General features: G+C 68.1%; 100 protein-coding genes, 1 tRNA gene and 3 pseudogenes (2 of these 104 only partly in view). 37 read left to right on the forward strand and 67 right to left on the reverse strand.

Going from position 1 to position 113,611, the window contains the following annotated elements; genetic code table 11:
- The 8 genes from miaB to trmB all read left to right on the forward strand — a co-directional run.
- Window positions 1-615 carry the end of a tRNA (N6-isopentenyl adenosine(37)-C2)-methylthiotransferase MiaB gene (gene miaB, locus BLTE_RS12340; protein ID WP_244600229.1) on the forward strand. The gene continues 714 nt to the left of window position 1, outside the view, so 615 of the gene's 1,329 nt are visible here — the last part of the coding sequence; its start codon lies beyond the left edge, outside the window; the stop codon is at window positions 613-615.
- 57 nt (window positions 616-672) lie between these two features.
- On the forward strand, window positions 673-1,671 hold the full coding sequence (locus BLTE_RS12345; protein ID WP_244600230.1) for a PhoH family protein: 999 nt from the start codon (window positions 673-675) through the stop codon (window positions 1,669-1,671).
- On the forward strand, window positions 1,668-2,201 hold the full coding sequence (gene ybeY, locus BLTE_RS12350) for an rRNA maturation RNase YbeY (RefSeq protein ID WP_244599982.1): 534 nt from the start codon (window positions 1,668-1,670) through the stop codon (window positions 2,199-2,201). The genes BLTE_RS12345 and ybeY overlap by 4 nt, the downstream gene beginning before the upstream one ends.
- Before the next feature lie 7 nt (window positions 2,202-2,208).
- Window positions 2,209-3,309: a hemolysin family protein gene (locus tag BLTE_RS12355; RefSeq protein ID WP_244599983.1), complete on the forward strand. Its 1,101-nt coding sequence runs from the start codon at window positions 2,209-2,211 to the stop codon at window positions 3,307-3,309.
- Window positions 3,306-4,937, forward strand: a complete 1,632-nt coding sequence (gene lnt / locus BLTE_RS12360; RefSeq protein WP_126400998.1) for an apolipoprotein N-acyltransferase — start codon at window positions 3,306-3,308, stop codon at window positions 4,935-4,937. The genes BLTE_RS12355 and lnt overlap by 4 nt, the downstream gene beginning before the upstream one ends.
- 228 nt (window positions 4,938-5,165) lie before the next feature.
- Entirely contained in the window at window positions 5,166-5,582 is a 417-nt protein-coding gene (locus BLTE_RS12365) for a helix-turn-helix domain-containing protein (protein ID WP_126402190.1), read from the forward strand.
- Between the two features lie 431 nt (window positions 5,583-6,013).
- On the forward strand, window positions 6,014-7,207 hold the full coding sequence (gene metK, locus BLTE_RS12370) for a methionine adenosyltransferase (protein ID WP_126400999.1): 1,194 nt from the start codon (window positions 6,014-6,016) through the stop codon (window positions 7,205-7,207).
- A 10-nt stretch (window positions 7,208-7,217) separates the two neighbouring features.
- Window positions 7,218-7,961, forward strand: a complete 744-nt coding sequence (gene trmB / locus BLTE_RS12375) for a tRNA (guanine(46)-N(7))-methyltransferase TrmB (RefSeq protein WP_425290275.1) — start codon at window positions 7,218-7,220, stop codon at window positions 7,959-7,961.
- A gap of 143 nt (window positions 7,962-8,104) precedes the next feature.
- Here trmB and BLTE_RS12380 read toward each other — a convergent pair whose 3' ends face one another.
- From BLTE_RS12380 to BLTE_RS12410, 7 genes are all read right to left on the reverse strand, one after another.
- Window positions 8,105-9,214: a DUF2336 domain-containing protein gene (locus BLTE_RS12380; protein ID WP_160140600.1), complete on the reverse strand. Its 1,110-nt coding sequence runs from the start codon at window positions 9,212-9,214 to the stop codon at window positions 8,105-8,107.
- 324 nt (window positions 9,215-9,538) lie between these two features.
- Window positions 9,539-9,892 carry a fumarate reductase subunit FrdD gene (gene frdD / locus BLTE_RS12385; protein ID WP_197723232.1) on the reverse strand — a complete coding sequence of 118 codons (354 nt, stop codon included), beginning with the start codon at window positions 9,890-9,892 and terminating at the stop codon, window positions 9,539-9,541.
- On the reverse strand, window positions 9,889-10,341 hold the full coding sequence (locus BLTE_RS12390; protein WP_126401002.1) for a succinate dehydrogenase/fumarate reductase transmembrane subunit: 453 nt from the start codon (window positions 10,339-10,341) through the stop codon (window positions 9,889-9,891). The genes frdD and BLTE_RS12390 overlap by 4 nt, the downstream gene beginning before the upstream one ends.
- Window positions 10,341-11,087 (reverse strand): succinate dehydrogenase/fumarate reductase iron-sulfur subunit, encoded by a 747-nt coding sequence (locus BLTE_RS12395; protein ID WP_126401003.1) that lies wholly within the window; start codon window positions 11,085-11,087, stop codon window positions 10,341-10,343. Before BLTE_RS12395 ends, BLTE_RS12390 begins: the two co-directional genes overlap by 1 nt.
- A 10-nt stretch (window positions 11,088-11,097) precedes the next feature.
- Window positions 11,098-12,864, reverse strand: coding sequence for a fumarate reductase (quinol) flavoprotein subunit (gene frdA / locus BLTE_RS12400; protein ID WP_126401004.1), 1,767 nt, complete (start codon window positions 12,862-12,864; stop codon window positions 11,098-11,100).
- Window positions 12,865-13,056: 192 nt separating this feature from the next.
- Complete coding sequence (locus BLTE_RS12405) at window positions 13,057-14,049, reverse strand: glycosyltransferase family 2 protein (protein ID WP_126401005.1); 993 nt, start codon at window positions 14,047-14,049, stop codon at window positions 13,057-13,059.
- Window positions 14,050-14,204: 155 nt separating this feature from the next.
- The gene (locus tag BLTE_RS12410; RefSeq protein ID WP_126401006.1) at window positions 14,205-15,218 is read right to left on the reverse strand and encodes a patatin-like phospholipase family protein; all 1,014 of its coding nucleotides are present in this window, start codon (window positions 15,216-15,218) and stop codon (window positions 14,205-14,207) included.
- A gap of 109 nt (window positions 15,219-15,327) precedes the next feature.
- On the opposite strand from BLTE_RS12410, the gene aroQ reads away from it, so the two are divergent.
- From aroQ to BLTE_RS12435, 5 genes are all read left to right on the forward strand, one after another.
- Entirely contained in the window at window positions 15,328-15,774 is a 447-nt protein-coding gene (gene aroQ, locus BLTE_RS12415) for a type II 3-dehydroquinate dehydratase (RefSeq protein ID WP_126401007.1), read from the forward strand.
- Window positions 15,771-16,754, forward strand: coding sequence for an ABC transporter substrate-binding protein (locus tag BLTE_RS12420; RefSeq protein ID WP_126401008.1), 984 nt, complete (start codon window positions 15,771-15,773; stop codon window positions 16,752-16,754). The genes aroQ and BLTE_RS12420 overlap by 4 nt, the downstream gene beginning before the upstream one ends.
- Window positions 16,755-17,078: 324 nt before the next feature.
- Window positions 17,079-18,908 carry a monovalent cation:proton antiporter-2 (CPA2) family protein gene (locus BLTE_RS12425; protein ID WP_126401009.1) on the forward strand — a complete coding sequence of 610 codons (1,830 nt, stop codon included), beginning with the start codon at window positions 17,079-17,081 and terminating at the stop codon, window positions 18,906-18,908.
- Between the two features lie 168 nt (window positions 18,909-19,076).
- Entirely contained in the window at window positions 19,077-20,480 is a 1,404-nt protein-coding gene (locus BLTE_RS12430; protein WP_126401010.1) for an MATE family efflux transporter, read from the forward strand.
- Window positions 20,481-20,658: 178 nt separating this feature from the next.
- Entirely contained in the window at window positions 20,659-21,453 is a 795-nt protein-coding gene (locus BLTE_RS12435; protein ID WP_160140601.1) for a DUF937 domain-containing protein, read from the forward strand.
- Between the two features lie 449 nt (window positions 21,454-21,902).
- Here BLTE_RS12435 and BLTE_RS12440 read toward each other — a convergent pair whose 3' ends face one another.
- A complete protein-coding gene (locus BLTE_RS12440; RefSeq protein WP_160140602.1) occupies window positions 21,903-22,214 on the reverse strand; it encodes a DUF1127 domain-containing protein in 312 nt (103 codons plus the stop codon).
- A gap of 208 nt (window positions 22,215-22,422) precedes the next feature.
- Between BLTE_RS12440 and BLTE_RS12445 the strand changes: the two genes are divergently transcribed.
- Entirely contained in the window at window positions 22,423-23,304 is an 882-nt protein-coding gene (locus BLTE_RS12445) for a LysR substrate-binding domain-containing protein (RefSeq protein WP_126401013.1), read from the forward strand.
- 27 nt (window positions 23,305-23,331) lie between these two features.
- On the opposite strand, the gene BLTE_RS12450 is transcribed toward BLTE_RS12445, so the two are convergent.
- Together BLTE_RS12450 and BLTE_RS12455 are read right to left on the reverse strand one after the other, a co-directional pair.
- The gene (locus BLTE_RS12450) at window positions 23,332-23,775 is read right to left on the reverse strand and encodes a GNAT family acetyltransferase (protein WP_126401014.1); all 444 of its coding nucleotides are present in this window, start codon (window positions 23,773-23,775) and stop codon (window positions 23,332-23,334) included.
- Window positions 23,768-25,165 carry a glutamine synthetase family protein gene (locus BLTE_RS12455; protein ID WP_126401015.1) on the reverse strand — a complete coding sequence of 466 codons (1,398 nt, stop codon included), beginning with the start codon at window positions 25,163-25,165 and terminating at the stop codon, window positions 23,768-23,770. The genes BLTE_RS12450 and BLTE_RS12455 overlap by 8 nt, the downstream gene beginning before the upstream one ends.
- 257 nt (window positions 25,166-25,422) lie before the next feature.
- Here BLTE_RS12455 and BLTE_RS12460 point away from each other — a divergent pair, with 257 nt between their 5' ends.
- The 6 genes and pseudogenes from BLTE_RS12460 to BLTE_RS12485 all read left to right on the forward strand — a co-directional run bounded on the left by BLTE_RS12460 (window position 25,423) and on the right by BLTE_RS12485 (window position 30,566).
- Window positions 25,423-26,589, forward strand: a complete 1,167-nt coding sequence (locus tag BLTE_RS12460; protein WP_126401016.1) for an ABC transporter ATP-binding protein — start codon at window positions 25,423-25,425, stop codon at window positions 26,587-26,589.
- 9 nt (window positions 26,590-26,598) lie between these two features.
- Window positions 26,599-27,549, forward strand: coding sequence for an ABC transporter permease (locus tag BLTE_RS12465; protein WP_126401017.1), 951 nt, complete (start codon window positions 26,599-26,601; stop codon window positions 27,547-27,549).
- Complete coding sequence (locus BLTE_RS12470; RefSeq protein WP_126401018.1) at window positions 27,546-28,358, forward strand: ABC transporter permease subunit; 813 nt, start codon at window positions 27,546-27,548, stop codon at window positions 28,356-28,358. The genes BLTE_RS12465 and BLTE_RS12470 overlap by 4 nt, the downstream gene beginning before the upstream one ends.
- A gap of 126 nt (window positions 28,359-28,484) precedes the next feature.
- Window positions 28,485-29,801 (forward strand): glucose-6-phosphate isomerase, encoded by a 1,317-nt coding sequence (locus BLTE_RS12475; RefSeq protein WP_126401019.1) that lies wholly within the window; start codon window positions 28,485-28,487, stop codon window positions 29,799-29,801.
- A 151-nt stretch (window positions 29,802-29,952) separates the two neighbouring features.
- Window positions 29,953-30,249: pseudogene (locus BLTE_RS12480) on the forward strand (type II toxin-antitoxin system RelE/ParE family toxin).
- A gap of 8 nt (window positions 30,250-30,257) precedes the next feature.
- A complete protein-coding gene (locus BLTE_RS12485; protein WP_126401020.1) occupies window positions 30,258-30,566 on the forward strand; it encodes a HigA family addiction module antitoxin in 309 nt (102 codons plus the stop codon).
- A gap of 97 nt (window positions 30,567-30,663) precedes the next feature.
- Here BLTE_RS12485 and tldD read toward each other — a convergent pair whose 3' ends face one another.
- Window positions 30,664-32,142, reverse strand: a complete 1,479-nt coding sequence (gene tldD / locus BLTE_RS12490; RefSeq protein WP_126401021.1) for a metalloprotease TldD — start codon at window positions 32,140-32,142, stop codon at window positions 30,664-30,666.
- Between the two features lie 66 nt (window positions 32,143-32,208).
- The gene (locus BLTE_RS12495; protein WP_174769548.1) at window positions 32,209-32,712 is read right to left on the reverse strand and encodes an invasion associated locus B family protein; all 504 of its coding nucleotides are present in this window, start codon (window positions 32,710-32,712) and stop codon (window positions 32,209-32,211) included.
- A gap of 194 nt (window positions 32,713-32,906) precedes the next feature.
- Between BLTE_RS12495 and thrC the strand changes: the two genes are divergently transcribed.
- Genes thrC through BLTE_RS12510 form a run of 3 tightly spaced genes read left to right on the forward strand, consistent with a single transcriptional unit; the run spans window position 32,907 to window position 36,199 of the window.
- The gene (thrC, locus tag BLTE_RS12500; RefSeq protein ID WP_126401023.1) at window positions 32,907-34,322 is read left to right on the forward strand and encodes a threonine synthase; all 1,416 of its coding nucleotides are present in this window, start codon (window positions 32,907-32,909) and stop codon (window positions 34,320-34,322) included.
- The gene (locus BLTE_RS12505; RefSeq protein WP_126401024.1) at window positions 34,319-35,590 is read left to right on the forward strand and encodes a M16 family metallopeptidase; all 1,272 of its coding nucleotides are present in this window, start codon (window positions 34,319-34,321) and stop codon (window positions 35,588-35,590) included. Before thrC ends, BLTE_RS12505 begins: the two co-directional genes overlap by 4 nt.
- Window positions 35,591-35,617: 27 nt before the next feature.
- The gene (locus BLTE_RS12510; protein WP_126401025.1) at window positions 35,618-36,199 is read left to right on the forward strand and encodes a GNAT family N-acetyltransferase; all 582 of its coding nucleotides are present in this window, start codon (window positions 35,618-35,620) and stop codon (window positions 36,197-36,199) included.
- A 3-nt stretch (window positions 36,200-36,202) separates the two neighbouring features.
- Here the strand turns inward: BLTE_RS12510 and BLTE_RS12515 are convergent, their stop codons facing one another.
- From BLTE_RS12515 to BLTE_RS12550, 8 genes are all read right to left on the reverse strand, one after another.
- Complete coding sequence (locus BLTE_RS12515) at window positions 36,203-36,523, reverse strand: YnfA family protein (protein WP_126401026.1); 321 nt, start codon at window positions 36,521-36,523, stop codon at window positions 36,203-36,205.
- Window positions 36,524-36,746: 223 nt separating this feature from the next.
- Window positions 36,747-38,087: a hypothetical protein gene (locus BLTE_RS12520; protein WP_126401027.1), complete on the reverse strand. Its 1,341-nt coding sequence runs from the start codon at window positions 38,085-38,087 to the stop codon at window positions 36,747-36,749.
- Between the two features lie 464 nt (window positions 38,088-38,551).
- The gene (locus tag BLTE_RS12525; RefSeq protein ID WP_126401028.1) at window positions 38,552-40,405 is read right to left on the reverse strand and encodes an AsmA family protein; all 1,854 of its coding nucleotides are present in this window, start codon (window positions 40,403-40,405) and stop codon (window positions 38,552-38,554) included.
- Window positions 40,406-40,543: 138 nt separating this feature from the next.
- Window positions 40,544-41,674, reverse strand: coding sequence for an alanine racemase (gene alr / locus BLTE_RS12530; RefSeq protein WP_126401029.1), 1,131 nt, complete (start codon window positions 41,672-41,674; stop codon window positions 40,544-40,546).
- A 102-nt stretch (window positions 41,675-41,776) separates the two neighbouring features.
- Window positions 41,777-43,537: a metallophosphoesterase family protein gene (locus BLTE_RS12535; protein WP_126401030.1), complete on the reverse strand. Its 1,761-nt coding sequence runs from the start codon at window positions 43,535-43,537 to the stop codon at window positions 41,777-41,779.
- Between the two features lie 28 nt (window positions 43,538-43,565).
- Window positions 43,566-45,020 carry a GntP family permease gene (locus tag BLTE_RS12540; RefSeq protein ID WP_126401031.1) on the reverse strand — a complete coding sequence of 485 codons (1,455 nt, stop codon included), beginning with the start codon at window positions 45,018-45,020 and terminating at the stop codon, window positions 43,566-43,568.
- A gap of 2 nt (window positions 45,021-45,022) precedes the next feature.
- The gene (locus tag BLTE_RS12545) at window positions 45,023-46,072 is read right to left on the reverse strand and encodes a patatin-like phospholipase family protein (protein ID WP_126401032.1); all 1,050 of its coding nucleotides are present in this window, start codon (window positions 46,070-46,072) and stop codon (window positions 45,023-45,025) included.
- A gap of 273 nt (window positions 46,073-46,345) precedes the next feature.
- Complete coding sequence (locus BLTE_RS12550; protein ID WP_126401033.1) at window positions 46,346-47,716, reverse strand: glutamate--cysteine ligase; 1,371 nt, start codon at window positions 47,714-47,716, stop codon at window positions 46,346-46,348.
- Window positions 47,717-47,881: 165 nt separating this feature from the next.
- Here BLTE_RS12550 and BLTE_RS12555 point away from each other — a divergent pair, with 165 nt between their 5' ends.
- A complete protein-coding gene (locus BLTE_RS12555; RefSeq protein ID WP_160140603.1) occupies window positions 47,882-48,481 on the forward strand; it encodes a response regulator transcription factor in 600 nt (199 codons plus the stop codon).
- A gap of 137 nt (window positions 48,482-48,618) precedes the next feature.
- Here BLTE_RS12555 and BLTE_RS12560 read toward each other — a convergent pair whose 3' ends face one another.
- The 7 genes from BLTE_RS12560 to BLTE_RS12590 all read right to left on the reverse strand — a co-directional run bounded on the left by BLTE_RS12560 (window position 48,619) and on the right by BLTE_RS12590 (window position 57,151).
- Window positions 48,619-49,188 carry an HAD family hydrolase gene (locus BLTE_RS12560; protein ID WP_126401035.1) on the reverse strand — a complete coding sequence of 190 codons (570 nt, stop codon included), beginning with the start codon at window positions 49,186-49,188 and terminating at the stop codon, window positions 48,619-48,621.
- Window positions 49,185-51,110: a lysylphosphatidylglycerol synthase transmembrane domain-containing protein gene (locus BLTE_RS12565; RefSeq protein WP_126401036.1), complete on the reverse strand. Its 1,926-nt coding sequence runs from the start codon at window positions 51,108-51,110 to the stop codon at window positions 49,185-49,187. Before BLTE_RS12565 ends, BLTE_RS12560 begins: the two co-directional genes overlap by 4 nt.
- Window positions 51,107-51,853 carry a sugar phosphate nucleotidyltransferase gene (locus BLTE_RS12570; protein WP_126401037.1) on the reverse strand — a complete coding sequence of 249 codons (747 nt, stop codon included), beginning with the start codon at window positions 51,851-51,853 and terminating at the stop codon, window positions 51,107-51,109. Before BLTE_RS12570 ends, BLTE_RS12565 begins: the two co-directional genes overlap by 4 nt.
- Before the next feature lie 32 nt (window positions 51,854-51,885).
- Window positions 51,886-52,665: a glycosyltransferase family 2 protein gene (locus tag BLTE_RS12575; RefSeq protein WP_126401038.1), complete on the reverse strand. Its 780-nt coding sequence runs from the start codon at window positions 52,663-52,665 to the stop codon at window positions 51,886-51,888.
- 84 nt (window positions 52,666-52,749) lie between these two features.
- Complete coding sequence (locus BLTE_RS12580; RefSeq protein WP_126401039.1) at window positions 52,750-53,325, reverse strand: GtrA family protein; 576 nt, start codon at window positions 53,323-53,325, stop codon at window positions 52,750-52,752.
- 254 nt (window positions 53,326-53,579) lie between these two features.
- Window positions 53,580-55,127 carry an ArnT family glycosyltransferase gene (locus BLTE_RS12585; protein ID WP_145988193.1) on the reverse strand — a complete coding sequence of 516 codons (1,548 nt, stop codon included), beginning with the start codon at window positions 55,125-55,127 and terminating at the stop codon, window positions 53,580-53,582.
- A gap of 287 nt (window positions 55,128-55,414) precedes the next feature.
- A complete protein-coding gene (locus BLTE_RS12590; protein WP_126401041.1) occupies window positions 55,415-57,151 on the reverse strand; it encodes a hypothetical protein in 1,737 nt (578 codons plus the stop codon).
- A 734-nt stretch (window positions 57,152-57,885) separates the two neighbouring features.
- Here BLTE_RS12590 and tnpA (BLTE_RS12595) point away from each other — a divergent pair.
- The 4 genes from tnpA (BLTE_RS12595) to BLTE_RS12610 all read left to right on the forward strand — a co-directional run bounded on the left by tnpA (BLTE_RS12595) (window position 57,886) and on the right by BLTE_RS12610 (window position 60,544).
- Window positions 57,886-58,236 (forward strand): IS66-like element accessory protein TnpA, encoded by a 351-nt coding sequence (gene tnpA, locus BLTE_RS12595; RefSeq protein ID WP_126397727.1) that lies wholly within the window; start codon window positions 57,886-57,888, stop codon window positions 58,234-58,236.
- Window positions 58,233-58,580: an IS66 family insertion sequence element accessory protein TnpB gene (gene tnpB, locus BLTE_RS12600; RefSeq protein ID WP_126397729.1), complete on the forward strand. Its 348-nt coding sequence runs from the start codon at window positions 58,233-58,235 to the stop codon at window positions 58,578-58,580. Before tnpA (BLTE_RS12595) ends, tnpB (BLTE_RS12600) begins: the two co-directional genes overlap by 4 nt.
- A 68-nt stretch (window positions 58,581-58,648) precedes the next feature.
- Window positions 58,649-60,299 (forward strand): IS66 family transposase gene (gene tnpC, locus BLTE_RS12605; protein ID WP_126398497.1). Its coding sequence is split into 2 segments (ribosomal slippage): window positions 58,649-59,680 and window positions 59,682-60,299, totalling 1,650 coding nucleotides; the frame shifts between segments, so codons are not numbered across the junction.
- 2 nt (window positions 60,300-60,301) lie between these two features.
- Window positions 60,302-60,544 (forward strand): hypothetical protein, encoded by a 243-nt coding sequence (locus BLTE_RS12610; protein WP_126397733.1) that lies wholly within the window; start codon window positions 60,302-60,304, stop codon window positions 60,542-60,544.
- A 268-nt stretch (window positions 60,545-60,812) separates the two neighbouring features.
- Here BLTE_RS12610 and BLTE_RS12615 read toward each other — a convergent pair whose 3' ends face one another.
- The 22 genes and pseudogenes from BLTE_RS12615 to BLTE_RS18340 all read right to left on the reverse strand — a co-directional run bounded on the left by BLTE_RS12615 (window position 60,813) and on the right by BLTE_RS18340 (window position 81,772).
- Complete coding sequence (locus BLTE_RS12615; RefSeq protein WP_126397733.1) at window positions 60,813-61,055, reverse strand: hypothetical protein; 243 nt, start codon at window positions 61,053-61,055, stop codon at window positions 60,813-60,815.
- A 2-nt stretch (window positions 61,056-61,057) separates the two neighbouring features.
- Window positions 61,058-62,707 (reverse strand): IS66 family transposase, encoded by a 1,650-nt coding sequence (gene tnpC, locus BLTE_RS12620; RefSeq protein ID WP_126398497.1) that lies wholly within the window; start codon window positions 62,705-62,707, stop codon window positions 61,058-61,060.
- A 68-nt stretch (window positions 62,708-62,775) separates the two neighbouring features.
- Window positions 62,776-63,123, reverse strand: a complete 348-nt coding sequence (gene tnpB, locus BLTE_RS12625) for an IS66 family insertion sequence element accessory protein TnpB (protein ID WP_126397729.1) — start codon at window positions 63,121-63,123, stop codon at window positions 62,776-62,778.
- On the reverse strand, window positions 63,120-63,470 hold the full coding sequence (gene tnpA / locus BLTE_RS12630; RefSeq protein WP_126397727.1) for an IS66-like element accessory protein TnpA: 351 nt from the start codon (window positions 63,468-63,470) through the stop codon (window positions 63,120-63,122). Before tnpA (BLTE_RS12630) ends, tnpB (BLTE_RS12625) begins: the two co-directional genes overlap by 4 nt.
- Window positions 63,471-63,780: 310 nt before the next feature.
- Window positions 63,781-63,855: transfer RNA gene (locus BLTE_RS12635), tRNA-Gly, on the reverse strand.
- 202 nt (window positions 63,856-64,057) lie between these two features.
- Window positions 64,058-64,195 (reverse strand): hypothetical protein, encoded by a 138-nt coding sequence (locus BLTE_RS18140; RefSeq protein ID WP_160140604.1) that lies wholly within the window; start codon window positions 64,193-64,195, stop codon window positions 64,058-64,060.
- Between the two features lie 58 nt (window positions 64,196-64,253).
- Window positions 64,254-65,210, reverse strand: coding sequence for a GDP-L-fucose synthase (gene fcl / locus BLTE_RS12640; RefSeq protein ID WP_126401042.1), 957 nt, complete (start codon window positions 65,208-65,210; stop codon window positions 64,254-64,256).
- Complete coding sequence (gene gmd / locus BLTE_RS12645) at window positions 65,207-66,292, reverse strand: GDP-mannose 4,6-dehydratase (protein ID WP_126401043.1); 1,086 nt, start codon at window positions 66,290-66,292, stop codon at window positions 65,207-65,209. The genes fcl and gmd overlap by 4 nt, the downstream gene beginning before the upstream one ends.
- Window positions 66,293-66,314: 22 nt before the next feature.
- Window positions 66,315-67,565: a glycosyltransferase family 4 protein gene (locus BLTE_RS12650; protein ID WP_126401044.1), complete on the reverse strand. Its 1,251-nt coding sequence runs from the start codon at window positions 67,563-67,565 to the stop codon at window positions 66,315-66,317.
- Between the two features lie 146 nt (window positions 67,566-67,711).
- Complete coding sequence (locus BLTE_RS12655; protein ID WP_126401045.1) at window positions 67,712-68,683, reverse strand: GDSL-type esterase/lipase family protein; 972 nt, start codon at window positions 68,681-68,683, stop codon at window positions 67,712-67,714.
- Between the two features lie 186 nt (window positions 68,684-68,869).
- Window positions 68,870-69,193: pseudogene (locus BLTE_RS12660) on the reverse strand (methyltransferase domain-containing protein); the annotation flags it as partial.
- Between the two features lie 151 nt (window positions 69,194-69,344).
- Window positions 69,345-70,970, reverse strand: a pseudogene (locus tag BLTE_RS12665) (IS1634 family transposase); the annotation flags it as partial.
- A 149-nt stretch (window positions 70,971-71,119) separates the two neighbouring features.
- Window positions 71,120-71,440 (reverse strand): class I SAM-dependent methyltransferase, encoded by a 321-nt coding sequence (locus BLTE_RS12670; RefSeq protein WP_160140605.1) that lies wholly within the window; start codon window positions 71,438-71,440, stop codon window positions 71,120-71,122.
- Window positions 71,418-72,368, reverse strand: coding sequence for a glycosyltransferase family 2 protein (locus BLTE_RS12675; protein ID WP_126401048.1), 951 nt, complete (start codon window positions 72,366-72,368; stop codon window positions 71,418-71,420). Before BLTE_RS12675 ends, BLTE_RS12670 begins: the two co-directional genes overlap by 23 nt.
- Window positions 72,365-73,018: an LbetaH domain-containing protein gene (locus tag BLTE_RS12680; protein WP_244599985.1), complete on the reverse strand. Its 654-nt coding sequence runs from the start codon at window positions 73,016-73,018 to the stop codon at window positions 72,365-72,367. The genes BLTE_RS12675 and BLTE_RS12680 overlap by 4 nt, the downstream gene beginning before the upstream one ends.
- Window positions 73,019-73,132: 114 nt before the next feature.
- Entirely contained in the window at window positions 73,133-74,320 is a 1,188-nt protein-coding gene (locus BLTE_RS12685; protein WP_126401049.1) for a glycosyltransferase, read from the reverse strand.
- A complete protein-coding gene (locus BLTE_RS12690) occupies window positions 74,317-75,648 on the reverse strand; it encodes a hypothetical protein (RefSeq protein ID WP_126401050.1) in 1,332 nt (443 codons plus the stop codon). The genes BLTE_RS12685 and BLTE_RS12690 overlap by 4 nt, the downstream gene beginning before the upstream one ends.
- Window positions 75,645-76,898, reverse strand: coding sequence for a glycosyltransferase family 4 protein (locus tag BLTE_RS12695; protein WP_160140606.1), 1,254 nt, complete (start codon window positions 76,896-76,898; stop codon window positions 75,645-75,647). The genes BLTE_RS12690 and BLTE_RS12695 overlap by 4 nt, the downstream gene beginning before the upstream one ends.
- Window positions 76,895-78,181, reverse strand: coding sequence for a lipopolysaccharide biosynthesis protein (locus BLTE_RS12700; RefSeq protein WP_160140607.1), 1,287 nt, complete (start codon window positions 78,179-78,181; stop codon window positions 76,895-76,897). The genes BLTE_RS12695 and BLTE_RS12700 overlap by 4 nt, the downstream gene beginning before the upstream one ends.
- Before the next feature lie 99 nt (window positions 78,182-78,280).
- Window positions 78,281-79,162 carry an ATP-grasp fold amidoligase family protein gene (locus tag BLTE_RS12705; protein ID WP_126401053.1) on the reverse strand — a complete coding sequence of 294 codons (882 nt, stop codon included), beginning with the start codon at window positions 79,160-79,162 and terminating at the stop codon, window positions 78,281-78,283.
- A gap of 13 nt (window positions 79,163-79,175) precedes the next feature.
- Window positions 79,176-79,952, reverse strand: a complete 777-nt coding sequence (locus tag BLTE_RS12710) for a class I SAM-dependent methyltransferase (protein ID WP_126401054.1) — start codon at window positions 79,950-79,952, stop codon at window positions 79,176-79,178.
- 338 nt (window positions 79,953-80,290) lie between these two features.
- Window positions 80,291-81,772, reverse strand: coding sequence for a sugar transferase (locus BLTE_RS18340; RefSeq protein WP_197723234.1), 1,482 nt, complete (start codon window positions 81,770-81,772; stop codon window positions 80,291-80,293).
- Between the two features lie 566 nt (window positions 81,773-82,338).
- Between BLTE_RS18340 and nusG the strand changes: the two genes are divergently transcribed.
- Together nusG and BLTE_RS12725 are read left to right on the forward strand one after the other, a co-directional pair.
- Window positions 82,339-82,932 (forward strand): transcription termination/antitermination protein NusG, encoded by a 594-nt coding sequence (gene nusG, locus BLTE_RS12720; protein ID WP_126401055.1) that lies wholly within the window; start codon window positions 82,339-82,341, stop codon window positions 82,930-82,932.
- A 121-nt stretch (window positions 82,933-83,053) separates the two neighbouring features.
- The gene (locus BLTE_RS12725) at window positions 83,054-84,145 is read left to right on the forward strand and encodes an AI-2E family transporter (protein ID WP_126401056.1); all 1,092 of its coding nucleotides are present in this window, start codon (window positions 83,054-83,056) and stop codon (window positions 84,143-84,145) included.
- A 265-nt stretch (window positions 84,146-84,410) separates the two neighbouring features.
- Here the strand turns inward: BLTE_RS12725 and fabI are convergent, their stop codons facing one another.
- The 5 genes from fabI to BLTE_RS12750 all read right to left on the reverse strand — a co-directional run bounded on the left by fabI (window position 84,411) and on the right by BLTE_RS12750 (window position 91,044).
- Window positions 84,411-85,193: an enoyl-ACP reductase FabI gene (fabI, locus tag BLTE_RS12730; protein ID WP_126401057.1), complete on the reverse strand. Its 783-nt coding sequence runs from the start codon at window positions 85,191-85,193 to the stop codon at window positions 84,411-84,413.
- A 139-nt stretch (window positions 85,194-85,332) separates the two neighbouring features.
- Entirely contained in the window at window positions 85,333-86,535 is a 1,203-nt protein-coding gene (locus BLTE_RS12735) for an acetate/propionate family kinase (protein WP_126401058.1), read from the reverse strand.
- A 5-nt stretch (window positions 86,536-86,540) separates the two neighbouring features.
- The gene (locus BLTE_RS12740) at window positions 86,541-87,548 is read right to left on the reverse strand and encodes a phosphate acetyltransferase (RefSeq protein WP_126401059.1); all 1,008 of its coding nucleotides are present in this window, start codon (window positions 87,546-87,548) and stop codon (window positions 86,541-86,543) included.
- A 75-nt stretch (window positions 87,549-87,623) separates the two neighbouring features.
- On the reverse strand, window positions 87,624-89,822 hold the full coding sequence (locus BLTE_RS12745; protein ID WP_126402194.1) for a DUF3141 domain-containing protein: 2,199 nt from the start codon (window positions 89,820-89,822) through the stop codon (window positions 87,624-87,626).
- Between the two features lie 736 nt (window positions 89,823-90,558).
- Complete coding sequence (locus BLTE_RS12750; RefSeq protein ID WP_126401060.1) at window positions 90,559-91,044, reverse strand: hypothetical protein; 486 nt, start codon at window positions 91,042-91,044, stop codon at window positions 90,559-90,561.
- Between BLTE_RS12750 and BLTE_RS18235 the strand changes: the two genes are divergently transcribed.
- From BLTE_RS18235 to BLTE_RS12760, 3 genes are read left to right on the forward strand one after another with little or no spacing between them, the layout of a single operon-like run.
- A complete protein-coding gene (locus BLTE_RS18235) occupies window positions 91,001-91,243 on the forward strand; it encodes a hypothetical protein (RefSeq protein WP_162499888.1) in 243 nt (80 codons plus the stop codon). The two genes, BLTE_RS12750 and BLTE_RS18235, sit on opposite strands and share 44 nt — an antisense overlap.
- Before the next feature lie 3 nt (window positions 91,244-91,246).
- Complete coding sequence (locus BLTE_RS12755) at window positions 91,247-92,383, forward strand: efflux RND transporter periplasmic adaptor subunit (protein WP_244599987.1); 1,137 nt, start codon at window positions 91,247-91,249, stop codon at window positions 92,381-92,383.
- Window positions 92,384-92,386: 3 nt separating this feature from the next.
- Complete coding sequence (locus BLTE_RS12760) at window positions 92,387-95,590, forward strand: efflux RND transporter permease subunit (protein WP_126401061.1); 3,204 nt, start codon at window positions 92,387-92,389, stop codon at window positions 95,588-95,590.
- Window positions 95,591-95,895: 305 nt separating this feature from the next.
- Here the strand turns inward: BLTE_RS12760 and BLTE_RS12765 are convergent, their stop codons facing one another.
- The 6 genes from BLTE_RS12765 to BLTE_RS12790 form a co-directional block, all read right to left on the reverse strand.
- On the reverse strand, window positions 95,896-96,813 hold the full coding sequence (locus BLTE_RS12765) for a flagellin (RefSeq protein WP_126401062.1): 918 nt from the start codon (window positions 96,811-96,813) through the stop codon (window positions 95,896-95,898).
- A 232-nt stretch (window positions 96,814-97,045) separates the two neighbouring features.
- The gene (gene flgK / locus BLTE_RS12770; protein WP_126401063.1) at window positions 97,046-98,794 is read right to left on the reverse strand and encodes a flagellar hook-associated protein FlgK; all 1,749 of its coding nucleotides are present in this window, start codon (window positions 98,792-98,794) and stop codon (window positions 97,046-97,048) included.
- A gap of 15 nt (window positions 98,795-98,809) precedes the next feature.
- Window positions 98,810-99,310 (reverse strand): flagellar protein FlgN, encoded by a 501-nt coding sequence (locus tag BLTE_RS12775; protein WP_126401064.1) that lies wholly within the window; start codon window positions 99,308-99,310, stop codon window positions 98,810-98,812.
- A 19-nt stretch (window positions 99,311-99,329) separates the two neighbouring features.
- Window positions 99,330-99,623 carry a hypothetical protein gene (locus tag BLTE_RS12780; RefSeq protein ID WP_126401065.1) on the reverse strand — a complete coding sequence of 98 codons (294 nt, stop codon included), beginning with the start codon at window positions 99,621-99,623 and terminating at the stop codon, window positions 99,330-99,332.
- Window positions 99,624-99,627: 4 nt separating this feature from the next.
- Window positions 99,628-100,881, reverse strand: a complete 1,254-nt coding sequence (flgE, locus tag BLTE_RS12785; RefSeq protein WP_126401066.1) for a flagellar hook protein FlgE — start codon at window positions 100,879-100,881, stop codon at window positions 99,628-99,630.
- Between the two features lie 13 nt (window positions 100,882-100,894).
- Window positions 100,895-101,554 carry a flagellar hook assembly protein FlgD gene (locus tag BLTE_RS12790; protein WP_126401067.1) on the reverse strand — a complete coding sequence of 220 codons (660 nt, stop codon included), beginning with the start codon at window positions 101,552-101,554 and terminating at the stop codon, window positions 100,895-100,897.
- Window positions 101,555-102,045: 491 nt separating this feature from the next.
- Between BLTE_RS12790 and BLTE_RS12795 the strand changes: the two genes are divergently transcribed.
- Entirely contained in the window at window positions 102,046-103,272 is a 1,227-nt protein-coding gene (locus BLTE_RS12795) for an integrase core domain-containing protein (protein ID WP_244599988.1), read from the forward strand.
- A gap of 124 nt (window positions 103,273-103,396) precedes the next feature.
- On the opposite strand, the gene BLTE_RS12800 is transcribed toward BLTE_RS12795, so the two are convergent.
- The 4 genes from BLTE_RS12800 to BLTE_RS12815 all read right to left on the reverse strand — a co-directional run bounded on the left by BLTE_RS12800 (window position 103,397) and on the right by BLTE_RS12815 (window position 107,249).
- Complete coding sequence (locus BLTE_RS12800) at window positions 103,397-103,861, reverse strand: flagellar export chaperone FliS (protein ID WP_160140608.1); 465 nt, start codon at window positions 103,859-103,861, stop codon at window positions 103,397-103,399.
- Window positions 103,854-105,530 carry a flagellar filament capping protein FliD gene (gene fliD / locus BLTE_RS12805; RefSeq protein WP_126401069.1) on the reverse strand — a complete coding sequence of 559 codons (1,677 nt, stop codon included), beginning with the start codon at window positions 105,528-105,530 and terminating at the stop codon, window positions 103,854-103,856. Before fliD ends, BLTE_RS12800 begins: the two co-directional genes overlap by 8 nt.
- A gap of 62 nt (window positions 105,531-105,592) precedes the next feature.
- Window positions 105,593-106,432 carry a flagellin gene (locus BLTE_RS12810; RefSeq protein ID WP_126401070.1) on the reverse strand — a complete coding sequence of 280 codons (840 nt, stop codon included), beginning with the start codon at window positions 106,430-106,432 and terminating at the stop codon, window positions 105,593-105,595.
- Window positions 106,433-106,580: 148 nt separating this feature from the next.
- Window positions 106,581-107,249 carry an RNA polymerase sigma factor gene (locus BLTE_RS12815; protein ID WP_126401071.1) on the reverse strand — a complete coding sequence of 223 codons (669 nt, stop codon included), beginning with the start codon at window positions 107,247-107,249 and terminating at the stop codon, window positions 106,581-106,583.
- 993 nt (window positions 107,250-108,242) lie between these two features.
- Here BLTE_RS12815 and BLTE_RS12820 point away from each other — a divergent pair.
- Both BLTE_RS12820 and BLTE_RS12825 read left to right on the forward strand, forming a co-directional pair.
- Window positions 108,243-109,208 (forward strand): hypothetical protein, encoded by a 966-nt coding sequence (locus tag BLTE_RS12820; protein WP_126401072.1) that lies wholly within the window; start codon window positions 108,243-108,245, stop codon window positions 109,206-109,208.
- Between the two features lie 14 nt (window positions 109,209-109,222).
- Window positions 109,223-110,317: a DMT family transporter gene (locus BLTE_RS12825; RefSeq protein WP_244599989.1), complete on the forward strand. Its 1,095-nt coding sequence runs from the start codon at window positions 109,223-109,225 to the stop codon at window positions 110,315-110,317.
- Window positions 110,318-110,327: 10 nt separating this feature from the next.
- Here the strand turns inward: BLTE_RS12825 and BLTE_RS12830 are convergent, their stop codons facing one another.
- Complete coding sequence (locus tag BLTE_RS12830; protein ID WP_126402197.1) at window positions 110,328-111,152, reverse strand: creatininase family protein; 825 nt, start codon at window positions 111,150-111,152, stop codon at window positions 110,328-110,330.
- Between the two features lie 177 nt (window positions 111,153-111,329).
- Here BLTE_RS12830 and BLTE_RS12835 point away from each other — a divergent pair, with 177 nt between their 5' ends.
- Entirely contained in the window at window positions 111,330-111,869 is a 540-nt protein-coding gene (locus BLTE_RS12835; protein WP_126401073.1) for a MarR family winged helix-turn-helix transcriptional regulator, read from the forward strand.
- Here BLTE_RS12835 and chrA read toward each other — a convergent pair.
- Both chrA and BLTE_RS12845 read right to left on the reverse strand, forming a co-directional pair.
- Entirely contained in the window at window positions 111,861-113,162 is a 1,302-nt protein-coding gene (gene chrA / locus BLTE_RS12840) for a chromate efflux transporter (RefSeq protein ID WP_126401074.1), read from the reverse strand. The genes BLTE_RS12835 and chrA overlap by 9 nt on opposite strands.
- 447 nt (window positions 113,163-113,609) lie before the next feature.
- On the reverse strand, window positions 113,610-113,611 hold a 2-nt sliver of the coding sequence (locus BLTE_RS12845) for a bifunctional diguanylate cyclase/phosphodiesterase (RefSeq protein ID WP_126401075.1). Its footprint extends 2,665 nt past the window's final position; just 2 of its 2,667 coding nucleotides fall inside the window; its start codon lies off the right edge, out of view; only part of the stop codon is in view: it crosses the right edge, with 2 bases visible at window positions 113,610-113,611.

Genomic DNA, 113,611 nt, shown 5'->3' on the forward strand with positions numbered 1-113,611 from the left:
AGCGACGAGCTGATCGCCGCCCACCGCGACCTGCCGCAGCTCATGCCCTATCTGCACCTGCCGGTGCAGTCGGGCTCGGACCGCATCCTCGCGGCGATGAACCGCCGCCACGGCCGCGACCTCTATTTCGAGCGCATCGACCGGGTGCGGGCGGCGCGGCCGGACATCGCCATCTCGTCGGACTTCATCGTCGGCTTTCCCGGCGAAACCGACGCGGAATTCGCCGACACCATGGACCTCGTGCGCCGCGTCGGCTTCGCCAGCGCCTATTCGTTCAAGTATTCGCCCCGGCCCGGCACGCCGGCCGCGGCGATGGAAGCCCAGGTGCCGGACGCGGTGAAGTCCGAGCGCCTCACCGCGCTGCAGGCGCTGCTGGAAGCGCAGCAGCGCGCCTTCAACGCGGCGAGCGTCGGCCGCACGGTTGAGGTGCTGTTCGAGAAGCCGGGCCGACTGCCCGGCCAGATCGTCGGCAAGTCGCCGCACCTGCAGGCGGTGCATGTGCAGGCCGGACCCGAGATGCTCGGCCGCATCGTGCCGGTGCGGCTGGTCGCGGTCGGCAGCCACACGCTGTTCGGCGAGCTTGAGGACGCGGCCGCACGTCCGATCGCGGTCTAAAGGGGTTCGAGGGTGGGTGCAGAGCGGACGAGCCGCCGCGGACAGGCCGGAGCCGGCATCGGCTCGCTGGAGGGCGCCCATCTCGTGCTGGAGTTCGACGACAACCGGCTGGCGAACGCGCTGTTCGGCGAATACGGGCGCAATCTGGCGCTGATCGAACGGCGGCTCGGCGTCACCGCCGACAGCCACGGCAACCATGTCGCCATCGCCGGGCCGCAGGAATCCTGCGAGCAGACCCGAAGGGTGCTCGATTCCCTCTACGAGCTCTTGCGCACCGGCCATGATCTCACCCAGGGCGACGTCGAGGGCGCGATACGCCTCGTCACCGCCCAGGGGTCGCTGTTCGAAGACGAGGCGGCGGGCCGGCTGGCCTCGGCCGAGATCCGGCTGCGCAAGCGCGTGGTGCGCGCCCGCACGCCGGTGCAGGACGCCTATATTCGCGCGCTCAAGCGCTCGACCCTGGTGTTCGCCACCGGTCCGGCCGGCACCGGCAAGACGTGGCTCGCCGTGGCGCACGCGGTGCACCTGTTCGAGCGGCGCGAGGTCGATCGCATCATTCTGTCGCGCCCGGCGGTCGAGGCCGGCGAGCGGCTCGGCTTTCTGCCCGGCGATTTGCGCGAGAAAGTTGATCCATACCTACGCCCGGTCTATGACGCGCTCTACGACCTGATGGAGCGCGGCATGGTCGAGCGCGCGCTGCAGTCGGGCGAGATCGAGATCGCGCCGCTCGCCTTCATGCGCGGCCGCACTTTGGCCAATGCCGTGGCGATCCTGGACGAGGCGCAGAACTGCACGCCGATGCAGATGAAGATGTTTCTCACCCGGCTCGGCGAGAACTCGAAGATGATCGTCACCGGCGATCCCTCGCAGATCGATCTGCCGGACGGCCAGTCCTCCGGCCTCGTCGAGGCGGTCGATCTGCTGGGCGACGTCGATGGCATCTCGCAGGTGGCGTTCAGCGCCGCCGACGTGGTGCGCCACGAGCTGGTGGCGCGCATCGTCGCCGCCTATGACGCCCGCGACGCCAAGCGGACGCGCAAGGGAGGCGGACGGTGAACGCGCCGGCCCGACGGACCCGGCCCGGCCCGGCCCGGCTGGATGAGGCCCGGCTCGAGACCGAACTCTCGCTCGAAAGCCCGCTGTGGGCGGCGGTGCCCGGCGTCGAGGCCGGGGTGTGCGCCGCGGCCGAGGCGGCGTTCGCCGCCATGCCCGACCGGCCGGCGCTGGCCGAGGTCAGCATCGCGCTGGTCGACGATGCCGCGATCCGCGACCTCAACCGCGCATGGCGCGGCAAGGACCAGCCGACCAACGTGCTGTCGTTCCCGGCGCCGCCGGTCGCCATCCCCGGAGCGCCGGTGCTGCTCGGCGACATTGCGGTGGCGTTCGAGACCACGGCGGCGGAGGCCGCCGCCGAAGGCAAGACGATCGCCGACCATCTCGCCCACCTCGTCGTCCACGGCATGCTGCACCTGTTCGGCCACGACCATATCGAGGCCGGCGAGGCGGAGCAGATGGAGACGATCGAGCGTGATATTCTCGCAACCCTCGGTATCGCCGATCCCTATGCCGGCCGCGATATCGACTGACCAAGCCATGCCAGACACCACCGAGACCCGAAGTCCCCAGCCCTCGCTGACGCCGCCGCCCGAGACGGCCGCGGGGGAAAGCCTGTTCGAGCGCCTGCGCACCCTGCTCGGACTCAAGGCGCCCGCCTCCTCGCTGCGCGACGACCTGGAGGAGGTGCTCGAAGAGGGGGCCCCCTCCTCCACCGACTTCACTCCCGAAGAGCGGCGGATGCTCCGCAACATCCTCGGGCTGCGCACGCTCCGGGTCGGCGACGTGATGGTGCCGCGCGCCGATATCGTCGCGGTGCCCAAGGACATTCCGCTCGGCGAACTGCTGCAGGTTTTCGCCAATGCCGTCCATTCGCGGCTGGTGGTCTATGGCGAGTCGCTCGACGACCCGGTGGGGATGGTCCACATCCGCGACCTCGTCGCCTATCTCACCAACCGCGCCTGCCCGCAGGACACCGAGGCGGCCGGCGACGAGGGGGGCGAGGCATCCATGCACGGGCTTCGGCGCGCCGGCTACGACATCTCGGCGCTCGACCTCTCCGAGCCGCTGGCCGAGACCGGGCTGCTGCGCCACCTGCTGTTCGTGCCGCCGTCGATGCCGGCGATCGACCTTCTGGTGAAGATGCAGGCGACGCGCGTCCATCTCGCGCTGGTGATCGACGAATATGGCGGCAGCGACGGTCTGGTTTCGATCGAGGACATGGTCGAGCAGGTGGTCGGCGACATCGAAGACGAGCACGACGACGAAACCGGGCCGAGCATCGTGCGCGAGCCCGACGGCAGCTGGATCGCCGATGCCCGCGTCGGCCTCGACGAGGTGGGCGAGACCTTCGGCGAGGCGTTCGCCGAGATGGAGGGCGCCGAGGAGGTCGAGACGCTGGGCGGCCTGCTGGTGACGCTGGCCGGGCGCGTGCCGGTGCGCGGCGAGATCCTGCCCGGGCCGGCCGGCTACGAGTTCGAGGTGCTGGACGCCGATCCGCGCCGCGTCAAGCGGCTCAAGATCGTGCCGGTCGGCGACGGCGAGCCGGCGCAGCGCCGGCAGGGCCCGCCGGCCGATCCGCCCCAGCCGGACGCCCCCGGCGCCGGCCCGGCCGACCCCGACAGGGTGCTGCACGCGTGATCGCCGCCCCGCTCGCCCATCGCTTCACGCTGGCCTGGGGCCGCTCGCGGGTGCTGTCGGCGCTCGCGGCCGGCGCCGCCTCGGCGCTGGCGATGGCGCCGACCGGGGCGCTGGCGTGGCCGGTGATCTTCCTCACCTTTCCGGTGCTGGTGTGGCTGATCGACGGAGCCGGCACCGGCGGCCGGCGCGGCCTCTTGACCGCTGCCGTGATCGGCTGGTGGTTCGGCTTCGGCTATTTCCTGGCCGGGCTGTGGTGGATCGGGGTCGCCTTCCTGGTCGATGCCGACAAGTTCGCCTGGCTGATGCCGGTGGCGGTGGCGGGACTGCCGGCCGGGCTCGCGCTGTTCACGGCAGCCGGCACCGCGCTCGCCCGGGCGCTGTGGGTGCCGGGACCGGCCCGCGTGCTGGCGCTGGCGGTCGGCCTCACCGCCGCCGAATGGCTGCGCGGCCATGTGCTGACCGGCCTGCCGTGGAACAGCTTCGGTTACGCGCTGGCTTCCGACCTCCGGCTCGCCCAGACCGCCTCGCTCGGCGGGCTGTGGAGCCTGACCTTCCTGGCGGTGGCGCTGGGCGCGCTGCCGGCGGTGCTGGCCGATGCGCCGCGCGACACCCGCCACCCCTGGCGCTGGGTCGGCCTCGGCGCCCTGGTGCTGGCGGCGATGTTCGCCTTCGGCGCGGTGCGGCTGGCCAGCACCCCGGTCGGCACCGTCGAGGGAGTGCGGCTGCGGCTGATGCAGCCCAACCTGCCGCAGGACCTGAAATTCCGCTACGCCGCCAAGGATGAGGTGGTGGCGCACTATCTCAAGCTCAGCGACCTCGCCGCGAACCCGCCCACGGGCGCGCCGGTCACCCACCTGATCTGGCCGGAATCGGCCTTCCCGTTCTTCCTCAGCCGCGAGCCGGCGGTGCTGGCCAAGATCGCCGACCACCTGCGCCCCGGCACCGTGCTGATCACCGGCGCGGCGCGCGCCGAGGAGCGGCCGGACAAGGGGCCGCACCGCTACGACGTCTACAATTCGGTGCAGATCGTCGACTCGGACGGCGCCATCGTCACCACCGCCGACAAGGTGCACCTCGTGCCGTTCGGCGAGTACCTGCCGTTCCAGGCGACCCTCGAATCACTTGGCCTGGAGCAGCTGACCCGGGTGCAGGGCGGGTTCTCGGCCGGCACGCGCCGCCGCGCGCTGGAGGTGCCGGGGGCGCCGCCGACCTTGCCGCTGATCTGCTTCGAGATCGTCTTTCCGGGGGCGGCGGCCGCAGACCTGCCGCAAGATTTCCCGCGGCCGGGCTGGATGTTGAACCTGACCAATGACGGGTGGTTTGGAGATACCAGCGGACCGCACCAGCATCTGGCCCAGGCGCGGTTGCGCGCCATCGAGGAAGGTATGCCCGTGGTGCGGGCTGCCAATACCGGAATCTCAGGGGTGATCGACCCGCTCGGCCGTATGCAGGTGCAACTCGGTCTCGGTCGCGAGGGCATCGTCGATGCCGACCTGCCCCGTCCGCTTCCCCCACCCCTTTACGCACGGCTGGCCGATGCGGTCCCCTTCACCCTGTGGTTTGCAGCCCTGGGGATTGTAATTCTCTCCCGCCGCGTGCGCGAGCCCGCCAGTACAGCGAAGCTGTAGCGCAGACGATGTTGACCTTGCGACAAGTTGTTCACACTATGCGACTTCTGCCGCGCCGGGCCGTTCCCGCTGCGTTTCGCCTGCCTCGGATTGCGCCTGCGAGTGCCTTGTTTGTGATCGCATTCTCACTTCTTGGGGTTGATCTATTTTCGATTGTGACACAATGACCGTGATCAGACTCGACCGCACGTGGTTGGTTCCGGCGGTCCAAGGAGAAGAACACGAATCATGTCTGCAAAGTCACCGAATCCCGTTGATAAGCACGTTGGCGCCCGGGTGCGGATGCGCCGTATGATGATTGGGATGAGCCAGGAACGTCTGGGGGATTCCCTGGGCATCACATTCCAGCAGGTCCAGAAATACGAGAAGGGTACGAACCGGGTCGGCGCCAGCCGCCTCCAGCAGATCGCCAAGACGCTGGGCGTGCCGGTCTCCTTCTTCTTCGAAGGCGCGCCTGATCTGGACGGCACCGACGTCAGCTTCAACGATGCCGCCTCGCCGCCTTACGTTTCGGAATTTCTATCTACGGCCGAGGGCCTGTCGCTGACCCGCGCCTTCACCCGCATCCGCGACGCCCGCGTGCGCCGGCGCATCGTCGAACTGGTCGAGACGCTGGCCGAGATGCCGGCCGCGACGCCGAACTGACGGCGGCTCTACGTTGTCCGGGCGCGGCGCTGCGAAGGTCGCGCCCCCGGCCGGGTTCCGGTTCCGCGCGAACGGCCCGGCTGCATGACGAAGGATCCGGAGGGCCGCCTCATGGCCCCGGATCCCGGCCCCTCCCCCCTCCGGCTCTCCCGACACGGCCTCGATCGAGCCCGCGCCTGCCAGCGGCAAGCGGTCCGCCCCCGTTCAATCCGCCGGACGTTGGGCGAGACGCGCATTCCCCGCAACCCTGTTCTCGCATTTGCGAAACGCCCCTTCGCCGGGCGTTCGATAATCCGAACGGAACGTCCGGCCACTCTTGACCGCGGCGGAGCACGCTGCGAGAAACACGCGCGCGCACGTTCCCCGGTGTGGCGCACATCGTTTCAGCTCGGCCGGCCCGGTTGGGCCCGCGCAGCGCCGGAGTGCTTGCCGTGTCCCGCAACAGCTATCTGTTCACCAGCGAATCCGTCTCCGAGGGTCATCCGGACAAGGTCTGCGACCGCATCTCGGACGAGGTGGTCGACGCCTTCTTCCGCCTCGGCCCCACCTATGGCTGGAATCCCAGCCATCTGCGGGTGGCCGCCGAGACGCTCGCCACCACCAATCGCGTGGTCATCGCCGGCGAGACCCGCGGACCGGCCGACATCACCCACGACCTGATCGCCCACATCGCCCGGATGGCCATCAAGGACATCGGCTACGAGCAGTCCGGCTTCCACTGGGAGACCGCGGACATCGAGGTGCTGCTGCACTCGCAGTCGAGCGACATCGCCCAGGGCGTCGACGCCGAGGGCAACAAGGATGAGGGCGCGGGCGACCAGGGCATCATGTTCGGCTATGCCTGCCGCGAGACGCCCGAGTTGATGCCGGCGCCGATCTACTATGCCCACCGCATCCTCAAGCTGATGAGCGAGGCGCGCCGCTCGGGCGAGGCCAGCGTGCTCGGCCCCGACGCCAAGAGCCAGGTCACCGTCCGCTACGAGAACGGCAAGCCGGTCGAGGCCACCGAGATCGTGGTCTCCACCCAGCACCTCGACGCCTCGCTGTCGTCGAGCGACATCAAGGCGATCGTCAAGCCGTACGTGCTGAAGGCGTTGCCCGAGGGCTGGATCTCGAATTCGACGATCTGGCACGTCAACCCGACCGGCAAGTTCGTGATCGGCGGGCCGGACGGCGACTGCGGCCTCACCGGCCGCAAGATCATCGTCGACACCTATGGCGGCGCGGCGCCGCACGGCGGCGGTGCGTTCTCCGGCAAGGACCCGACCAAGGTCGACCGCTCGGCTGCCTATGCCGCGCGCTACCTCGCCAAGAACGTGGTGGCCGCCGGCATCGCCGAGCGCTGCACCATTCAGCTCTCCTACGCCATCGGCGTGTCGCGGCCGCTGTCGCTCTATGTCGACCTGCACGGCACCGGCAATGCCTCGGAGAGCGTGGTGGAGAAGGTGCTGGGCGACGTGATGGACCTGTCGCCGCGCGGCATCCGCACCCATCTGCAGCTCAACCGGCCGATCTACGCCCGCACCTCGTCCTACGGCCATTTCGGCCGGGCGCCGGAGGAGGATGGCGGCTTCGCGTGGGAGCGGACCGACCTCGCCGACACGCTGCGCCGCGCCGTTGCCTGACCGGCTGCACGTGACGGCGTTGAACGACCCGATCGACGACCGCGGCGGCGAGGCTCCCTCCCGCCGCGGTGCGTTTTTTGGCCGCCGCAAGGGCCACCGGCTGCGCGCCACCCAGGCCGAGCTGATGGCGAATGCGCTGCCGGCGCGCGCGCTCGACCTCGACCAGCCGGCGCCGGCCGATCTCGCCACCCTGTTTCCCTGTCCGGTCCGTGCCGTGCGGGTCGAGATCGGCTTCGGCGGCGGCGAGCACCTGCTGCACGAGGCGGACGCCAATCCCGATGTCGGCTTCATCGGCGTCGAGCCGTTCGTCAACGGCATGGCCAAGATGCTGGCGGCGCTGGCCGCGGCGCCCCGCCCCAACATCCGCCTCGTCCATGCCGATGCGCTCGGGCTGCTGCCCTGGCTGCCGGAGGGGTCGGTCGCCGGCATCGACCTGCTCTATCCCGATCCGTGGCCGAAGAAGCGCCACTGGAAGCGCCGCTTCGTCTCGGACGACACCGTGGCGCTGATGGCGCGGGCGATCCGGCCCGGCGGGCTGTTCCGCTTCGCCTCCGACATCGACTCCTATGTCGAATGGACGCTGGTCCATCTGCGGCGCGCGCCGCAGTTCGAATGGACGGCCGAGCGGGCCGACGACTGGCGGCGGCCGTGGGCCGGCTGGCCCTCCACCCGCTACGAGGCCAAAGCGATCGCTGCCGGGCGGCAGCCGGCCTATCTGGTGTTCCGGCGCCGGGCGCCGGCGGTTTCCGGTTGATCCCAAGGGCCGCAAGGCGTGACTCGTCATGCCCGCGCTCGTCGCGGGCATCCACGACTTAAAGCGTATATAAAACAAAGACGTGGATGGCCGGGACAAGCCCGGCCATGACGAGGTTCGATCAAAGTCGAAGGCCCGAAGTATCAGCCCGCCGTCGCGGTGAGCGTGTTGCGGCGGACCCGCCAGAAGCGCACCACCCGCTGCGCAGTCTGCACCGACAGGCACTCGAAATGCGACAGCGCCTTTTCGAGGGCGGCCTGGGGCATCTCCTGCGCCCCCGGCCGCACCAGGATGATGGCGCGCACGGTCTGCCAGGTGAACCCCGCCGCCTTGCCGAGGATCAGCACCGGGTCCGGCTGGCTGCCGAGCAGCAGCCGCTCGGCGACCTCCAGGGGCACGCCGGTTAGTTCGGCGAGCGCCACCAGCGTCTCCTCGAACCGGCCATTGCGGGCGAAGTTGTGCAGCGCGATCTCGTTCAGCGCGCTGCGCGAGACCAGCGTCTCGACATTGCGCTTGGCGGCGGTGAAGTCGCGCTTGGCCGGCGCCACCGCTTCGCCGATGCGATCGGCCACCGAGGCCAGGACGCGCTGCACCTCGCGCGCATCGAGCGGATTGGCGATCGCGAGAAGGCGCTTCTGCACCGCCTGGGTGGCCTTGGCGATCAGCGCCCGGAACAGTTGGGGCGGCAGGTCGCGGCGCCGGCCGATCGCCATCTGCAGCGACTCGTCGCCATCGGAGCGGTCGACCAGACAGGACAGGCCCTTGTCGGTGAAGCGCGCGCCGGAATTGGCCGCCACCGTGTGCATGACCTCGCGGTTGCCGCGCGCCACCAGCACGTCGGTCACCGGCGGCGAGATGGTCTCGCGCTCCGAGATGGCGAGCAGGTGCGGCTGGCTCTTGGTGCGGGCAATGTCGATCAGGTCGTCGTCGGTGAGCCGCGGCGACTGGGACAGGACGGGGCCCGCGACATCGATGAGGTCGTCGCGCGCAAGCTGGCGGATGACGCGCGGCGGCGCGTTCTCGGCCGGCGCCAGCCGGGAGGCAAGCTCGATGCGCGCCTCCGTCTCGATGGCGTTGGCCAGCCGGCCGATCACGTCGTCGAACAGCGCGATCTGTTCGTCGTCATAGACTTCCGCACCGGCGAAGAACAGATCGGTGATCTGTCGCAGCACCTCGATGCGCCGGCCGGCGGAGCCGCGGATGATCGCGTCCTCGAGGTCGATGATGAGGGACTCACGGGCAATTGCCGCCATCGTCATGCTGTCCGGTACCGCAATTCAGCCAGAGCATTCTGCGCAAAGGTGGGAAGCGGCTTTGCGAAGGAGAATGCGACAACTCAAGAGCTTCTAGCCCGATCCGATGCAGTCGCACCGGGTCGCACCTGGGGACCAGCTTAGCGGCAGGCGGATAAAGAACCGTTTATGACAGCGCGAATAATGGGAGTCGTTGCAATCTGGCGGCGCGACGCCGCCCGCCGCTGCGATTTCCGGGCGACCGGGTCATGATCCCGCGATGAGAGACCGCCCGTCGGCCGGAAACCGTATCGTCCCAACGGCCAGCTTTCGCTGCCGTTGGTGTCACAGCCCGGTCAGCAGATAGGCGCAGGCCGCCGTGGCGAGCGCCGCGAAGCCGCGCAGCACGATCTGCGCGGTGTGGGCGCTGGCGAGGCCGACATGGTGGGCGGTGGCCGCCATGCGGTGCACGCCGTGCCACAGCAGCAGCGAGATCACCAGGAAGATCGCCACCTTGCCGAACAGGGTGGCGGCGAAGGCGTGCATCGCCGCGTAGCTCATGGTGTCGGGCGGAAGCGTGCCGGTCGGCACCAGAATGCCGGTGATGACGATCAGCACCACGCCGACCAGCGCCGCCAGCGTGCCGCCGCCGCCGAACAGCAGCCAGAAGATCGGTTCCTGCGAGCGCTTCAGCTTCATGACGCGCCTCCCGGCGGAACCAGATTGCGGACGGCCTCGGCGAGGCCGGGCGGCAGAAGCCCGGCGACCCAGGCATAGACGAACAGCGAGATCGCCGCCGATGCACCGACGCCAACCACCACCACCGCGGCAACCGGCACGATCCGGCCGCCGAGGCGCAGCGTCGGCGCGGTCTTGGGCAGCACCATGAACCAGGTGACGGTGTGCAGCAGCGCGAACGCCGCCGCCACCGCGTGGAAGGCGATCATCGCCGGGGTCGCGAGCAGCGCCCGCCAGCCGTCATAGGCGGCTTCGCTCTGCGTCAGGGTGTAGAGCCCCCACAGCAGCACCAGTGCGTAGACGAAGAAGAACACCGCCGAGGCTTCGCGGAGCATGTAGACGACGTAGGACGGGTTCCTGGTCCACCAGTCCGCCGGCATGGGGCGGCGGTAGGTTCTCACCTCGGTCATCACCGGCCTCCCAGCAGGCGCTTCACGCCGAGATAATCGAGCGCCGAATTGACCTTGTTCTCATTGACGGCATGCATGGGGTCAACCCCCTTGGGGCAGACCTCGGAGCAGTAGCCGACGACCGTGCACTCCCACACCCCGACCTCGGCATTGGCCACGTCGGCGCGCACCGACCAGCCGATGTCGCGCGAATCGAGATTGTAGCGGTGCAGGAGCGACAGCGCCGCCGGGCCGATGAAGTCCGGGTTCAGGCCGAATTGCGGGCAGGCGGCGTAGCACAGAAGGCAGTTGATGCACTGCGAGTACTGGTAATAGGCGTCGAGCTGCGCCGGGGTCTGGCGGCTCGGCCCCTCGCTGAGCGGCTTGTCTTTCGCCGATACGATATAGGGCTTGATCGCCGCCAGCTTGTCGAGAAAGCCCGCCTGATCGATGGCGAGATCGCGCTGGACCGGGAAATGGTCGAGCGGCTCCACCCGCACCGGGCCGGGATAGAGGTCGCGCAGAAACGTCTCGCACGACAGATGCGGACGGCCATTGATCATCATGCCGCACGAGCCGCACACCGCCATGCGGCACGACCAGCGGAAGGTGAGCGAGCCGTCGAGATGGTCCTTGATGTATTGCAGCCCCTGCAGCACCGACATGTCGGGCGTGAACGGCACGTCGTAGCGCTGCAGGCGCGGCGCGGAATCGGTTTCGGGATTGAAGCGCAGCGCTTCGATGCGAATGGTGCGGGTGTCGGTCATATGGACCACCTCACGTCAGTTCGGCCTTGGCTCCGGCGCCGCCATAGACGCGCGAGCCCGGCCGCGATTTGGTGATGGTCACCGGCGCCGACTTGATCTGCGGCGCGCCGTCGCCGCCGGATCGGGCGATGGAGTGCACGAGGAAGCGCCGGTCGTCGCGCGCCGTGGCATCGAGCCGCTGATGGGCGCCGCGCGACTCGCGGCGCCACAGCGCGGCATGGGCCATCGCCTCGGCGACCTCCAGCATGCTGCCAAGCTCGATGGCGGCGAGCCACTCGGTGTTGAAGGCACGGTTTCTGTCGTCGAGCCGGATGCCGCGGCGATAGCGCGCGCGCAAATCGGCCAGCGTGCGGCATGCCGCCTTGAGCCCGGCTTCGGTGCGGTAGAGGCCGACGCCCTCCTCCATGGCATCCATCATCGCATCGCGGATCTCGGCGAGGCGCTCGCCCCGCTCATTGCCGAGCAGGCGCAGGACACGCGTTGCCGAGGCCTCCGCCAGACGCGCGGTGCGCTCGGGGCTGACCGGGCGGGCGGAGCGCACATATTGCGCGGCGCGCTCGCCAGCCACCTTGCCGAACACCACGATCTCGGCCAGCGAGTTCGAGCCCAGCCGGTTGGCGCCGTGGATGCCGACGCTGGCGCACTCGCCGGCCGCATAGAGGCCGGAGATCGCGGTCTCCGTCATCACATTGGTGGCGATGCCGCCCATGGTGTAGTGCACCGCCGGGCGCACCGGGATCGGCTCCCGCACCGGATCGACGCCGGCAAAGGTGCGGGCGGCCTCGGTGATCAGCGGCAGGCGCTCCAGGATCTTCTTCTCGCCGAGATGGCGCAGATCGAGATTGACGGCGCTGCCGTGCGGCGTCTGGATCGTGTTACCCTTCTTGTCCTCGTGCCAGAACGCCTGCGACAGGCGATCGCGCGGGCCAAGCTCCATCGCCTTGGCGCGCGGCCAGGGATCGAGCGGGCCCAGCCCATAATCCTGCAGATAGCGGTAGCCGTCCTTGTTGGTGAGGATGGCCCCTTCGCCGCGGCAAGCCTCGCTCATCAGGATGCCGGTGCCGGGCAGGCAGGTGGGGTGCCACTGCACGAACTCCATGTCGCGCAGCACCGCGCCGGCGCGGAGCGCCAGCCCCATGCCCTCGCCGGTGACGATGCCGGCATTGGTGTTCTGGCGGAATACGCGCCCGGCGCCGCCGGTGGCCAGCACCGCCGCTTTGCAGTGGAACAGCACCATCTCGCCGGTGGCGATCTCGATGGCGACGACGCCGCGCACCCGCCCGTCCTCGACGATCAGGTCGGCGCAGAAATACTCGTCGTAGCGGGTGATCGCCGGATACTTGTGCGAAGTCTGGAACAGCGTGTGCAGGATGTGGAAGCCACTCTTGTCAGCGGCGAACCAGGTGCGCTGCACCTTCATGCCGCCGAAGAAGCGGACATTGATGGAGCCATCCGGCTTGCGGCTCCACGGGCAACCCCAGCGCTCGAGCTGCACCATCTCCTCGGTGCAGTGGCGCACGAAATAGTCGACCACGTCCTGGTCGCACAGCCATTCGCCGCCGGTGACGGTGTCGTCGAAATGATTGTCGAGGCTGTCGTCGTCGCGCACCACGCCGGCCGAGCCGCCTTCGGCGGCAACCGTGTGGCTGCGCATCGGCAGCACCTTCGAGATCAGGGCGATGGCGAGGCCCGGGTCGGCCTCGGCGGCGGCGATGGCGGCGCGCAAACCCGCGCCCCCGCCGCCGATGACAACGACGTCAGCAGAAATGATTCGCATGGCATCCGCAGGCGACAGGCATTCCGAACTCCCTCCCGGCCAGCGGCCGGAACGATGTGACGTTGCGTGGCATGGCGGGCGGCATGGTGGCCAGCGAAGGACCGATTGGCAAGAGCCGGTGCAAACCGGACGCAGAAGCCGCGATCCGGAGACATGGCGCGAGCCTTTGCGCCCCAGGGCGCAACGGTTGCGTCAGGCCGCGCGCGGAAAAGCCTTGGCCAGCCGCTGCGCCAGCTTGGTGCGGAACGGCACGTTGCCGACATCCGGCCGCGTGTCGGGCGACAGGTAGAAGGCGAGCACGTCGGGCGGCAGCGCCACATGGCTGCGGCGGCCGTCGATGGCGCCCGACACCATGGCCTTGAGCAGCCGCAGCCAATGCGCCACGCCGCCACGGCGCCACCCCAGCGGGATTTCGATCCCGAACTGCCGCATCACGAAGACGAACGCCGTCTTGAGCGGAAAATAGGCAAAGCTGACGCGGCTGAAATTGTAGGCCCACATCCGCTCGGTCTTCAGCCGGTGCTCGCCGGTGCGCCGCCGCGAATTGTGCAGCACCACGATCTCCGGCACGAACATCACCGTGCTGCCGGCCCGGCGGAGGCGGATCGAATATTCGATCTCCTCGGCGGCGAACCAGCACGTCTCGTCGAGCAGGCCGATCGACTGCAGCGTGCGGCGGTCGATGGCATAGCCGGCACCGTGGAAATTGCCGACTTCGACGGCGTGCGGACCATTGTCGTTCTGTACGTCGCCGGTCTCGGGATGCACGATACGGTAGGCGATGACGCCGGCCTTGGGGAAACGGGCGAAGGCCTCGCGGGTGCGGGCGACGATGTCGGGCGGCGGGATGGAGTCGTCGTCGAGATTGATCAGGAACTCGCCGCGCACCAGCCGGTAGGCGGCGTTGCGCCCGCCCGCGACGCCGAGATTCTCCGTGGTCTCGACCACGGTACAGACGGGGTTCCTTGCCGCGTAACCGGCGAGGTATTCGCGCGAGCCATCGGTCGAGCCATTGTCGACCACGATCACCCGGTCGCCTTCGGACATCGCCTGTTCGACGCCGGCAAGGCAGCGCTTGAGGTCGTCGAGCCGGTTGTAGGACAGAACGCAGAAGTCGACGCCACCCGTCATCGCTGCCATCTCCAGGCTCGCCATCTCCTGGCCCACCATCTCTTGGCTCGCCATCTCCGGGCTCGCCACCTGCACGCCTCGGGCGCGCCAACCGGCACGGCGGCCCGCAAGGCCCGCGGCCGCTGGCGCTTCCCTCGGTCGCAACCTAGCAGACGACCCGGCCCAGCCAACGACAGGGCGGTGACGTTCCGGTGTCGGTGCGGCAACCGTCAGCGGGGCGAGAGGGGTCGGGTGCCGGTGCGGACGTCGAGCAGCGCCGTCACCCGGCGCTTGACCTCATCCTTCACCGGCTCGGAGGCGTGCAGGATGGCGTGGGTGTGCAGGAAATCGAGGATGCCGAACGCATCGACCTTCGGCTGCACCAGGATGTCGGGCGGCCGCTGGCGCAGCTTCTCGGCCGAGATCACCGCCTGCATGATCTGGGCTGCGGCGAGCGTCGCCTCCAGCGCGGTCGGCACCAGGCCGTCGCGGATCGAAGCGCGGCCGGTGACGTCGATCGCCAGCACATAGCGCGCCCTGCCGGCGACGCAGGCCACCGGCACCGGATCGACCACCGCGCCGTCGATCAGCACGCGGCCGTCGATCTCCACCGGCCGCACCAGGCCCGGCACCGCCGCCGAGGCCGCCACCGGCGGCAACAGCGGGCCGGAGGTGAACACCGCCGGGCTGCGGGCGTGAAAATCGGTGGCAAGCACCGCCAGCGGAATCTTGAGCTCGGCGAAATCGCTCTTCAGCCCCTCGGGCAGGAAGGCGGAGAACAGCGTCGGTCCGTCGACCATCACCGGATTGCCGAGCCCGGCCGACAGCAGATCGGTGAAGCGGCCGACACGGGCGGCCAGCAGCTTCTGCAGCATGCCGGCGCGGTCGCGGAAGGTGTGGACGAGGTGAAGGCGGATCTCGCGGGCCGGAATGCCGGAGGCATAGGCGGCACCGATCAGCGCGCCGATCGAGGTGCCGGCGACAATCGAGGGCACCACGCCGAGCTCGTCCAGCGCCTCAAGCACCGGCAGGTGGGCGAGCCCGCGCGCGCCGCCGCTACCCAGCACCAGCGCCAGCGTGTCGCTCTCGCGCTCCGTCTCGGCCTCGGCATGGACCGGCGCCTCGGGCTCCGGCGGCGGCTTGCGGCGTGCCGCCCTGGCCCGGCGGGCCCGTGCGGCCAGCCCCTTGTCTGCGTCCGTGTCCGCGGGGGATGCGTTCTCGCTGGGGAATTCGTCAGACGTCATCGCTGGATCCGGGCGGGGTGGCGCTGCGCCAAGCTGGCGCGGGAACATGATGGACATTTGGCGGGCCGGCAACAATGCTGGCGCCGCATCGCCGAAGGCGGGAATCACCATGCCGCTGTCCGTCCTGATCCTCAACGGGCCGAACCTGAACCTGCTCGGCACCCGCCAGCCGGAGGTCTATGGCACCACCACGCTGGCCGACATCGAGCGCGACTGCCGGTCGAAGGCGGAAACACTCGGTTTCGAGATCGAGTTTCGCCAGTCGAACGGCGAGGGCGCGCTGATCGACCTGATCCACGCTGCGCGCGGCCGGCATGCCGGGCTGATCCTCAATGCCGGGGCCTACACCCACACCTCGATCGCGCTGATGGACGCGATCTCCAGCGTCGAGCTGCCGACGGTCGAGGTTCATCTGTCGAACATCCACCGGCGCGAGCCGTTCCGGCATCAGTCCTACATCTCCAAGGTGGCGTTGGGGCAGATTTGCGGCTTCGGCGCATTCGGCTATCAGATGGCGCTCGATGCGCTGGCGCATCATCTGAGGAGGCCGGCATGACCACCTTCCGCCCCAGCCGCCGTACTGCGCTCGCCGCTCTCGCCGCTCTCGCCGCAAGCCGGCCGCTGGCCGCCCGCGCCGAGGGGCTGACCATCCTGGCCGCACCCAGCACCGCCTCGATCCTGGTCGCCCGCGCGCTCGACAGCGGCGCCCTCGACGCGGTGGCCCCGGGCGCGAGCTTCAACGTCTGGCGCGGCCCGGACGAGCTGCGCGCCGCTCTGGTCTCCGGCCGCGCCGGGGCGGTGACGCTGCCGACCAATGTCGCCGCCAACCTCCACAGCCGCGGCCTGCCGCTCAAGCTGGTGTCGGTGATCAGCGTCGGCCACATGCACGTGCTGACCACCGATCCCGCCATTGCCGGCCTTGCCGACCTGCGCGGCAAGCGCGTGCAGCTCTATTTCCGCAACGACATGCCGGACATCTCGCTGCGCTGGCTGTTCGGCAAGGTGGGGCTCGCCCCCGACACGGACGTGTTCCTCGATTATGCCGGCTCGGCCACCGAGGCGGCGCAGTTGGTGCTGGCCGGCCGGGCCCAGACGGTGCTGCTGAACGAGCCGGCGGCGAGCGCGGCGCTGCAGGCGGCCGACAAGGCCGGGCTCGGGCTGCGGCGGGCGTTCACGCTGCAATCGGCGTGGTCGGAGGCCACCGACACATCCACCTTCCTGCCGATGGCCGGGCTGGCGGTGACTGCGGACACGGCCCGGAAGGATCCCGACATGGTGCGCACCCTGCACCAGGCCATCAGCGACGCCGCAGCCTGGGTGCGGGCGGAGCCGGCGGCGGCCGGCGCGCTGGCCGAGCAGCGGCTGGGCTTTCCCGCCTTGGCCACCGCCGCCTCGCTGGAGATGGGCGACAGCATCGTCATTCCCGCCCACACCGCGCGACCGGCGATCGAGGCGTTCCTGACCGCGCTCGCCGACCTGTCGCCGGCGCTGATCGGCGGCAGCCTGCCGGGCGACGACTTCTATTTCGAGTTCTGAGTCGGTTTCCGGCAGCCACTCGTCCGAGCCGATCACCTGGAAGACGCGAGCGGCAGGTGCATCGCCGCGCTGCGGCCGCCCGTGGCGGAATGTCATCCGTCCCGATGCCGTGTCCTGTCTTGCCGATGACACCTGCCAAAGGCTACCACCCGGTGGCGGGCCGGCTGCATCGGGCAGCCGCCGCGCTCACCCGAGTGTGACTGGCCGTCCCGAATCGGAACATCGTCCGAGGCGGCCTTTCCCCATTGTGGTCACGAGGCGCCGGCAGACAGGGCGCCGGGGCGATGCGCCGGCCGCGGCGCCGGCGGTTGGAGACGTAACGGGATGCATGGGGACGGGTTCGGCCAGTTCGAACAGGTGCTGGTGCTGCTCGGCGCTGCGGTCATCGCGGTGCCGCTGGCCAAGCGCGCGCGCCTGGGCTCGATCGTCGGCTACCTGCTCGCCGGCATCGTCATCGGCCCGCAGGCGCTCGGCCTGTTCCACGACCCCGGCACCATCTCCCATCTCGCCGAACTCGGCATCGTCTTCTTCCTGTTCCTGATCGGGCTGGAGATGAAGCCCTCGCGGCTTTGGCAGATGCGCGGCGACATTCTCGGCCTCGGCGGCGCGCAGATGCTGGTCACCAGCGCCGCGCTGATGTGCGTGCCGCTGGCCTTCGGCCGCCCGTTCGAGGCCTCGCTGGTGGCGGGCCTGGGGCTCGCGCTGTCGTCGACCGCCATCCTGATGCAGATCCTGGAGGAGCGCGGCGAGGTGCGCTCGCCGCAGGGCCGGCGCGCCTTCGCCGTCGCCATCTTCCAGGACGTGGTGATCGTGCCGATCCTGGCTTTGGTGGCGTTCCTGTCGCCGCGGCCGGCGGCGGCCGGCGAGCCGTTCTGGCTGTCGGCGCTGACGATCGTCGGCGCCATCGCCGCGGTGGTGCTGATCGGACGCTATCTGCTCAACCCGATGTTCCGGGCGCTGGCCCGCTCGGGCGCCCGCGAGATCATGACGGCGGCTGCCCTCCTCGTGGTGCTGGGCTCGGCGACGCTGATGATGCTGGCCGGGCTGTCGATGGCCATGGGCGCGTTCCTGGCCGGGGTGTTCCTGGCCGAGTCCAACTTCCGCCACCAGATCGAGGCCGACGTCGAGCCGTTCCGCGGCATCCTGATGGGGCTGTTCTTCCTGTCGGTGGGCATGGCGCTCGACCTGTCGGTGATCGCCGAGGCCTATTGGCGCATCCTGGCGGCGCTCACCATGCTGGTGCTGCTCAAGGCCAGCACCATGTACGCCATCATGCGGCTGTTCCGGCACGACCGGGAGGAGTCGGTGAAGGTGGCGCTGCTGATGGCGCAGTCGGGCGAGCTCGGCTTCGTCGTCTATGCCGCCGCGGTCTCCGCCGGGGTGATCAAGCCCGACCATGCCTCGATCCTGGTGGCGATGGTGGTGCTGTCGATGGCGCTGAACCCATTCCTCTACCGCCTCGTGCCGCTGCTGACCCGGCGCCGGCGCGAGGAGGTACGCATCGTCGAGGACTATTCCGACGCCCGCGGCTCGGTGCTGGTGATCGGCTTCGGCCGGTTCGGCCAAGTCGCGTCGCAGTGCCTGCTCACCAATGGCTACGACGTCACCATCATCGACAATGACGCGGAGATGGTGCAGTCGGCCGGCCGCTTCGGCTTCAAGGTCTTTTACGGCGACGGCACGCGGCTCGACGTGCTGCGCGCGGCCGGCGGCGACCGGGTGCGGCTGGTGGCGGTGTGCGTCGACGACCGCGACGACGCCGACCGCATCGTCGACATCGTGCGAGCCGCCTTCCCGGTGTGCCGGGTCTATGTGCGCGCCTATGACCGCGGCCACAGCCTCGAACTCCTCGCCAAGGGCGTCGATTTCGAGATCCGCGAGACCTATGAATCGGCCATCACCTTCGGCCGGGCGCTGCTGATCGGGCTCGGCGCGGCCGAGATCGTCGCCGACGAGGTGGTGGCGGACGTCCGCCGCCGCGATGCCGAGCGGCTGGTGCTGCAGCAGGCGCAGGGCTTCAATGCCGGCGCCCACCTGCTGCACTACCGCCGGACGCCGGTGCCCGAGCCGCTGGTGCAGCCCGGCAAGGCCGGCCGCGCCCTCAACCCTGAAGCCGAGGACGCGCTCACCGGCGAGACCGAGTATTCGGGCTGACGGTGGGCCGGCGCGCGCTTGTTCCCCTTCTCGCGAAAGAGAGAAGGAAAGAAGAAAAAAAGAAGAGACCCGCGTTCGTCACCTGGAAGGCGCATCCGTCCGTCGAACCTCGTCCGTAGACCGTCAACGCGGTAGGCGAGACCCTCGGCCTCAAACATCCCGGTCCAGATGTCCGATCTCTCCATTCCGGCCTTCACCCGCGGCTCGACCTTCAAGCACGTGCTCATCATGACCTCGACCGGCTCGGTCGGGCTGATGGCGGTGTTCGTCGTCGATTTTCTCAACCTGTTCTATATTTCGCTACTCGGCGAGGTCGAGCTGGCCGCGGCCATCGGCTATGCCGGAACGGTGTTGTTCTTCGCCACCGCGGTGTCGATCGGCGTCACCATCGCCGGCACCGCGCTGGTGTCGCGGGCGCTTGGGGGGCGCGACCGGGCGGCGGCGCGGCGGCTCGGCGCCTCGTTCCTGGTCTATTCGCTGGTGGTGACGGCGGCCGCGACCGCGCTCGCCCAGCCGTTCCTCGGCGACATCCTGTCCCTGCTCGGGGCCACCGGCCGCACCCATGCCGTGGCCGAGCGGTTCCTGTGGATGGTGATGCCTTCGACGCCGCTGCTGGCGCTCGGCATGGCGGGATCGGGCCTCCTGCGGGCGGTGGGCGATGCGCGGCGCGCCATGTGGGTGACGCTCGGCGGCGGGCTGGTGACGGCGGTGCTCGACCCGCTGTTCATCTTCGCGCTGGGGCTCGGCGTCGATGGCGCCGCCATCGCTTCGATCCTGTCGCGGCTCATGCTGGCGGGGCTCGGGCTGTACGGCGCGATCCGCATCCACGATCTGGTCGGCCGGCCGCGCCTCGCCGACATCCGCGCCGATGCCCGCGCTCTGTCGCAGATCGCGGTGCCGGCGGTGCTGACCAATGTCGCGACCCCGGTCGGCAACGTGTTCGTCACCGCGGCGCTGGCCGGCTACGGCGATGCGGCGGTGGCGGCCTGGGCGGTGATCGGCCGCATCATCCCGCTCGCCTTCTCGCCGGTGTTCGCGCTCACCGGCGCGATCGGGCCGATCCTCGGCCAGAACGTCGGCGCCAGGGATTTCGAGCGAGTTAGGCGCGCGCTCGCCGACAGCCTGATGCTGGTGGTGGTCTATGTGGTGGCGGTGTGGGCGGTGCTGGCGCTGCTGCGCTGGCCGATCGCCCACATGTTCGGCCTGTCGGAGGAAGCGGCGGCCCTCGCCGCCTTCTACGCGCTGTGGCTCACCGGCCTGTTCGTGTTCAACGGCGCGCTGTTCGTCGCCAACGCCGCCTTCAACAATCTCGGCTTTCCCACCCTGTCGATGGTGTTCAACTGGGGGCGGGCGACGCTCGGCACCATGCCGTTCGTGTGGGCCGGGGCGGCCTTGGCCGGCGCCGAAGGGGTGCTGGCCGGGCAGGCGCTGGGCGGGGTGGTGTTCGGCATCGCCGCGGTGATCGTGGCGTTCCGGGTGATCGGCCGGCTCGGCCGCGCCGAGAGCCCGCCGACGCTCCCCGATCCCCCGCCCCGGCCCGAGGGCACCGAAGACCGCCCCCTGCTGCCCTGACGGCATGCCCGGCCGCCGCCGACCGGGCGGGCAGCGGCGCGCGGCGCTTGTGCGGTGGCGCGTTCTCCGCGACAGTGGCGGCCGGCTTTGCGAACCGGACTGCGTTGGATCAATACGACAAGAACTTAGAGCTGGCGCTCGAGCGTGGCATCAACACGCCGCCAGGGAGGATCGAGCCATGTTCAATCTCTACGAGATCATCGCCAATGCCCAGGGCGGCGCGGCGATGGCGAATCTCGCCCGTCTGTATGGCCTGTCGCAGCAGCAGGCCCAGGCGGCGGTGGAGGCGCTGCTGCCGGCCTTCGCGCTCGGCCTCAAGCGGACAACCGAGACGCCGGACGGGCTGAGCGCGTTCTTCGGCATGCTCGCCCGCAATCCCTACGCCGAATGGTTCGAGAATGCCGGGCGGCTGTTCGCCGATGCCTCCCAGCAGGCCATGGGCTTCCGCCCGCAGCAGCAGGCGCTGCCCGGCGAGGATGTGATGGCGCTGCTGTTCGGCTCCAAGGAGGTCAGCCGGGCGGTGGCGGCGCAGGCGGCGGCGCTGTCGGGCGTCGGCATCGAGATCACCAAGGCGATGATGCCGGTGATCGCGGCGATGATCGCCGCCGGCCTGCCGCAGGCCATGCGCGGCCAGGCCGGCATGGCCGAGGCGTTCCAGCGCGCCTTCGCGCCGATGATGCCGCCGGCGCCGGCCCCCGAGCCCGCGCCGGGCAGCCCGGCCGACTTCGCCAAGGCCTGGACGACGATGATGCAGACCATGCTCGGCCAGAGCGAGCCGCCGCGCCCGAAGGCGCCGCCGGCCGGCCCGGATATCGCGGCGATGACCGAGCAGATCCAGGACCTCGGACGCACCGGCAATGCCGCCTTCAGCAAGATGTTCGAGGCCGGCGTCGATGCCCAGAAGGCACACATGGAGCGCCTGAGCCAGATCTTCGACGCCTTCGTCGATTCCTCGAAGGCCCGCGGCTCATAAACAGAAAGTATCCGGGCCAAACCCACTCCAACGGCTCCTGGCGGCGAGGTGCTTTCATCGTCGGCGCGTCGGGTTTCCGGCGGCAACCGAGACGGTTTCCGGCCGATCTCTGGTTTCGAGCTTCTCCGCGCCCCCTCGAAGCCCCCCACCCCCGACCCCTCCCCACCGCTCGCAAAGCTCGCGGGGGGAGGGGAGAAAAGGCCGCCTCCTCTTCTCCCCTCCCCCCATGAACGCAGTGAATGGCGGGGAGGGGTCGGGGGTGGGGGGGGGCTTCGGGGGTACGGACCGGGTAGAGTCCTGACAGTTCAGACCGGGAGGATGGTCGACAGGTCTGGGTTGGGGGGTGCGGTTTATTCCGCCGCTTCGCGGGGCCCCCAACGAAAGCGCCCGCCCGGCGGGGACGGGCGGGCGCCTGTGCGGGGCCGCGGGGGGCTGGCGGCCCCGGAATATCAATTCTTCTTGCGCTCGCGGGACAGGAAGCGGGCGGCGCGGCGCTCGACGACGCGCGACACCAGGAGCCGGGTGGGATCGGTGAACGGCGACAGGCTCGCCGCATCCTGCAGATCCTGACGCTGCAGACCGATGTCCTTGAGCATGTAGTCACTCAGCTGCGCCATCTGGGCGATCTGGCGGCGCGCCTCGATGGCCCGGCCCAGCGTCACGAACGGCCACGCCAGCGTGCGGACGATGGTGCCCGCCACAGCCTTGCCCACCAGAGCCTTGGAGGTCCGCGCGGAGGAAGGCGCACAGGCGATCGTCATGGTCGTCTCCATGGAATTCGGGCGAAGCGAGTCAGCGTCGCGCCAGCGGGGGCGGACGGCGGGCCGAGTCACTCACGACGGTGAGTCATTTACGGTGTTGAACAGTTACAGAGAAAGTATGCACGAAACGAATTGATCAGACGAGCGAATGTTCCTAATCTCCAACATCACGATCGCTGATACCCCCTCCCCGACCGCGGTCCCGCCCATGGCCCACCTTCTCGACATCGACCAGTTGCGCACCTTCGTCGCCATCGCCGAGACCGGCAGCTTCACCCGTGCCGGCGAGGTGGTGCACAAGACTCAGTCGGCGGTGTCGATGCAGATGAAGCGGCTGGAGGAGCGCATCGGCCGGCCGGTGTTCGCCCGCGACGGCCGCGGCTCCAAGCTGACCGAGGACGGCGAGCGCCTGCTCGACTATGCAAGGCGCATCGTGCGGCTGAACAATGAGGCGGTGAGCGCGTTCACCGGCGCCTCGCTCGCCGGACACGTCCGGCTCGGCGTGCCCGACGACTATGCCGACCGCTATCTGCCGGAGATCATGGCGCGGTTCTCGCGCTCCTATCCCGGCGTCGAGCTGACCGTGATCTGCGAGCCGACGCCGGACCTGATCAGCCGCATCCAGGACGGCGAACTCGACCTCGCCATCATCACCAACACCGAGGGGCACTATCCGGTGGAGACTTTCCGCCGCGAGCGCCTGCTGTGGGTCGGCTCGATGCGCCACGCCACCCACGAGATCGAGCCCCTGCCGCTGGCGCTCGGACGGCCCAACTGCTCGTGGCGGCGCACCGCGCTGGAGAAGATCGAGGAGACCGGCCGCCGCAACCGCGTGCTCTATTCGAGCTGGAATGCCGGGGCGGTCGCCGCCGCCGTGCTGGCCGGGCTCGCCATCTCGGTGCTGCCGGAATCGGGCATGCGGCCGGGCATGCGCATCCTCGGCCTCGCTGACGGCTTCCCGACGCTGCCCACCGTCGACATCGGCCTCGCGCGCTCCCCGCACGAGCGCTCGGCGCTGGCCGAGGCGCTGGCCGAGCACATCATCTCCTCGCTCGACAACATGTCGGAAGCAGCCGCTGCGGCGGAATAGGCGCTGCCGCAACCAGGATGCGCTGGTTTATTTCAGCCAGCGCATCAGCATCAGGCTGTCGCTGACCTCGTAGCCGAGGCGATCGTAGAATTCGATGACGCCGGCATTGTCGCGCCGCACCAGCAGATGCAGCTTGGGCACGCCGCGCGCCTTCAGCCACGCCTCGCAGGCCGCCATCATCGCCTTGCCGAGACCCTGGCCGCGGCAGTCCTGCGCCACCGCGAGGTAGTAGACCCAGCCGCGGTGGCCATCCGAGCCGACCATGGCGGTGGCCACCAGCCGGCCGTCGCGCCGGCCGGCGAGCACGGTCGAGCCCGGCGAGGCCAATGCGAGGTCGATGTCGGCGTTGGGGTCGTTCCACGGCCGGGTGAGGCCGGCCGCGGTCCACAGCGCCACGGCGGCGGCGATCTCGTCGCGGGCGAGATCGCCGATGGCGAGGCCGGTGCCGGGGGTGGTCGCCGCGTCAGACATTGAGCAGCAGGTATTCCCGCTCCCAGGGCGAGATCACCCGCATGTAGGTCTCGAACTCGGTGCGCTTGATGGCGGCGTAGGTGGCCATGAATGCCTCGCCCAGCACCTCGGCCAGCGGCTCGCAATCCTCGAACAACGCCACCGCCTCCAGCAGGCCGCGCGGCAGCTCGAAATCGAGGCCGTGGGCCGAGCCCTCGGTCGGCTCGGTGGCCGGCAGCCCTTCCATCATGCCGAGATAGCCGCAGGCGAGCGAGGCCGCGACCGCCAGATAGGGATTGGCGTCCGACGACGGCACCCGGTTCTCCACCCGCCTTGCGTCGGCCTCGGAGGGCGGGATGCGCAGGCCCGTGGTGCGGTTGTCGTAGCCCCAGCGGGTGTTGATCGGCGCGGTGGAGTCGCGGGTCAGCCGCCGGTACGAGTTCACGTAAGGGGCCAACATGCACATCACCGCCGGCAGGTATTTCTGCTGGCCGGCGATGAAGGAGAAGAACTCCGCGGTCGGCCGGCCCTTCTCGTCGGAGAAGATGTTGAGCCCGGTGGTGGTGTCGAGCACCGACTGGTGGATGTGCATGGCCGAGCCCGGCTCGCGGGCGATCGGCTTGGCCATGAAGGTGGCGTAGATCTGGTGCTGCAGCGCCGCCTCGCGGATGGTGCGCTTGAACATGAACACCTGATCGGCAAGCTGCAGCGGCTCGCCGTGGCGCAGATTGATCTCCATCTGCGCCGCGCCCTCCTCGTGGATCAGCGTGTCGATCTCCAGCCCCTGCGCCTCCGAATAGTCGTAGATGCGCTCGAACAACGGCTCGAACTCGTTGACCGCCTGGATGGAATAGGACTGGCGGCCGATCTCCGGCCGGCCGGAGCGGCCGATCGGCGGCTCCAGCGGATAGTCGGGGTCGGTGTTGGGCTTGACGAGGTAGAATTCGATCTCCGGCGCCACCACCGGCGCCCAGCCATGGTGGGCGTAGAGCTCGGTCACCCGCCGCAGCACCTGGCGCGGCGCCACCTCGACCGGCCGGCCGTCATAATGGAAGGCATCATGGATGAGCTGGGCGGTGGGGTCGGAGGCCCACGGCACCACCGCCAGCGTCGACCAGTCCGGCTCCAGGATCAGGTCGCCGTCGGCCGGGTCGGCCTGCCATTTGTCGTCGCTGTCGGGATATTCGCCGGAAATCGTCTGCTGGAAGATCGAGCTCGGCAGCGCGAGCTGCGGCTTGGCGAAGAACTTCGCCGCCGGCATGATCTTGCCGCGGGCGACGCCCGCGTGGTCGGGCAGGACGCACTCGATCTCCTCGATGCCCCGCTTCTTGGCCCAGGCACGCCCGGCCTCCGCCGACTCAACGCCGCGCGCCTCAGGCGATCCGGCTTTCGGATCCTTCGGTTTGGCCATGATTCCTCCGGTGATGGCGCCAGGATCGGACCCGGCCGGGCCGCGGTCAAGCCATCAGCAGGTGGCGACGCCGCGGTTGAATGCAAGGCGGCCCCCCATTATACGGTTTCCGGTTGATCCGTTCGGGATCCCGGAAACGGTCTCGCCGAAAACCTCTTGTTCGGAAAGAGGATTTTCGGCGAGCGGAATACGAAACTCCGGCCTGTTCGGCCGGATTTCGTATTATACGAACAGGATCACGGCGGAATGGGGCAGCGATGGCAGACGTCATCAGGCAGCAGCAGCTCGGCGGCGTCCGGCGCGAATTTGCTCCCTGGACCGATCCGGCGGCGGTGCCGCTGATCCGGTTCGACGCGGTCACCAAGCGGTTCGGCGACGTCGCCGCGGTCGACGGCGTGAGCCTCGACATCATCGAGCGCGAGTTCTTCGCGCTGCTCGGCCCCTCGGGCTGCGGCAAGACCACCTTGATGAGATTGCTGGCCGGCTTCGAGATGCCGGATGCCGGCCGGGTGATCCTCGGCGGCGAGGACATCTCGACCGTGCCGCCCCATCTGCGGCCGGTCAACATGATGTTCCAGTCCTATGCGCTGTTTCCGCACATGAGCGTGGCGGCCAACATCGCCTTCGGACCGAAGATGGAGGGCTGGCCGCGCGAGCGCATCGAGGCCCGCGTCGATCAGATGCTGAAGCTGGTGCAGCTCGACGGGCTGGGCGGCCGCAAGCCGCATCAGCTCTCCGGCGGCCAGCGCCAGCGCGTGGCGCTCGCCAGATCGCTCGCCAGATCGCCCAAGGTGCTGCTGCTCGACGAGCCGATGGCCGCGCTCGACAAGAAGCTGCGCGAGGAGACCCAGTTCGAGCTGATGCACATTCAGTACGAGCTGGGCATGACCTTCATCATCGTCACCCACGACCAGGAGGAGGCGATGACGGTGGCCGACCGCATCGGGGTGATGGACAAGGGCCGGCTGGTTCAGGTCGGCACGCCGGCCGAGATCTACGAGCAGCCCAATTCGCGCTACGTCGCCGACTTCATCGGCGACGTCACCTTGTTCGAAGGCACGCTGGAGGGCCGGGACGGCGACGTCGCAGTGGTGCGCGAGCGGACGTCGGGCGCGCTGCTGCGCGCGCTCGCCGGCACAGCCGATGCCGCGCCGGGCGCGACCGTGTGGATCGCGGTGCGGCCCGAGAAGGCCCGCATCTCGCCCGACCCGCTGCCGCCCGATACGCCCAACGTGCTGGCCGGCGAGGTGTTCGACATCGCCTATCTGGGGGATCTGTCGATCTACAAGGTGCGCCGGCCGGACGGCACCTTCATGAAGGCGTCGCAGCCCAATGCCACGCGTCTGGTCGAGCGGCCGATCGGCTGGGACGACAAGGTCTGGCTGTCGTTCGCGCCGGAGGCCGGCGTCCTGCTGACGCGGTGAGCGCCCTCAATGGCAACCCAACGCAACGCCCCCCCCGGCCGCAATACCCGTCCCGCCCGCAACGTTCGTTTCGGCCGGCTCGCGTTGATCGGCGTGCCGGCGCTTTGGCTGACGCTGTTTGTCGCCGTGCCGTTCGCCATCGTCATGCGCATCTCGCTCTCCGAGAGCGTGATCGCCATGCCGCCCTACGAGCCGGTGTTCGATCTCTCCGCGGGGTTCGCGGCGCTGGCCGAGGCGGTGGGCCAACTCGACTTCGACAAGTACGTCTTCCTCACCACCGACCCGCTCTATCTCGACTCCTACCTCTCCAGCATCCGCATCGCCGGCCTGTCGACGGCGATCATCCTGGCGGTCGGCTATCCGATCGCCTACGCCATGGCGCGGGCGCCCAAGCGCGTGCAGCCGCTCCTGGTGATGCTGGTGGTGCTGCCGTTCTGGACCTCGTTCCTGATCCGCGTCTATGCCTGGATGGGCATTCTGGCGCGCGACGGCTTCCTCAATCAGGCACTCACCGGGCTCGGCCTGATCAGCGAGCCGCTCGACATCCTGTCCACCGACACCGCGGTGATGATCGGCATCGTCTATTCCTATCTGCCGTTCATGGTGCTGCCGCTCTATGCCAGCCTGGAAAAGATGGATGACAGCCTGCTCGAAGCCGCCGCCGACCTCGGCTGCCCGCCCTGGCAGGCGTTCTGGCGCATCACCGTGCCGCTGTCGCTGCCCGGCGTGGTGGCGGGGTGCCTCCTGGTGTTCATCCCGGCGGTCGGCGAGTTCGTGATCCCCGATCTGCTCGGCGGCTCGGACACGCTGATGATCGGCAAGACGCTGTGGAGCGAGTTCTTCTCCAACCGCGACTGGCCGGTGGCCTCGGCGGTGGCGGTGGTGCTGCTGGTGGCGCTGCTGGTGCCGATCGGCATCTATCAGCACATGCAGGCGCGCCAGCTGGAGGCGGACCGATGAAACGCTTCGGCGCCTTCCACATCGCCGTGCTGGTGGCGGGCTTCGCCTTCCTCTACGTGCCGATCCTGCTGGTGGTGATCTATTCGTTCAACGCCTCGCGCCTCGTCACGGTGTGGGCCGGCTTCTCGACGCAGTGGTACGCGGCGCTGCTGAACAACAGCCAGCTGCTCGATGCCGCGCGCGTCAGCCTGATGGTGGCCGCGGTGTCGGCCACCATCGCCACCGTGCTCGGCACGCTGGTGGCGATCGTGCTGGTGCGGTTCGGGCGCTTCCGCGGCCGGTTGGTGTTCTCCAGCCTGGTCTATGCGCCCCTGGTGATGCCCGAGGTGATCACCGGCCTGTCGCTGCTGCTGCTCTATGTCGCCGTCGCGTTCGACCGCGGCTTCTGGACAGTGACGCTCGCCCACGTCACCTTCACGCTCAGCTTCGTCGCCATCGTCGTGCAGTCGCGCCTCATCTCGTTCGACCGCTCGCTGGAGGAGGCGGCGCAGGATCTCGGCTGTCCGCCGGCCGAGACGTTCTTCCGCATCACGCTGCCGATCATCCTGCCGGCGCTCATCGCCGGCTGGCTGCTCGCCTTCACGCTGTCGCTGGACGATCTGGTGATCGCCAGCTTCACTTCGGGCCCCGGCGCCACCACCCTGCCGATCCAGATCTATTCGGCGGTGCGGCTTGGCGTGTCGCCCGAGATCAACGCCGCGTCCACCATCCTGATCGGCCTCGTCACCCTGGCGGTGATCGCGTTCTCGCTCGCAACCAAGCGCTCGGAGGTCGAGCGCCAGCGGGCCGAGCGTCGCACCGCACCTTAGAGCATCCGATCCGACCGCATCAGACCGGATGCTCTAAGCCTTTGATTCGTTGCATTTTCTTTCGCAAAAGTGGTATCCACTTTTGCAGAGAATGCTCTAGCAGTTCAAGAACCCGGAGGGGGTTTCATGCTCTACGTTCAATCCATCGAGCGTGCCCGCGAGGCCACGATCGGCCGCGAGGGCGTCTCCGAGGCGGCGCTCGGCGCGGCGCTGGCGCGCACCGAAGCGGCGCTGAAGGTGGTGCGGGGCTGGCACGCCGACGGCAGCCTGCCGCTGCTCGGCCTGCCGGCCGAGAGCGCCGATGTCGCAGCGCTGAAGCCGATCGTCGAACGCTTTGCCGGTGCCACCGACCTCGTCTTCCTCGGCACCGGCGGCTCGGCGCTGGGCGGCCAGACCGTGGCCCAGCTCGCCGACCATCTGGTGCCGGGTGCGGCGCCCTTCCGCGCCGGGCCGCGCATCCATTTCATGGACAATCTCGATCCGTTGAGCTTCGCGGCGCTGCTGGCGCACGTGCCGCTCGCCACCGCCCGCTTTATCGCCATCTCGAAGTCCGGCGGCACCGGCGAGACGCTGATGCAGACCATCGCCGTGCTCGACGCACTGAAGAAGGCCGGGCTCGAAGCACGCATCCCCGAGCTGGTGTTCGGCCTGTCGGAGCCGGCCAAGCCCGGCAAGAAGAACGGCCTGCGCACGCTGCTGGAGGGCTTCGGCGTCACCATGATGGAGCACCACACCGGCGTCGGCGGTCGCTTCTCGGTCTTGACCAATGTCGGCCTGCTGCCGGCCTTGGCCCTCGGCCTCGACGCCCAGGCGATTCGCGCCGGCGCCAAGGAGGTGATGGACGCGGTGCTGTCGGGCAAGCCGGCTGCCGAGGTGGCCCCGGCACTCGGCGCGGCAACCGCGCTCGCGCTCGCCGAGGAGCGCGGCAAGACCATCTCGGTTGTGATGGCCTATGCCGACCGGCTGGCGATGTTCACCAAATGGTACGTGCAGCTGTGGGCCGAGAGCCTGGGCAAGGAGGGCCACGGCACGACGCCGGTCGGCGCGCTGGGCCCCGTCGACCAGCACAGCCAGCTCCAGCTCTATCTCGCCGGGCCGAAGGACAAGTTCTTCACGGTCATCACCACCGGCGTCAAAGGCAAGGGACCCAAGCTCGATCCCGAACTGTCGAAGATCGCGGGCGAGCCGGACTTCGGCGGGCGCACCATCGGCGACCTCGTCGCCGCCCAGGGCCGCGCCACCGCCGATACGCTGGCGAAGAACGGCCTGCCCACCCGCACCATCCATGTCGAGACGCTCGATGAGCGCTCGCTCGGCGCGCTCTTGATGCACTTCATGCTGGAGACGATCATCGCCGCCCAGCTTCTCGGCATCGACGCCTTCGACCAGCCGGCGGTCGAGGAAGGCAAGATCCTGGCAAAGCAGTATCTGGCGGAAAGCTGATCGGCGCGCGGGGAGCGGGTCCGCCGCGTCGTGGCCGGGCATGTGTCGACCGATATCGACACATGCCGACGGGTGAGATTTGAGCGTGTCAACGTCGAGCTTGGCGCTTGACCCGTCGAGTGGTACATTACCTCAAATCGAGGCGCCCAGCATGATCGTCAGCTTTCGGGACGACTGGCTGCGCGCCTTCTTCGTGGACGATGTCGCCTCGAAGGCGATCCCGCCCGATCTCGAAAGCCGTCTGTTCCGCAAGCTTCAGATGATCGACGACGCCGCGACCGATCAGGACTTGCGCGTGCCGCCCAGCAACCACTTCTAGAAGCTGCGCGGTGCCATCGACGGCTTCCATTCGATCCGCGTCAACAAGCAATGGCGGCTGATCTTCCGGTGGGACGGCAGCAAGGGCGAGGCCTCCGATCTCTATCTCGACGATCACAGCTACCGGTGAGGTGACCCATGCTGATGACCAAGCGCAAGCCGGCAACGGTCGGCGAGATTCTGGTCGAGGAGTTCATGCAGCCCATGGGCCTGACGCAAGGGGCGCTGGCCGAGGCCATGGGCGTTCAGCGCAAGCACGTCAACGAGCTGTGCAACAACCGCCGCACCGTGACGGCGCCGACCGCGCTCATCCTGGCGCGCGTGTTCGGCAACAGTCCGGAATTCTGGCTGAACGCGCAGCGGCGAACCGATCTGTGGGAGGCGATGAATTCCCCGCGCGAGCGCGAGCGAATCGAACGGGCGAAGCCGCTCCAAAGCGCCGCGTGATCGCGCTGGTCCACGACGCTTCGTCAGCATGAACACGCCGCTCGTGGCCAACGGTTGATCCGGCCCGGTGCGCCGGAAACCGCACGCCACCGGCGGCTCAGCCGCCGGTGCCGCCCACGGTGATGCGGTCCATGCGCAGCGTCGGCTGGCCCACGCCGACCGGCACGCCCTGCCCGGCCTTGCCGCAGGTGCCGACGCCGGGGTCGAGCTCCAGGTCGTTGCCGATCATGGTGACGCGGTGCAGGTCGGAGGGGCCGTTGCCGATCAGCATCGCCCCCTTCACCGGCGCGCCGACCTTGCCGTTCTCGATGCGGTAGGCCTCGGTGCAGTTGAAGACGTACTTGCCCGAGGTGATGTCCACCTGCCCGCCGCCGAACGACACGGCATAGAGCCCGTTCTTCACCGAGGCGATGATCTCCTCCGGGCTGTGGCTGCCGCCCATCAGAACGGTGTTGGTCATGCGCGGCATGGGGATGTGGGCGTGGCTCTCGCGCCGGCCATTGCCGGTGGGTTCCATGCCCATCAGCCGGGCGTTCTGGCGGTCCTGCATGTAGCCGACCAGGATTCCGTCCTCGATCAGCACCGTACGGTGCGACGGGGTTCCTTCATCATCGACCGTGAGCGAGCCGCGCCGGCCGGCGATCGTGCCGTCGTCGACCACGGTGACGCCCTTGGCCGCGACCTGCTGGCCGAGCAGGCCGGCGAAGGCCGAGGTCTTCTTGCGGTTGAAGTCGCCCTCCAGGCCGTGGCCGATCGCCTCGTGCAGCATGATGCCCGGCCAGCCTCTGCCCAGCACCACGTCGAGCTCGCCGGCCGGCGCCGGCACCGCTTCCAGATTGACCAGCGCCTGACGCAGCGCCTCGTCCACCGCCGCCTTCCAGGTCTCGGGCGCGATCACCCGCTCGAAGCCCTCGCGGCCGCCGAGACCCTGGCTGCCCGCCTCCATGCGGCCGCCCTGCTCGACCACCACGCTGACCGACAGCCGCACCAGCGGGCGGACGTCGCGCACTCGGGCGCCGTCGGCGCGGAAAATCTCGACCACCTGCCACGTGCCGGCGAGACCGGCCGACACCTGCCGGACGCGGGGATCGCGGCTCCGCGCATAGGCGTCGATCTCGGCGAGCAGCCGGGTCTTGGCTTCGAAGCCGGGCGTCTCCAGCGGGTTGTCGTCGCCATAGAGGCGGATGTTGGTGCGGTCGGGCGGCAGCGCCAGCGTGCCGCGATAACCCGACGCCACCGCCCGCACCGCATCGGCGGCGCGCAGCAGCGCCGCTTCCGACAGCGAGGAAGCGTGGGCGTAGCCGGCGGCCTCGCCCTTCACCGCCCTGAGGCCGAACCCCTGGGAGGTGTCGTAGCTCGCCGTCTTCAGCCGGCCATTGTCGAAGACCAGCGACTCGTTCTGACAGTATTCGAGGAACAGCTCGCCGTCGTCGGCCCCCTCCAGCGCGTTGCCGAGAAGCCGCTCGATCGCCCTCAGGCTGAGGCCCAGACAGGCGAACAGCGACAAGGTCTGGACGGCGGGTGGCTGGGTCGTCCTGGAGGGGGTTCCGGCGAGCAGAGAATTGGGGGCATGCATCTCGGGCTCCAAGTTCGATCCCCAGAACCTAGGGTCCCGGCCGGACGATTGCCAGCTTGCGCAACGTCAGGGCAGCTTGTCGAACCCGTCGCCGAAGCCGTTGAGCAGCAGCGGGATGCCGATGCCCTCCTCGGGCGTCTGGAAGATGATGAAGGTGGCCTGCTTGCCGGTGCGGAGCTGGGCGAGCAGCTTCTCGTCCATCACCACCTCGGCGACGCAGCCATTGGGCAGGCAGCGCACGAAGCCGGCGCGGCCGATGTCGGCATCGTCGATGCGCAGGCCGAGGCCGGAGGGCAGCAGCACGCCGAGCGGCGCCAGCACCCGCATCAGCCGCGCCTTCTGGTCGGCGGTCTTGAGCACGATGACGGTGAGGCCGACATTGGGCCGGTCCTCGGCGGTGACGCTCTGCACCAGAGCGCACTGCTCGCCCTGCGAGCCGGGCGGGGTGTCGCAGCGTATCTGCCAGTCGCCATGCACGGACTTGACCACGCCCTGGGCGCTGGCCGGCCCGGCGATGGAGGCAGCGAGCGCCGCCGCGGCAAGGATCCGAACGCCCCAGAGCTTCGTCATCGTCAACGCCTCCGCCGGCACGAATCGTCGCGCCGGCCCTGTCCAATCTGCCATGTCATCGGGACATCGCCCAAAAATCGTGTCAAGAACAAGGGCAAGTTTGCCAAACCGGCACTCGGGCCGCCAGCCCGCCCGCTCAAGCTTGCCCGCCTTTCGCCTGCCCTTTAGGGTCCGCGCGAACACGGAACGCACCCATGCACTATGTCTCGACCCGGGGCGAAGCCCCGGTGCTCGGCTTCGCCGACGCGCTTCTTGCCGGTCTTGCCCGCGACGGCGGGCTCTACGTCCCCGACCACTGGCCCGCCTTCGAGGCCACGACCTTCGCCGGCTTTGCCGGCCAGCGCTATGCCGACGTCGCCAAGGCGGTGATGGCGCCGTTCGTCGGCGGCTCCATCGCCCCCGACGCGTTCGGCCGGATGGTCGAGGACGCCTATGCCGGCTTCCACCACCCGGCGGTGTGCCCGCTGGTCCAGCTTTCCGAACGGGAATGGGTGCTGGAGCTGTTCCGCGGGCCGACGCTGGCGTTCAAGGACGTCGCCATGCAGCTGCTCGGGCGGCTGATGGATCACGTCCTGGCCGAGCGCAATGAGCGCGCCACCATCGTCGGCGCCACCTCGGGCGACACCGGCGGCGCGGCGATCGAGGCGTTCCGGGGCCGCGAGCGGGTCGATGTGGTGATGCTGTTCCCGCACGGCCGGGTGTCCGACGTGCAGCGGCGGATGATGACCACCCCCACCGACGCCAACATCCATGCGGTGGCGATCGAGGGCACGTTCGACGACTGCCAGGCGATCCTGAAGGCGCTGTTCAACGACCATGCCTTCCGCGACACCGTGCGGCTGTCCGGCGTCAACTCCATCAACTGGGCGCGGCTGGTCGCCCAGATCGTCTATTACGTCACCGCCGCGGCGGCGCTCGGCGGGCCGCAGCGCAAGGTGGCGTTCTCGGTGCCGACCGGCAATTTCGGCGACGTGTTCGCCGGCTATGTCGCCACCCGCATGGGCCTGCCGGTGGAAAAGCTGATCGTCGCCACCAATGTCAACGACATCCTGGCCCGCACGCTGGCCAGCGGCGTCTACGAGCCGCGCGAGGTGGTGGCGACCACCTCGCCGTCGATGGACATCCAGGTGTCGTCCAATTTCGAGCGCCTGCTGTTCGATGCCGGAGGCCGCGACGCCGCCAAGGTGCGCCGCCAGATGGCCGACCTCGCGGAGACCGGGCGCTTCGCGGTCGATTCCCTGACGCTTGCCGCCATCGGCAACGTGTTCGGCGCCGCCCGCGCCGACGAGGCGGAGGTCAAGGCCACCATCGCCGACACCTGGAAACGCGCCGGCTATCTGCTCGACCCGCACACCGCGGTGGGGCTCGCCGCCGCCCGCAAGGTCGAGACGGCGTGCGACGTGCCGGTGGTGGTGCTGGGCACCGCCCACCCGGCCAAGTTCCCCGATGCGGTGGAGGCCGCGAGCGGCACCCGCCCGGCTCTGCCGGCGTCGCTCGGCGACCTGATGAGCCGGCCGGAGCGGATGGCCGTGCTGCCCAACGATGCTGCCACTGTGGCCCGCTTCGTCGCCGCGCGCTCGCGCGCCGTCCGCCCGGGAGCCGCGGCATGACACTGCGCCTGACGCGCCTGGAGAGCGGGCTGACCGTCGCCACCCACACCATGCCGGAGCTGAAGACCGCCGCGCTCGGCGTGTGGGTCGGCGCCGGGGCGCGCCATGAGCGCGCCGACGAGCACGGTATTTCGCACCTGCTGGAGCACATGGCGTTCAAGGGTACGCGGCGGCGCACGGCGCGGGCGATCGCCGAGGAGATCGAGGCGGTGGGCGGCGACCTCAACGCCGCGACCTCGGTGGAGACCACCGCCTATTACGCCCACGTGCTGAGCCAGGACGTCTGGCTCGGCCTCGACATCCTGGCCGACATCCTCACCGACTCGGTGTTCGACCCCGACGAGCTGGCGCGCGAGCAGAGCGTGATCGTCCAGGAGATCGGCGCCGCCAACGACACGCCGGACGACATCGTCTACGACCATGTCCAGGCGGTGGCGTTTCCCGGTCAGGCGATCGGCCGCTCGATCCTGGGCACGCCGGACTCGGTGCGCGGGCTCGGCCGCGACCGGCTGACCGACTATCTGGCCCGCCACTATCTCACCGGCCAGACGGTGGTGGTGGCGGCCGGCGCCGTCGAGCACGACCGGATCGTCGCAGCCGCCGGGGCGCGGCTCGCCGGCATCGCCCAGGGCATCCCGCCCGAGCCGCCGGCGGCGGTGTGGCAGGGCGGCTCGCTGATCGACGCGCGCGACATCGATCAGGCCAACATGATCCTCGCCTTCGAAGGCGTGGACTATCACGACCCCACCTATTACGCGCTCCAGGCCTTCACCATCGTCGTCGGCGGCGGCATGTCGTCCCGCCTGTTCCAGGAGGTGCGCGAAAGCCGCGGGCTGGCCTATTCGGTGTTCGGCTTCCACTGGCCCTATGCCGACACCGGCCTGTTCGGCGTCTATGCCGGCACCGACGAGTCCGACATCGCCGAGGCGATGCGGGTGATCGCCGGCGAGCTCGACGCGGCGGCCGGCAACATCACCGCCACCGAGGTGGCGCGCGCCAAGGCGCAGATGAAGGCCGGCCTGCTGATGGCGATGGAGCGGCCGGCCTCGCGCGCCGAACAGATCGCCCGCCAAATCCTGTTCCACGGCCGCCCGCTCGATCCCGACGAGGTGGTCGCCCGCATCGACGCGCTCTCGGTCGAGGACGTGCGGGGTGCCGGACGCGCCATGCTCGACCGCGGCAAGCCGGCCTTTGCCGGTGTCGGACCGGGCGGCGGTCTTGAATCCGCGGCCGGCATCGCCGACAGTCTGGGCCATCCGGTGGCGTGAGGCGCCGGTGAGACCGGACGAGGCGGCATGGGATTGTTCGGACCAGTCCCCTGGTCGGAGCCGTCGGTTCCGGCCATCGGCGGCGCCGGGGTGGTGCTGCGCACGCCGCAGATGGCCGACTATGAGGCGTGGGCCGGGCTGCGCGCCCTGAGCCGCGACTTCCTCAAGCCGTGGGAGCCGATCTGGCCGGCCGACGACCTGACGCGCGGCGCCTTCCGCCGCCGGCTCCGGCGCTACGCCCGCGACCAGCGCGAGGACCTCGCCTACCCGTTCTTCGTGTTCCGCGCCGAGGACGACGTGCTGGTCGGCGGGGTCACCCTGTCCAATGTGCGGCGCGGCGTCGCCCAGAGCGCGTCGCTCGGCTACTGGATGGGCCTGCCCCATGCCGGGCGCGGCCACATGAGCGCGGCCGTCGGCGCGCTGGTGCCGTTCGCGTTCCGCACGCTGCGCCTGCATCGGATCGAGGCGGCCTGCGTGCCGACCAATCAACCCTCGATCCGCCTGCTGGAGAAGAACCGGTTCGAGCGCGAGGGCTATGCCCGGCGCTATCTCTGCATCAATGGCGAATGGGCGGACCACTACCTCTATGCCCGCGTGCGGGAGGAGTGAGAGTCACCGCGGGGCGGCGATGATCACCGCGGCACCGACGAGGCAGATCGCAGCCCCGGTGATGTCCCAGCGGTCGGGGGAGACGCCTTCCACCGCCCACAGCCAAGCCAGCGACGCGGCGATATAGACGCCGCCATAGGCGGCATAGGCGCGGCCCGCTGCGGCGCTGTCGACCTGGGTGAGAAGCGTGGCAAACAGGATCAGCGAGCCGAGGCCGGGTACCAGCCACAGCGCCGACTTGTCCAGCCGCAGCCACGCCCAGAAGGCGAAGCAGCCGGCGATCTCCGCCAAAGCGGCGCCGATATAGGCGAGTGCCGTGGCCATGGTCTGTCGGGGCCTGCCGTGGTCGGAAGGACGCGTCAATTCCAACGGCCCCGGACGCTGACGCGTGGGGCCGTCGACTCTCGCGGATTTTCTTTCGGGAAATCAGAGATTTCTCGAAAATCCGCGATCGGAACCAACGGTCCGCTTTCGCGGCCGTTGGTATAAGTTATTGTTTGAGCATGATGTGTTCGCAAAACCGGTTCCCACTTTTGCGCATCATGCTCTACGGCGCGCAGGTGCAGTTCGCGTCATGGGCGGCGAGGACGCCGTCCAATGTCGCCTTGAACGCCTGCGACAGGCGTTCGGCCCCGGCCTCGGCCTCGGCCAGCCACGCCTCGACCTCGACCGCCGACAGCGCGTCGGCCGCCGCCGGATCGAGCCGCGTGCCGGTCCGCATCGCCGCCCGTGCCGCTGCCAGCGTCGCCAGGGCGGAGCCGGCATCCGGCGCGTCGGCCGGCAGCAGGCCGGCATCGATGGCGGCCCGGCGGGCGCGGGCGGCAAGGTCGCCGCCGCTGTCGGGCCCCGAACCTGCCCCGGCGCTCGCCGCCGGACCGCTGCCGGCGTTCCCCGGCGTCGAGACCACCGCCGTGACGTCGTTCGCCTTCAGGTCGCTTGCCCTAAGTTCGCCCGTCATCGCGCCGCCCGTCGTCGCGCCGCCGGTCGTTGCGACGCCCTCGGCGGCCGGAGCCGATCGTGCCATGGCTGCGGCATCGCGGATGGCGGCCAGCCGGCTTTCCACCGGGGTGAACGCCCGCCGATAGGCCGCCACCACCCCGGCGGCCCCGGTGCACAGCGTCGGCACCGCCCGCTGCTTCATGTACTGGTCGAGCTCGAGAATCGTCCGCGCGGCGGTGTAGAGCAGCGGATCGCGGGCGAGTTCGGGGTCGCCGCCGCGGCGCGACGCGACGCCCGCGGCGATGCGGATCGGCATGCCGGCCGCGCCGCGCGCCGGCTTGGCCGGGCGGAACGACAGCCCCCCTGACGGCAGGTCCGGATTGCCCTTGCGCATCGCCTCCGAAGCCTGACGCAGCTCGACCAGCGCACCGGTGCGCACTCCCTCAAGGGCCGCGCGATAGGCGCCGGGGCAATCCTTCACCGTCCAGGCGAAATCGTCGCCGGCCGGCGGCTGGCCCTGGATGCGGGCATCGACCAGCACCCGGCCGGTGGCCTGCCCCGCCGGCCCCGGATCGGCCGAGCGCACCTGCAGCGGCAGCAGCACGCGGGCGCCCGGCGCCAGCGTGCGCACCTCGGCGCGGACCAGGGCCCCCTCCACCCGCCACGGGCCGGACGGCTCGGCGCGCGCGCCATCGAGCTGAGCGGTGACGGCGATGCGGGCGAGCGGCACCGTCCCGTGATTGGTGAGGGCGATACGCAGCGTCCGCGACACGCCCGGCGCAACCGCCTTGCCGGCGGCGATCGACGCATCGCCCGGCACCACCTCGACCGCGAGCCCCGGCGGCGGCGCGGCCGGGGCCGGACGGCCGGCCTCGAAGGTGTTGGCCGGCGGCGGCAAATTGCCCGGCGGCAGCAGATTGGCCGGCGGCGCCGTCGGCATGGCGGGCATGCCCACGGCCTCGTCGATCATCCGGCCGACGTCAGTCGCCCCGGATGGCTGAGCCTGCCGGGCAGATCCCTGGACAGCGTTTTGGGCAGTCGCGGCCGTAGCGGACCCGAAGACGACCGCGGCGAGCAGGAGGCGGAGCAGCATGGCGGTGGTGTCGGCGTGAACACGGTTGGACGGCAGGCGGAACGGACGGCACAGGGGCGATGCGGATCCGGCCCGATCGGGCCTAACCACGATCGCCCCGGCCTCGACTTTGAGCAAGGCTCAGCCTGAGGCAAGGCCAACTTGAGATACGACAAACTCGAACGCGGCGCTGGTCTCCACCCGGCCAAGGTCTCGACCCAGCCAAGGTCTCGACCCGGCCGAGCTCGAAGAGCCCCGAGGTCCAGAATAGCCAAGGTCCAAGGTCGCCCATCCCGTCGCTTCTCCCCTGCCCTCCTCCCGGGCCGAGGCCGACATTCGAATCAGGGCGTATCCGAGGCCAGATCGCCTGCACCCTCCACCGCGGGCACCGCGCCATTGGCGGCGGTGTTCGAAGCCGCCGAGGCCGGCTCGGCGGCGCGGCGGACGGCGCGCTCCAGAAGCGGTGCGGCGGCGCCCGAGCGGCGAATCAGGCTTTCGGCATCCGGCACCACCGCGGGGCTGTCCCAGGGGCCGCGGATGATGAAGGGCAGTTCGAACCCCGCTCCGGCGGCGCGGACCAGCGCGGCGATGCCCTTGAGGTCCAGCGTGCGCTCGCCGACCGAGGCGGTGCCGAACACCGCCACCCGCACCGCCGGTCCTTCCATCACCACGTCGTCGCAGGTGGCGACGCCGTCGGTCACCCGGACCTGGACGGCCAGCCGGTCGAACGTCGTGCGGCCGCCGCGCAGGTCGCCGGTGCCGGCCAGCGGCCGCTTCTCGATGCGGCGCAGGATCTGCTCGATATTGACGCCGGTCAGCGCCCCTGCATCGGCATTGATCTTGACCTCGCCGGTGAGGCTGCGGGCGATCGCCGCCGGGCTCGCGCCCTGCCCTTCCAGCCCGACCACCAGGGCGCCGCGGCCCTCGAACCGGCGCGCGCCGAACAGGGTCTGGCCGAAACGGTCGAGATCGATGTCGCTGGCGACCGCATCGACCCGCAGGTCCACGCCCCCCGCATTGGAGGCGACCGCCAGCGTGCCGCGCAGCATGCCGTCGAACGCCTCGGCCTCGCCCAGCGTCAGCGACAGGCGGCCGCCGCGCAGCAGCACGGCGCCTGCGGCATGGCCGAGGCTCGCCTGCCCGAACACGATGCGCCCGGCCGACAGGCGGATGTCGGCATTGGCGGTTGTGAGAACCGTGGTGTCGAAGCGTTCGCTGGTCCAGCCGCCGGTGCGGCGGGGGGCGAAATCGACGAAATAGGGGGTGAGCGTCAGCGTCTCCGCCGCCAGCGTGCCCTGCACGATCGGCTGGCCGTTCTCGAAGCGCACCGTCAGCCCGCCCTCGGCGCGGTTGCCGTCGATCTCGAGGCTGGCGCCGCGCAGCGCGAACTGGCGGCCCGACACTGCGAGGTCGCCCTTCAGAGCGAAGCGGCCGAGCCCGCCGCGCACCACCGGGTCGAGATCGAACCAAGCCAGCGCCGTGCGCAGCGCGCTGCTGTCGGCCGCCACGGCGCCCTCGAGCTGAAGCGCGCGGTTGAACACGGCGTGCCCGTCGAACGACACGGCGGCGGCGGGCGCGGTCATTTTGAAGCGTACGGCCGAGCGGGCGCCGCGGGCGAAGGCGGCGGCATCGCCGATCGACAGATACGCCTCGATCGGCTCGTCGCGCAGCCGCATGGTGCCGGACAGCGTGATCGCCGTGGAGCCGTGCTCGATATCGGCAGTGACGTCCTCGAGCCGCTCGATGGCGCCATCTGGGCCGTCAATGTCGATCCGCCCGCCATTGATGCGGATGTCCGGCGCCGAGCCGGCGGCGGCGGCCGGCACCAGCGGGCCGCCATTGACGGACCAGGTGATCTCGGGCTGGTCGAGCACCACCTCGTCGACCTCGACGCGGCCGGACAGCAGCGGCAGCAGCTTCAGCGTGGCGGTCAGGCTCGGCGCCGTGAAGGCGGCGGGCCCCTCCCCGCGCATCGCGACATCCTCGAACAGCGCCGCCGGGCGTGGCCAGGCCACCACCCGCAGATTGCCCGCCGCGAACGAGCGGCCGGCATCCTTGCCCAGCGCAGCGTAGACGGCCGCGTGCACATCCTGGTTGCTGACCGCCACGCGCAGCACGACGGCGCCAACCACCAGCACGCCGGCAAAGCCGGCGAGCGCAAAGGCGACGGACTTGACGAGGGATCGCGCGGTCACGGCAGCCACACCAAAAAGAGGAGGCACCGGCGGGTGCGGAGCCGGGACATTGGCGGTGCTCTGTGACGCTTTCAAGGCTCGAAACGGTCGCGAATCAGGCCTTTGCGGTGATCCTCCGATCCGTCATCCCCCCGCTGGTCATCCGCCGACGTGCACGCGGCGATAGCGCCGGCCGAGGCTGGTCAGCACCTCGTAGCCGATGGTGCCGGCGGCCTCGGCATAGTCGTCGACGCCGAAGCGCTCCGACAGCAGCGCGATGGTGTCGCCGCGCTGAACGGCATCGGCGGGCGCGTCGGTGACGTCGAAGGCGGCGAGATCCATCGAGATGCGCCCGACCAACGGGCACGCCACCCCGCCGGCATAGCCCAGGACGCGCGCGCCCGGCCGCGCCGAGGCGGCGCGCAAGAGACCATCGGCATAGCCGGCCGAGACCACGGCGATGCGGCGGGTGGCAGGCGCCGTCCAGCGGGCGCCGTAGCCCACCGTCTCGCCGGGCGGCACGGTGCGGGCCTGGATGATGCGCAGGTCGAGCCGCACCACCGGGCGCATCGGGTTCGCCGTCCAGGGCGTCGGGTTGCCGCCATAGAGCGCGTAGCCGGGGCGGGCGAGGTCGAAATGCGCCTCCGGTCCCAGGAACACGCCGGCCGAATTGGCGAGCGAGGCCGGCACGCCGGGAAACAGCGCCCGCACCTCGCGAAACAGCGCGATCTGGCGCGCCGTCATCGGGTGGTCTTTCTCGTCGGCGCAGGCGAAATGGCTCATCACCAGCGACACCGGGGGCTGGCCGCGCGGCCTCAGCGCCAGGGCGCGGGCCTCCTCCGGCCGCAGGCCCAGCCGGTTCATGCCGGTGTCGAGGTGGAGGGCGGCGCCCTCGCTCCAGCCGGTGCGGGCGACGAACGCCTCCCATTCGGCAAGCTCGCCGAGATCGCCGATCACCGGCCGCAGGCGGGCGGTGGCGAAGGTCTCGGCCGCCCCCTGCGGCAGGCCGTTCAGCACATAGATCGCGGCGTCCGGCACGGCGGCGCGCAAGGCCCGGCCTTCCGCCGGCAGCGCCACGAAGAAGGTGGTGCAGCCGGCTGCGCGCAGCGCCCGGCCGGCTTCGGCTGCGCCGCAGCCATAGGCATCGGCCTTGACCACGCCGGCGCACGCGGCCGGCGCGAGGCGCGCCGCCAGCGCACGCCAATTGGCGACGAGGGCGGCAAGATCGATGGTGAGGACGCCACCGGCGAGATCGGGGGTGCCGGCGGGGAGAGGCTGAACGGCGGGCATGGCGGACTCGGAGACGGAAAACTCCAGTCTAGCAGACCGAATCGTTCACGAACCTCTGCGAATGCCGGCCGGCAGCGTGGCGCCTGCTTCAGAGGACCGCCGTCAGTGGACCGTTGCCGCCTCCGAGGCCGGCTCGCCGGCAATGACGATGCGTTCCGGCTCCAGAAGGTCGAGGCCGCCATCCGCCCCGTCCGCGAGGGTGTGGATCAGGAAATGGGTCGGCTTGTCGTCCTTCGCCTCCATCACCGGCGACGGCGCCGAGACGATGCGCAGGCTGCCGCAGGCGCCGATCCAGTCGATATGGCGGTGGCCGTGCATCACCACCGCGCCCGGCAGGATCTGCTGCAGGCGGCGCACGAACCAGCTGCCATTGACCAGCGCGGTGCCGATGCGCTCGGACAGGTGCTTCGCCGGCATCGGATATTCGACCACGTGGTGATGCAGGGCGACCAGCCAGCGGGCGGCGGGATAGTGCGCCTTTGCGATCTCGATGCCGCGCACCTGCGCGGCCGACACCAGCCCCAGCGCGTTGGTGAAGGAGAAATGGGTGTCGGCGTTCGAATCGAGCAGGATGAGGCCGAGGCCATCCTCGGTGTCGGGCGGATAGACCAGCGGGAACAGGCCGGCCCACAGATCGGCCATCGCCAGAATGTGGTGCAGCGTGCCGGTGTCGGCGAACTCGCGCATCGCCGCGCGGTGCGGCGCCAGGGCTTCGTCCAGCGTCGGGCCGATCCGCCCAGCTGCGACATCGACGACGCGCACGCGCCCCCCCTGCACCGCCGCCATGGCCGAGATGGTGCGCAACTGGCGCAGCCGCTTGTTGGGGCTGAACGGCATGTCGAGCCGGGCCGGGTTGGAGCGGTCGACGACATTGACGTCGTGGTTGCCCGGCAGGATCAGCAGCCGTTCGGCCAGCGCCGGATGGCGCGCGAGCGCGTCGAAGAACTCGGCCCACTCGGCCGAGCGGCCGGCATCGGTGACGTCGCCGGTCACCAACACCACGTCGAGCGGCTGGGCGGCGTGGAGAGCGTCGAGGCGGGCCAGCGCGTGCCGCAGCCGGCCGTTGCCGCGCGAGCCGGCGCGGCCGGACTCGAGGCGGAAGCCGTAGCGCTCGCCGACCGCGTGGATGTCCGACAGGTGGGCGATGCGCCAGCGCCGCCGCCCCGGCTCCGGCGGTGGTGCGAAGCGGATGTCGCGCGGCTGGGCCATCGCCGCATCGGCGAAGCCCCACACCAGCGCGGCAGCGGCGAAATAGCCGACGATCAGCACGAAGCCGTTGGCGAGCGCGGCGAGCGCGAGTTGGCTGGGCTCGGCGAGGTCGGCGGCGGTGCCGACCCAGCGGGTCCTGGGCCACACCAGCACCACCAGCAGCACCGCCGGCACCGCCACGACGAGGCCGGCAACCGCGGCGATGGCCGCGCGGAGCGCCGCCCGGCGCTCGGCGCTCGCCGTCGAGGCCAGCAGGGATTCGGCAAGCTGGCGCAGCGCCTCGCGGGCCATGGCGTAGATCGGCTGCACCGCCAGCGAGTTGAGCGCCCAGAAATTGTGCTCGGCCATCCGTATCAGCCGCGGCCCGCCAAACCAGCCGAGTGCGACGACGCCGGCCAGCAGCAGCGCCGAGCCCAGCCCCGACAGGGCATAGGCCACCTTGGCCGATACCGTGGACAGCCAGATCGAGGCGACGAGCGGCGCCAGCCCGAGCAGCAGGGCCGGCGCGCCGATCAGGAGCACCCAGGTGAGAGCGAGCTTGGGCAGATTGATCTCCGCCAGCAGGGAGCCCGCGAGCGAAAGCAGCGAGCGCTGCTTGGTGCTCGATGCGTCGTCCTCGGCATCACCCTGCCGCGGGTCGATGATGGCCGCCATGGGCACCCCGCTGTGGTCGAAATTATTCTCAGAACGAGCCGAACACCGTGCCGAGGCCGATGACGGCGGCGAGCGCCAGAATCGCGCCGACGATGCCGACCATGACGATGTCGAGATAGCCCTGCTTGTGGGTGGTGCCGCACACCGCGAGCAGCGTCACCACCGCGCCATTGTGCGGCAGGCTGTCGAGCGTGCCCGAGCCGATCACCGCCACCCGGTGCAGCAGCGCCGGATCGATGCCGAGCTCGGCGGCGAGCTTCATGTAGGTCGAGCCCAGCGCATCGAGGGCGATGGTCATGCCGCCCGAGGCCGAGCCGGTGAGCGCAGCCAGGATGTTGGTGGAGGCGGCGAGCGACACCAGCGGCCCGCCCTGGATCGACAGCACCCAATCGCGCACCATCTCGAACGCCGGCATGGCCGCCACCACCGCGCCGAAGCCGACGAGGCTCGCCACGCTGAGCACCGGCAGCACCGAGGCGTTGGCGCCGGCATCCATGGTGGCGCGCAGTTCGGTCAGGCGGCGGGAATTGAGGATGATCGCCACCAGGATGGCGGAGGCGAGCGCTACCGCCACCGACCACACGCCGCCCACCGCCGACAGCGAGGTGGAACCGAAACGCGGCTCGGCGAGGAAGGCGAGGTCGAGACGCGGCAGCACCACGAACGACATCAGGAGGTTCACCAGCACCACCACGACCAGCGGCGCGAACGCCACCGCCACCGAGGGGCCGGCGGCGGCGTGGCTACCGCGATTGATCTCGGCCGGGTCGAACTCGCGGGCGGTGCTGGCGCGCTCGCGCACCACCAGATCGTCTGCCGTATCATCGACGCTGAGCGGCAGCACCGCGCCGAACCCCTCGCCGCGGCGGCGCGCCGCGGCTTCCGCCCGCGCCAGCCACCACAGGCCGAAGCCCAGCATGATGACGGAGGCGATGAGGCCGAGCCCCGGCGCCGCGAACGGCGTGGTGCCGAAGAACGGCATCGGGATGGCGTTCTGGATCGCGGGCGTGCCGGGCATCGCCGACATGGTGAAGGTGGAGGTGCCGAGCGCGATCGCCGCCGGCATCAGCCGGCGCGGAATATTGGCCGAACGGAACAGCGCCTCGGCCATCGGCGCCAGCACGAAGAAGGCGACGAACAGGCTGACGCCGCCATAAGTGACGAGCGCGCCGGCCAGCACCACCGCCAGCACGGCGCGCTGCGGCCCCATTTTCTCGGTCATGAAGCGGGCGATGGTGGTGACCGAGCCCGAATCGTCCATCAGCTTGCCGAACAGGGCGCCGAGCAGAAACAGCGGAAAGAACTGGGCGATGAAGCCCGCCGCGCTGCCCATGAAGGTCTGGGTCCAGTGCGCCAGAAGCGGCTCCGACGAGAACGCGGCGGCGATCAGCGCGCCGGCCGGGGCCAGCAGCAGCACGCTCCAGCCGCGAAACGCCAGGAAGATGAGAAGGCCGAGACCGACCAGAATGCCAAGGAGCCCCATGGTCAGACGCCCTCGAGCAGCACGTCGAGGTTCACCGACGACGTGACGCCGATCTTGTCGCCGTCCTTCTCCAGGAAATCGTCGGCCGAGCGGCGGCCCTCCTCATGCAGCATGCTGAGGAACTCCCACTCGGCATTGAGCTTGGAGGAATAGCCGAGCGAGGCCATGATGCCGTTGCGCACCATGTGGATGCGCATCTTCGCCCACTGCGCCCCCTCGCAATTGCCGGGATCGGCGACCTGGCGCAGCAGGGCGATCATCCGCAGCTCCTTCAGCAGCACGGCGTTGAAGGAGACCTCGTTCAGCCGATTGAGGATATCGCGGGCGGAACTGGGCGTGCCCGGCCGCTCGACCGGATTGATGGGGATGAGGATGGTGTCGTCGGAGTCGAGTTCGCGCACCAGCGGCGTCATGGTCGGGTTGCCGGAATAGCCGCCGTCCCAATAGGGCTCGCCGTCGATCTCCACCGCCTGGAACAGCGTCGGCAGGCAGGCGGAGGCCATCAGCACGTCCGGCGTGATCTCGCCATTGCGGAACACCCGGCCGCGGCCGGTGCGCACATTGGTGGCGGTGATGAACAGACGGATCGGCGAGGTCTTCAGCCGCTCGAAATCGATCAGCTCCTCCAGGATGCCGCGCAACGGATTGTTGCCGCCGGGATTGAGGTCGTAGGGCGAATAGAGCCGCGACATCAGATCCATGGTCACGAACAGCGGCGAATTGTCGAGCGACCAGCGGCCGAGCATCCGGTCAAGCGGGCTGCGCTGGAACGGGCTGAAGCGCGCCGCATCCGACACCCGCTTCCAGAACCCGGCCAACGCCGCGCGGGCGCCCTCCGCGCCGCCGGCGGCGTAGCCGTCGGCCAGCACCGCGGCGTTCATCGCCCCGGCCGACGTGCCGGAGATGCCGTCGATCCTGAGCCAGGGCTCCTCCAGCAGGCGGTCGAGCACGCCCCAGGTGAAGGCGCCGTGCGCGCCGCCGCCCTGCAGCGCAAGGTCGACGAGCTGGGGCGCGCGCCGGGTTGTCGGCTTTCGGCTCTCGACGGCGGTCATCCGACATCCTCCTGCTGTGGTTGCGCCCCGGCGGGCACCGGGGCGAGGCCCGCCCGATCGAGGTCCGAAAGCGGGGGGCTCAATGCTCGCGGCTTCCGGGCGCCCGGCAACCTGCGGATCGCCCCGATCCGCCAAGACATGTCGCTGATCTTGTTGACACGCCGATCTCGGAGTCAACCGCACCGGGAGCGGGCCGCGGGCTCCCCTCCCGGCTGCGGCCTGAGGATGCACCACCGGAGACGGTTTCCAGCTACCGGCACGCGGGGCCGGTGCTCAATAGACGTGTTCTTCGAACACCGGCTCGACCGAGCCGTTCCAACGCCCGTGGAAGCTGTCGAGCAGGTCCTCGGCCGGGGTGCGGCCGGCCTCGACGAAGGGCACGATGGCCTCCAGATGCTTGGTCTCATCGCAGCCATTGTCGTCCGGCCGGTCGCGCCGGGCGAGGCCGGCGCGGGCCAGCGCCAGCATCTCGCGGGCGATCTCGTGCACGCTGCGGCCGGCAATGGACGCCTTGAAGCCGAGGCGCGGTACCTCGTCGCGCAGGCGCTGGCGCTCCTCGGCGCTCCAACCCTTGACCAGATCCCAGGCGGCATCGAGCGCGGCGCCGTCATAGAGCACGCCGACCCACAGCGCCGAGAACGCCGGCAGCCGCCGCCACGGCCCGGCATCGGCGCCGCGCATCTCCAGGAAGCGCTTCAGCCGCACCTCGGGAAAGATGGTCGAGAGGTGGTTGACCCAGTCCGAGCGGGTGGCACGCTCGCCCGGAAGCTGCGGCAGCCGGCCGGCCATCAGGTCGCGGAACGAGGCGCCGGCGACGTCGATGTAATGGTCGCCGCGCTTGACGAAATACATCGGCACGTCGAGCGCATAGTCGACATAGCGCTCGAACCCCATGCCGTCCTCGAAGGCGAAGGGCAGCATGCCGGCGCGCGCATTGTCGGTGTCGCGCCAGATCTCCGAGCGCGCCGACAGGAAGCCGTTCGGCCGCCCATCGGTGAAGGGGGAATTGGCGAAGATGGCGGTCGCCACCGGCTGCAGCGCCAGCGACACGCGCAGCTTCTTCACCATGTCGGCCTCGGAGGCGAAGTCGAGGTTCACCTGCACGGTGCAGGTGCGGAACATCATGTCGAGACCGCGCGTGCCGACCTTCGGCATGTAGGTGGCCATGATCTGGTAGCGGCCCTTGGGCATCACCGGCGTTTCGGCCATCGTCCATTTCGGGCTCATGCCGAGGCCGAGGAAGCCGATGCCGAGGGGCGCTGCCACTTGGCGAAGCTGGGCGAGATGCGCATAGAGCTCGGCATAGGTCTCGTGCACCGTCTCCACCGGCGCGCCCGACAGCTCGAACTGGCCGCCCGGCTCCAGCGAGATGGCGCCGCCATGGGCCGAATCGACCATGCCGATGATGTTGTCGCCCTCCAGGATCGGCTCCCAGCCGAGCTGCAGGCGCATGCCGTCGAGCAGCGCGCGGATGCTGCGCTCGCCCTGATAGGGCACCGGCTCGTGACGGCCGAGGGTGAAGGCGAATTTTTCGTGCTCGGTCCCGATTCGGAACTGCTCGGGCGGCTTGCAGCCGGCCTCGAGATAGGCGGCCAGCTCCTGGCGCCCCTCGATCGGGATCATGTCGGTGGTATCGCGCGCCATCCAGGGCTCCGGCGGGAAAGGTGGCGGACCTTACACAACACGCCGCCCGGCGCAAATCGCCTGACGCCCGTTCGCACTGTCCGGATATTTTTCAAAATGCGTGGAACGGGTTCTACGAAAGTTGCCATTAACGGCCCGTCTTTCGGTGCGGCCGTAAAGCTGGTCTTGACGATCCCTGTGGCAGGTTGCTCCGGCCGATGGCCCGCAGACGAGCGTGATCCTTCCCCTAAAATGCAAAGCGTCATTCCCAAGAAAGTGGAAAAACTCCTCCAGAACATTTCCGTTCTGGTGGTGGACGACAATGCGTTCATGCGCAAGCTTGTGCGAAACATTCTCACGAATATCGGCGTGAAGACGACCTTGGAAGCCGCCGACGGCTTGGCCGGGATCGAGGCAATTCGCATGTTCGCCCCCGATATCGTGGTGGTCGACTGGGAAATGCCGATGCTCAACGGTGCCGAGATGGTCCGGATCGTGCGCTCGCCCGGCGTGTTCCCGCAGCCCGACGTGCCGATCATCATGCTGACCGGCCATGTCGAGCGCTGGCGCATCCTCGAGGCGACGCGGCTCGGCGTGCATGAGTTTCTCAAGAAACCGGTTTCCGGCAATGCCCTGCTGGAGCGGATCGTGTCGATCCTGCTGCAGCCGCGGCGGATGGTGCAGATCGGCGACTATTACGGCCCCGAGCCGCGGCGCACGGCGGCCGAGGCCGCCGACTACGCCCGGCGCCAGCGCGCGGCCGACGCCACGGCGCCGCGGCGCTGAGGGCGGCCCTCGGCGGGATCCCAACGTCCCCCGAACCGCCGAACCGAGCGGCCGTCCCAGGTGTCTGGCTTTTCGCATTCTCTTTCGCAAAACCGGTTCCCGCTTTTGCGGAGAATGCTCCAGGAACCCCGCGGCCATCAGGCCGCCGGCGCCGTCACCCGGATGACGTGGGCGCCCGCCGCCTTCGCCGCGGCAACGCCCACGTCCGAATCCTCGAACGCCAGACACTCCTGCGGGGCGACGCCGAGCAGGTCCGCCGCCCGCAGATAGGCCTCGGGATGCGGTTTGCGCTGCTCGACGTCGTCGCCGGTGACCACGACATCGAAATGGCCGCCGAGCCCGTGGCACGCCAGCAGCGACGTCACCGTGCCCGCGGCCGCCGTCGTCACCAGCCCGGTGCGGCAGAGCGGGCGCACGAAGGCGATGAGGCTGACGAGCGGGTGATTGATGCGGATATGCGCCAGCCGCGCCTCATAGATCCGCTTCTTGCGCTCCGCCACCGCGTCGGGCGCCGACGGATTGCCGGCGCCGGCCAATATGTCGGGCAGGAACTGCGACCAGTGCCGGCCGTGTGCGCGCCGCGCAAGCTCGCCGATCCCCACACCGACGCCGACCTCGGCCAGCGCCTCGGCATAGGCGGCCGCGTTCGCCGCCTCGGTGTCGGCCAGCGTGCCGTCCAGATCCACCAGCACGGCCCTCACGGTCATCTGGCGTACCGCTCGACATAGCGGTTGAGCAGGATGCTCGAGCAGGCGAAGAACGTCATGCCCTTTTCGGGGTTCTGCCGGATCTTGTAGGGCGTGAGCCGCATATAGTTGATCAGCTCGTGGAAATGGATCTCGCGCAGCCCCTCGGCGCCGAACCTTTCGCGCATCACAGCCACGAAGCGCTCGTGCAGAAGCTCATAGGCGTGCGACTTGGTGACCGTCAGCCGGATCGCATTGTCCGTTACCGTGACCGGCAAGGCGCGGTTCAGCCCCTCATAGCCGAGGTTGAGCGACTGCATCATCTTCGCCCAGTCGATCAGCGGGCTGTTGAAGACATTGTCCGGGTTGGGGTCGATCAGATACCAGCTCTGCGCGCCATCGAGGCGGACGATGATGTTCTCGATCGTCAGGTCGCCGTGCAGCACCGTCGTCCTGCGGTCGGCGATCTGCGTTCTCAGCCAGTCCGGGTCGGCGAGGCGCGCCCAGTCGGCAAGGCTGTAGGCGGTTTCGTTGATGGTGTAGACGGGGCCGCTGAGAAACGTGCGGGCGAAATCGAGGATGATGCGGGCGTTGCCGGCCGCCTTCACCGCCAAATAGCGATCCACCTGTTCGGCGCCGGCGATGCCGGCATCATGGGCGCGATGGAAGGCGTCGAGCTGCCCGATCACGTCGTCGAGGATCGCCGCGCTCCGTTCGATCGGCAGCATGTGGATGACGTCGTAGAAGTCGTTGGCCTCGATCAGATAAGGCATATCGTAGCGATAGAACTGCTGGCCCTTGTGCTCCTCGAGGATGTCAACAGTGCGCAGGCGTCCGCGATGGGCGTTCAGCCACGCCGCCTGCACCGACAGCTTCTCCGCCGCATCGCAGACGGCGAACTTGCGGATGATCAGCCGGCCGTCGCTCTCGACCACCGCGGTGATCGCGTCCGAGCCGCCGTGCAGCAGCCGGTGGACGACGGCGTCGTCGAGCGCCGACAACCCGAAATCGGAGACGAGATGGTGCTCGTCGCCGAACAGCGCGGTGAGAAACAGCTCGTAGTCGGAGGCGCGCCGGAACTTGTCGGTGGAAACGATGCGGTAGAGCTCGCCGCCGATGAAGCCGTAGCGATGGGCGGCCTGCATCGCCCCGACGATGGCCGGCCGGTCGCGCACCAGGCCGTAGATGATGACGGCGGCGATCGGCAGCGACGTGTAGGCGACGAGCAGCAGACCGAGCGCGAGGTCGTTGTCGAGATTGTGGCCGGCCAGCAGCAGGATCGGCGAGCTCAGCGGGCTGCCGAGCAGCAGATAGGTGGCCTCGACGAACCCCGCCTCCACCGCCCTGGCGAACAGCAGATAGGACAGGAGGTAGACCGCCCACATCGACACCGTCAGCATCATGAACCGCGGGCTGAGATAGCGCCGCGACGCCAGGAGCGACGCGAACGTCCAGACCGAATCGAGGATCATGAACTTGATCTTGGAGCTGAACACCGACGCGACGGACCACACCCATTGGCGCACTCGCTTGGAGCGCGGCACATGGAGCCCGAACGCGACCGTGGCGACAACGGCGGCAAGGCCGAGCGCCACCGACAGCCCCACCGACCATGTCAGCCGGTCGCCCGCGACGAACGCCAGCAGGATTGCCGCCACCACCAGCACGTCGAGCACGCGCTCCAGCACCACGGTCGCGACGACGCAGGCGATCTGCACCTTGCCGCGCCAGTGGACGTAGAGGATGCGCAGCAGCTCGCCGATGCGGAACGGCAGGATGGCGTTGACGAGATAACCAATCGACAGCCCGACCAGCAGATCCGAATGCCGGACGTGGCTGAGATTGGGAAACAGCGTGGCCCAGCGAATGCAGCGCACGACGTGGGCGACCAGGAGCGTCGCCACCGCCGCAATAAACAGCTCGACACTGACCGCGGCCGTCATCGCTCAGCCCACCCCAGCGCGGCGAGCGGATCGCGCGCGCGCACCTTGTCCAGCTCGTCGGGCGTTCCGAACGACAGATGGATGGGCAACTCCCAGAAATCCACCGTGTCGCCGGCCGCGATCAGCGCATTGAACATGCCGCTGATGAACAGCTCATCATATGGGCACTGCAGGCGGTAGGCGTCGAACAGCCGGCAATAGGTCTCCGCATCGCGGAACAGGTAGCAGCCGGCAATGGCGAAGGGGCTTGCCACCACCTTCTCGACCGTGCCGGCGACGCGGCCGCCTTCGTCCATCCGGACATAGGAATAGCAGGGCTCTGATGCGCGAAAGCCGACCAGCGCGCCGGCCGCGCCGCGTGCCAGCGCCGCGACCGCCTCATCGAGAAACGGCGCGTTGAAGGCGTGGTCGCAGTCATTGATGGCGACCGGCAGATCGTTGACGATGGAACGGGCGCCGATCACCCCGGTCTCTGCCGCGCCCGATGTGACCTCGTCGATGGCGATGATGCGGGCGGACGGATAGAGGTTCAGTACGCGGGCATCGATCTGGAACGCGGCCACGTGCTCGCGCAGCACGACGAACACCATCTCGGCGACCGCGGTGCTGCGGCGGACGCTTTCCGTCGCCCACCAGAAGAACGGGCGGCCGGCAAGCTCGACCAGCGGCTTCGGCACGCTGACGCCGGCCTTGGAGAAGCGGGAGCCGCGGCCCGCCATCGGGATGATCAGATTGACAGCCATCTTGCTTTGCCCGATGCGCGTCCGCTTCCGCCTCAACGCCCGTAGATGACATCGAAGCCGCGCGCTGCCGCAGGCTCCGCGCGCGGCGGTTCCGAAAATATCCGGTTCCTGTTCCAGGCGACGCTGAGGATCTGAAGCGCCTGACTGATCGGCCGCGCGCTCGACGACTGGTCCTCCTCCCGCCACGAGATCGGCACGAAGCGGAATTTCGCGCCGGAATGGACCGAGTGGTAAAGCATCTCGGCCGGGAAGATGAGGTTGTCGTGAAACGCGTTGTAGAATCGCGACGCGAGATAGTCGGTGCCGTAGAGATTGAGCCCCGAGCCCTGATCGGCGATCCAGCGGCGAACGATCGCGCTGGTCAGGATATTGAGTCCGTGATTGCCGATCAGCCGGTAAGTCGAATAGCCCTCCAGGCGCGAGCCGCGCATGAAGCGCGCGCCGAGCAGGCTGTCATACTGGCGGTGCAGGCCGCTCTGCAGCGCATCGGCGAAGTCGTCGATATTTGCCTGATCGTCGCCATGCAGCACGATGACATGGCTGAAGCCGTTGTCGATGGCGTGGTCGAAGGCGAGCTTGTGCGAGCCGCCGAGATTGTAGTTCTCGCGGTTGCGGGCAATGCGCCAGGAGAGCCCCTCGATCCGCTGCAGCGCATCGCGCGCGACCTCGGGTCCGCCATCGCGCGAGCCATTGTCGAGCACCAGAACCTCGGCGATCAGCGGCTTGATCCGGCCCGACAGTTGCGGAATCACCCGGCCGATCTGCCGCGCGCAATTGTACATCGGGATGAACACAAGGATGCGGTCGGTCACGCGGTTTCGAGTCCCTGATGACGCCGGCACCGGCCGCCGGCCGGCTGGCGAAGACGCACGCTGTCGGCCCGGGCCGTGATCATGTCACGCGCCCCCGCTGAGTTTTCTGGCGACGAAGTAGTTCATCGCCAGCATGAACGGCGTGACGAGGCACTTGCTCGCCAGCGCCACCAGCGGCCAAGAGATGGCAAGTTCGACGCGCGCGAGGCCCGCCTGCAGCCCGGCGGCGAGGCCGTCGATCACCGCCGACATCACGACGATCTGCACAGCCGTATAGACCAGATAGACGGCGAGCCGGCCGCCCAGCCCGTGGCGGCGGGCGGCGAACACCCAGCGGCTGGAGGTGAGGAAGGCGAAGCTCGCGCCGCACAGCCCGCCGATCATCGCCGCGACGAACACGCGCAGGCCGAAGCCGCCGACCAGCAGCATGTAGACGCCGGTGTCGAGCAGCCAGCCGATGCCGGACAGGCCGACGAAGCGCAGCGGCTTCGCCAGCGCGCCGGCCTCGAGCCGACCGAGCAGCCCTTTGAATCCGGCGCGGGACGCGGCGGTTTGCGCCACGTCTTCGGCTACGTCTTCGGCTACGTCCTGGGCCACGTCTTGAGCCGCGCCCTGGACCGCGCCTTGGGGTGTGTTGCCGAGGATCATGGCTGCCGGCATATCAGGCGTCCGCATGATCCGACCGGATCGGCGGACACGCTCGCGGCGCGAGGCGGATCGGGGCGGCCGGGCGGTTGGACATCGTTGAAGCCTCCTGCTTCACGACTGATAGGGGAGATCGATAACAGCCGTATGTTGGGACCTCGGGATATCCCGCCAGCCTGCCGGACGTTGCCAGGCCGCAGATCCGAGCGCCCCAGCAAGAACACCGCTGCGCCACAGGCGAAGTCCGTCCGTCGCCCGCTATGGCCCCGTCAATCCCCCCTCGGAAACGGAATGATGCGCCGCGTGGCCTCAATCGCCTCGGCCGCCGTCCCGGGCGGGCGGTGTCCCATGGCGACGAGCCGCGCCTTGGCCTCGACCTCCACGATCGCGTAGGCCCGGCTCATCCGCTCGGCCAAGTCGGCATCGAACGGCACGACCATGATGGGCCACGGCTTGTCCGTGAACAGCCGCAGCAGAAGGTTGTCGAACGGGTTCGCCGGCTGCGCCGGCCAGAGTTCCGCGACACCCGCCCTGCCCTGCATGAGGGCCAGGTAATCCGCTGTGGTCAGCAGCGTCGCTTCGGTCGGCGCCACTGCCTCGAGGCAGGGACGCGCCATGGCGTCGAACCGCTCGCGAATGATCGCGGGATAGTATCGCACAAAGCCCTGGAACAGCCGCACATGCAGCACGCGCGCGCCATTGCGCTCGAACGATTCGGCGATCGCGACGCAGGCCGGCTCGATCTCGGCGGGCCGCTGCGCGCGGTAGCCGGCTTCGATGAGCGCGACATGCAGATAGCGGTCGGGGTTCCAGGTATCGGAGATGATGACGCGCAGGCCCGGGCGATCCACCGCGGCGATGTCGCGGATCGCCGCCACTTCGGCCGCCACATCCTTCTGCCAGTCACGCCAATCGGCGATTCCCGGAATGCGGCCCACGAGATGGTGCGGGCCGTCGTCATGGCCCGGCTTCATCGGCACCAGCAGCATCAGCGCGATGACGACGGCGGCCACGCCCCGCGTCCAAAGGCCCACCCGGCCCGTGCCCGGCCGCGGCATGAGCTGCACGAGGCCAACCGCCGTCAACGCCACCACGAACGGTGCCAGACCCAGAAGCTGACGGGACTGGTACATGCTGCCGGCGAACGCCGCGTTGACGGCGATGATGGGCACCAGAAGAACGGCGAGGCGCATGAACGCCCGCTGCCGGATCAGCGCCACCACGCCGATCGTCGCCAGGAAACCGGCGGGCAGTCCGACGAACACCACGATCTCGCGGAGATGGTGCGGAATGGAAAACTTACGGTCCCAAAGCTGGAGGGTGAGCTTGCCGACCTTGAGGATGTCGAAGGGCGTGACGCCCATCAGAGCGAGCGGGCCAAGCCAGATGATGGCGCCGCCGATGGCGGCAACCAGAAGCGCGACGACGCCGCGGCGCGTGACGCCATGCTGCTCGACAATGAGCAGCGGCACCACGGCGGCGACAAGGATGATGTCCGGCCGGGTGAGCACGCCGAGCCCGAACAGCGCGCCGCCGATCAGCGGTGCCGCGACGATCGACCGCGTGCCGAAGCAGACCAGAGCGAGGCTGGTGAACCCGGCCGCGATGACGCTCTCGGCGTAGAAGAAGCTGTTCTCGATCACGCCCGGCACCAGCAGCACGGCCAGCGCGGCAATGAGCGGCGGCGCCCCGGCCCAGCGGCGCGCCAGAATGAAGGTCGAGACAAGGAGCGCGGCCTCGCCGAACAACATCAGGATCCGCAGCGCGGTCTCGCCTTCGATACCGAACAGCTTCACCAGCCCGGCGACGCCGAGCACGGCGCCGAGCTTCGACAGGCCGTAGAATTCGACGTGCAGCGGCTGCAGCCGGTCGAACGCCAGAATGTCGCCTTGGGCAAGATGAACGCCGAGGCCGTGAATCGCCGCGCTGAATCCCTCCAGAGGAACGGGCGTGAGACTGGGATAGAGCAGCCACGCGGCGAGGATGGCCAGGGGAATGAAGAGCAGCGTCGTCCTGCCGTCCGCACGCGACTCCATATGCCCCGCGCGCACGGAGTCGCGCGGTGTGGGGTGGGCTGCGGCCGTCTCAGCCGGTGACTGCATCACTAGTCCCTCGGAAACGGAATGATGCGGCGGGTGCCGGCGATTCCATCGGCCACCGTGCGCAGTGTGTAGCCCTTGGCAATGAAGTCCTGGCGGGTCTGCGCCTCCAGCGCCACATAGGCCGCGGCCATGCGGTCGAGCATCGCCGCATCGACCGCAACCGCCGTGAGGCCGGCGGCCTGCCCGGTGAACATCCGCTGCAGCAGATGGCCGAACGCACCCTTCGCCTCGGCGGGCCACAGCAGCGCTACGTCGCCGCCGCCCTCGATGAAGCGCAGGCGATCGGCCGCCAGCACCAGCGTGGTCGAGCCCGGTGCCACGGCATCAAGGCAGGGGCGCGCCATCGTCTCGAAGCGCTCGCGATTGAGCGCGTTGGCGTCCTTCAGAAAGCTCTGGTGGATGCGCAGGTGCAGAACCTGCTGCGGGCCACGCACGAACGGCTCGGCAATCCCGGCGCAGGCCGGCGCGAGGCCGGCGCGCGGCTGCGGGCGGAAACCGGCATCGACGAGCGCGAAATGGACGTAGCGGTCCGGGTTCCAATCGTCGGTGATGATGACGCGCAGGCCGGGCTTATCGTCATCGACGGCGCGCCGGATGGTCGCCATGTCGGCCGCAACGTCGTTCTGCCAGTTGCGCCAGTGCGCGATTCCCGGAATTCGGCCGAACAGATCGCGCGGCCCGTCATCATAGGCGGTCGGGCCGGGCACCAGCAGGATCAGCGCGATCGCGGCGGCGACCGCACCTCGCACCCACGCTCCCGGCCGGCTCATGCCCGGCTGCGGCAGAAGCTGGGTGAGACCGAGTGCTGTCAGCGCCACCACGAAGGGCGCGATGCTCAAAAGCTGGCGCGACTGCCACAGGCTGCCGAAGAACACCACATTGACCACGACGATCGGCAGCACCAGCAAAGCGAGGCGCACGAATGCCCGCTGCCGCACCAGCGCCGCCATGCCGGCCAGTGCCAGGAGGCCGGCCGGCAGCCCGACGAAGAACAGCAGTTCGCGCACGTGGCGCGGATAGGCGGGCTGGCGATCCCACAGCATGAAGGCATGGCCGGCGGCCTTGAGGACATCGAGGACGCTCGCCCCCATCAGCGCCAGCGTGCCGAACCAGGTGATCGCGCCGGCGAGCGCGCCGGCGAGAAGCGCGATCGCGCTGCGGCGCGTGAGGCCGGAGCGCTCGAAGACGATGAGCGGAACGGCGGCGCCGGCGAGCACGATGTCCGGCCGCGTCAACGCACCGAGGCCGAACAGCGCGCCGCCGATCAGCGGCAGGAGAACGCGCGAGGGCGTGCCGAAGCAGACGAGCCCCAGCGCCGCAAACGCCGCCGCCACCACGTTCTCATTGTAGAAGAAGCTGTTCTCGATCATGCCCGGCACGAGCAGGATCGCGGCGATGGCGAGGAGCGGCGAGGCACCGGACCAGCGGCGCACGAGGACGAAGGTCGAGACGAGAAGAACGGCCTCGCCGCTCCACATCATCAGCCGCAGCGCCGTCTCGGCACCAACGCCGAGGCTTTCCATCAGCCCAGCAACGCCGAGCACCGCCCCGAGCTTCGACAGGCTGAAGAATTCGACATTGAAGGGCTGCAGCGGGTCGAACGCCAGGAGATCGCCATTGGCGAGGTGAGCGCCGAGGCTGAGAATGGCCGCGCTGAACCCTTCCACCGGAGCCGGGAAGAGGATGGGATAGAGAAGCCAGCCCGCCAGCAGCAGAACGAACAGATATCGAAGTATCACGCCCCGGCCCTCTCCCGGCGCGCTGCCGCGGCCGGCTCTTCTGGTCTGTCTTGTTTTATGTCGTTCGTCTGGCGTATCCGGTCTGCGCTTTCGCTCAACCTGCTCACCGCGACAGCAGACGCCGACTCATGTGACGTCCGCCGTTGCTTCACATGCTTCCATCTCGATCCGGACATCACGGCGGCGGGCAATTCTCCGCCGTCGCGGCGCAGATCTGCGCCACGCGCTTGCCTGAAATGGACATTCCTTTGATGCGCCCGGCGTCACCGTGCCGTGACGACGAATGCTGTGCTCGCTGGCTTCAAGTCATCAACTCGCCAGCAGCACATAGCTTCCTTCCCTTACAGCCGGATGACGGCACCAACCGCAGGGCGCCTTGTGCGGAGCTGGCGCGGCCGCGCCGTGCCCGTCCTCGGCGTCACCGCGAGCCTGCCGGGCGAATCATGCCCAGGGGCTGCGGGACTTGGGGGTGGCGAGACTTGGGGCTACAGGACTTGGGCCCACGAGACTTGAGCGGTGAGACTTGGGCGGCGAGACCTGGGCGGTGAGACTTGGGGCCGCGAGACATCCCTCGTCATCCCCGCGCCTCCAGCCAAACCCGCGCAGGCTGCATGAATTTGCCTGCGCGGACATCCAGGGTATCCCTCCGGCGTGGGCCGCCTTGTGTGGGACCTCGCGCTTCGCGGATGCTGCGCGCATAGGAGCGCTCTTACGAGCGCGCGTAAGAGCGCAGCATGAGCCAGATGACGGTGCTGACGGGGCCGGAGCGGCGCCGGCGGTGGAGCGGCGAGGAACGGCGGGAGATCGTGGCGGCGGCGTTTGCGCCGGAGGCGATCGTGGCGGACGTAGCACGGCGCTACGGGGTATCGACCAGCCTGATCTACAAATGGCGGCACGAGGTTGGCGACGGGACGAGCGGGGTTGGGTTCGCCCGCGCGATCGTCGTGGAGGCCGGTGGGACGGCCGCGGCCACGAGGGAAGACGGCGCCGCGATCGTCGTGGAATTGGCCGGCGGCGTGCGGGTTGAGATCGGCGCGTCTGCGCCGGCGGCGTTGGTGACGGCAACCCTCAAGGCGCTGCGATGATCCCGGTTCCGGCGGGCGTGCGGATCTGGATCGCGACCGGACATACGGACATGCGCAAGGGCATGCAGGGCCTGGCGCTGCTGGTGCAGGAAGGGCTCGGCCGCGACCCGTTCGGCGGCGACGTCTTCGTGTTCCGGGGCCGCGCCGGGACCTTGATCAAGGCGTTGTGGCACGACGGCATCGGCTTGTCGCTCTACGCCAAGCGGCTCGACCGCGGGCGCTTCGTGTGGCCGGCCACGGTCGACGGCGCGGTGGCGCTGACGGCGGCGCAAATGAGTTATCTGCTCGAGGCGATCGACTGGCGCAATCCCCAGCACACATGGCGGCCGCAGAGCGCGGGCTGATCAAATAATTGCGGCGACGCTCCACTTTGCACGTCACACCGCGGCGAAGATGTGATTCCATAGGATGCATGGACGCCGATGGTGATGCTGCCGCCGAACTCGCCGCGCTGAAGGAGGCGTTGGCGGCTGAGCGCGCAAAGACGCTGGAGGTCGCCGCAGACCTTGCGGTGGCGCGCGCCAAGGCCTCGGAAGATCAGGCGCTGATCGCCTATCAGAAGCTGCAGATCGCCAAGCTCGAGCGGCAGATTTACGGCCAGCGGTCGGAACGTGCGGCACGGCTGATCGAGCAGCTGGCGCTGGCGTTCGAGGAGCTCGAAGCGGGCGCGACCGAGGACGAACGCGCGGCCGAACAGGCCGCCGCCCAGACGACGACCGTGCGGGGCTTTACCCGCAAGCGCGCCGAGCGCCAGACCTTCCCCGAGCATCTGCCGCGGGAGCGCGTGGTGATCGATCCCCCGGCGGCCTGCGCGTGCTGTGGCGGCACGCGGCTGCGCAAGATCGGCGAGGACGTGACGCGGACGCTGGAGGTGATCCCGCGCCAGTGGAAGGTGATCGAGACGGTGCGGGAGAGGTTCAGCTGCCGCGACTGCGAGACGGTCTCCCAGGCGCCGGCGCCGTTCCATAGCATCCCGCGGGGCTGGGCCGGTCCCAGCCTGCTGGCCATGATCATGGTCGACAAGTTCGGCCAGCATCAGCCGCTGAACCGGCAGGCCGAGCGTTACGCGCTGGAGGGCGTGCCGATCGCGCTGTCGACGATGGCGGACGCCGTGGGGGCGGTCTGCAGCGAGCTCGCTCCGCTGCTCCGCCGCCTGGAGGCTCATGTGATGGCGGCAGAGCGGCTGCACGCGGATGACACGACCGTGCCGGTGCTGGCCAAGGGCAAGACCGACACCGGGCGCTGCTGGGTCTATGTCCGCGACGACCGGCCCTTCGGCGGCACCGATCCTCCGGCGGCGATGTTCTACTATTCGCGCGACCGCCGGGGCGAGCACCCCCAGGGGCATCTCGCCGGCTACGCGGGCATCCTGCAGGCCGACGCCTATGACGGCTACGCCCCGCTCTACCTGGTCGGACGCGCCCCTGGGCCGATCCGGGAGGCGGGCCTGTTGGGCCCACGCGCGGCGGCCGTTCTTCGCCATGGCCGACATCGAGGGGACGGCGCGGCGCCGGGCCGCCGGCAGGACGGACGCCGTGCTCTCGCCGATCGCCATCGAGATGGTGCGCCGGATCGACGAGCTGTTCGAGATCGAGCGGTCGATCACCGGCACCAGCGCGCAGCAGCGCCTCGCCGTTCGCCAGGAGCGAAGCCGCCCCCTGGTCGAGGATCTTCATCGCCACATGCGCGAGGAGCTTGCCAAGCTCGCGCGCGGGCACGACCTCGCCAAGGCGTTCAATTACATCCTGAAGCGCTGGGCGAGCTTCACGCTGTTCCTCGAGGATGGGCGGGTTTGCCTGTCGAACAACGCCGCCGAACGCGGGCTTCGCGGCATCGCTCTTGGTCGCAAGTCGTGGCTGTTCTGCGGGTCCGATCGGGGCGGGCACCGCGCCGCCGCCATGTACAGCCTGATTGTCACGGCCAAGATGAACGGCATCGATCCGCAGGCCTGGCTGGCCGACGTCCTGGCGCGCCTGCCAAGCCACCCGGCGCATAGGCTCGATGACCTCCTGCCCTGGAATTGGGCGCCACGGCCCTCGGCACTCTCCGCTCGGGCGGCGTGAGCATGCACGTCAACAAGGTCTCCCGCGTCACCACGATCGCTCGCGTCGCCGAGGACCTCGGCGAAGACGAAGATTGGCTGCACCAGGTCGCCAACGAAATGGACGTCGAGGACGGCATCATCTGGGTCTACGGCGTCGGCGACGCCGCCGTCAGGGCGTTCACCGACTTCGGAATCGAGACCCTGGTCGAACTCATCAAAATCCACAAAGCAAACCCGGCGCTCCTCGGACCTTCAGAGCCGTAAGCGCCCCACCTGCGGCCCACGCCGGAGGGATACCATCCAGGGCCTGAAATTCCCTCTGAAACAAAGACGTGGAAGGCCGGAACAAGCCCCCACAGCCGAGGCGGGTCGAAGCCGAGGGCCTCTGGCTTCACGCGTCGTCTCGCTGTCGCGCAGCTGCTCGATGGAGTTCCCGGCGCCCGCGCCTGCAGGCCCCTGTCGCGATCCTTGGCGATCGGTCCATCGCGTCGTGATCGACGTATCCCTCCGGCGTGGGCCGCAGGTGGGGCGCTTACGGCTCTGAAGGTCCGAGGAGCGCCGGGTTTGCTTTGTGGATTTTGATGAGTTCGACCAGGGTCTCGATTCCGAAGTCGGTGAACGCCCTGACGGCGGCGTCGCCGACGCCGTAGACCCAGATGATGCCGTCCTCGACGTCCATTTCGTTGGCGACCTGGTGCAGCCAATCTTCGTCTTCGCCGAGGTCCTCGGCGACGCGAGCGATCGTGGTGACGCGGGAGACCTTGTTGACGTGCATGCTCACGCCGCCCGAGCGGAGAGTGCCGAGGGCCGTGGCGCCCAATTCCAGGGCAGGAGGTCATCGAGCCTATGCGCCGGGTGGCTTGGCAGGCGCGCCAGGACGTCGGCCAGCCAGGCCTGCGGATCGATGCCGTTCATCTTGGCCGTGACAATCAGGCTGTACATGGCGGCGGCGCGGTGCCCGCCCCGATCGGACCCGCAGAACAGCCACGACTTGCGACCAAGAGCGATGCCGCGAAGCCCGCGTTCGGCGGCGTTGTTCGACAGGCAAACCCGCCCATCCTCGAGGAACAGCGTGAAGCTCGCCCAGCGCTTCAGGATGTAATTGAACGCCTTGGCGAGGTCGTGCCCGCGCGCGAGCTTGGCAAGCTCCTCGCGCATGTGGCGATGAAGATCCTCGACCAGGGGGCGGCTTCGCTCCTGGCGAACGGCGAGGCGCTGCTGCGCGCTGGTGCCGGTGATCGACCGCTCGATCTCGAACAGCTCGTCGATCCGGCGCACCATCTCGATGGCGATCGGCGAGAGCACGGCGTCCGTCCTGCCGGCGGCCCGGCGCCGCGCCGTCCCCTCGATGTCGGCCATGGCGAAGAACGGCCGCCGCGCGTGGGCCCAACAGGCCGCCTCCCGGATCGGCCCAGGGGCGCGTCCGACCAGGTAGAGCGGGGCGTAGCCGTCATAGGCGTCGGCCTGCAGGATGCCCGCGTAGCCGGCGAGATGCCCCTGGGGGTGCTCGCCCCGGCGGTCGCGCGAATAGTAGAACATCGCCGCCGGAGGATCGGTGCCGCCGAAGGGCCGGTCGTCGCGGACATAGACCCAGCAGCGCCCGGTGTCGGTCTTGCCCTTGGCCAGCACCGGCACGGTCGTGTCATCCGCGTGCAGCCGCTCTGCCGCCATCACATGAGCCTCCAGGCGGCGGAGCAGCGGAGCGAGCTCGCTGCAGACCGCCCCCACGGCGTCCGCCATCGTCGACAGCGCGATCGGCACGCCCTCCAGCGCGTAACGCTCGGCCTGCCGGTTCAGCGGCTGATGCTGGCCGAACTTGTCGACCATGATCATGGCCAGCAGGCTGGGACCGGCCCAGCCCCGCGGGATGCTATGGAACGGCGCCGGCGCCTGGGAGACCGTCTCGCAGTCGCGGCAGCTGAACCTCTCCCGCACCGTCTCGATCACCTTCCACTGGCGCGGGATCACCTCCAGCGTCCGCGTCACGTCCTCGCCGATCTTGCGCAGCCGCGTGCCGCCACAGCACGCGCAGGCCGCCGGGGGATCGATCACCACGCGCTCCCGCGGCAGATGCTCGGGGAAGGTCTGGCGCTCGGCGCGCTTGCGGGTAAAGCCCCGCACGGTCGTCGTCTGGGCGGCGGCCTGTTCGGCCGCGCGTTCGTCCTCGGTCGCGCCCGCTTCGAGCTCCTCGAACGCCAGCGCCAGCTGCTCGATCAGCCGTGCCGCACGTTCCGACCGCTGGCCGTAAATCTGCCGCTCGAGCTTGGCGATCTGCAGCTTCTGATAGGCGATCAGCGCCTGATCTTCCGAGGCCTTGGCGCGCGCCACCGCAAGGTCTGCGGCGACCTCCAGCGTCTTTGCGCGCTCAGCCGCCAACGCCTCCTTCAGCGCGGCGAGTTCGGCGGCAGCATCACCATCGGCGTCCATGCATCCTATGGAATCACATCTTCGCCGCGGTGTGACGTGCAAAGTGGAGCGTCGCCGCAATTATTTGATCAGCCCGCGCTCTGCGGCCGCCATGTGTGCTGGGGATTGCGCCAGTCGATCGCCTCGAGCAGATAACTCATTTGCGCCGCCGTCAGCGCCACCGCGCCGTCGACCGTGGCCGGCCACACGAAGCGCCCGCGGTCGAGCCGCTTGGCGTAGAGCGACAAGCCGATGCCGTCGTGCCACAACGCCTTGATCAAGGTCCCGGCGCGGCCCCGGAACACGAAGACGTCGCCGCCGAACGGGTCGCGGCCGAGCCCTTCCTGCACCAGCAGCGCCAGGCCCTGCATGCCCTTGCGCATGTCCGTATGTCCGGTCGCGATCCAGATCCGCACGCCCGCCGGAACCGGGATCATCGCAGCGCCTTGAGGGTTGCCGTCACCAACGCCGCCGGCGCAGACGCGCCGATCTCAACCCGCACGCCGCCGGCCAATTCCACGACGATCGCGGCGCCGTCTTCCCTCGTGGCCGCGGCCGTCCCACCGGCCTCCACGACGATCGCGCGGGCGAACCCAACCCCGCTCGTCCCGTCGCCAACCTCGTGCCGCCATTTGTAGATCAGGCTGGTCGATACCCCGTAGCGCCGTGCTACGTCCGCCACGATCGCCTCCGGCGCAAACGCCGCCGCCACGATCTCCCGCCGTTCCTCGCCGCTCCACCGCCGGCGCCGCTCCGGCCCCGTCAGCACCGTCATCTGGCTCATGCTGCGCTCTTACGCGCGCTCGTAAGAGCGCTCCTATGCGCGCAGCATCCGCGAAGCGCGAGGTCCCACACAAGGCGGCCCACGCCGGAGGGATACTGATCGACGCGGCCATGGAGCGCGAAATCGGCTCGCGCTACCTAATTACCTCCCTCTTCCCATGGATCAACTTTCGGCCGCAGAACTTTTGCGCCGAGCCCGCAGACGTCGTGTGGCAAGCCCGCTGGCACGCAGCACGGCCGAAGCGGGCGAGGCCAGAAACGCAAAACGGCCCTTCCGGGCCGTTTGCAAGCGCTTGATTGTTTTGAGTTTTTGGAGCGGGCGAAGGGATTCGAACCCTCGACCCCAACCTTGGCAAGGTTGTGCTCTACCCCTGAGCTACACCCGCATCCATCAGCGTCCGGGGCGTTCCCGGCGCCGAGTGCTCAGCATATAGCGAAAGCCTCCCCCCCGACGCAAGGGGGTCTTTCGCATCTTGTGCGCTTTCTGTGGATTTGGGGAGGGAACCCACAGACGCGCGGCCTGATTGGCTTGAAATGCCACGCGAATTCGAAGGGCGGGGCAACGGACTCCGTCCGCCGCCATCGGCCTCAAACCGGCTCCGCCTCGGATTCGGCCGGTGCGGCGGGGCGCCCGCCGGGCTCGCGATTCACCGCGGCCTGCCCGGCCGGCCCCTGCTGCGCCGGCCGCCGCCACACGCCGCGGGTGTCCACCACGATCTTGTCCACGAGCTGCTCCGGCTTGATGGCGTAGAACGGTCGTGGTCGACCAGCATGACGATTTCGCCTACGACGCCGCCCGCATCGGCTGTTGATCGCAGAACCAGGCGTATGTCGCGGCAACACCGTCGCAAAGGCCGATGCGCGGCTGCCAACCCAGCGAACGCAGCCTGTCGGCGCTCATCAGCTTGCGCGGCGTGCCGTCCGGCTTAGACAGATCGTGGACGATGCGCCCGCGAAAGCCGACGATGCCGCAGACCAGTTCGGCCAAGTCCCGAATCGAAATGTCCTCGCCCGAGCCGACATTGACGTGCTCGGCCCCCGAATAGGTCTTCATGAGGTGGACGCAGGCGTCGGCGCAATCATCGACATGCAGGAACTCCCGCCGCGGCGTTCCGCTTCCCCACAACACGATCTCGCTGTCGCCGCGGAGCTTGGCCTCGTGCGCCTTGCGGATCAAAGCCGGCAGCACGTGGCTGGAGGCGAGGTCGAAATTGTCGCCGGGGCCGTAGAGATTGGTCGGCATCGCCGAGATGAAGTCGCAGCCGTGCTGGCGGCGATAGGCCTGCGCTAGCTTGATGCCGGCGATCTTGGCGATGGCGTACCATTCGTTGGTCGGCTCCAGCGCGCCGGTGAGCAGTGCATCCTCGGTGATCGGCTGCGGCGCGAACTTGGGATAGATGCAGGAAGAGCCGAGGAACAGAAGCTTCGCCACGCCAACGCGAAAGGCGGTGTGGATGACGTTCGCCTCGATCATCAGATTGTCGTAGAGAAAATCGGCCGGATAGGTGTCGTTGGCGAGAATGCCTCCGACCTTGGCCGCGGCGAGAAGCACCACGTCCGGCCGCGCGCGGTTCATCCAGGCCTCGACGTCATCCTGACGCCTGAGATCGACATCCGCGCGCCCGACTGTGAGAACCGCGCAGTCTTCCTGCGCCAGGCGGCGTACGATGGCCGAGCCGACCATGCCGCGATGGCCGGCCACGAACACGCGCTTGCCGGACAGGTCGAATTCCGTGCTCATTCGGCGGCATCCCGCAGCCGGGCGCCATGGGCGGCGATCTCGCGCCGCATGGTGACAAGGTCGGCCGCCACCATCTCCCGGACGAGATCCGGAAACGGCGTGGTGTGGCGCCAGCCCAGCGCCTCGTGTGCCTTGGTCGGATCGCCGAGCAGGAGATCGACCTCGGTGGGGCGGAAATAGCGCGGGTCGATCTCGATCAGCACCTTGCCGGTCTTGGCATCAATGCCGGTCTCATCGACGCCGCTGCCCGTCCAGGCAATGGTGCGGCCGACCTCGGCGAAGGCCAGCTCGACAAATTCCCGCACCGAATGCGTCTCGCCGGTGGCGAGCACATAGTCGTCCGGCCGATCCTGCTGCAGGATGCGCCACATGCCCTCGACATAATCGCGGGCGTGGCCCCAGTCGCGCTTGGCGTCGAGATTGCCGAGATAGAGCCTGTCCTGCAGCCCGAGCTCGATGGCTGCCACCGCGCGGGTGATCTTGCGGGTGACGAAGGTTTCGCCGCGGATCGGGCTCTCGTGATTGAACAGGATGCCGTTGGAGGCATGCAGGCCATAGGCCTCGCGATAGTTCACGGTGATCCAGTAGGCATAGAGCTTCGCCGCCGCATAGGGGCTGCGGGGATAGAACGGCGTCGTCTCGCGCTGCGGCGTCTCCTGCACCAGGCCGTACAGCTCGGAGGTCGAAGCCTGATAGAAGCGCGTCTTGGCTTCCAGCTTGAGAATGCGCAGCGCCTCGAGCAGCCGTAGCGTGCCGACGCCGTCGGCGTTGGCGGTGTATTCCGGCGTCTCGAACGACACCTTCACATGGCTCTGGGCGGCGAGATTGTAGATCTCGTCGGGCTGCGTCTCCTGCACGATACGGATCAGATTGGTCGAGTCGGTCAGGTCGCCATAATGGGTGAGGAAGCGCACATTCTCCTCGTGCGGATCCTGGTAGAGATGCTCGATGCGCGCGGAATTGAACGAGGACGACCGCCGCCGCAGGCCGTGGACGAAATAGCCCTTGTCGAGCAGCAGTTCGGCGAGATAGGCGCCGTCCTGCCCGGTGATGCCGGTGATGAGAGCGACTTTGCTGGTCATGTCGATTCCGAAGGCTGCGCCATCAGGCGCGATGAAGCACGTTCTCCGCCGCGGGCCTGGGCGCGGTGGCGGCGGCGTCGAGCAGCGCCGTCCAGGTGGCGAGCATCGCTGTCTTCGTGTGATGCGCCTCGAGTGCCACGCGCGCGTTGCGGCCGAGGCGTCGTGTCTCGTCACGCGCATCACGCAGATGGCGGATCACTTGCGAAAGCTCTGCGCTGTCGCCGATGTCGATTTGCGCGCCGCAATCGTGCCGTCCGACCAACCGCGCTACCTCTCCGTCGCGGTCGCAGACGGCAAGGATCGGCCGGCCGGCCGCGAGGACTCCATAGACCTTGCTCGGAACGATCAGGCCTTCGACTTCGGGCCGCAGCGACACCCAATGCACGTCGCTGACACCGAGCGATTGCGCGAGGCGATCGCGCGGCTGGTAGGGCTTGAAGACGACGTTCGGCAGATTGGCAGCCGCGCGCCGGAACCGCTCGATGCCATGGCCGCCGCCGATGACAAGGAAGGCGATATCCGGCTCGCCGGCGAGTTCGCGTGCCGCGCCGAGGACTGTCTCGAATTCATGGGCGCGCCCGAGATTGCCTGAATAGCCGACGACGAACCTGTCTCCCAATTGCCACTCCTGGCGAAGCGAATTGTCGGCATGATCGATGGGCTCGATCGCCGCATCGTCGCACCAATTGGCAATCACCTGGATCGTCTCCGGCGCAACGCTGAGCGAGCGCAATCGCGCCGCCATCCGCTCGCCGATCGCGACATTGGCGGTCGCGGCGCGCAGCGACCACGTTCTCAGCGCACGCAGCGGCGCTCCACGCCAGCCGGCGAAGGTCTTGAGGCCAAGCTCTGCCGCAACCTCCGGATAGAGATCCTGCAGCCAATTGAGGAGGCGCGCGCCCTTGGCCTTCGCCACCATTGCCGCGACGATCGAGATCAGCGGCGGATCGGTCTTGGCAACCACAATATCGCCGCGCCGGACCTCATGCGCCAACACAGCAAACGCCGCGATATAGAACGACAAATAATCGACGGCACGACCAACGAGCCCACTTCGGCCGAAGCCGGTGGTCGCCACCCGGCGGATGCGAACACCGTTGATCGTCTCGCAAGCCGGCAGCACATCCGCCGGATCGTCGTAGCGCAGCCGACTCGTCACGATCACCACGTCGCGCCCGTCCCGCGCCAAGCCGAAGGCGAGGTCAGAGACGATCTGGCTCGTGGCGGAGTGGTCCGGATGGAAGAACCGGTTGATGAAGATCAGCCGGGTCATTCTGGTAGATCCATGGCGGAACGCATCATCATTTGCGCCCGGCTTGTCCTTCTGAGCGAAAATACTTCAACACTCTCGCAACGCTACGTGCTTATCACGCCATATAAATGGATATTCCGTCTTTTACATATAGATATGCTTTGGCATCAGCGTACATGCCCTGAACTCCTACAGACATCCACCGAAGCGTCCCCTCCAAACGTCTTGAGCAGGCATTCAAAAATGGTGGCGTATGCAGCTTGGCCTGCTGCATTGGGATGGATGTCGTCGCGATACAATTCAGTCTTCCAACCGGCCACGGTTTCGACGTCAAACATAGGAACACCTGTCGACTTCACAATCGATGTCAATCGCGCTCTCTGCTCGATCTCGCTCTCCTCAGCAGCGCCTGCAGTTTCAGTTCGGGTCGGATGCAACACGAGGACGACGTTACGGACATTCTTCTGCGCTGCCGCAATCAAATCCCGAAGCGCCGCCTCCCCCTTTTGCCTGCGCTCGTCCGGGGAATAGGTGACCGACGGAGGGGATGGCTCAGATCTCAAATAAGGACCGAGCGCCGGGATGTGCCTGGGCAAATACCTCGTGATGAGTTCCGACAACGCCGACATCGGAGATTCTTCAGGAAAATCGTCGCCATAATGCACGCGAAACTCGGGCAGATCCTCCAGGTCGTGCGTACTGACGACGATGAGGGCAGCGTCGGCGTCGAACCATCCATGTCTCGTGACATAGGCGAGCAGATTTGCAGGCCCCCAAGAACCTGCTGAAATGTTGCCAACCCAGGCGTTTGCACCGATTTTTCTTGCCAATACTTCTGAAGAAATATCCTTTTGATCGGTCAGAGCGCCACCATTGACCACGCTGTCACCGAGCACCAAGACGCGGAAATCGTCCCCATTTTTCGCGGGTGGGACTTCAGAAGCTCGCATCGATTTTGAGTTGTAGGAAACAATATTTCCGAAACGTTCGTAGGTTCGCCCGGGTCTGAAGATGTATTCGAGTTCGGCGTCGATCACGGTCAGTGGTGGATCGCCTAGACCAAGACCGAATCGAGCAAACGCTTCGGCACCGACGACAGCAATCGCGATGAGTAATGCTATCGTTATAATCCGCCTCATGGCGCGTTCCTTAAGCTCATCCGAATCTTACCCCCCCCTTGCCAATAATAACGGCGAACGGTGGCGGCGAACCGGCTCGTGGCGGAGTGGTCCGGATGAAAGAACCGGTTGATGAAGATCAGCCGGGGCATTCCGGCCCGCCTCGTCGTGATCTGTCTGACAATTTGCCGAGGAGTGAGTTGACTCTCACATGGTCGGGCGGCGCGCCACGGCGACCATCGACTTGGCAAGCCAGCGCACCCGGCCCACGAACCGGAACCGGACGTCGCGAAAGCCCGCTTCTTCCAGCAGAGTCGTCAACGTCCGGACTGACCAGAACTTGATGTGCCCGCCGTCCCACAGCACCGTGAAATGATTGTCCATCTTTCCCGTGACGGCCATGGCGACGTTCTTCAGATAGCCGTGATAGGGAGTCGAGACGATACAGTGGCCGCCCGGACGAACCAGATCGAACATGCGCCGCGCATAGAGTCGCGGGTCGATCAGATGTTCGACCACTTCAAGCCCCACTTCAACAGCGGAATTTCGTAAGCTACTGGCCTGACGTAATTTTTGGCGAAATTCGAGGCGGCGTGGCACTACGCCTCGGGCGGCCGCGGCGTTTCAGGGCCGGTTTCGGCGCCGGCTCGGGGTCCGGCGGTTTAGCCTGTCGCGCCCGGGGCGGCAGCGCGATGCGGACACGCCGGAAGAGATCGCTCACCGCCGGTGTCGCGTCGGTGCGCACCAGCCAATCGACCTCGCGGTGACGGAGCCGGACCTGTTGGAGCCGGTCGAGTTCGCGCAGCAGCGCCGCCCATTCCAAAACCCCGTCGTTGTAGAGTTCGTCGAGTTCCGCGCGCATCAACAGCGCCAGGAACGAGCAGAACACGTGGCCCCGGATTGCCGCGTCGGAGGAATGGAAGATCGGCCGGGTGCGCATCACCGCCTTGGCGCGCAGGAACTGTTCCTCGACCTGGAGCAGATCACGATAGCGCAGCACCGCCTGCAGCGGGGTGATCCTGGCGTTGGTGCGCAGCACGAAGATGCCGTCGAAGCGAGCCTCCTCGGCGAGCTTGCCGGGGTCGATCTCGAAGGCCGGCTGACCTTCGGCCTTTTTCGATTTGCGCAGGAAGCGCCGGTACGCCGAGTTGCCGATCAGCGTCTTGTCGCCCTTCTTCAGCTGCGCTTCGAGCCCGGCCACGATCGCTTGGCGATCGGCACGGTCCTTCTCGGCCTCCGCCTCGTTGCGGCATACGATGTACCGAATGCCGGCAACGGTGACCTCCTTGACGAACAACTGGGTCTCGCCGCGCTGGCGTTCGATCAGCAGCGGCACGAAGGGGCGCTCGTCGGCCAGCACCACCGTCTTCACGACGGTGTCGGTGCGCTCGCGGGCGCCGAGGATGTATTCGAGCTTGCGCTCCTCGAGCCCGGCGATGGTCGAAGCCGAGATCATGCCACGGTCGGCGACCACGCACACCCGGCCAATGCGGAAGCGGCCGCGCAGCCGGTCCACCACCGGCAGCAGCGTCGTGACGTCGGCGGTGTTGCCCGGCCACATCTCCGTACAGATTGGCCAGCCGGCACCATCGACCACCAGGGCCAGGATCATCTGGTTGAGGTCGGGCCGGTAATCCTTCGAATAGCCGCGCTCGCCGAGCGTCTCGCCGCCCTCGCCGTAGAACGACAGGCTGGTGGTGTCCATGAACACCACCGACAGGTCGGAGAACAGGTCACGGCGGCGCGCGAACAGCCGTTCCTCGATCTCATCCTTGACACACCTCGGCGCGAGCTCGCCCTCAGCAGCCTTCGCGACCTCCTCGCCGAGCCAGGCCATCGCCCGGTAGAAGTGATGGAGGTCGAGCCCGTCGGTGCCGGGGATGTCGTAGTCGGCCATCCAGGATGCGCAATCGCGGTCGGAGCCGGACACGAACAGCCGGTGCAGGGTAGCGGCGAACACCGCGCGCTCGACCGCGAACTCGAAGGCCCGCTCCTTCAGGAGATCCTCAAGGACGGCGTCGATGCCGAGGCGCTGCCAGACCCGCCCGAACACCAATGGGCCGCCGATGCGTTTGGCGCCGGCCGAGAGCTGGCCCTCAGTGTCCTCGTCGAGCGCTCGCAGCAGCAGGACTTGGTCGGTGAACTTCGCCCCCGACGCCAGGAGCGAGGCCAGGGCACCGGAGGTGGCGAGGTCGTCGACGCGGCCGAGGGTGGCGATGACGGACTGGCGGACGGCGCCGTCGACGCGCTTGCTCTCAACGATCTGGACGTAGGCGCGTCCGCCGGAGCCTTTGAGACGGAAGAACATGGCGGCCTCCGAGGCTGACACTACGGGATCAGACTCGGAGCCATCAATCAAGCTATTTCTAGCGTTCGGCGTGGCACTACGTTTTGCGAAATCGCCGACTCCGCCCCAGCAAAATCAACGGCTTATGACGAAATCGGCCGTTTCACTGTTCAACTCGGGTCAAGGCTGACAACGGCATCGAACTGTCCGTATTTCCCGGCCAAATCATCATAGACCGACGCGCGTTCAAGCCGAAGGTGTGGGAACGCCGCGTTCGCCTCGGCAATCCCCGATTCCGACAGATCGATGCCGGCAACGTCAAAATTCTTCGACAGGTGGTTTGCGACGCTGCCATTCCCGCACCCCAGATCGAAGATTCGAGAGGGCTTGATCTCTCCGAGCACCTGATCGAGGCACGGGACAAGAATATCGTGCGCTGCCGTGTGTGCTGCGGATTTGTAGGCATACTCAGGCGCGTTGTGCACAATCATCGAATTGCTCACACTTGATCGCTGCATCTGCCGGCCGCGGATCCAGGCCGGTACAGGCACGTATCGCGTCCGCTAGCGGCACACCGTTCCGCGCGGCAAATGTCTCGATCTCGATAATCTTCGCATCGACAAGGGTTCGGTACCAAAACCCTTGCAGGACATGGAAGTACCAACCCTCACGCCCATCGAGAAAGCCCAGGCGGAAGACATAGCGATAGAAAAAATAGAGAAGTGCACGCGCGCCGCCTCCAAGCTTCAGATAGAGGTTGTTCTTAAGCGCACGTTTGAGCACCACCTGATCAAGTCCGCTCGACCGCGACACCGACTGGATGGCGAACACACCGTGCCTGTGCGCCAGGATGTCGATGGCTTCGCGGGCAGCGTACCAATTGTGCTTCTCCGTCCACCACCCCAGCGAATTCAGGTTGATGTCATCGATCCTCAACGGGGACTTCGCAACACGGCCCTCGACGATGACGTGTTCGTCCATCCATCGCTGTTCGCAGATGCCCCGCCCTTCGCGCCAGATGCGGAGCTGCCAGATCGGATCCATGCCGCCCCATCTCATCGGGCGGTTCATAAAGTGCAGCCTGCGTCGAACCAGCAGGCCATCGACATCGTCCGGCATTCGAGCGAGAGCCGCGCGGACCGCATCCGGCGCATCCAGCAGCACTTCGTCGGCATCGATCCGCAACAGCCACCCGCCGCGGCCCCGCAAGGATGCAATCGCGAAATTGAGCTGCGTCGCGTGGTTGACGAAGGGATTCACCAGAACCGTTGCGCCGAACCGCCCGGCGATCTCGACCGTGCGGTCCGATGATCCCGAATCGACCACGAGAATGGAATCGCACGCGGCAGCGATGCTTCGCAGGCAGCGCTCGAGGTGCTTCTCCTCGTTGAGCGTCAGGACGATTGCGTGGAGGCTCACGGTACGTCCCGTGTCCGGATGCCTATTTGCCTGGCCGGATTGCCGACGACCACCGCGGCAGGCGCGACGTCGCGCGTAACGACGGCGCGAGAGCCGACCACGGCGAAACCCGAGACAGTCACCCCCGGACCGACGAATGCTTCCGCCGCGATCCAGGCGTGCGCCCCGATCGTGATCGGGCCCACGACGAGCGGAAAGGCGGGGTCGCGGATGTCATGGGTCGCCGCGCAGAGATAGGCACGCTGGCTGACGATGCTGCCATCGCCAAGCGTGATCGGGGCGGCACTATAGCAGTCGACGCCGGCAGCCAGACAACTGCCCTCGCCCATCGTCAAATTCCATGGCGCCCAGATGCGGGCGGACGGATAGGGATGGGCCGCCTTCCCGATCCGCGCGCCGAACATCCGCAACAGAAAACGCCGCCAGCCATGGAGCGGCACCGGCGACCACCGGTAGAGCGTGGATTCGACAATGGTCCACGCCAAGCGCCGGAGCTTGTCGCCCACGCTTGGCGACGGCACGGTCCTCAGGCGGCTGCGAGCGTTCTGCCGCCCGTCCGTGGCAGGCGGGGCGGGCGCAGCCGGCTCAAGCGTCGCCCGCTCAGCCGCGTCTGTCACTGACAATTGCTCCATGTCGGGCTTCGCAAACATCCGGTCACCGTGCCCATTTGTGCCGCGCCCATGTGTGCCGCGCCTGAGTGTGCCGCGCCTGGGCGCAGCGCGATGCCGGACAACATCCCGCAGGCGACGTCACGTGCATCCCGATCAGGCGGTCGCGACGCAGGCGGGCATATTGGTGCCGCGAACCAGCCAGCCATAGACGGCGAGCAGATCGTCGGCCACGCGGTCCCAGGTGAAACGCGTCTCCACCAGCTCCCGGCCGCGGCTGCCGACGATTGCGAGATCGGTGGGCGATCCGAGATGGGTCGCCAGCACCTCGGCGATGTCGTCGGGATCGGTGGTGATTTCGACGGCGGCCCCGGCGGCAAACCCTTCGGGCAGGTTGCACGCCGCGGTCATGAACACCGGCAGCCAATTGGCCCACGCTTCGAGCACCGCCATCGGCAGTCCTTCGGAATAGGAGGCCAGGATGAAGGCTTGGGCGTGCGCCAGCATCGCCGCCTTTTCATCACCGAACAACGGGCCGGGAAACAGGACATCGTCGGCGAGGCCGAGATCGGCGGCCAGGGCCGTGAGGCCTGACGCGTGTCCGCCATCATCCCAGCCGGCCAGCACGAGCCGCCAGCGTGCCGCGGTCGCAGGTGCGCGATGCTTCAGCCGCGCCCAGGCAAGCAGCGTCTCGCGCAGGCCCTTCTTGGGGTGGAGGCGGCCCAGAAACAGCATCACGGCCCGGTCGTCGTCGCCGAGCACCGCGGGGCGCGGCCAGGATGCATCCGGCGGCGGAAGGTCCACGCCGTTGGGGATCAGTGCGACCGGATTGGACAGCCCGAGCGCGCGGATCGACGCGGCTTCCGATGCCGTCAAGGCGTGGAGGCACGCGGCGCCCTCAAGATTGCGCCGCTCATAGAACGCCAGCGCCAGCTTCTTTTTCCAGGCGGAATTGCGAAGCGCCCAGGGATCGAGCATGCCGCGCGGTGTGATCATTACCGGCCGCGATGTACGCCGGCGCCAGCGGGACACCGAGGTCGACCACAGCATCCACAATCCTTGCTGATGCACGATGTCGAAGTCACGCCGCAGAAGGTCGTCGGACAGTTCGGGACAATATCCAAATACAGCCGGTCCAACTGTCTTCGAAACGCACGTTTGGACCGCACCCCACGCGCTGAGATCCGGCTCGGTATACTGGTCACGCACGCCGAACGCAGCGACCTCTACGCCCCGTTGCTGCAGGGCACGCGCGGATGCCCGCACCGAATGGAACAATCCGCCGGCATTGCGCGACAATGACCCGGTCACCAGGGCGACAGAGCCGTCGAAATCCGTCGTCACGCCACGCCCTTGAGTTCCCGCCGGGAGAGCGGTCTTGCCGATCGGCGGATGCTGTTCATCTCAGTCGCCAATCTAAATACGCCCCATAAAACAGAAATGATAAATATATTTTTAACAAACCAATAGTATCCGAAGTGCGTCAACGAATGAATTGACATGCCCAAGGTCGCCGCATAAGCGGCGTAATACTTTATGTTACCACTTCGCGCAAATTTCCAAAATTTTCCCATAAAATAAGCCTGAATCCAGAACGCTGCGCCGCCTAAATACCACCAATCACGGTACGGATGCGTAAACCCGGTGGTCGTTGAGCCAATCTGCTTCTCGTATCCCGCGTACGCAAGAGAGATCTCCTCGAGATCTGCGCCGACCTTCATGTTGCTTTTGACGTCAAAACCCACGATTTGACCTGGTATATAGTTTCTCAGAATTGAATTAAAAAATTCTCCGCCAAGCGTGAACGACCCCGCCTCAGCAATGACGTCCATGAATACAACGGCATTGCGGGTCTCCGATATACTCCGGCTCTTCTCAAAACCATCCGCGACACTGAGCCAATCGATGTCCATGATCTCCTGGAGCGTGGGAATTCTCGTTTCCAGCTTCCCGCTCGCATTGAGCGCGTAGCCGCCACCGAGAGCCCGCAGATGCCCCACGCCGTTGATAAAAAAGAACCCTAGACAGGCTGCCACGACTAAACCCCTCCGGGAAATCGTCCATCCCCGAACGAAATACAACGCGATAAGGCAGCCGAAGACGAGTTGGAAAGTGCTTGCCCGGCGAAAATAAATCAGTACCTCCGGAGCGTATATCATGAGATTTATAGCGAAAATAGCGACAGTTGCGATTGTCGCCCGCCTCAATACCATAGCAAGAGAAAGCACTAAGGATATCGAACCGACAGAAGAGAAGAACGCCATGATAGTTATTGGCCCAGTCCACACGCGACCCACTCGGACCTCATCGGGCTGCGACCCAATCAGTATATGCAACACGGCCGCAAACAGGGTCAGGACCAGGGTCGGCCAGACCAACCCGGCAACCGGCACCTCGAGTAGCTGCACCCGTTTCGGCGCGCCAATAATGCCCTTGCGCCACCCGAGCCATATGGCGCCAAGACACAGCAGCGACATCGCCAAGACGCGCGCTAAGCCCCATTCCGGCAACGTACTATCGTCGAGCAGAGCCGCGGCCTGCGGCAGGAACCAGACGACATACATGGCGGCCGACAGGAACGGGACTTCCATATATCCTTCCCGCCGCTGAAGACCGTCTGCCAGCATGACACCAGCCAGCAGACAGTTGGCCCAGAATAGAACCTCGGTCATGCGGCCGCCCCCTGAAGCGCCAGATCGGCGAGCACCGCGTGGAGCCGGCTGCCGATCTTGTCCAACGTGTGCTCACTAGCGCGCTGGAGCGCGGCCCCCGACATACGCGCCCGCATCGCGCGATCGGCGGCAATCGCGGCGATCGCCTCGGCCAGCGCGACGCCATCGCGCTCCGGCACGATCAGGCCATCCTCGCCATCGACGACCGGCGATCCGGCGGATCGCGTGACGACGCACGGGATGCCGTGCGCAAGGGCTTCGAGCGTCACACTGGCCATGCCCTCGGCAAGTGAGGGCAGGCAGAACACATCCGCCGTGCGGAACTCCTCGGCCATTCGGTCCGGACCGAGGTGGCCGAGAAATGTCAGGTCGGCGCATTCGGGCCGCGCCCGCACACGGTCCGAGGCGAGCCCAGCCACCCGGATTTCGTAGGCCGGATCAAGCGTCCCGAGGATGCGTGCCGCCTCCGCAAGATAGGGCAGGCCCTTGCCGATCCACGCGCGCCCCGCGAACAGGATGCGCTTTGGCACCGGGAGCCCGACCTGAATCGATGCCGCGCCGAGTCCATAGGGGACCCGCGCGACCTTGCCCGGATCGAAGCCACGGAACGCGGCGAGGCCATCGACGACGGTCGCCGATGGACAGAGGAGCAGGTCGGAGATTTCCATGACCGCTTCGATATGGGCGCGAAAGACCTTCGCGGAGCGCCGTAGATCGATTTCCGGCTCCCAATCCGGCCAGCGCGCCCGCTCTTCGATCATGATCTCATGAAATAGAGGTGTTCCCACAATGTCGGTGGCGATCTTCGCCCCTTGCCCCTTCGCCCATCGCAAAAACCCGATGCCGCCATTGCCGCTGGTGTTGAGGACGACATTGGCGCCCGCCAGACCGTGCCGACGCGCCTCCAGGCCGAGCAGCCAGTCCTCGACGCGAAATCTCCTCTCGGTTTCGACGCCGAGTGCGCGAAGGGCAGAGCCGGCGGCCTCGGGAAGAACGGTGGTGCGCACCTTTTCCGGCGGTATGCCCCGAACCGTACGCCGCGCGCGCGGACCAGGATGCCTTTCCAGGATGCGACCGATCAGTCCACCCGGAACACGCCCCTCCGGCCAAGCGGCACTCGTCTGCAGGGCCGCCAGAGCTCCGCGCTGCTCAAGCATGCGAGCGAGCTCGTAGGCGCGGCGCGCGCCCATCTGGACGACCAGGACGCGAAGGGCTGCGGCTTCAGTCGCAGGGTTCACGCGCATGTTCATTTGACAATCGTCCGCATCAACGTCGTAAGTTCCCGCGCCGTCGTCCATGTCGGGATGGCCCACGCCGACACACGCACGTTCGGGTGATGCCGGGCATATGCGACCGCCTGATAGAGGGTGGCCGCCAGGTTCGCGGCGGCGACGCCCCAGACCACCGGCCATTCCAGCCCCAACGCGACGGCAATGCCGAATGCCACCAGGAACCCAACGAGAAAGACGAACTGGCCGATCAGCGGACGGCGCCCATCGCCCTCAGCCTTGAATGCCTCGGTCAAGGCGGCGCGGACCGGCATCAAGGCGAGCGCTATGGTGAGAAACGCTGCGAGCGGACCGGCGCCCGCAAACGCGCTGCCGAACAGGAACGGCACCACGATCGGTGCCGCCACCGCGGTCGCCGCCGCCCCTGCCAGCGAGGCCGCCCAGGTCAGCCGGAACAGCCGCAAGGCCGCCGCCTGCCGGCGGATGGGGTCGGCCTGCTGGACCAGCGCCGGCAGCGCGATCATCTGGATCGCCACCCCGAGAAAGCCCTGGATCGGACCGGCAAGGCTCAGGGCGACGGTGTAGAGCCCGATCCGTTCGGGCGCCTCGGTCTGGATGATGATCAGCTTATCGATCTGCCCCGCCAGAATGCCGACGACGAAGACGCCATGAAAGCTGAGCGCGGTGCCAACCAGATTCTCGCCAATGGCGGGGGCTTTCCCGAACACCGTCCAGGCGCGCGTCACCCACATTCTCACCGCCAGCGCCAGGACAAGACTTGCGACATGCGCGGCGACGAAGCCCCTGATACCCCCGTCGAGCGCATATCCAATCGGAATGAATGCAAGAAAACCGAGCGGGACAAGAAGGCGAAGACCGCTCAATGTCGCGAACCGACGCTCGTCACGAAGCTGGCCCTGGGCGACAGAGGCCATACATAATTCGCACGCCTGAACCAGCCAGAACAGCAGGGTCGCGGCGACGATGAACCCGCCATGCTCCGCCGTGGCGAAATAGATGACCGCACCGCCGACCGGCAGACCGATCGTCAGGGTGGTCAGGATGACGACATAGGCCCGCGAGATCAGGGCCTGCCGATCGCCGGTCGTCGCCAACCTCACGACCAGCGCATCGCCTAGCGACAAGGTCAGAATGCTGGCGAGAAACGGCCCCCAGAACACGATGATGCTGAGGTTTCCCCTGTCGGCCGGGCCGAGTATTCGCGCCGCCAGGACCCCCGTTGCCAAGCCGATGATCAGCCCGAGAAGCGACGACGCAAAACTGATCGTGAAGAACTTGGCCAACGAAATGACGGCGCCCCAAGCTTGAAAATTCCGTCTGATTTAATCGAATACGGTTCTGTATATTTTATCGAAAATATTTTTATAGCGCCAGACAATAAGCTAAATGCTCGGCCAGCCCGGATTTAGGCGATAGTAGGTCTTCACGATTGCCTGGGAAAATTCGTTGTCAGACAAGTACTCCCATCCTGACCCTGGAGAATGCGTAATCTCGCCTATCAGAATTCTTCCTGAGGCCAAATGATAGAGGTCGATTCGGACCAGATCGAACGGTTCTGACAGTCGCTTCGCGATATCAAGCATTTCCGAAAGCTTCTCGGGACGGGCTGCACCCTTGCCGGGCCTGACGCTGAGCGTGCTGTTCAAGGGAGTCCAATCGGGAAGAAACAGATTGCGTCGGTGGCCGGTGTGTCGATTGTGGTCGACCTGGACGAATTGCGGTTCACCCCGAATACAAAAAAACTTGTAGTCTGGCGGACTCTCGCCGCGCTCCCCGAAGAAACCTTCCACAAGAATCGCGCGAGGACCGAGGCCGTACCACCACTCGCCGGCGCTATGACCGTGACCACGATCGAACCAGCGCACGGCCCCCCTCTTCACCTCCTCCAAGCGTTTCGGTGACGGTTCCTCCTGAAGGAAAGCGTTCATGGCTGAGCCATGCGCCGCTTTCAAAACACAAGGTGCCGTCCAGCGGAATTCGGCAAGCTCAGCAGGAGACCGAAGCACCTCGATCAAGTCGGGCAGATGTTGCGAAAGCCCACGCTCACTCACCCAATCGCGCATCAGCAGCTTGGAGCCTGTGACCACCAATAGATCCCCGAGGGAGGAGCCGCGCTTGATGTTGAGCTTGCGCCACGCATGTAAATCATTGAGGTTACGCGGCCTGAAAATATTAGGAATTTTGCCCGTGGCACGCAAATGCAGCAACGGCACGCGGATATGCGAAGGCAGCGTGTCGAACAACTGATGCGCCAAACTATTCATCGCCGAATTTCCTTTATGACGCGGACGTACAATCTTGCTCCGCCACCCCCTCGCCCGGCTTCATGATGAAGAAATTCGTCGCTGTCGCCAGCGCGCCGGGGAGCAACCGGTGGAGGATCATGAAGCTGCGATAAAGGAACGCATTGCCGAAATAGTACGACGGTTCGGCGCTGTCGTTGAAATGAAACACCGTGCAGCCGGGAAACAGGTTCCGGATCTGGCCAATGCTGTTCATACGGTAGACCGTGGGGAACACGTCCAGCGCCTTGCGGTCGGGCTGCACCGATCGCAGCGCGCCCGCGTGATGCCGGTTCGGCACGAGGCTGCTGACCATGCGCACGTAGCCGAACCGGTTCGGCGTCCTGGCGCACACATACCCGCCCGGCCGCAGAATTCGGATGAGCTCACCAGCGACGAACGGCGCATCCTCGATATGTTCGAAGGTCATGTCGGAGACGATGACGTCGAAACTCCCGTCGTCGAACGGCAGCCTCTCACCGGGCTTGATCACCACTTGGCGGTCCGAGGCGGGGTGTGTCGTGACGATTTCGTCCACGTCGCAGGCTGTGACCTGCGCGCCGCCCACTCGCAGGTCGCGCAGGTGCCGCCGATAGACGGAGCGGTCATCGACCAATGCGGCGCCGCGCCCCGCGCCGAAGTCGAGAACCTGCCGTGCCCCGGTCTTCAACAGAATGGCGTGGACAAACCCATAAAACTTCACGGTTCCGTCCAGCGCCGTGAAGCCATCGACGCCCTTCTCGCTGTGAATGCGGTGCGTGAAGTCCGTCATCAAAAATTCCTCATCGGTCCGATCCGCCCTGCCGGCCGGTCCCGCGAACGTCGCGTGATCTCTGATCCACGATCTTCCCGCATCGGCGCTTGAGCCTGCGCCCCACGCTACCGCACTTCGGGTGAAGCGCTTCGGCTTCAGCCGTTGAGGTGCCGGGCGGCGCGCGAGGCGGGGCCGTGGCGGGCTGCGGCCGGCGGACCGGCAGCAGCGTCTGGTGAGGCCAAAGTCTCGGCCCGGGACGGATGAAAGCTGCCGGCGAACGCGCCGCCGCCTCTGCCTTTCATCCACGCGAAATCAGTTGCCTCCCGCCATGGCGTCGCCCGGCATCGCGGTGCGCATCACGCCCGCACCTCCTTGAGCTCGCGCCACGCCTGGGCGATGGCGTCCTCGGCGACACGCTCGCCGAACAGCACCATCGGGATGGTTCCCAGCAGGATGCGGAGATCGAGGGCGAGCGAGGCGTTCCGGACGTACCAGACGTCCAGCGCCGCCTTGTCCTCGGCGGAAATGATGCGGCCGCCTTTGATCTGCGCCCAACCAGTGAGGCCGGGCCGCACCAGCAGCCGCGCAGAATGACCGGCCGGCTGGTCGACCGGCAACAGCGGCCGCGGCCCGACGAACGACATGTGGCCGAGCAGGATGCTGAACAGTTGCGGCAGCTCATCGAGCCGGGTCCGCCGCAGCAGATGGCCGAGGGCCGATACCCGCTCGGCATCCGACCGGCGCCGGCCGCTGGCGTCGTGCGCCGCGCCCATGGTGCGGAACTTGTAGACGCGGAACGGGCGGCCGCGACGCCCCGGCCGCTGCTGCCAGAACAGGACGGGCGAGCCCACGTCCGCGGCGACGGCGAGCGCCACGACCGCCATCACCGGCGCCAGGACAAGCAACAGTATCGACGACGCGGCGATATCGATGAGGCGCTTGACGGCCCAGTAGCGTGACCGCGGGAAGGGCCACACGCTGGCACTGAGGCGCGCGTGCGGAGCCAGCGAGGCGGTCGGTGCCAGCGGTGCGGCGGCCGGCTGCGACGGCGCAGCGGCCTGTTCATCGCCAGCCTGGACATCGAGGCCCATCTTCTGGTCGAGGAATTCGAGCGCGATGTCGGAGCCGGCCTCAAGCGCCAGCAGCGCGTGCTGCGCCGCCTTCGACATCTCCTTGAACGGCAGGGCGACGACGACGCGGTCGACGAACACGCCGTGGACCTCCAGCGTGCGGATGACCTCCGACACCTGCTCGGCCGTGCCGAGCACCGGGTGGGTGATCAGCACCCGCCCGACATCGCCGTGCGGATCGAGCACGCCGGCGACGTGAATGCGGTCCGGCGCGAAATCGGCGACGCAGTGCAGATAGAGCTCAGCCAGCCGCGTCAGGCCGACCACCAGCACGGTCTCCGACTGATCGTGCAGCGCCACCGCGCGCACGCGGGCCATCCGGCGCTGGCGGGCGTGCCACGTGCGCACGGCAATCCGCGCGCCGATGAGAACCACCATGATCAGCAGCGCCTGGATGATCGGTAGCGCGCGCGGCGTACCGTCGAGCCGGGTCATGACGAAGGTGAAGGCGACCGCGCCGACCACCATGGCGCCGGTGGCGGCCACGATGTCGATGTAGTTGCGCATCGAGCTGTATTTCCACACCGCCCGCGTCACCCCGAACAGCGGAAGCGCGATGAGGGCGACGCCGAGCGTCGCCAGGAGGTAGGGCAGCACGGCCTCGAAGCGATCCTCCGAGAACTCCAGGTTGTCTCGCAGCAGAATCGCAAATACAGTCGCCGCCACGATCAGCAACAGATCGATGGCCAGAATGTATGCCGATCGCATCGAATGCCCCCGTCCCCATGGCGCCCGAGGCCGCAACTCGCTCAGGTAGCGTTTGCCGGCTGACACAACCAAAAATCCGCAATCGCTGCAACATAAAATTTGTTTCATCCCCTTTTTGGTGCATTTCCGCCGCCGGCAACAACCTTCGGAGGCAACCGGGAACCGCCACCTTCCGACCCGTTCGGGCTTGCCTTGGGGCGCCGGCAGCCGAATCAGGCGGCGACGGCGCCACCGTCCGGCCGGCAGGCGCGGTTTCTCCGGCGGGCAGATTGGCCGAAACTGCGGACGTGACTCCGCCTCTCCGCACGCTTAAATTGCGGCCGCCATTCGCCCGCCGGCGGTGCGGCGGGGGCGCACGACCGGCAGGCGTGACGCCTGGCCGTCGTGGCGGTTGGTCGTCGTAACGGTTGGCAATCCTGACGCACGGCAGCCGTGTTGGAGGCGATGACGCTGACGGAAATGGCGCAGGCGATGACGCCGGAGACGACGGCGCCGGAGGCGTCCACGCCGAAGGCAATGACGTTGAAGGCGACGACCTTGAAATCAAGGATGAGGACGAACGCGCGATGGAAGCTTTAGAACGAAGCGACTGCGCAACCACGGCGGCCCCCGGCTTCGCAGCCGGCACTCTGACCGGGCCGGCGGCCGACAATGTGCCGTTGGGCGCGCGCTGGTATGTCGGCCACACGCTGCCGCGGAAGGAGGTGCTGGCGCGCACCAATCTGCAGCAGCAGGGATTTGCCGCCTATCTGCCGCGGATCCTGACCACAAGGCGCCACGCCCGGCGCTTCGAGGTGGTCAAGACGGCGCTGTTTCCGCGCTACATCTTCATCCGGCTCGATCTGACGCGCGACCGCTGGCGGTCGGTGAACGGCACGATCGGCATTTCGCACATCGTGTCGTCGGGCGACCTGCCCTGCCCGGTTCCGGCCGGCATCGTCGAGGAGCTGAGCCGCCTGACCGGCGACGACGACGTCGTCCATTTCGAGCCGGAGCTGGCGCCGGGCGATCGGGTGCGGCTGACCGGCGGCCCATTCACCGGCGGGCTCGGCGTGCTGGAGCAGCTCGACGCCAGGGGGCGGGTGGAGATCCTGCTCGAGCTGCTCAACGGCACCGTCCGTCTCAAGGTGGCGCGCGAGCTGATCGAGCCCGTTCGCTGACACCCTGAGTGCTGCGGCCCCCTTTTGCCGCGCGGTCCGAGCCGGTACCCTGGCGCGGCGCGGCCGGCCGGTTCGCGCCTGCGCCGGCCGGCGCGGATGACGCTGACGCAAGGGGACAGCCGTGCAGGACACGAGGGCGGATCAGGCGCACGGCACCCGGCTGGTCATCGAGCGGGCGATCATCCTGGCGCTGCTGGGCGGGCTGCTCGCCGGCGTGGCGCTGATCCTGCGCCCGTTCATCACCGCCATCCTGTTCGGCGGCACGCTGGCGATCGCCGCGTGGCCGCTGCGCGCCTTTATGGTTCGCCACGGCGTCCGGCCGGGCCTCGCCGCCTCGCTGCTGCTGGGGGTGGCGCTGGTGGTGATCGTGGTGCCGATCGTCGTGCTCGTTCCGAGCCTGTCGCAGCAGGTCGCCACCGCCACCGGCTTCGTGCACGATTTCACCGCCAATCCGCCGCCGGCACCGGCGTTCCTCGCCCGCATTCCGCTCGTTGGATCCGACCTCGAATCGGCCTGGACGCGCATCATCGATGGCCAGGGCGATTTCCGCACCCTCGTCGCGCCCTACGCCGAAACACTGCGCGGCTTCATGCTGGATGCCGCCAAGGCGCTGGCCGACAGCGTGCTGCAGCTCGTGCTGTCCTTGATCGTCGCCACCATGTTCTGGGCAAGCGGCGACACGATCGGCGCGGCGATGCGCGACATTCTCGACCGGCTCGGTGGCGAGGCGGCGACGCGGTCGCTGGAGGTGGCGGTGGGCGCGGTGGCCGGCGTCGCCTATGGCGTGGTCGGCACCGCGGTGGTGCAGAGCGTGGTGATGGCGGTGGGTCTGGCGATTGCCGGCGTGCCGGGCGTGGCGCTCTTGAGCTTCCTCACGCTGCTGTTCGCCATCAGCCAGATCGGCGCCGTGCTGATGGTCTTCGTGTGGGGCGGCGCGGCGTGGTGGCTGTTCGAGGGCGGCGCCACCGGCTGGGCCGTGTTCATGGTGGTGTGGGGCCTGTTCGTCGGCACGGTGGACAATTTCGTGCGGCCCTGGCTGATCAGCTTCGGCGTCAAGATGCCGTTGGCGCTGGTCATTCTCGGCGTGTTCGGCGGCTTCGTCTCGTTCGGCTTTCTGGGGCTGTTCATCGGCCCGAGCCTGCTCGCCGTGCTGTTCACGCTGCTCGACCAGTGGCGCCGCCACGGCGACGACCGGGTGCCGGCCGCGCCCTGAACCGCACGACATCCGCCGGGTGAAAACGCATCCCAAGCTCGCTCAACGTCACCCCTCATACGGTTTCCGGTTGATCCCTTCGGGATACCGGAAACGGTCTCACCGAAAACTCCTTGAGTTGGAATGGATTTTTCTGCGATCGGAATACGGCTCGAAGGCTTGATCAGCCGGAAACCGTATCACCCGCCTCGCGATCTGATGATCGTCCCCTCTCCCACAAGGGGAGAGGGAAGAAGAAAGGCGAGCCGACCGACCGCAAACCGCATCAATCGATGATGTGGTAGCCGCCATCGACATAGAGCGTCTCGCCGGTGATCAGGCGGGCGGCATCGTGGGCCAGGAACGCCGTGGCGAGGCCGACATCGTCGATTGTGACGAGCTGGCGGGCCGGCGCCTTGGTGCGGGCCTTCTCCAGGAGTTCGTCGAACTCGGGAATGCCGGAGGCGGCGCGGGTGGCAAGGGGGCCCGGCGAGATGGCATGCACGCGGATGCCGCCGGGGCCGAGCTCGGCGGCGAGGTAGCGCACCGCCGCCTCCAGCGCCGCCTTGGCCACGCCCATGATGTTGTAGTGCTCCACCACCATCTGGCTGCCGTAATAGGTCATGGTGAACAGCGCGCCGCCATGGGTCATCAACGGCTCGGCGAGGTGCGCCATGCGGATGAACGACCAGCACGAAATGTCCATGGTGGTGAGGAAGCCGTCGCGGCCGACATCGATCACCCGGCCGCCCAGCGCCTCCTTCGGCGAAAACGCGATCGAGTGCACCACGAAATCGAGCCGGCCCCAGGTCTTGGCGATCGTCTCGAACACCGCCTCCATCTCGCCCGGCTTGGCGACATCGAGCGGCATGAAGATCGGCGCCTCGACCTCGCGCGCCAGCGGCTCGACATGGGGCTTGGCCTTGTCGTTGAGATAGGTGACGGCGATCTCGGCGCCGAGCGCGCGGAACGCCTTGGCGCAGCCCCAGGCGATCGACTGGTCGTTGGCGATGCCGACGATCAGGCCGCGGCGGCCCTCATGGATGCGGACCTTGTAGGCGGGGATCATGGCTGGTCCTTCTCACATATGGTTTCCGGTTGATCCCTTCGGGATCCCGGAAACGGTCTCGCCGAGAAATCCTTGAACCGATGGGGATTTTTCGGCGACCGGAATACGGCTCGAAGGCTTGATCGGCCAAGAAGCCGTGTCACGCGTTCTTTTTCGCCGTCACCACGGCGAGCGTGTGGCGGGCGATCATCGATTCCTCGTCGGTCGGAACGACCAGCACGGGGATGCGGCTGTCGGGCGCCGAGATGCGCAGGTTGCGCCGCGCATTGGCGGTCGGATCGAGCTTGATCCCAAGCCAAGCGAGCCGTTCGGCGACGCGGGCGCGGATCGAGGCCGAGTTCTCGCCGATGCCGGCGGTAAACACGAAGGCATCGAGCCCGCCGAGTGCTGCCGCCAGCATGCCGGTGGAGAGCGCGACCCGGTAGACGAAATAGTCGACGGCGAAGGCCGCGCGCGGATCGTCGCTGGCCTCAAGCTCGCGCATGTCGTTGCTGATGCCGGACAGGCCCTTGAGGCCGCAGTCGTGATAGAGGAAGCGCTCGATGGCCGCGGCATCCCAGCCCTTACCGGACATCAGGTGCAAGATCACGCCGGGGTCGATCTGCCCCGGCCTTGTGCCCATCGGCAGGCCGTCGAGGCCGGTGAAGCTCATCGTGCTGTCGATGCTGCGTCCATTCTCAAGCGCGCACATCGAGGCGCCGCTGCCGAGATGGGCGACGATCACCTTGCCGCGGGCAATGTCGGGCGCCACCTCCGGCAGGCGGGTGGCGATGTACTCATAAGAGAGGCCGTGGAAGCCGTAGCGGCGCACGCCTTCCTCATAGAGCGCCAGCGGAATGGCGAAGTGGTCGGCCAGCGGACCGTGGCCGCGATGGAAGGCGGTGTCGAAGCAGGCAACCTGGGGCAGATCGGGCCGGCGCGCCGCCAGCACGCGGATCGGCGCCAGATTGTGCGGCTGGTGCAGCGGCGCCAGCGGAATGCAGCGCTCCAGCGCCGCCAGCACCTCGGGCGTCACCAGCCGCGGCTGATCGCCGGCCGGGCCGCCATGCACGACGCGGTGGCCGACCGCGAACAGATCGACGTGCTGCTGCGTGCTGCGCAGCCAGTCGGCGGCGAAAGTCATGGCCGTTGCCATATCCGGCATCTCGTCGGTCGAGAAGGTCCGGTCGGTCGCCACCGAGCCATCCCAATTGACGGCGCGCAGCCGCGGGCGCGAGCCGACGCCATCCACCTGCCCCTTGAGCTGGCGCTTGAGGCCCGTCGCGCCTTGCTGCGGATGGACTTCGAACACTTGGAACTTGAGGCTGGAGGAGCCGGAATTGATGACGAGGACGGTTTCCATCTGGTCTATCCGGGCGCCACGGTGAGGGTATGCCGGCGCGCATGGGCATAGAGCACGGCGACGGCGCAGGAGGCCATGCGCGTGCGCACCGAATCGGCGCGCGAGGTGAGGATGATCGGCACGCGCGCACCCAGCACGATGCCGGCGGCATCGGCGCGGGCGAGGAAGGTGAGGTTCTTGGCCAGCATGTTGCCGGCTTCGAGATTGGGCACCACCAGGATCTGGGCGCGCCCAGCCACCTCGGAGCGGATGCCCTTGATCTTCGCCGCCTCGGGGTCGATGGCATTGTCGAAGGCGAGCGGCCCGTCGAGAATGCCGCCGGTGATCTGGCCGCGCTCGGCCATCTTGCACAGCGCCGCGGATTCGATGGTCGAGGGGATCTTGGTGGTCACCGTCTCGACCGCCGACAACAGCGCCACGCGCGGCGTGCCAAGCCCGATCTGAGTGTAGAGGTCGATGACGTTCTGGACGATGTCGCGCTTGGCATCGAGATCGGGCTCGATGTTGATCGCCGCGTCGGTGATGAACAGCGTCTCGGGATAGGTCGGCACGTCCATGATGAAGACGTGGCTGATCCGCCGCTCGGTGCGCAGGCCGGTGGCGGTGGCGGCGACGGCGCGCATCAGCTCGTCGGTATGAAGGCTGCCCTTCATCAAGAGCTCGCCCCGCCCCTCGCGGATCAGCTCGACCGCCTTCTGCGCGGCGGCCTCGCTGTGGGGGGTGTCGACCAGTTCGAAAGCACTGACATTGAGCCCGTGCGCCTTGGCCACCGCGGCGATCTTCGCCTTCGGCCCGACCAGGATCGGCACGATGATGCCGGCCTCGGCCGCCTCGACCGCGCCGCGCAGCGAGGTCTCGTCGCAAGGGTGGGCGACCACGGTATTGATCGGCTGCTGTTCCCTGGCGAGCGCGATCAGCCGCTCATACTTGGCGTGGCGCGGATGCACCACGGGCGCAGCCTCGGCTTCCGCCTCCGGCGCGTCGTTTGCGATCGAGACGTCGGACACGGTCATGGACCTCGCCTCCCTGTTATGCCGGCGGTCCGGGATAATGACGCGCCGGACCGCCGCGTCTTGGCCGGCGGCCGCTCAGACGCTTCGAAGGAACGGCTTGCCGCCTCCCGACGTCACCTCCTTCAGCGCCGGCCCGCCTTCGAAGATGCGGGCGATACGCTGCAGCCGCTCCTTCGACTCGCCGTCGATGTCGCCCGCCGCCGCCAGGACCTCGCGGATGAGCGCCATCGCCTTGGCGCGCGCTGCGGCATCCTGCGGCAGCATCTCCGGCAGCGCCGCGATGGCACCGTCGGGATCGATCAGCAGCAGGAAGAACTGCTCGCGCACCAGCGCTTTGAAGTCCTGCAGCGAGATCGGCGGCATGTCGCCCTGGCTGCGCCGGATGCGGCGCACCATCTCGAAGCCGCGCTCATCCACCGACGCCCGCGGCATGCCGATATAGACCAGCGCGCGCACCACCGCCTCGCGCAGACCGCCTTCGGCGATGCGCGATTTCAGCTCGGCGATCCGCCGCTCCACCAGCTCGCGGTACAGCGCGCTCTTGCCGGCCTTGCGCAGCGGGCGTTCGGACGACGGATCGATGCCGACCATCGCCTGCACGGCCGGCGAGCCGTAGATCGCCTTGAACAGCGCCTCGCTGAAGCTGTCGCGGGCGTCGCGCCAGGCATTGAGCCCGGCGATGATCTGGCGCGACATGGTCTCCTGCAGCGTGAGGAACGGATTGTCCTTGCCGGCCTCGACCCGGTTTTCGCGCACCAGACCGGCCGCCGGCGCCAGCATCGCCGCCAGCGGATTGGCGTCGGACAGCGCCTCGTACTGGACCCGCAGCGGGTGCAGGCGGTGCATCAGGTCGGCCGCCTGCTCGTTCACCGCGGCACGCACGAAGGGCTGGGCGAAGGTCTTGTAGAGCGCCAGATTGATCTCCGACACCCGCGCCGCCGCGGCGAAGCTGCGGTCGTCGGCGACGTCATTGCCGCCCAGCGCGCGGATGTCGTCGAGGGTGCGCGCCTCGCAGCGCATGATCCAGTCGCCGTGCGCCAGATCCGGGTTCGCGGTGTCGGCGGACTTCGACTCGAACACGGCTTCATAAAGACCGGGCGGCAGCACGTCGATGAGGTCGATGTTGCTGGCGAACTCGCCATGCTCCTTGCGGGCGACGCCGCCGGACACGAAAATGCCGAGGTGGCCGACCTTCTCGTGCACCGAATAGACAATCGTCTGGCCGTAGGAGCGGATCTCGTCGACATCGTCATAGAGGTCGAGGATCCAGCCCAACGCCTGCTGCGGCGGGGTGATGTTGTCGCCCTTCGAGCAGAACACGATGATCGGCGAGCGGATGTTGCGCAGGTCGATCGCCGTGCCGTTCGACGACTTGACCTCGCCGGCGGCGAGCTTGTTGCCGACGAACAGCTCATCGACGATGAACTGCATCTCCTCGGCATTGAGATTGACGTGGCCGCCCCACCAGCGCTCGAAGCCGAGATAGTGCGGCGCCTCGGTGTCGATCTTGGCGAACAGATTGTACGGCTTGGTCCACAGCGTGTTGGCGGGGTTGAGGTTCTCGAAGTTCTGCACCAGCCAGGCGCCGTCGAACCGCCCGTGGCCGAGATCGCCGGTCAAGGCCGTGAGCCAGCTTCCGCCGAGCAGGCCGCCGGAATAGCGCATCGGGTTGAGGCCGCTCTGGCCGGTCCAGTAGGACAGCGGCGAGCCGGCGACGATGATCGGGCCGAACAGGTCCGGCGCCACCGCGGCCAGCATCATCACCGCCCAGCCGGCTTGGCAGTTGCCGACGACGCACGGCCTGCCGTCGACGCCGGGGTGCCGCTCGATCACCGTCTTGAGAAAGACCGCCTCGGCGCGAGCGATGTCCTCGATGGTCTGGCCCGGCATCGGGTCGGGCAGGAAGCCGACGAAATAACAAGGATGGCCGGCGCGCAGCGCCACGCCGATCTCGCTGTCGGCCTTGAAACCGCCGATACCCGGCCCGTGGCCGGCGCGCGGATCGAAGACCACGAACGGCCGAAGCGTGGGATCGATCGTCACGCCTTCGGGCGGGATGATGCGCGCCAGCCCGTAATTGACCGGCCGCTCCAGCGTGCGCCCATCGACGACCAGCTCGGCCTCATAGTCGAGCACGTGGGGCGCGGCCATCGCCATGTGCTCGCGGTAGCCATTGCCGCGCTGGCGCATGACGTCCCAGAACAGCACCGTGCGCTGGGACAGGTCGACCATGTATTCGAACGCGGCGGCCATGGGATTGAGCGCCACCGCCATCGGATCGTGCACGAGCGCGTAGCGGCTTCCGCCCGGGCTGGGAGCGGTCTCGGAGGGTGCTGTGTCGGAGCGTTCGGCCGGGCTGCCCGCCGCCGATCTGACGAGGGCCGCCCCCTGGCCCGAAACCCGGTCTGAACTTTGGGCCGGAGCGCTGGGCGCGCGCGCGGCGACGGCGCGGCCGGGTTCGGCCGGTTCAGGCGCGGCGGGTTTTGACGCGGCGGGTTTTGACGGGGTGGAGTTGGCAGAACCGGACTTGCGGTCCGCGGGCCTGCTGCGCTCGGGGGATTTGGGTCGATTGGCCGACATGCGCTTGCGCTCCCGTTGGAGGTTCAAGCCAGCGTGCTGTGCTCGCTCTTCGATCGATGACGCAACACCGAATGACGCAACAATCAGTGACGCAACAATCAGCGAGGCAACGCGATACGAAACTCGTTCATGCGGGGCCCGACGATACGGGTCTCAGAGATACGGGTCCCAGAGAGGCGAGACACGATGATGTCCGCCGCACCGGCATGAGGCCCTGCAACGGCAAAGCCCGCTGCGGCGCGGCGTCTCTTGTGTTGCCGCGCGATGCCTGCGTCACGCTCCCCTGCCGAACCGTTCGAGCCGCCAGGGTTTCCGCGCCGTACGCCCGCGGCCGTACGCCCACGATTGCAGACGCTGCCCGTGACAGGCGTTTGACGAACCGGGGTGCTGCACGCTGGGGGTCTGGAGCACGCCGGCCGGCCGCCGCCTCTCACCCCCAGCGCAGCGTCATTCCGATATCGCCCGGCACCCCGCCGGGAAACTCGACGACCTCCACCTTCAGATGATAGCCGCGCGGCCGCAGGAACTTCTCCCAGAACTCGTAGAGCTCCTTGGGCAGGCCGGTGAGCGTGGTCTCCCACCCCGGCTCCTGATTGTTGATGGCGCGGCCGCGGTCGGTGCACAGCTCATTGGGAAAGCGAAAGACCTGGGTTTCCGTCAGGCCGTTGGCCACCGCGCGATTGATGATCGCGGCGGCGCGCTTGAGGCGCTCCTCGTCGTCGATGCCGGAGGGCCGCTGGAAGCGTTCGAGCAGCGCGTGCTTCTCGGCCTCTTCATGCTCGCGGGCGCGCACGGCCTGCATCGCCCGGTCGGCCTCGACCTGGGCGATCACCTTCCGGCAGTCTGCGGCGTTGGGCAGGAGATCGTCGACTTTGGCAACCACGGCAATTTCCCCTGGCGCTGCTGATTTCAGCATTTCAGACAACGCGAATTATGCTACCAAAACACGCGCCGTTTCAAGCGGTGCATCACCGCGTCATTTGCCTATGCTCATCAAGCAATTATACTTTTTCGCAAATGACGGCGGCGCGGCCGAGGTCTGGAACATTTCCAGTATTCGCAATGGCGGATCGATGCCGGCCCATCAGCGTCACAAGGCCCAGGACGGAGACTGACGTATGCGGAGACTCTGCATCACCCTCTTGATGTGTGCCCTGGCCATGCCGGCGCCGGTCCAGGCCAAGGATCAGGGGAAAGGTCAAGCCCAGGCTCAGGCCCAGACCGCCACCGAGGTGCCGGTGGGCGTGGTCAGGGCCGAGCTGAAGCCGGTCGCCCAGCAGGCGGGCTTCGTCGGCCGCATCGAGGCGACCGACCGGGTCGATGTCAGGGCGCGCGTCAAGGGCTTCCTGGAGGAGGTGCGCTTCAAGGAAGGCGACTTCATCAAGACGGGCGACCCGCTCTATACGATCGAGAAGGGGCAGTTCCAGGCCGCGGTCGAGCAGGCGCAGGGCGCGCTGGAGCGGGCCAAGGCGGCACTGACGCTGGCCGGTCTGCAGCGGGCGCGCGCCGAGGACCTCTACGCCAAGAAGGTCGGCACCGAGGTGGCGCGCGACCAGACGGTTGCGGAAGAGGAATCGGCCAAGGGTGCCGTGCTGTCGGCCCAGGCCGACCTCGCCAATGCCAACATCAATCTCGGCTACACCGACATCACCTCGCCGATCACCGGCAAGATCGGGCGCACCATCATCACCAAGGGCAACGTGGTCGGCCCGGACAGCGGCGTGCTCACCACCATCGTCAGCCAGGATCCGATGTACATCACCTTCCCGGTGAGCCAGCGCGACTTCCTGCGCGCCGCCGAGCGCGGCGGCAAGCCCGACCTCCAGGGCATCAAGGTGCTCATCCGCTTCGCCGACGGCAAGCTCTACGATCAGGTCGGCCAGATCAACTTCGTCAATGTCACGGTGGACCGCACCACCGACACCGTGCTGCTCCGCGCCTCCATCCCCAACCCGCGCGGCGCGCTGATCGACGGCCAGTTCGTCCAGGTCGAGCTTCAGGCCGCCAAGCCCGAGGAGCAGGTGGTGGTGCCGCAGGCGGCGCTGATCGCCGACCAGCAGGGCCTCTATGTGTTCATCGTCCAGGACGGCAAAGCCGAGGTGCGCCGCATCAAGGCCGGCAGCGAGGTCGGCAGCGACGTCGTGATCTCCGAGGGGCTGAAGCCCGGCGAGCTGGTCGTCGTCCAGGGGCTGCAGGGCCTCAGGCCCGGCGCCCCTGTGCGCGCCACCCCGGTGCAGCCGGTCGGTCGGAGCTGACCGATGCTCTCCGCGATCTTCGTCGACCGGCCGCGCTTCGCCATCGTCATCGCCATCGTCACCACCATTGCGGGCCTGCTGTCGCTCGCCGCGATCCCGTTCGCGCAGTATCCCGACATCGTCCCGCCGCAGGTCTCGGTCACCACCAGCTATCCCGGCGCGTCGGGCGCCGTGGTCGAGGCCACCGTCGCCCAGCCGATCGAGGCGCAGGTGATCGGCGTCGACAAGATGATCTACATGAAGAGCGTCAGCGGCGACGACGGCAGCTACACGCTGCTGGTGTCGTTCGAGCTCGGCACCGATCCCGACATCAATGCGGTGAACGTCAACAACCGCGTGCAGGTGGCGCTGTCCAAGCTGCCGCAGGACGTCCAGCGCCAGGGCGTCACCGTCAAGAAGAAGTCCTCGGCGCTGCTCGGCGTGGTGGCGGTGTCCTCGCCCAAGCAGACCTTCGACCCGCTGTTCATCTCCAACTACGTCACCATCAACATTCTCGACCAGATCAAGGCGACGCCGGGCGTCGGCGACGCGAACCTGTGGGGCCCGCAGGACTATGCCATGCGCGCCTGGGTGCAGACCGACCGGCTCACCGGGCTCAATCTCACCACCGGCGATGTCATCGAGGCCATCAAGTCGCAGAACGTGCAGGCCGCGGTCGGCCGCATCGGCGCGCGCCCGATCTCCAACGATCAGCAGCTCCAGCTCAACATCCAGAGCAAGGGGCGGCTGAGTTCGGTCGAGGAGTTCGAGAACATCGTGATCCGCACCAACTCCGACGGGTCGGTGCTGCGATTGCGCGACATCGCCCGGGTCGAGCTCGGTGCCGCCAATCTCGACCGCGACACCAGCCTGAACGGCGCGCCGGCCGCGGCGATCGCCATCTACCAGACGCCGGGCGCCAATGCGCTCTCCACCCTCGCCGCGGTGCGCGACCTGCTCGGCGATCTCGAGAAGCGCTTCCCCGAAGATCTGACCTGGAAGATCACCTACGATCCCACCACCTTCGTCAAGGCCACCATCCACGAGGTGCAGAAGACCCTGGTCGAGGCGTTCGTGCTGGTGGTGCTGGTGGTGTTCCTGTTCCTGGGCAGCCTGCGCGCCACGCTGATCCCCACCATCGCCGTGCCGGTGAGCCTGATCGGCGCCTTCATCGTGCTCAACGCCATCGGCTATTCGGCGAACTCGGTGTCGCTCTTGGCCGTCGTGCTGGCGATCGGCATCGTGGTCGACGACGCCATCGTGGTGGTGGAGAATGTCGAGCGGGTGATGGAGGAGCATCCCGACCTCACGCCAGCCGAGGCCACCAAGCAGGCGATGCGCGAGATCACCGCGCCGATCGTCGCCATCACGCTGGTGCTGCTGTCGGTGTTCGTGCCGGTCGCCTTCATTCCCGGCATTTCAGGCGAGCTGTTCCGCCAGTTCGCGGTCACCGTGGCGGTGGCGATGTTCCTGTCGGCGATCAACGCGCTGACGCTCTCCCCCGCACTGTGCGCCATGCTGCTGCGCCGCCATCACGGGCCGCGGCGCGGGCCGATCGGCTGGGTGATGCGGGGGATAGACCGCGTGCGCGACGCCTACGGCACGGCCGCGGCACGCCTCGTGCGCATCTCGATCATCGGCATCGTCGCGGTGGCGGCGGCGGGGATCGGCACGGTCGGCCTGTCCAAGCTCACCCCCACCGGCTTCCTGCCGGAGGACGACCAGGGCGCCTTCTTCGTGGTGGTGCAGATGCCGGGCGGCGCCTCGGTGTCGCGCACCTCCGAGGTGGTACGTCAGGCCGAGGCCATGCTGCGCGAGGAGCATGCGGTCTCCGACTTCACCTCCGTGGTCGGCCTCAACTTCATCGACAACTATTCGCAGTCGAACGCCGCCTTCATCGTGGTGACGCTGAAACCGTTCGACGACCGCGAGGGCGAGGGGCAGAGCGCGGGCGCCGTCATGGGGCGGCTCGCCACGAAGTTCCGCCAGATCCAGGGCGGCAATGTGGTGCCGCTGGCGCCGCCGCCGATCATCGGCCTGGGCACCGGCGGCGGCTTCGCCTATGTGCTGGAGGATCTGCAGGCCGGCGATCCCAAGGTGCTGGCGCAGGTGCTGCGCGGCCTCCTGATCGCCGCCAACCAGGACCCCAATCTGTCGCGGGTGTTCTCCACCTTCTCGGCCACCAACCCGTCGATCTATCTCGATATCGACCGCGACAAGGTGCAGGTGCTGGGGGTGCAGCTCTCCGACGTGTTCCAGGCGTTGCAGACCACGCTCGGCGGCTACTATGTCAACGACATGAACCTGTTCGGCCGCACGTGGCAGGTGCAGGTGCAGGGCGAGGCGAGCGACCGCGTCAGGATCGACGACATCTTCCGCATCAATATCCGCAACAACGAAGGCAAGATGATCCCGATGCGCAGCCTCGCCGAGGTGCGGCTGATCGTCGGGCCGCCGTCGCTGATCCGCTACAACAACCGGCGCGCCGTCACCGTGCAGGGCGGGCCGGCGCCGGGCGTCTCCTCCGGGCAGGCGCTCGCCGCCATGGAGCAGGTGGCGGCCAAAACGCTGCCCGCCGGCTTCGCCGGCGAGTGGACCGACACCGCCTTCCAGGAGAAGCGGGCCGAGGGCAAGACCGGCATCATCCTCGGCTTCGCCGTGCTGTTCGCCTTCCTGTTCCTGGTGGCGCTCTACGAAAGCTGGACCATCCCGGTGCCGGTGCTGCTGTCGGTGGCGGTCGGTATCTTCGGCTCGTTCCTGGCCATCGTGGCGGGCGGGCTAACGCTCGACCTCTATGGCCAGATCGGCATGGTGGTGCTGATCGGCCTTGCCGCCAAGAACGGCATCCTGATCGTCGAGTTCGCCAAGGAGCAGCGCGAACGCGGCCTGCCGCTGCTGCACGCCGCCACCGAAGGCGCCCGCCTGCGGTTCCGCCCGGTGATGATGACGTCCTTCGCCTTCATCCTCGGGCTCTATCCGCTGGTGGTGGCCTCCGGCGCCTCGGAGCTGGCGCGCCGCCACGTCGGCACACCGGTGTTCGGCGGCATGATCCTGGCGTCGTTCGTCGGCATCTTCGTCATCCCGCCGCTCTATGTGTTCTTCCAGGCGATCCGCGAGAAGCTGCGCCCAGGCGCGCGGCCGAAGGTGGAGATCCCGGCGCCCGGCACGGCGAAGCCCGAGGCCGAGCCGGCCCCGGCTGCACCGGCACCGACCGGCCCGGCGGATTGAGGATGGTGACGTCGTACTGAGAACGATCCCGGCTCGGCGCTGCGCGCCGTCCGGGATGATGCGGCGGAGGGACGCGCGCAGGCAAAGGCTGTCGTCCCGGCCAAGCGGCAAAGCCGCGCGAGCCGGGACCGTCAGGCTACACACTCGTCGTCCCGGGCAAGCAGCCTTGGCTGCGCGACCCGGGACCGTCAGCAGGATGAGGAGCTTGTTCTGAAGACGATCCCGGCTCGGCGCTGCGCGCCGTCCGGGATGACGTGCGGTGGGCGGGGAGACGCGCCCAAACCGGAAAGACGCGCGAGGCGCGCTCAGCGCAGGAAGTCGACCAGCCGCAGGCTCTGGATCTTCGAGATCGCCGAATAGGAGGCCTGGAGCTGAGCCTCGTAGGTCGACAGGCTGGCCGCCACCGCCGCGATGTCTACCTCGCCCAGCGTGCTGGCCATCGCGGCGGCATTGTCGACGAAATCGAGCTGGTTCTGCTCGGCGCGCTCCAGGGCGCGCGCATCGAGCGACAGCATGGTCTGCACCGCCGTCATCGAATCGAGCGCATCCAGCACCAGCGAGGATGCCTCGGTCAGCGCCGCGGTATCGAGCGGCGACACCGACATGTTGGAGACCAGATTGAACACCCGCAGCGTCTTCTCGAACGCCGGATCGGCCGCGGTGACGCCGTATTCGATGACATCGTCATTGGACACCCGCACCGAGGTGATGGCGTCGTCGCCGACATAATAGGACGTGTCTGCCGTGGTCGGCGCGGTCGACTGCGCCGCCAGCGCCGCCAGCTCGACCGGCTTGGTGTCGACACGGCTGCCCGCAAACAGATAACGCCCCTCGAACTGGGTGTTCATCAGCGAGGCGGCTTCCTCCATCAGCTCGGCCGCGACGGCATTGATCGCCTGCCCGCCGGTCGCGTCGAGCGTACCGGTGGCCTGCGAGATCTTGGCGCGCAGCTCGGTGAGCACGTCGACGATCGACCCGCAGGCGTCGTACATCACCTCGACGCGGTCGCCGCTGAGCGAGGCCGCCTTGGCGAACGCCTCGGCGCGGGCCTTCGACACCTCGACATTGACCAGCCGGCCGGCCGACGAGCCCAGTCCGCCATAGTCGGTCGAGATCTTGCCGGTGGCCTGCTGAATCAGCAGCTCGTTCATGCGCGCCTGCGTGCCCAGGGTGGTCGCCAGCATTCGGGCGGAGGCGCTGAAGGTGGCAACACGCATCGACATGGGGCGTCCTCCTCAGAGCATGTTCCGCAAGGGTGGAAACCGGCCCTGCGAACGAAAAAGCGACAACTCGGAAACTCAGAGCATCCGCCGGTTCAACCGGATCGGCGGACGCCCTCGTGGATGAAATCCGACGCTCGGCACCCACGCGTCGGAAAATTATCACCCACAAAATCAATAGTTTGCGGGCCGACTTGTCCTGAGATTTGCGGATGCAGATGTCAGGGTCGGACCACTAGGCCGTGCGCGCCGCCTGCAGCAGCGCATCGAACATGTCGTTCAGCGCGGCGATGATCTGCGTCGCGACGCTGTAGAGGTCTTCGAGTTCGCTCAGGCGCGCCGTCTCCTCGTCGATATTGACGCCGGCCTGCGAGGCGAGCGAGTCGGCGAGGGTGGTCTGTGCGGCTTCCGACGTCTTGTGGGCGGTCTCCGCGCTCTGCGAGATGGCCGCGACATCCGAGATGATGTCGGCCGCGTAGCTCGCGAACGACGTCGAGGAGTTGCCCAGCCGGCCCGCCGCCGAGAAGGCATGCGTGCCGTTGAGCGTGTCGTAGAGCTTGCTGGCAATGGTGGAATCGCCAACGGTCACCACTTGGCTGCCGGCAGTCAGCGTCGCCGCCGACGAGAGCCGCGAGCTCGACAGCAGGCCTGGCGTCGCCAGAAGATCGGCGCGCACATTGATGTCGGTGGCGCTGGTTCCGGTGAGCAGGTCGTTGAGCCCGAAATAGCTCGACATCCCCTCCCCGTCCGCTCCCACGCTGCTGCTCATCTCGTTGATGGCGATGCCGGTGCCGCTGGCATCCGCACTCACCACGAGGTGGCCCGAGGCGTCGAAATAGGCCGACACGCCGGCGAGACCATCGATGGCGGAAGCCAGATCGCCGACCGTCGCATAGGTGCTCAGATCGAGGTCGGCATAGGAAGCCAGCGTGCCATCGTCATTGACCACGGCGATGCGCACCGTGCCGGTCGCCGACAGCGCATCGGCCGGATCCACCACCGCCGAGCCGGTGAGCGTGGCCGCCGGCGGCAGAGACGTGCCCTGATTGTACACGGCATTGATGGCGTCGATGAATTCGCCGGCGAATTCGTCGAGCTCGTCCTGCACCGCCGGAAGAAGATTGTCGCGCAGATCGATCAGCGCGCCGATCTCGCCGCTGGTGATCGACGAGGTGATGTTCTTGCCGTCGACGGTGATGGCGTTGAACACCGTCGACGAGGTGACGGCGCCGACCGACTCGTAGGCGAGCGTGTGGGCGGAGCTGTCGACCAGCGGGCTGCCCGACGCCGAATAGACGTACATCACCCCCGCCGAATTGGTGAAGTAGGTGACGTTCATCTTGTCGGCGACGGTCTGCAGCGCGGTGTTGCGCCGGTCCTCCAGGTCCGCCGTGGAGTCGCCGCGCGCCTGAGCGGCGACGATCTGCTTGTTGAGCGACGAGATGTCCTCAAGCGCGGCATTGACATCGGAGATGACGGCCTCGATCGAGCCGTCGGCCTCCGCCCGCAGATCCTGGACGCTGCGCGAGGTCTCGCGCAACTGGATGGCCACCGCCTCGAACTGGTCGATCACCGCCGCCTGCAGACTCTCGCCTTCCGGGGTGGCCGCCAGGGTGGTGAGCGCCGTCCCCAGCGATGCCAGCGTGTTGCCGAGCGACGTGCCGGTGTCGGTGTCGTCGCCGCCGAAGGTCTGTCCGAACAGGCTCTGCAGGCGATCGGTGTAGCTCGCCTTGGTCTCGGCGGCGCCGAGCACCGAGATCGACTCGACCAGCGCCTTCACCAGATACTTGTCGACCTTGCTGGTGACGCCGGTGATCATCGTGCCGGCGCCGACGCCGGCGGTCGAGGTCGCCACCTGGGTCGCGGTCTTGCGGGTGTAGCCCTCGACGTCCGCATTGGCGATGTTCGAGGAGGTCAGCGAGACCTGGACCGAGGTTGCCATCAGCGAGCTGGTGGCAATGTTGCGGATCGCCGAGAAGGACATTGCGGGGGCTCCGGATCAGACGTTCAGCGGCGCGCGCAGCGACGGTGCCGCAGTGGGCGCGATGCGCACCTGGCCCTTGGCGTCATAGGGCGCGCTCTGCGTCATGTCCTCGCGGATCGCCCGCATCACCGCATCGAGGCGGCGGTGGCTGGCATCGAGCGCCGCCTGCAGCCGCTCGACATTCTCGCCGACCGCGGCGTTGAGCACGCGCGAGCGGTCGACCATCGCCTCGCGCAGCCGCTCGTCGGCCGCGGCAAGATCGATGCGGCGCGCGCGCACCGCGGCGACCCATTGCTCGAACGCGCCGCCAAGCTCGCTCTTGCGCGCGGTGGAGCCGATCAGCGAAGCCGGAAAGCCGCGGCCGAGGATCCTGTTCTCCTCGTCGAGCACCTCGACCAGCCGGTCGATCAGTTCGATCGCCTCGGCGACCGTGGCGTCGATGTCGGCCGCATCGGTGTTGGCGGCACCCGTGTTTGACACTTGGCTGCCGGAGATCCGGGGCGTGTTGTCCATCATGGCACTCTCGCGGGTTGGGTCAGGTCCGCTTGCGGTTGGTGTTCAGGGTCTGGGCGATGTGGCCATAGGCGGCAACGGCGGCCTTCTGGCGCACGGCGGCGTCCAGTTGCGCCCGGATCGCCTCGCACTCCTCGCCCATGGCGCGGTAGACGTCCGCCAGCTCCGCCCCCAGCGACGCCACGAGCTCGGCGCGGTAGGGCATGCCGGTGGACGACGCCGCGCCGATCCGCTGCGCCTCGGCGATCAGCCGCTTTGCTTGGCGCAGCAGGGGCTCGTCGTCAGGCGGCGCGCTGGTTCGGCATCGCGGCAGCATCGGATCACCTCATCGCCGAAATCAGCGTGTCGTACATGGTGCTGACGGTGCTGATCACCTGCGCGGAGGCGGAATAGGCCTGCTGCGCCGAGATCATCACGCTGAACTCCTCCGACGTATCGGTCTTCGAGGCTTCGAGTGTCGAGCCATAGACCGTGCCGGCGCCGCCGCTGCCCGAAAGCTGCATGGTCGCCGAGCCGGACGAGCCGCTCTCGCGATAAAGACCGCCGCTTTCCGCCTGCAGGCCGTTGGCGTTGGTGAAGGTGGCCACCGCGATCTGATAGATCGCGCGCACCGCGCCATTGCTGTAGGAGGCGTAGACGACGCCGTCCTCGATCGAGATGCCGCTCAGAGAGCCGTAGGACAGGCCGTCCTTCTCGATGGTGCCGAGATCGACCTTGATGGTGCCGTCCACCGACTGTTGGGTGAGACCGCTGAAGCTGCCGGGATCGCCGAGATCCAGGCTGATCGCGCTGTTGGCGGCGCCTGTGGTCCAGCCGGTGATGGAGAGCGTGGTCGGCGCGGCCGAGGCGATCGAGCCGTCGCTGTTGAAGGTGATGGCGATCGGCGTTGCCATCGAGGTGCCGACCACCGTGGTGCCGTCCGACGACAGCACCGGGTCGGAGAAGGTCGCCTCCCAGGTGCCGATGCCGGTCTTCTCCCAGGTGATGGAGACCAGCGCCGAGGTGCCGAGCGAGTCGTAGATCTCCAGCGTGGTCTCGAACGTGTCACCCACCGCCGCATTTGCCGGCAGGTTGGCGCTCATCGACACCGCGGTAGTGGGCGCGGCGCAACTGGTGATGACGTTGGTGTCGATGCTCTCGAGATTGCCGGCGGTGGGCGCGCCGATCACGTTGCCGTCGGCATCGGTGCGCCAGCCCATCAGAAAATAGCCGTTATTGACGAGGTAGCCGTTGTTGTCCTTCGAGAACTCGCCGTTGCGGGTGTAGAGCTTCTCGTTCGAGCCCGCCGATCCGGTGACCGTGAGGAAGCCGTTGCCCTCGATCGCGAGGTCCGTGGTGCTGCTGGTGCGGGTGAGCTGGCCCTGGGCGCTGATGTTGGAGCGCGTGTTGGTGAGCACACCGCCGGACGAATAGGACGAGGACGAGGCGCCGGTGACCAGGCTCTCGAAGCTGGCGACGGTGGTCTTGTAGCCGTAGGTGCTGGAATTGGCGAGGTTGTCCGAAACGGTGGCGATCGCCGTGCTCTGGGCCTTGAGCGCGGAGACCGACGAATTGAGGGCGCCGGAGAGACTCATGGAACACTGCTCCTCAGGACTTGATGGCGATGATGTTCGCGAAGGCGACCTCGGCATCGCCGATCTGCAGCATCACCGTGCCGCTTGAGCTGTCGACGCCGGTGACGGTGCCGATGACGCTGGTGGTGGCGTCGATCGAATTGCCGGCGGCGTCGGTGGCGGTGATGGAGATGGTGTAGGCGCCATCCGGCGCCGTGGTGCCGGACGAGGTCTTGCCGTTCCAGACGAAGCTGTGCTCGCCCGCCGCGGTCTCGCCGGTGGTGGTGTAGACGGTCTTGCCGCTCTCGTCGGTGATCTTGATGGCGACCTTGGAGGCATCCGAGCCCAGCGTGTAGTTCCAGGTCGCCTCGCCGCCGGTCAGCGCGTTGGTCTTGCCGAGCGCCTCGACGGTGTGGCCGACATAGCCCACCGCATTGGCCGCCAAGAGGCTCGCCAAGGCGGTCGTCACATTGCCAAGCTGCTCATTGATCTGCGTCTGCTCGCCCAGGCTCGCATAGGACACGAGCTGATTCATGTATTCCTGGGGATCGGTCGGACTCAGCGGGTTCTGGTTCTGCAGCTGCACGCACATCAGCGTGAGGAAGTCCGACATGTCCAGATCGGTCGAGCTGGAGCTGGCGCTCGCGCTCGACGTATAGGCTGACGACGATGAAATCGAAGAAACGGATGTCATGACGAATCTCGATCAATGCCCCGCTGCCCGGCGCGGGCGGGCGGGATCGCTCTCGGCTTCTGCACGAATGGGACGATCTGGAGATTTAACGATGCTGCCCGAAATTCCGGGCGCACTTTCCGCACGGTTGGCGCATGCGATCCGCCGGCGGACATGACATATGTGCGCCCCTGCTCTGGTGGGGCGCGCAGGTATCGCTCCCCCCTCCCCCCGCGAGCGGTGAGAAGGAGTCGGGGGTGGGGGGACGCTGGTACGGCCGCATCACCTCGCCGGCAGCAGGCGGCGCATGCGCGCTGGGACGGCGGAACAGCGAAAGATTCGCCGATGATTAGGGTGTTGAAGGTGTGCCGCCGGCGATGACCGCACGGTTTTTTGGCGACATCGAAGGTACGGACCGGGTAGAGTCCTGACAGTTCAGACCGGGCAGATGGTCGACAGGTCACGTTGCATTGGAGGGAGGACCTTCGATGCCATTTTTGGAGACCTGTCGGATGGAGCAGCGGATCCGGATGCTGTCGGACGACGACACAGGGGCGTGGAGCGTTTCGGAGCTCTGCCGGCGCTACGAGGTGAGCCGGGATACGTTCTACGCGTGGCGTGCGCGGCGGGCGAGCGGGGCTGCGGACTGGTTCGTGGAGCGGTCGCACGCGCCGCTGCGGTGTCCGCACCGCACCCCGGCGGCGCTGGCGGCGGTGATCGTGCGGCTTCGGCGGCGGTTTCCGTATTTCGGGCCGCGCAAGCTTCTGGCCCGGTTGCAGCGGGACGTTCCCGAGGTGACGTGGCCGGCGGCCTCGACGATCGGCGACATCGTGAAGGCGGCCGGGCTGGTCGCGCCGGTGAAGCGGCGGCGGCGTCCGATCGACCAGGCTCGCTCGTTCGTCGCGGCGGTGGCGCCGAACGACGAGTGGAGTGCGGACTTCAAGGGCTGGTTCCGCACGCGGGACGGGCGCCGGATCGATCCTTTGACGCTGACCGACGGGGTCACGCGGTTCCTGATCGAGGTGCGGGTGGCGCCGCCGACCACGGCGGGGGTTCGGCCGGTGTTCGCGCAGGCGTTCCGCGAGCACGGCCTGCCGAAGGCGATCCGCTGCGACAACGGGCCGCCGTTCGGCTCGACCGGTGCGGGCGGACTGACGCGGCTGTCGGTGTGGTGGCTCAAGCTCGGCATCGAGCCGCATTTCATTCGGCCGGCTTCGCCGCAGGAGAACGGCCGGCACGAGCGCATGCACCGGACGCTGAAGGAGCAGACGACGGATCCCGCGGCGGAGACGGCGGCCGAGCAGCAGGCGCGCTTCGATGCGTTCCGCCGGCACTACAACGAGGAGCGGCCGCACGAGGCGCTGGCGCAGCATCCCCCGGCCGATCTCTACGTCGCATCCCCGCGGGCGATGCCGGAGACCGTCGAGGACCCCTGGTACGACGCCGATCATCAGGTGCGCCGGGTGCGGCCGGCCGGCGACATCAAATGGAAGGGCGAGCACGTCTTCATCGGCGAAGCCTTCGCGGGCGAGCTGCTCGGCCTCGAGGAGCTCGAGACGGGCGACCATGTAGTGCGCTTCTGCGCGCACGACATCGGCCTGATCGATCGCCGCGGTTTGTTCCGCCGCTTCGCTCCGCCCCGTCCGGGGCTCCGCGAACCGGCGGAACAAACCGCAAACCCCAACCCAGACCTGTCGACCATCCTCCCGGTCCAAACTGTCGACCATCTTCCCGGTTGAACAGAACGCCCCCCACCCCTGACCCCTCCCCACCATTCGCTTCGCTCATGGGGGGAGGGGAAGGCGGGGTGCCTTCCCGGTCATGGGGCGCAAGAGCGGTCGGGCTGATCAGCCCGCCTTCGGATCACGCCGCCGTCGAGGTCGGCGTGCCGGTGATGTCGCTGGCGTTGGGGCGGGCGGCGAGCGGCGGAATCTTCGCGATCTGCGCCCAGGCGTCGCGTAGTTCGGCCAGACCCTCGGCCAGCTTCTGGTAGCGGCGGACGGCGTCGGGCTTACCCATGGCCAGCAGCATGGCCATGATGTTGGCGTGGTAGGTCTTCTGCAGACGCTCGGCCATCGCGCCGCCCTTGGCGACGTCGATATGATGGGCGAGGCCGCGCAGGATCTGCGTCGAATGCGAGGTGAGATTGAACGCCTCGTCGAAGCGCTTGGCTTCGGTTGCGGCAATGGTGCGCTTGAGATTGAGCAGCACGCGGTCGAGCGCCATGACGATGGCGGTGGTCGGCGCCACGGTGACGGTGGCGCTGCGATAGGCCGCGGACGCTGCGCCGGCCGACGAAGCCGGCTGTTGCGTCTTGGCGTCAATCATTGCTGTTTGCAGCATCAAGCATTGCCTTGAGATAAGCGAGGGTCGACTCGGCCTTGGCCATTTCGGCCTGGTATCTCGCATAACGGGCGGTCAGGCGATCGCGCAGGGCGTCGGCCCGGTCCTCGATGTCCGAGACATCCGATTCATAGTCGCTAATCTTTTCATTCAGGTTATCGATCACCGTCTGGATCGAGCCCGTCGAGGAATTGGCTGCGCCATTCGCCGCATTGTAGAGGCGGTCGGCAAGACCATAGCTCAACGTCACGTTGATCGACTCGGACGCATCGCCGATGAAGACGAAGGTGAAGCCTTCATAGGCTGTGCCCTTGGCGCCGATGATGCGGGTGCCGCTGACCGTGAACAGCGAGCTGTCGCCGCCGACCGAGGCCGAGGTGATGGCGCCCGAGCCGTCCACCTCGACATCGAGCGTGAAGGACGTCGGCGCCATGGTGCCACGGCGAAGCACCGTGAACTCGTCCGATGACGCCTGGAAGCTGAAGTTCAGCAGCGCCTTCACCTTGTCCAACTGCGACAGGAGGGAATCCTCCAGCGTGGAGTCATCGAGGACGAGGTGGTTCGTGGCATCGAAGCTGAGGCCGAGCAGCGCCATCGACTCCTCGTCGATCACGGTATTGAGCGCGGTCATCACGTCGGAATTGACCGAGCGCAGCGTGCCGTCGGCGAACAGCACGGCGCTGTCGGCAGCGGTGCCGGCTGCGCTCGTCGCCTGCTGGGTGATGACGAAATCGCGATAGGCGTTGTAGGTGTCGACCACGCTCTGGATGGAATCGGCCACCGAGCTGAGATTGGCGCTGACCTCCACCGTCACCGAGGTGTCCGTCGGGGTGGTGGCATAGAGATAGAACGTCACGCCTTCGAGCGCGTCGCTGATCTCGTTCGAATCGCGGGTGATCTGCACGCCGTCGACGGTGAGGATGGCGTCCTTGGCCTCTTGCAGCACATTGGCGAAGGTACCGGTGCCGCTGGTGACGCCGAGGCCGTTCAGCACATCGTCGCCGGACACGGCGGTCGCCGTGATGTCCTTGCCGGTGTCGGTCGCGGTCAGCACCAGCTTGTAGTCTGTGTCGGAGACCTTCAGCACCGCGGCCTTGACGCCGCTCTGGCTGGAGACGGTGTTGATGGCCGAGGCGATCTCGGTCAGGCTCATCGTGTCCGTCACGGTGACGTTCACCGCGGTGCCGCCATCGACGCCGAGGCTGAAAACGCCATTGTAGCCGAGATCGTCGGTCTTGCTGGTCTGGGCGTTGCTCGCCACCTTGTGGGCGGTGGCCAGCTGCGTGACCTTGATATCGTAGGTGCCGAGCTCGGTGCCGTCATTGACGGCGACACCCAGCACGTTGCTGGCGGTATAGGTGCCGTTGGTCGACAGATAGGCCGTGCGGCTGTTGAACACGTCCTTGGACTGATCCGAATAGCCGGATGGCGCGCTGAGACTGTAGGCCGCGGACGCCATGCTGGAGAGCAGCGACTGCAGCTCCTGATAGGCGGAGACCTTGGTCTCGGCCTTGGTGATCCTGGTCTCGATACTGTCGGCGATCGACAGCTTGGCCGCGACGACCTCCTCGATCAGCGCGCTCCAATCCGAGTTCAGGGCCGAGCTGGTGAAGCTCGTCGAGGTCGAGGAACCGGTGCTCGAGACGCTGGCCATGGCGGGTCATCCATTTTGGAGAAACGGCGGCGGGCCGGGCCCGCCGCCGTCCGTGAGCGCGATCAGCCGAGCAGCTTCAGCAGCGCCTGCGGCATGGAGTTGGCCGAGGCCGCAGCGGCGACGGCCGCCTGCACCTTCACCTCGGACGAGGACAGCTTGGCCTGCTCGGCCGCGATGTCGACGTCCTCGATCGCCGAATTGGCGGCGCTGAGGTTTTCCACCGAGGTGGCGATGGTCGCGGCGCGGAACTCGAAGCGCGACTGCGCGGCGCCGATGTTGGCGCGGGCGGTCGACACCGTGTCGAGAGCCGTATCGAGAGCGGTCACGGCGGCCAGCGCGCCGGCCTGGGTGTCAACCGCGAGGGCGGCGATGCCGAGCGTGGCGGACGACAGGTCGGCGGTGGTCTCGAGCGACAGCGAGATCAAGTCAGTCGCGTCGGAGCCGACCAGGACGTTGCCGAACGTGCCGGTGCCGTCGAGCAGGCTCTGGCCGTTGTAGCGGGTGCTGCTCGCGATCGCGTTGATTTCGTTGTCGAGTTCCTGGAATTCCGCGTCGATGTAGGCACGCATCGTGTCGGCACCGCCGGTCGCCGTCACCGTCGCCGACGCCGACTGCGAGGCCAGCGCCTTCATGCGCATCAGAATGTCGGACACGTTGGCAGCGCCGCCGTCGGCGGTCTGCAGCATCGCGATGGCGTGCGAGGCGTTGGTGGCCGCCTGCTCGAGCGCCACGACGTCCGACGAGATGCGGGTCGAGATGGCGAGGCCGGCGGCGTCGTCCGACGCCTTGTTGATGCGCGAACCGGACGCGATCTTGGACAGCGAGCTCGACTGATCGGCCGAGTTGACGTTCAGATAGCGGACGGCCGAGTTGGCGGCGGTGTTGGTCGAAATAACGGGCATTGGTGTCAACCTTTCTGTTGAACGAAGCCTCCGGCATTCTGCCGGCGGCGGTGACGCGATCGGGTCTGTGTTCCGGTGGCGTCTACAGGTTCAACGAAGGCCTGCCCCCCAAACTGGCGGACCAGTCCGCGGCCATGCTGGCGCATGGTTAGTCCGCGGTTAACGACTGGCGGATCGAGCGCTCCTGGCTGCGCAACAGCTTGCGAAGCTGCTGGCGGCCGCGCTTGAGCAGCGACTCCACCGCCGACACCGTGGTCTGCATCACCTCGGCAATCTCGGCGTTGGACAGGTTCTCGTGGTAGGAGAGGATGAGCACCACCCGCTGGTGGTCGGGCAGCTGGCCCATGGCGCCTTCGAGCGCATTCACCACCTCGGTGCGATGAAGCTGGGTCTCGGCGCCCGGCGCGCCGTCCGGCACCTCGGGCGCGGTCTCCAGATCCTGGCTGCGCGGCTGGCGGCGCAGGTCGATGCAGCGGTTGGTCACCACCCGGTAGAGCCAGGTCGAGAACTTGGCCCGGCCGCCCTCCCAGCGGCCGCGATGGGTCCACACCTTCAGCAGCACATCCTGCACCACGTCCTCGGCGTCGGCCGGATTGTCGAGGATCCGCAGCGCCAGCGCGTAGGCGCGGTCGAGGTGGCGGCGCACCAGCAGCGCGAACGCCGTCTCGTCACTCTCGCCGATGCGCTGCAGCAGCTCGTCGTCGCTGGCCGCGGCCGAAATCGCCGAACTGGCAGCACGCCGCGCCGCGCCGGGGGCCTCCGGCTGGAGCGTTGCAGCGCCCGCGACCGGCGCCGTCAAGACCGATGCGTTTGCCATCTCGAACCCTCCACGCCGCCGCTGCCGCGTCCATCCAACGAACAATATTTGGACTATCCTCAAGGTAAATTCAAGCGTATAGACGCGCGGACTCGAAAATTTATTGGCTTGCTCTAGGTATTTTATTCCCATCTGCTGTAGGCATTTTTTGCCTACTTACATATTTGAAGTAATTGAAAACGAATTGACTGCAATTCAGACGACAGTCGCAACCGCTGCGCACCGCCGCTGGCCGATGATGCCGTCCGCCCCGGAACCGATCCCGCCGGACGTCCGACGCCGGCCATCCAACCCCGGCCATGCCGGCGTTTCGGCCGTCGGACCGGACTCTCCGGCGGATCGGCCGGACATGGCTTCTCCGCCATACATCCCCGCCGTTCTGTGGCCCCTGGGGCGGCCGCGCGCCGCGCGGCGGTATCGCGATAGCCGGCAACAACTCGCGCCGGTACTGCCGGCGCTCGGTTCAATCGAGAGTTTCCGGCGTGCCGCAAAGTCGGGCCCGGGGGCCAATACCTGACGACGACTTCGCCGGAACTTGGCGACCATGCGGGCACCTCCCGGCGGAAACACCCTGCCGCCACAATCCCGGCGGCATAATGCACGTTTTGATTGTCTTTTTCGCCTTTTGTGGCGCATTTCCGCACAAGCTGCCGCAAAACATTCACAATGTATTAACCATAATATTTCGAATTTTATTGTTTTCGTTAAGCAGTTATTGACCATATTTGCGACGCAAGCCTTAATCGAACGCGAAAAGCGGCGGGGGCTACCTTGGCAAAGCACGAGACATCGTCAGCACACGCGGTCGCACAGGCCGGTCTTGCAACGGCCGGTGTTGCAGCAGTCGGTCTTGCATCAGTCGGCCTCGCAGCGGCCGTGCACGCTTCGAACGGGTCTGCCGGCGGGCACCCTCCGGGGCACGGGGCGGGTGGCCATGGTGGGAGCGGGATTGGCGTGGGCGGCCACGGCGCCAACGCTCATTCCGGCGGCCACATGCCGTCCGGGCATGGCGCCGGCCGGGGACCGGCACGCGCGCCGGCCGGCGGCCTGCCGGGCGCCGGGGCCGCGCGCCGCCCGGGCGAGCTGGAGACCACCCGCCCCCACCTGAAGGCGCCCGGCAAGGGCGGCGCCAAGCGCGAGCATCCGCACCAGCGGCCGGCGCCCGAAAAGATCCTCCAGGCGTTCAACACCTGGTCGTTCAAGCGCGAGCAGCCGGACAACAAGCAGGCCATCCTGAACGTGATTGGCGATCTCGTGCATCACGATCAGCCGATCCAGTTCCTGATGTACTGGGGCAAGGGCCCGCGCCATTCACTGGCGAAACCGGACACCGCCTGCCTCGATCACCTGAAGGACCTCACGCGGCGCGTCGACGAGGTCTACCGGCATGGCGCGACCTTCCGGCTGATCTTCACCGACACGCATGCCGAGTTGAACGGCCACGGCCGGGACGTCTGCGAGCGCTATTTCCAGGCGGTGGCGGCGGCGGCGGCGGCGCGCGGCTTCGACGCCTGCCGGCTGAGCCATCTGATGGCGGCGGTCGGCATGGTCGAGTGCGACGGCGACATCGACGAGGCGGTGCCCGAGGACACACTGGAGAAGCTGCGCGTATGCGCCGAGAAATGGTACCGCGGCGAAGGCGGCGCCACCGATGGCGCCGAGAAATACTACCGCATGAACATGCGCGAGAAGCGGGTGGTCGAGCTCGCCTTCCCGCGCGCCATCTTCACCACCTTCAATGGCAGCCAGTTCCGCAGCCTGTTTCCGGACCGGCTGCCGGTGTTCTACATGTATTCGCTGCGGCGCGGCGTCAGCATCAAGCCGTGGTTCATCCCGGAGGCGGCGGACGGCACCGATCCGCACCATGCCGACGCGCATCACGCCGACGCATCCCACCCCCAAGCGGGCTCGACCGATGCGCCTTGGGCCGATGCGCCGCCGGCCGGCCCGGCAGCCTGACCCGCGGCCCGGCGATGACCGACACCGTCCTGCCGCACGCGCGCCCCGCGCCCTCGCCCCCACACTGGACGGCCATGGCCCCGCGGGAGCGGAGCGTCCCGGAATATGCCGAGCGCCGCATCGCCGCCGCGCCGGCCATTGCTCCGGCCGGGCCGCGGACCCCGCGCCCCGCGGCCGCGCCGCGGCAAATGCCGGCGAGCGCGCCAGCCAAGACAGCGAACGCGCCGGCCAAGACGGTGCGCGTCGACAATGTGCCGCGCGGCATCCTCTACATGATCGCGGCGACGATGTTCTTCGCGGTGTCGCACGCCATCAGCAAATGGCTGGTGGCAACCTATCCGGTCGGCGAGGTGATGTTCTTCCGCTCGCTGTCGTCGCTTCTCGTCACCGCGGCGCTGGTCCTGCCCTTCACCGGGCTCGCGGTGTTCGATACGCCGCGGCCGGGCGCGCACTTGGCGCGCGGCTTCTCCCAGGCCTGCTCGCAGACCTTCGCGGTCATCGCCTTCAGCATGATGCCGCTGGCCGGGGCCATCGCCATCAATTTCTCGGCGCCGCTGTGGGCGGCGCTCCTGTCGGTGTTCTGGCTGAAGGAGCGGGCCGGGCCGGCGCGCTGGGCGGCGCTGCTGACCGGTTTCAGCGGCGTGGTCATCGTCGCCAATCCCGGCGCCGATGCGCTGCAGATCGGCGCGCTGTTCGCGCTGGCCAATGCGGTGATGTACGGCAGCGTCACAGTGGCGGTGCGCGGCATGTCGGCCACCGAGTCCGCCAACACGCTGATGATGTGGCAGCTGATGACGGTGGCGGCCTTCCACGCCGCGCTGCTGCCGTTCGGGCTGGTCACGCCGACACCGCAGGATGCGCTGCTGCTGTTCCTCACCGGCGCGGCCAATTCGGGGGCGCAATACACCTGGACCAAGGCGCTGTCGCTGGCGCCGACCGCCGCCGTCTCGCCCTTCTACTACCTGCTGCTGGTGTGGGCGATGGGCGTCGGCTTCCTGGTGTGGGGCGACGTGCCGACGCCTGGCCTCATCGCCGGCTCGGCGGTGGTGGTGGGCTCGGGCCTGTTCCTGCTGTGGCACGAGACGCGGCGGCACAAGGAAAAGAAATAGCGGTTGGGGGTCAGCCGGCCCCCTCCCCGCCGCCGAGCGGCCCCGCCGCCAGCGCCGTCATGTCGAAGGCCTCGACGTCGCGCAACAGCGCGATGAAGGCGCGCGCGCCGTGATCCGCCGCGGCGCGGCCCTTCTCCGCCGTCGCGGCGGCGGCGTTGCCGACCACGCCCGCGGCATTGAGATCCTGCGCCATCCAGCCGAAGCCGACCGGGCTCGTCGCCCGCAGCCGGGCGAAGCGCGTCTCCATGTCCTCGGCGTGCGAGGCGAACTCCCGCGCCAGCTCCATGCGCACCAGATCGGGCCGGAACGCCAGCATCAGCGAGGTCTCGATCTCGCCGCCATGGATGCCGAAGCGCACCTCGTGCGCGCCGAACAGCCCCTCGGGATAGCCGAGCTTGTGCCAGGAGCAGGTGACGGCGAGCATACCGTGCCGTGCCCGCAGGTCGCGTGCCAGCAGGTCGGCGGCGGCGACATTGCCGCCATGGCTGGTGACGATGACGAGCTTGCGCAGGCCGGCGCGGTGAAGTGCCGCGCCGATGGCCTGCCAGCCGGCCAGCGCGGTGGCCGGCGCCAGACTCAGCGTGCCGGGAAAGGCGAGATGCTCGGGCGAGATGCCGATCGCCTGCACCGGCAGCAGCACCGCCGGCAGGTCGTCCGGCGAGAGCTCGGCCACCCGCGCCAGATAGCCCTCGGCGATGGCGGCGTCGGTGCCGAGCGGCAGATGCGGCCCGTGCTGCTCGACCGCGGCCAGCGGCAGCACGGCAATCCAGCGCGCGGTCTCGCCGGCCGCGATCTCGGGCCACGTCAGGTCCGTCCACCACCGCCGGGGCGGCATCGGCATGCTCCGACTCCTTTTTGCGCGCGCATTTTCTTCGCCGACATACAGATTTCACGAAGTCGCGGAAACTATCCGGTTGGCAGACTGCGTCGAATGGCTGCAAGAATTGACTGCAAGATGGCTGTGAGTTGACCGTGCCGGCGATGCCGGCAAGGATTTGGCGGGAGCTGGGCGATGAAGGACGGCAGCGCCAAGGACGTCTACACCAAGACAGTCGGCTACCGGCTCAATCACACGGCCCGGCTGCAGCGGGCGCGCGCCGCCCGCCTGTTGGCCGGCCTCGGCCTGTTTCCCGGCCAGGAGACGGTGCTGAAGCTCCTGGCCGAGGGCGACGGCCGCACCATGGGCGATCTTGCCGGCGCGCTGCGGGTGCGCCCGCCCACCGCCTCCAAGACCATCGCCCGCCTCGCCGTGCAGGGGCTGGTCGAGCGCCGGGCCTCGAACGGCGACGGCCGGCTGGTGCGCGTCCACCTGACCGAGGCGGGACGCGCGCGCGCCGACGCCATCGACGGCATCTGGCATGCGCTTGAGCAGGAAATGGTCGAGGGGCTGGACGGCAAGGACCGGAAGCGGCTGCGCAAGCTGCTGCGCCGGATCGAGAAGAACCTCGCCGCCCGGCTCGGCACCGAATCGCACGAGCACGAGGACGACGCCGAGGACGCCGACGACGAGCCGGTGCCCCCGACGATCAAGCCGGTCGCGGTATCAGATTAGGCTGGCAAGCACGCCGAGCCCGGCCATGATCGCCACGGTGGCGACCAGACCGCGTCGCGCCACGAACACCAGCGCCATGGCGATGGCGGCGAGCACGGCCGCCCGCACGTCGAAGCTCGCCGGGTCCGGCACCAGCAGCCGGACCGGACCAAGCCGGACGGTCTCGACGGCCGCGAACAGCGCGTGCAGCGCGAACCACGCCGCGAGGTGCGCCATCACCCCCACCACCGCCGCGGTGATGCCCTGGAGCGCCGCCGCCAGCCGGCGGTTGGCCTGCAGCGTCTCCAGCCATGGCGCACCGGCGAAGATCCACAGGAAGGACGGCGCGAACGTCACCCAGGTGGTGACGGCGGCGCCGAGCAGGCCGGCGGCGAGCGGCGCGAACGGCTCGGGCGCCCGGTAGGCGCCGAGGAAGCCCGCGAACTGCGTCACCAGGATCAGCGGCCCCGGCGTGGTCTCGGCAAGGCCGAGCCCGGTCAGCATGTCGGCAGGGCTCGCCCAGCCGCGCCCGACCGCCTGCTCGGCGAGATAGGCGAGAATGGCGTAGGCGCCGCCGAACGTCACAACCGCCAGCTTGGCGAAGAACGCCCCGATCTCGAACAGCACGTGGCCGGGGCCGAGCGTCGCGGCGATCAGGCCGAGCGGCGCAAGCCACAGCAGCGCGGCGATGGCGGCAGGCCACAGGCCCGCAGCCGCGGGCCGCGCCGCGGCCGGCGGCGCCTCGGCCGCGGCGGCGAACAGCAGGGCGCCGGCCAGTGCCGCGCCGGCCACCACCAACGGAAACGGCAGCGCGAACAGCCCCACCGCCAGCAGCGCGGCCACGGCCACCGCCTGCGCCTGACGCTGCTTCAGCACGCGGCGCGAGATGCGGATCAGCGCCTCCAGCACGATCGCCAGCACCGCCGCCTTGATGCCGAAGAACAGCCCGCCGATCAGCGGCGAGGTGGCGAACAGCACATAGGCGACGCTCAGCGCCAGCATCACCAGCGCGCCCGGCAGCACGAACAGTCCGCCGGCAATGACGCCGCCGCGCCAGCCCTTGAGCCGCCAGCCGATATAGGTGGCGAGTTGCTGCGCCTCGGGACCGGGCAGAAGCATGCAGAAGTTCAGCGCCCGCAGGAATTGTCCCTCGTCGAGCCAGCCCCGGTCCTCGACCGCCAGCCGGTGCATCAGCGCGATCTGCGCCGCCGGCCCGCCGAACGACAGGATGCCGACGGCGAGGAAGGCGCGGGTCAGGCCGGCGAGGGTCGGAGCAAGGGTTGTCGGAGCAAGTGTCGGGGGCGTTTCGGTCATGCCGCATCCTGCCGGACGCGGATGGCGTTGTCGCGTCGGTCGCGCGACGTGACGCGGAAGTTGCCGCCGACCCTGGCGTGGGAAACGGAATATGGCGGCCGGACGTTCGACCCGTCCCCGCGAAGCCCCCCACCCCCGACCCCTCCCCACCGCTCGCAAAGCTCGCGGGGGGAGGGGAGAAGAGGCGCCCCTTTTCTCCCCTCCCCCCATGAACGCAGTGAATGGTGGGGAGGGGTCGGGGGTGGGGGAGCGCGGAACGCCCCGGCGCCCGTCGTCTGCATCCCGCCTCGCCGTGTGTCTCGACGTATGCCTCGCCACGTTTCCGGCCAGCCGCTTCAGCGCCTCCGGCCTCCAGAGCATTTTCCGCAAAAGTGCGCACCGGTCGTGGGCACCAGCCTTGCGAACGAGAATGCGATAACTCAAAAAGTTGGAGCGCCGGAAACCGTATT

The organism is Blastochloris tepida, from assembly GCF_003966715.1.
In the GTDB taxonomy this organism is placed as follows: Bacteria; Pseudomonadota; Alphaproteobacteria; order Rhizobiales; family Xanthobacteraceae; genus Blastochloris; species Blastochloris tepida.

What these genes read in the sequence shown, in the direction of transcription:
- BLTE_RS12750 (WP_126401060.1), bottom strand. Translation starts at nt 91,044, where the DNA reads ATGCTGAAATCAGCAGCGCCAGGGGAAATTGCCGTGGTTGCCAAAGTC.
- chrA (WP_126401074.1), bottom strand. Translation starts at nt 113,162, where the DNA reads ATGACCGAAACGCCCCCGACACTTGCTCCGACAACCCTTGCTCCGACC.
- BLTE_RS12425 (WP_126401009.1), top strand. Translation starts at nt 17,079, where the DNA reads ATGCATGGGGACGGGTTCGGCCAGTTCGAACAGGTGCTGGTGCTGCTC.
- BLTE_RS12815 (WP_126401071.1), bottom strand. Translation starts at nt 107,249, where the DNA reads ATGGCAAACGCATCGGTCTTGACGGCGCCGGTCGCGGGCGCTGCAACG.
- BLTE_RS12615 (WP_126397733.1), bottom strand. Translation starts at nt 61,055, where the DNA reads ATGCACGTCAACAAGGTCTCCCGCGTCACCACGATCGCTCGCGTCGCC.
- nusG (WP_126401055.1), top strand. Translation starts at nt 82,339, where the DNA reads ATGGAAGCTTTAGAACGAAGCGACTGCGCAACCACGGCGGCCCCCGGC.
- flgE (WP_126401066.1), bottom strand. Translation starts at nt 100,881, where the DNA reads ATGAGTCTCTCCGGCGCCCTCAATTCGTCGGTCTCCGCGCTCAAGGCC.
- tnpA (WP_126397727.1), top strand. Translation starts at nt 57,886, where the DNA reads ATGAGCCAGATGACGGTGCTGACGGGGCCGGAGCGGCGCCGGCGGTGG.
- BLTE_RS12520 (WP_126401027.1), bottom strand. Translation starts at nt 38,087, where the DNA reads ATGCCCGCCATGCCGACGGCGCCGCCGGCCAATCTGCTGCCGCCGGGC.
- tnpA (WP_126397727.1), bottom strand. Translation starts at nt 63,470, where the DNA reads ATGAGCCAGATGACGGTGCTGACGGGGCCGGAGCGGCGCCGGCGGTGG.
- BLTE_RS12390 (WP_126401002.1), bottom strand. Translation starts at nt 10,341, where the DNA reads ATGACCGAGGTGAGAACCTACCGCCGCCCCATGCCGGCGGACTGGTGG.
- thrC (WP_126401023.1), top strand. Translation starts at nt 32,907, where the DNA reads ATGCACTATGTCTCGACCCGGGGCGAAGCCCCGGTGCTCGGCTTCGCC.
- BLTE_RS12710 (WP_126401054.1), bottom strand. Translation starts at nt 79,952, where the DNA reads ATGACGGACTTCACGCACCGCATTCACAGCGAGAAGGGCGTCGATGGC.
- BLTE_RS12570 (WP_126401037.1), bottom strand. Translation starts at nt 51,853, where the DNA reads ATGGCTGTCAATCTGATCATCCCGATGGCGGGCCGCGGCTCCCGCTTC.
- BLTE_RS12515 (WP_126401026.1), bottom strand. Translation starts at nt 36,523, where the DNA reads ATGGCCACGGCACTCGCCTATATCGGCGCCGCTTTGGCGGAGATCGCC.
- BLTE_RS12670 (WP_160140605.1), bottom strand. Translation starts at nt 71,440, where the DNA reads ATGATTGTGCACAACGCGCCTGAGTATGCCTACAAATCCGCAGCACAC.
- BLTE_RS12445 (WP_126401013.1), top strand. Translation starts at nt 22,423, where the DNA reads ATGGCCCACCTTCTCGACATCGACCAGTTGCGCACCTTCGTCGCCATC.
- BLTE_RS12355 (WP_244599983.1), top strand. Translation starts at nt 2,209, where the DNA reads ATGCCAGACACCACCGAGACCCGAAGTCCCCAGCCCTCGCTGACGCCG.
- flgK (WP_126401063.1), bottom strand. Translation starts at nt 98,794, where the DNA reads ATGTCCTTCTCGGCGATCCGCAACATTGCCACCAGCTCGCTGATGGCA.
- BLTE_RS12420 (WP_126401008.1), top strand. Translation starts at nt 15,771, where the DNA reads ATGACCACCTTCCGCCCCAGCCGCCGTACTGCGCTCGCCGCTCTCGCC.
- BLTE_RS12365 (WP_126402190.1), top strand. Translation starts at nt 5,166, where the DNA reads ATGTCTGCAAAGTCACCGAATCCCGTTGATAAGCACGTTGGCGCCCGG.
- BLTE_RS12780 (WP_126401065.1), bottom strand. Translation starts at nt 99,623, where the DNA reads ATGCTGCCGCGATGCCGAACCAGCGCGCCGCCTGACGACGAGCCCCTG.
- BLTE_RS12705 (WP_126401053.1), bottom strand. Translation starts at nt 79,162, where the DNA reads ATGAATAGTTTGGCGCATCAGTTGTTCGACACGCTGCCTTCGCATATC.
- BLTE_RS12495 (WP_174769548.1), bottom strand. Translation starts at nt 32,712, where the DNA reads ATGACGAAGCTCTGGGGCGTTCGGATCCTTGCCGCGGCGGCGCTCGCT.
- BLTE_RS12485 (WP_126401020.1), top strand. Translation starts at nt 30,258, where the DNA reads ATGCTGATGACCAAGCGCAAGCCGGCAACGGTCGGCGAGATTCTGGTC.
- BLTE_RS12455 (WP_126401015.1), bottom strand. Translation starts at nt 25,165, where the DNA reads ATGGCCAAACCGAAGGATCCGAAAGCCGGATCGCCTGAGGCGCGCGGC.
- BLTE_RS12740 (WP_126401059.1), bottom strand. Translation starts at nt 87,548, where the DNA reads ATGACCGTGTCCGACGTCTCGATCGCAAACGACGCGCCGGAGGCGGAA.
- BLTE_RS18340 (WP_197723234.1), bottom strand. Translation starts at nt 81,772, where the DNA reads ATGCGATCGGCATACATTCTGGCCATCGATCTGTTGCTGATCGTGGCG.
- BLTE_RS12610 (WP_126397733.1), top strand. Translation starts at nt 60,302, where the DNA reads ATGCACGTCAACAAGGTCTCCCGCGTCACCACGATCGCTCGCGTCGCC.
- BLTE_RS12540 (WP_126401031.1), bottom strand. Translation starts at nt 45,020, where the DNA reads ATGGGGCTCCTTGGCATTCTGGTCGGTCTCGGCCTTCTCATCTTCCTG.
- BLTE_RS12460 (WP_126401016.1), top strand. Translation starts at nt 25,423, where the DNA reads ATGGCAGACGTCATCAGGCAGCAGCAGCTCGGCGGCGTCCGGCGCGAA.
- gmd (WP_126401043.1), bottom strand. Translation starts at nt 66,292, where the DNA reads ATGACCAGCAAAGTCGCTCTCATCACCGGCATCACCGGGCAGGACGGC.
- BLTE_RS12835 (WP_126401073.1), top strand. Translation starts at nt 111,330, where the DNA reads ATGAAGGACGGCAGCGCCAAGGACGTCTACACCAAGACAGTCGGCTAC.
- BLTE_RS12795 (WP_244599988.1), top strand. Translation starts at nt 102,046, where the DNA reads ATGGAGCAGCGGATCCGGATGCTGTCGGACGACGACACAGGGGCGTGG.
- BLTE_RS12745 (WP_126402194.1), bottom strand. Translation starts at nt 89,822, where the DNA reads ATGGCGGTGGCGCTCAATCCCATGGCCGCCGCGTTCGAATACATGGTC.
- BLTE_RS12435 (WP_160140601.1), top strand. Translation starts at nt 20,659, where the DNA reads ATGTTCAATCTCTACGAGATCATCGCCAATGCCCAGGGCGGCGCGGCG.
- alr (WP_126401029.1), bottom strand. Translation starts at nt 41,674, where the DNA reads ATGCCCGCCGTTCAGCCTCTCCCCGCCGGCACCCCCGATCTCGCCGGT.
- BLTE_RS12440 (WP_160140602.1), bottom strand. Translation starts at nt 22,214, where the DNA reads ATGACGATCGCCTGTGCGCCTTCCTCCGCGCGGACCTCCAAGGCTCTG.
- BLTE_RS12505 (WP_126401024.1), top strand. Translation starts at nt 34,319, where the DNA reads ATGACACTGCGCCTGACGCGCCTGGAGAGCGGGCTGACCGTCGCCACC.
- BLTE_RS12765 (WP_126401062.1), bottom strand. Translation starts at nt 96,813, where the DNA reads ATGTCGATGCGTGTTGCCACCTTCAGCGCCTCCGCCCGAATGCTGGCG.
- BLTE_RS12800 (WP_160140608.1), bottom strand. Translation starts at nt 103,861, where the DNA reads ATGATTGACGCCAAGACGCAACAGCCGGCTTCGTCGGCCGGCGCAGCG.
- BLTE_RS12830 (WP_126402197.1), bottom strand. Translation starts at nt 111,152, where the DNA reads ATGCCGCCCCGGCGGTGGTGGACGGACCTGACGTGGCCCGAGATCGCG.
- BLTE_RS12680 (WP_244599985.1), bottom strand. Translation starts at nt 73,018, where the DNA reads ATGTTTGCGAAGCCCGACATGGAGCAATTGTCAGTGACAGACGCGGCT.
- BLTE_RS12450 (WP_126401014.1), bottom strand. Translation starts at nt 23,775, where the DNA reads ATGTCTGACGCGGCGACCACCCCCGGCACCGGCCTCGCCATCGGCGAT.
- BLTE_RS12470 (WP_126401018.1), top strand. Translation starts at nt 27,546, where the DNA reads ATGAAACGCTTCGGCGCCTTCCACATCGCCGTGCTGGTGGCGGGCTTC.
- BLTE_RS12565 (WP_126401036.1), bottom strand. Translation starts at nt 51,110, where the DNA reads ATGACGGCCGCGGTCAGTGTCGAGCTGTTTATTGCGGCGGTGGCGACG.
- frdA (WP_126401004.1), bottom strand. Translation starts at nt 12,864, where the DNA reads ATGCGAATCATTTCTGCTGACGTCGTTGTCATCGGCGGCGGGGGCGCG.
- BLTE_RS12405 (WP_126401005.1), bottom strand. Translation starts at nt 14,049, where the DNA reads ATGGCGAGCCAAGAGATGGTGGGCCAGGAGATGGCGAGCCTGGAGATG.
- BLTE_RS12535 (WP_126401030.1), bottom strand. Translation starts at nt 43,537, where the DNA reads ATGGCGGCCATCATCGACCCGCGGCAGGGTGATGCCGAGGACGACGCA.
- tnpB (WP_126397729.1), top strand. Translation starts at nt 58,233, where the DNA reads ATGATCCCGGTTCCGGCGGGCGTGCGGATCTGGATCGCGACCGGACAT.
- BLTE_RS12735 (WP_126401058.1), bottom strand. Translation starts at nt 86,535, where the DNA reads ATGGAAACCGTCCTCGTCATCAATTCCGGCTCCTCCAGCCTCAAGTTC.
- fabI (WP_126401057.1), bottom strand. Translation starts at nt 85,193, where the DNA reads ATGATCCCCGCCTACAAGGTCCGCATCCATGAGGGCCGCCGCGGCCTG.
- BLTE_RS12560 (WP_126401035.1), bottom strand. Translation starts at nt 49,188, where the DNA reads ATGACCGTGAGGGCCGTGCTGGTGGATCTGGACGGCACGCTGGCCGAC.
- BLTE_RS12545 (WP_126401032.1), bottom strand. Translation starts at nt 46,072, where the DNA reads ATGACCGCCGTCGAGAGCCGAAAGCCGACAACCCGGCGCGCGCCCCAG.
- BLTE_RS12580 (WP_126401039.1), bottom strand. Translation starts at nt 53,325, where the DNA reads ATGCCGGCAGCCATGATCCTCGGCAACACACCCCAAGGCGCGGTCCAG.
- BLTE_RS12695 (WP_160140606.1), bottom strand. Translation starts at nt 76,898, where the DNA reads ATGAACATGCGCGTGAACCCTGCGACTGAAGCCGCAGCCCTTCGCGTC.
- BLTE_RS12465 (WP_126401017.1), top strand. Translation starts at nt 26,599, where the DNA reads ATGGCAACCCAACGCAACGCCCCCCCCGGCCGCAATACCCGTCCCGCC.
- tnpB (WP_126397729.1), bottom strand. Translation starts at nt 63,123, where the DNA reads ATGATCCCGGTTCCGGCGGGCGTGCGGATCTGGATCGCGACCGGACAT.
- BLTE_RS12775 (WP_126401064.1), bottom strand. Translation starts at nt 99,310, where the DNA reads ATGATGGACAACACGCCCCGGATCTCCGGCAGCCAAGTGTCAAACACG.
- frdD (WP_197723232.1), bottom strand. Translation starts at nt 9,892, where the DNA reads ATGAAGCTGAAGCGCTCGCAGGAACCGATCTTCTGGCTGCTGTTCGGC.
- BLTE_RS12825 (WP_244599989.1), top strand. Translation starts at nt 109,223, where the DNA reads ATGACCGACACCGTCCTGCCGCACGCGCGCCCCGCGCCCTCGCCCCCA.
- BLTE_RS12650 (WP_126401044.1), bottom strand. Translation starts at nt 67,565, where the DNA reads ATGACCCGGCTGATCTTCATCAACCGGTTCTTCCATCCGGACCACTCC.
- BLTE_RS12790 (WP_126401067.1), bottom strand. Translation starts at nt 101,554, where the DNA reads ATGACATCCGTTTCTTCGATTTCATCGTCGTCAGCCTATACGTCGAGC.
- tldD (WP_126401021.1), bottom strand. Translation starts at nt 32,142, where the DNA reads ATGCATGCCCCCAATTCTCTGCTCGCCGGAACCCCCTCCAGGACGACC.
- BLTE_RS12655 (WP_126401045.1), bottom strand. Translation starts at nt 68,683, where the DNA reads ATGAGGCGGATTATAACGATAGCATTACTCATCGCGATTGCTGTCGTC.
- fcl (WP_126401042.1), bottom strand. Translation starts at nt 65,210, where the DNA reads ATGAGCACGGAATTCGACCTGTCCGGCAAGCGCGTGTTCGTGGCCGGC.
- BLTE_RS12755 (WP_244599987.1), top strand. Translation starts at nt 91,247, where the DNA reads ATGCGGAGACTCTGCATCACCCTCTTGATGTGTGCCCTGGCCATGCCG.
- tnpC (WP_126398497.1), bottom strand. Translation starts at nt 62,707, where the DNA reads ATGGACGCCGATGGTGATGCTGCCGCCGAACTCGCCGCGCTGAAGGAG.
- BLTE_RS12410 (WP_126401006.1), bottom strand. Translation starts at nt 15,218, where the DNA reads ATGACGTCTGACGAATTCCCCAGCGAGAACGCATCCCCCGCGGACACG.
- BLTE_RS12550 (WP_126401033.1), bottom strand. Translation starts at nt 47,716, where the DNA reads ATGGCGCGCGATACCACCGACATGATCCCGATCGAGGGGCGCCAGGAG.
- BLTE_RS12760 (WP_126401061.1), top strand. Translation starts at nt 92,387, where the DNA reads ATGCTCTCCGCGATCTTCGTCGACCGGCCGCGCTTCGCCATCGTCATC.
- BLTE_RS12820 (WP_126401072.1), top strand. Translation starts at nt 108,243, where the DNA reads ATGCCGTCCGGGCATGGCGCCGGCCGGGGACCGGCACGCGCGCCGGCC.
- fliD (WP_126401069.1), bottom strand. Translation starts at nt 105,530, where the DNA reads ATGGCCAGCGTCTCGAGCACCGGTTCCTCGACCTCGACGAGCTTCACC.
- BLTE_RS12395 (WP_126401003.1), bottom strand. Translation starts at nt 11,087, where the DNA reads ATGACCGACACCCGCACCATTCGCATCGAAGCGCTGCGCTTCAATCCC.
- BLTE_RS12510 (WP_126401025.1), top strand. Translation starts at nt 35,618, where the DNA reads ATGGGATTGTTCGGACCAGTCCCCTGGTCGGAGCCGTCGGTTCCGGCC.
- BLTE_RS12810 (WP_126401070.1), bottom strand. Translation starts at nt 106,432, where the DNA reads ATGCCCGTTATTTCGACCAACACCGCCGCCAACTCGGCCGTCCGCTAT.
- BLTE_RS12380 (WP_160140600.1), bottom strand. Translation starts at nt 9,214, where the DNA reads ATGGCGGCAATTGCCCGTGAGTCCCTCATCATCGACCTCGAGGACGCG.
- BLTE_RS12690 (WP_126401050.1), bottom strand. Translation starts at nt 75,648, where the DNA reads ATGACCGAGGTTCTATTCTGGGCCAACTGTCTGCTGGCTGGTGTCATG.
- aroQ (WP_126401007.1), top strand. Translation starts at nt 15,328, where the DNA reads ATGCCGCTGTCCGTCCTGATCCTCAACGGGCCGAACCTGAACCTGCTC.
- BLTE_RS12475 (WP_126401019.1), top strand. Translation starts at nt 28,485, where the DNA reads ATGCTCTACGTTCAATCCATCGAGCGTGCCCGCGAGGCCACGATCGGC.
- BLTE_RS12430 (WP_126401010.1), top strand. Translation starts at nt 19,077, where the DNA reads ATGTCCGATCTCTCCATTCCGGCCTTCACCCGCGGCTCGACCTTCAAG.